The sequence below is a fragment of the Brachyspira hampsonii genome, assembly GCF_002214805.1.
In the GTDB taxonomy this organism is placed as follows: Bacteria; Spirochaetota; Brachyspiria; order Brachyspirales; family Brachyspiraceae; genus Brachyspira; species Brachyspira hampsonii.
This window is the reverse complement of record NZ_CP019914.1, coordinates 403,700-519,042: the sequence shown is the minus strand read 5'-3', so window position 1 is coordinate 519,042 and position 115,343 is coordinate 403,700. Positions and strand designations below refer to the sequence as shown.

Genomic DNA, 115,343 nt, shown 5'->3' with positions numbered 1-115,343 from the left:
TATTTATTTTAATAATTATTTTGGGTATGGAGGTATTTGGGTATTGTTTATTATATTACTTATGATATAATAACAGTTAGAATTTTTTATTTTAGGTATAGATTTATGTCACATCAAAAAATAAATCCAAATGATGAAGTTTTAGCTTTAAAAATATTGGCTGAATACAGTGATTTAAACAAATATATATATGTCATTTTTTTTATAGATAAATATAATAGCAGTTTGATAGATATTGCATTTGTTATTTCAGGTGATCGCAAACTTTTAACTTTTTTAAATGCTTATACTGATTTACTAGAATTGTATAAACATATTAAAATTTATAATAGACTTAACAATGAGAGCAATCAATATTTTGATAAATTTTATGAAGTAATTTCAAATATTCTAAGTGAAGATAGAAATATTAATAATATTATAATATATCAAAGCAATAATAATATTATTTCTATTATTGATATATTTGCAAGTGCTATGAATAAATTTATGGATTTTCATATAGGTACATTTGATATAAACAGCAGTATTTTAGATATTAATTCTGTTCGCAGTGCTATAGAGAATGTTGATAAAGAAATGGAAGATGTAGCTTCTATGCATTCAGTACATCAAAATAGCGGTAATGAAACTAAAGATGAAAATGCCTCATCTGAAGAAGTTCAGACTCCTCATTATAAACTTATTAATGCCTCATTTGTAGTTGACCCAATAGGAGGAAAATCTATAAATGATATAGTTCCCGGAGACAAGGTTATAGTTAGTATAAATTCCAACACAGTGGAAGAAAATATAATATATCTTGAGCTTAAAGGAAAAAAGGATAAATATTCAAAATATTTAGTTCCTGCTGAGGTATTAGAAAAAACGGTAGAAGAAAAATCCATTAAAATTTTATTAAAATTAATAGACGGATATTGCTGCTTAATAGAAGAAATTGAACCTATTAAATTAAAATTATTCAATCCTGAAAAAGATGTGTATGTTGAGCCTAGCGAAGAAGATAATGGAAATAAAAGTTTATTTGAGAGAATATTTTCTAAGATAAGCACTTTTAAATTAATGATGTTTGGACTTGGTGCTATTATAATATTTGTATTTATTGCTATGGTATATGTATTCTTCTTTCAGACTTGATTTATAATTAATGTAATATTTTTCAAACTTAAAGGCAACAATTATGAGTATAGCTGTGTATTCTTTTTTAGATGATGAAGCTGAATTTTTTAAATTAATGGAGAAAAAATATAATACTAAATTCACATTGTATAAATATCATTTAAATATTGATAATGTCAAAGATGCAAAAGGTTTTGATTCTATAGTTTTTAATGCAAGAGACATTATTACTGATAAAGTTTTTGATAAATTGAAAGAATACGGCGTAAAATATATGAGTACAAGATCTGTAGGTTATGATAATATAGATATTGATTATGCAAACAAAATAGGAATAAAAATAGCAAATGTACCTTCATATTCTCCTAATTCTGTGAGTGAGTTTACAGTTCTATCATTGCTTTCTATTGTTAAGAATTATAATAATGTGCTTATAAATGGATATAATAGAAATTATATAAGAACAGGACTTGTTGCAAAAGAGATTAGAAATTTAAATATTGGTGTTATAGGTACAGGAAGGATTGGTTCTTTGACTGTAAAGCATCTTAAAGGATTTTCACCTAAAAACATATTTGTATATTCAAGGACAGAAAAAGAAGAAATAAAAAATTATGCTGAATATATGAGTTTAGATGAATTATATGCAAACAGTGATGCTGTAATTTATCATATACCATACAGCAAAGAAACTGAAAATATGATTTGCAGAGATTCTATAAATAAAATGAAAAAAGGTGTTTATATCATCAATGTAAGCAGGGGCGGAATAGTTAATAACAAAGATTTACTTGAAGGTTTAAAAAGCGGACATATAGGGGGGGCTGCTATAGATGTATATTCAAATGAGATTGAGTATGTTAATAAAGATATAAAAAATGTTGTTTTAAAAGATGAAATTATTGAGGAATTATTTAAAATGGATAATGTTATAATAACTCCTCATTTTGCATTTTATACTGATGAAGCATTACTTAATATGGTAAGCATTTCTATTGATAATATATTTGAATTCAAAAATACAGGAAAATGTATAAATCAAATAACAAAATTTTAATCCATTAATAACTTTTTATTTTTTTAATTGACTAAGTTTAGAAAATTATATAAAATATTTTTACAAAGTTTTGATTAACTATTATTTAGGGTAGTTAATTAAAAATAAATAGTTTAATTTTATGGAGTTTATTATGAAGACTATAAGGGGATTTTTATTATCTGTTATTAGTATTAGCTTAGCATTTTTGATGATAATATCGTTAATATCATGTTCTAAAGGCAAAGATACTAATGAAGGAATTATTGTTAATCTTAGTGTTGAGCCAAAGACTATAGATCCTAGTTTGAATGCACAAATATACGGAGTAATTTATATTTCTCATGTATTTGAGGGTTTAACTGTAAGAGATAGAAATAATAAAATAGTACCCGGTGTAGCTGAGAATTGGGAAATAAGTGCTGACGGAAAAACTTATACATTTTTTCTTAGAACTAATTCTACTTGGTCAGACGGAAAACCTGTTGTTGCTGAAGACTTTGTTTACAGCTGGCAAAGACAGGTTGATCCGAAAGTGGCAAGCGAATACAGTTATCAGCATGAACCTGTGAAAAATGCTATGGCTATTACAAGAGGAGAGATGCCTGTAGATTCTTTAGGTGTAAAAGCTATTGATGATCATACTTTGGTTGTAGAATTGGAAGCCCCTACTGCATATTTTTTGGAAGTAGCAGCATTTCCTACATTTGCACCTCTAAGAAAAGATATAATAGAGCAATACGGAGATAATTGGACTTTGAAGCCTGAAACTTATATAGGAAACGGTCCTTATGTTATGTCTGAACGAAACATTGATGAAAACATCATAATGGTAAAAAATCCTAATTATTGGAATGCTGACAGTATAGTTGCTGAAAAAATAACATTTGTATTTATGCAAAATGGGGCTGCTGCTGTAGCTGGTATAAAAGACGGATCTTTACATATGGCTTATGAACCTCCTCAGCAGGATATACCTACACTTTTAGAGGAAGGATTAATACAGATTAAGCCTCTTATAGCTACTTATTATTATCCTATAAATGTAACTAATGAATATTTAAAAGATCCTAGAGTAAGAAAAGCATTATCTCTAGCTATAGACAGAAACTATATAGTAGAAAATGTTACTAAAGGCGGACAGAAACCTGCAGGCGGATGGGTGCCTTATGCGGTTAATGATGTTGACGGCGACTTTAGAATTAATGGCGGTGATTTTTATGATATATCTAAAGAAGGATATTCTAACAATGTAGAAATGGCTAAACAGCTTTTGGCTGAAGCAGGATATCCGAATGGAGAAGGTTTTCCGGTGATAGAGTTTAAAACTGATCCGGGTAATCATGTAGGTATATTTGAAGCAGTACAGCAGATGTGGAAAGAGCATCTTAATATAGATTCTACTATTACTCAGATAGATAATGCTTTATTAGGTCAGACTTTGCTTGAAAAAAACTTTATGATAGGAAGACTTTATTGGTCTGCTGATTACAGTGATCCTATGTCTATGATGAGTTTGTTTACTAGCTACAATACTCAAAATAACGGCGGATATAGCAATAAAAGATATGATGAGCTTATAGGTGAGGCTATGTCTACAGATGATAACAATATAAGAATGAAAGCTATGCATGAAGCTGAAAGAATTCTTATAGAAGAAGATATGGGTGCCATACCTCTTTATTTCTTCACAGAGCCTTTGCTTGTTAATCCTAAATTGAGAGATGTTGTATATAATCCATTAGGATTCCATAAGTTTTTCTATGCTTATTTAGAAGAATAATTTTATAAATCTGTAAATTAACAGCTGACAGCTTATGAATTAAGTAATAAATTTTATACCTATTAACTGACATGTAATTTATATAGTTAGTTAATAGGTATTTTTTTATATAGTTCCTTTGGTAAAATAATATATATTATTTTACTGTTTTTATTTTTTGAAATATAATAATCATCATTATTTTTAAATTATGTCTATTGACTTTTTATTAATTATAATATATCATTAATGACATCTAAAATATGGCGGCGTCGCCAAGTGGTAAGGCAGGAGTCTGCAAAACTCTTATCATCGGTTCAAATCCGTTCGCCGCCTCATTTTTCCTAACTATGAATGACAGCCGAGTTAAAAGATTATATTTATTCCTTATTTGCTTTTTTATAGGAACAATAGCAATATTCATTCAATTATTCAATTTAACTATCAAAGAAAGAAAATCTTTATCATCATTATCCGGACTCGATAGACCAAGGGGAACTATATATGATGTAAAAATGCGTCCTCTTACAATAAATATCCCAGCATATACAATTTATTTGGATACTGAGTCTGTTTCTTTAGATGGTAATGATAAAACTGATATAAATGAAGCTTATTCTCAAATATTTAATATTATAGGCATTACAAAAGAAAAATTTGCTGAATTGTTAAATACTAAGAGAAGAACCATAATGCTGGCTCAGAATATTAATTTAGATTCCTATAAGAAAATAAAGGAAATAAAGGATAAATATAATGTAAAAAGCATTTATGGCATAGAAAGTTATAAAAGATTTTATCCTTATAAAGATGTATTTGCTCATGTTATAGGTTATATGAATAGAACTGAGACTGAAGGCTATGCGGGACTTGAGGCAACTTATGAAGCTATTCTTTCTTCAGAAAATGATAATCCAAAAGATATAGTATTGACTTTAGACAGAGATGTTCAGACTATAGTAAGAAATGAAGTATTAAAAACTGTTGCTGAAAAATCTCCTCAATCTGTTACAGTAATAGTATCAGATGTTAATACCGGAGGTATAGTTGCAAATTATTCTTATCCTTCATTTGATCCGAATAATCCTTTTATTTATGTTAATAATGAAAGAATGGACAGAAGTATAATGAGCACTATATATCCGGGAAGTACAATGAAAATATTTGCTGAGCTTGCCGCTATAGAGCAGGGAGTAGTGAATAGTGATGAAATATTCCATTGCAAAGGTTATTATGATTACAGCAGACAAACAAGAATACACTGTGATTATCCTCATGGAGATGTGCCATTTAATGATATATTAAAATACAGCTGCAATTTTGCTATTGTAACTATAGCTGAAAGAATAGATAATCAGTTTTTTTATGATTATTTAAAAAGATTTGGATTCGGAGAGCCTACAGGTGTAGGACCTTATAAAAATGAATGGAGTGGAATATATCACCCTTTAAATAAATGGCATAGATTTTCAAAAGGATATTTAGCAATAGGCTATGATTTAAGTGTTACTCCTATGCAGATAGCTGCTTCTTATTTACCTCTTTTGAATGGAGGCTGGAAAGTACCTATGCATGTTGTTGATTCATTTTATGACGGCATAGAAAAAATCAGTGCAACAAATAATTTAAAAAAGACTAGAATAATAGATGAACAGTATTCCCAAATAGCTAGAGTTTTACTTAGAAAAGGTGTTGAATCTGGCTCTACAGGGCATAGAGCTAATCTGCTTAATATAGATGTTGTTGGAAAAACAGGTACTGCAATAACAGAAGTTTATAGAAACAATGAATCTGAAAAGCCTGAAAAGTATTATCAATCCATATTTGTAGGAGGTTTCCCTTTAGAAGATCCTAAAATATCTATACTTGTATTGCTTGATGACCCTCAGGGGCAGGGATCTCAGGGAGCGGGAAGGGTAGCGGCTCCTCTTTTTGCTAAAATAGCCAATCAGATTATACCTTATTTGGGACTTATTGACGGAGAAATATACACAATAAATACTAATGATTTTTTAAGTTTAGTGCCTCATGCAAATAATATTACAAATAACATTATGCCTAATTTGACAGGACTTTCTTTGAGAGATGCTTTAAATGGTATATCTTATATAGTATCAAATAATAATGCTAAGATAATGATACAAGGCGAGGGATATATAACAGATTTTTCACCGCAGGCTGGTACATCTGTTACTAATAATTCTATAATAAGATTATTATTAAAAGCACCTATTAAAGAACAAGATAATAAATAGGAGTTTATTTATGTTAAATATACTTACTTTCGGAGAACTTTTATATGATGTTTATGATAATGTTTCAGTGATAGGAGGGGCTCCTTTTAATTATTCTCTTCAGCTTTCAAGGATTTTAAACGAAGATGATAAGCTGCAATTTATAACTGCTTTGGGTGATGATGATTATTCTAAAGATGCTTTATCTTTTATTGATAATGAGAATATATATAAATCTTTGATACAGATATCAAAAAATTATGAAACAGGAAAAGCTACTGTTTTTCTTAATGAAAAGAAAGTACCTGATTATATAATACATGAAAATGCTGCTTGGGATCATATAGAATATAATGCCGATATAGAAAATGCTTTGAAAGAAAATTATGATTTATTTTACTTTAATATACTATCTCAAAGAAATGAAAAATCTTATAATACATTAAAAAACATATTCAAAAACATTAATGCTAAATATAAAGTATGCGATGTAACATTCAGAAAAAATTATTACACTAAAGAAAAGATAAAAGAATCTTTAGAGTTCGTAAATATATTAAAGATTAATGATGATGAGCTAGCTGTGATAAAAGGGATTTTTTATCCGTCTTTACAAAATGATAATGAAACATTGCTTAAAGCTATTAGTAAAGATTTTGATATTAATTATATATTTCTTACACTTGGTGCATCCGGTGCGAGCGTATTATATAATGATGAGTATATTTTTAGTCCTTCTAATAAAATTGATGTTATTGACACTGTTGGAGCTGGGGACTCATTTTGTGCTGCTTTGAGCTATGCTATATTGAGGGGGCTTGATATTAATAATGTATTGAAATTTGCTTCAGCTGTATCTGAGGAGATGATTCAGCTTAAAGGCGGTACTGCTAGATATGATATTGAAAAAGTAAAATCCAAATTTAATTTATAATTTATGTTCTTCCTGTATAATATTTGAATTTATCTTTTGTAAGAAATTTTATAGAAGTAAATATTCCTGTATATTTTTCATTGTATACTATATTATTTCTTATATCATCATAAAAAGTCTGCAAATTATTCTGCATCATATCGTCTATATAGCTTGATGGATATTTAGATATGTATTGATGTATTTGTCTATTTATTAATAGGGTTATAAATTTTTTAGGCGGACTATTGTAGGCTAGTAATGCTTTGTATATTCTAATATTTTGATTTATGGAATTTTTTTCTGATTGTGTTTTTGCTTCTTTTTCTTGTCTTTCTAAATCGTTTAATGTATTTTGAATATTGTATATATTATTGCTGTATATAGTTTTGCCTTCATCGCTAAAAATATAATTGGCATCTATATAGAATACATATTCTTTATTATCAGATGATAGAATTTTATCAAATTTTTCAATTACTCTAAATGTTATATTAAGATTATAATTACTTTGAGCAAAACTATACGAACTAGCTATAAGAATAAATATTATTATCGTAAAATAAAATTTCATACAATATATTCGGAATTATTTTTATATTATTTCGGTATAGATGACAATAATCTTATAAAATCCCTATCATTAGGGAATAATTTTAAAGCTTCTTCAGATATAATACTTGCATTATTATATCTTCTTTGATTATATTCAGTAACAGCATAATTATAATACGAAACTTTAAGATTTCTTTTTAATACATCAGCACCTTCTCCTATATCAGATATTCCTATTTTATATGTTTCTATAGCATTTGGAAAATCTTTCTTACTCAAATAAGTTGTGCCTATTGTATTATAATAGTGTATTTTATTATTTTTTGTCATAGAGTTATTAGAATCGAATGAGTATGCTTCTTCTAATGTTCTATAAGCAGCTTCAAAATTATTTTTATTTAGATAATCTAAAGCCAATCTATTATAAGCATTTACTAAATTATCATTATACATTTTGGTATTAGGAGAAAGATAATATGCTTTTTTTGCCATTACTAATTGTTTTTCCAAATCTTTTTCTATTTTTTTTAATGAAATAGAATTAGGATATAATGTTGCTATTAAAGTGAGTATATCTACATTATTTCTGTCTCTATAATTTCCTTGAGGCACGAAAGTAACTATTGTAGAGTTTCCTGTATTTCTTATTTCTTTTTGCCCCGGATCGAATCCCCTTGATAAAGTAGTTTCAACATCCACCGCTTTATCATCTGCATATATTGTACAAAATGAATGACTTGAAGTAAGTACGCCTGTAACCTCAAATCCGAATTCCTTGTATAGAAGCGAGTATAATATACTTGAACTTAAACAGTTATATTCACCTTTATATATTAAATCCTGAAATAGGGTAGAAGTTTCAAAATATTGCTTTAATGTTCCGCTTGTGTATAGCCAATTTAAAAGCCTTTTACCAAAAGCATAAGCCCCTTCTTTAGTATATGAAGACAATTCTTTTTTTGCAAATGTTCTTATATTATTTAATTTTTCTCTATAGAATTCAAATTCATCTTTATCAGTAATTCCTGAAGCTATTATGAATCCGTCATAATGAAGTTCTAAATCATTAGTTTCTCCATTATCTACTTTTGTAAAGAAATCATATTCTAATTCTGTAAGTTCGCCTGATTCAAATTTTATTTTATCAGATGGCTTTGAATATATTACTGAATAACTAAATAATATTAAAAATAAAATTATTTTAATACAGTGTTTCATATATCCTCTATAATTCTATTACTTACTATATAATATATAAAAAATATAAGTAATATAGAAAACAAAATTTTATTTTATTCTGTTAAATTATCAAGTTCATCTCTATATTTAGCAGCATCCTCATACCTTTCTTCTTTTACTGCCTGATCCAGCAATTTCTGTAATTCTTCTTTATTTTTTTTATTACTTTTTGTATTTAATTGCTGATTATCTGTATTATTAATTTCTTCCGGTTCTTTTTTTACAAATATATTTTCACCGTTTTTTTCTCTAAGCTCATCTCTTTCAAATTTCTGATAAGTAAAAGGTATTCCTTCCTTTACTTTCATTAAGTTATCATTTTCTTCTAATAGTATTCCTGCTTTTTCTATAACATGTTCTTCTATAAATATAGGTGCTTTTGATTTAAGAGAAAGTGCTATAGCATCGGAAGGTCTTGAATCAATAAATATATTTTTATCATTATGTTCTATGACTAATTTAGCAAAGAAAGTATCTGTATGTACATTATCTATTATTACATTTATTAATCTTATATTGCAGTTTTGAAATATATTGTATATTATGTCATGAGTGAGCGGTCTTTCTATTTTATATCCTATAAGGCTGGACATTATAGACTGTGCCTCTAAATATGCTATTGATATTGGTACAACCTTATCAGATTTTTCCGGCTTCAAAATAACTACAAAACCTTTATCTGTAATAGCCAAATTAAGTATCTTTGCTTCTACCACTTTTATAAACCTCTTTTATATATATGCCTATTTATTATAATATTAATATATATATATTATTTGTCAAGGAAAATTTATTTAATAATTATGCTTGTATATAATCTAAAATTAATGTATTATTATTTTACTATTTATAATAAAATATAGTTTTTTTATTAAATTCAAATAAATAATTTCACAATATGATGGGAACTATGAGAAAAAAATTAATCTTTATTTTTACATTATTAGTTATATTTACATTTAATTTATTTTCGCAGACAAATGAAGAATTACCTCCTTATCCTCCGGAAAATCCTGAAGTTATACCTATAAGCGAAATTTATGAGGGAATGGAAGGAGTAGGATATACAGTTATACATGGTACGAATGTGGAGCCATTTAAAGTAAAAGTATTATCTATTTTAAGAAAGAGATGGCATAATAGCGATGCTATACTTATAAGATGCGAAGGTCTTAATTTAGATCATTCAGGAACTGTTGCTGGTATGAGCGGTTCTCCTATATATTTTAATGGAAAAATAGCCGGAGCATTGGCTTTTGGATGGAACTATGCTAAGGATCCAATAGCCGGAGTTACTCCTATAGAAGAGATGTATAAATTGTATGAAGATACTAATGCTAAAGCACCGCTTTTGGGATTTGCAGACGATAATTCGCTTCAAACTCCTTTAATGTTTTCAGGTATAAGCAGTAAGGCTTTTAATGAATATTCTTCTTCTTTTAAAAAGGGCGGTTTTTATCCTATGCAGGCAGGCGGTTCTGTTTCTGATACAAATCAGGCAAGTAAATTTTTATTTGGTGATTCAGTTGCTATAGTATTGGCTGACGGAGATATCTCTTTAGCTGGTATTGGTACCGTTTCTCATACAGATGATAAAAAATTCCTTATTTTCGGGCATTCTATGTGGTCTAAGGGAAGATTGAGAGCACCTGTGTCAAGAGCATATATTAATCATGTAGTGGCTTCTGTAGATTCTTCATTCAAACTCGGATATGCTTATTCTAACTATTTAGGATATACTGTTTATGACGGTGCTTTTGGAGTTTCCGGTGTTTACGGAGAAGTTCCTGAAAATGTAATGGTGCCTGTAAAAGTAGAAATAGAAGATCAGACTTTCCTTACTAGAGATTTTAATTTCAGAGTATTAAATGATCCTACCTATTTTACAGAGATACTTTCTATGGCTTTATACAGTGCTGTAAGTTCTGCTGCAGGCGGAGCTGAAGAGGGAGTATTCAGTATAAGTTATGAAATAGAAACAGATTATTTTGAAGAGCCTTATAAAGTAACTGATAAAATATTGGATTATTCTTCTACAGAGGCTTTCAAAGCTGCTATAAAACAATTAATAGCTCCTATAGATTTCTTCATTTATAATAACTTTAATAGAGTAGGAATCAAATCTGTAAAATTATCTATAAAAAGAAATAATCTTGAATATGTTTTTTTGAATGATATAACTTTGGTAGAGCCTAGAGCAGTTGCCGGAGAAACTATACATTTAAGATTGGGGTATACTCCTTACGGCAAAGAAAAACAATATGTAGATATACCTGTAAGACTTCCTGTTAATTTGAAAACAGATGTTTACACTATATATGCTGCTAATGAATATATTTATAATTATGCTGAACAGTTATTTATGCCTAGTAAATATGAAATAAGAAGTTTAGATGATGTTCAGCGTATATATGGAAAAAGTTATGATGACAGTGCCTTAAAAGTATGGCTTTATTCTTCGTCAAGGGGAGTTCAAATAGGTAAGGATTTATATCCTACGCTTCCTCCTTCTAAATATGGTACAATGGCTAAGAATGCTACATCAGATAAAGCGGCAGTTATTACTCCTATTAATGGAAATTATCAAATGGATAGTTCAATACTAGGATTAATGAAATTGGACATAATAATAGAAGGTGCTAGAAAATACGAAAATCGTTAAATTTTTATGATTTTTTATTGATAAAATGTTTATGATAAAAAATAGATAATAGAAGGGGATAGAAAATATGAAAATCGCTAAGATTATAATTGCTTTGCAGCTGATATTAATATTATCTTCTGCTAATGTTTTTGGGGTTGTTACCAGAACATTATCAAGTACTAAAAGAGGATTTTACGATAATGGCGTTTATGACGGAATAATGCTTACAGAACAGGGAAGTTTGACTTTAGCTCCTATAATAGAACAGAATGGAGTAATTGCTGGTAAAGATATATGGAAAATGTATAGTGCTAATGACGGCAGTATGTTTGCGGCTATAAGCGGAAGCGGTGCTGAACTTTATAAAAGAACTGCTGATGATACTAATTTTTCTTTATTTGCTTCTGAGAAAAATGAGAATGCTTTTACTGCAGTTATTACTGATAATGAGGGAAATGTATATGCAGCTACAGGTCCTTATGCAAAAATAATAAAATATGACAGTCAGGGAAATGAGCTTTGGAGAAAAACTTTAAATGATACTTATATATGGGATATGAAATTTGATGATAAAGGAAATTTATTTGCTGCAGCCGGCGGAAATAATGCCAAGCTATTGAGAATAACTTCTGACGGCAATATTAAAGAAATATTAAAAACAGATGAGCAGCATGCTATGTCCTTATTATATGATGATAAAAATAATAAATTTTATATAGGAACTGCAGGAAGAGGGCTTGTATTAGTTGTTGATTTATCTACAAATTTGGAAAATCCTTCATATAATGTACTTTATGATACAGCGGAAAATGAAGTTTATGCTATAACTATGGATAATATAGGAAATTTATATTTCGGAACTTCTACAAGACAGCCTGCTTATTTGCTGCTTCCTTCTATAATAGACGGCGATAAAAGACCTGACGAAAGCGAAAAGGAATTCAGAAACTCTTTATATAAAGCTGATACTAACGGTACAGTTCAAAGATTATTTTTCTTGAATCAGACATTAGTTTTGGCATTGAGCAGCGATAATAATAATAATATATATTTTGTTACAGGAGACACTGCTGATATATATAAAATAGGAGGAAATGACGGACTTTTATCATATATAGGCGGTTTAAAAAATAAAATACTTTCAACATTTGCTGTTTCTGATGACGGGCTTTATTTTGCAATATCAAAAACAGGTGAAATATACAGAGTAAAACATACTTATCCTAATCAGGGTACTTTTACAAGCGATTCGTTAGATTTAAAACTTTTAAGTAAATTAGGAAGTTTGAGTGAAATATCAACCACTCCAAACGGTTCTTCCATATCTATTGAAGTTAGAACAGGAAATGTAGCAAGAGTTGATAATACTTGGAGCAGTTTTAATGCAGTAGGTGCTAATGGAAAGATAGATGTTCCGGACGGAAGATTTATACAGTTTAAAGTTACAATGACAACTTCTGATACAAATACTACTCCTGTACTTAATTCTATGGATTTTAGTTATGTTGAAAATAATCTTCCTCCTGAAGTAATAAACGGAGGGCTTACTACTCGTTATCTTCAGCAAAATGATTCTTCCGAAACAGCTAAAAGTCCTCAATTAGAAGAAAATGAGGCTATGATTTATTGGAAAGGAACTGATCCTAATGGTGATAAACTTACATATAATTTGGAATATAGATTAAAAGGTGAGAAAAATTATAGAAAATTAGCGGACAATTTATCGACATCATATTTTAAATTTGAATCTTATTTACTTCCTTCTGGTATTTATGATTTTAGAATAACAGCAAGCGACAGATATGATAATCCTATAAGCATTGCTAAAACTAAAACTTTAGAAGTATTTAATGTGAAATATGATAATGATCCTCCGGAAGTTTTAGATTTCAATGTTACAGGAAGCGGTGCAAATAGAAAAATTACTTTCAGAGTAGAAGATAAATTATCTTTCATAAAAACAGTAAGATATTCTACTATAACAGGTGAATGGAAATATATTGTTCCTGATGATGGTATGTTAGATTCTATGAATGAAATATTTAGTATAAATATAGAAGATGCTAATGCCGGATCTGTTACTATTGAGGTAATGGATACTGACGGAAATACTAAATATTATTCATTCTTGATATGATTATTTAATTAATAATAGAATTTTAATTGGGCTAGTGAATTTATAAATTTACCAGCCCTTTATTTATTATAAGGTTTGATTTTATGAGAAAGTTATTTATTTTTATTTCTTTATTAATATTTCATCTATTGTCATGTCAAAGAAGTGAAATAATTATTCCTGATAATTTCAAAAGTATGCTTATAAAAGATATTAATGAGGATAAAAGTTTAAATCCTTTATATAGAGAATTCAGAGCTGCTTGGTTTTCAACTGTAAATAACATGGATTGGCCTCTTGAGGGAGGAAGCGAGGAAGAGCAGAAAAAACTAGCTTTGAAATATTTAGATACACTTTATGATAATAATTTTAATGCTGTATTTGTACAAGTTAAGCCTGATGCAGGAGTAATATTTCCTTCAAAAATAAATCCTACCACAAGATATTTTTTTGGTAAAGACAGTACAAATGAAATAGATGATTATCCTTTTAAAACTGATATGCTTAAATTTATTATAGATGAAGCTCATAAAAGAAATTTAGAAGTTCATGCTTGGTTTAATCCTTATAGAATAGCCGTAACTTATGATACTAATAAAAGTTATGCCGAGCAGTTTTCAAAGAAGAATTTTATTCATGTATATGCTTACTCTAATAATTTAAAGCCTATTCATTGGTATGATAATAAACTTTATTTGGACCCCGGTGAGCCTATAAGTGCAAAATATGTGATAGATTCTATTATGGAAGTAGTAGAGAACTATGATATAGACGGAGTGCATTTTGATGATTACTTTTATCAGAATATGATTGGAGATAAAACATATAAATATTGGCCTGATGAAGTGAGTTCTTCAAAATATGCTTCTAGCCAAGGTTATGATGCTTCTAATACAAATTATGATGATTATGGAGTTAATGGGCTTTATGCTTGGAGAAGAAATAATATTAATACGCTTGTAAGTTCTATATATAATGAAATAAAATCAAGAAAGCCTTATGTAAAATGGACTATATCACCTGCTGGAGTTTGGAGAAACAAAGAAAAACTTTCAGATTACAATGGATATGAATACGGAAGCGATACTCAGTCTTATAATCCTAATTTCGATGCATTGCATGCTGATGTTCTTTTGTGGATGCTTAATGGAGAGAAAACTGAGTCTTTAAAAAATGCTGCAGAAAAAGATGGTATTAATAAAATGTATGTTGATGCTGTTATACCTCAGATATATTGGAGTGATAAGCATGAAACTGCCCCTTTTGATATTATAGCTGATTGGTGGATTGAACAAGCTAAAAAATCTGCTAATGGAAAATTGGCTGATTTATATGTTGGGCATCCTCTTTATAAAATGGGAAGAGACACAAATGTTGAGCCTTGGCAGGATATAGATTTAATGTCAAAACAGGTTGATTATATTAGAGATAAAGGAAGAGGTTATATAAAAGGTTCTGTATTTTTTACTATGAGAAATATGTATAAAGATGATATTCATACAAAAGGTTTTGGCTATAAGGCTTTAAATTATTTAAAAGAAAATAACTATCCTTTTAAATCTATAATACCAACTATGAACACTATGAAAGATTTAAATACTACTCCTTCAGGTTTAACTAATCTTTATATAACAAATAAGTTTAGAAGTATAGAAATTACTTTCACAGATTCAGGAGAATATAAAACTGATAAATATAACTGTGCTGTAGAAGGTACATCTGTTTATTATTCTATATACAGAAAAGATGTTTCAGAAGATTATATAGTTCTAATTGATAAAATAAGAAGAACAAATTTTGATTCTCATTCTAATGTAGTATACAATGATAATACAGCAAATACTAAGAAAACTTATATTTATTATATTACTGCTTTAGATAGGCTTCATAATGAGAGTATGCCTATTACGATTACTAATAGATAGATATAATATTTACAAATATTTATTTATACGGTTTTATTATGTTAACAAAATAAATTAATCGGAAATATTATTATGGGTAAAACTTCATTAAATGATATAATAAAAGTAAGCAAAGAATTAAACTCTAAATGTTCTCAAAATATAGAATCATTAGATTTAAATAAAGAATTAGAAATATCAACTGACAGCAGAGATAATTTTGACAGCTCTAAATTATTTTTGGCAATAAAGGGAGAAAAATTTGACGGAAATAAATTTGCATTGGAAACTTATAATAAAGGATGCAGATATTTTATTTTAAGCGATGAAAATATAAAACTTCCAGATGATGCAGTAGTTTTTTATACTGATGATACTATACTTTTCTTTATAAAATTGGCAAGAGAATACAGAAGAAGATTTAATATACCTATAATATCAATAACAGGAAGCTGCGGAAAAACTACTACAAAAGAATTAACGCATCTATTTTTATCTGCTAAATATAAAGCGTTGAAAACAGAAGGTAATTTTAATAATGAAATAGGAGTTCCTAAAACAATATTTAATTTAGACAGTAGTTATGAAATAGCTATTATTGAAGCTGGTATGAATCATAAAAATGAATTACTAAGAATATCTGAGGCTATAGAGGCAAATACAGTTATAATAAATAATGTAGAGCCTGTGCATATTGCTTATCTTGGTTCTATAGAAAATATTGCTTATGCCAAGGCAGAACTTTTTAATCATACAAGAGAAAATGCTAATGCTGTAATAAACAAAAATACTAATTGTTTTGATATTTTAAAAAAAGAAGCTGAAAGAAACAATATAAAAAATATAATAGAAGCTGATATAAAAGAGATAACAAAAAAAGATGATAATACATTTGAATATAAAGGCATAACTTTTAAACATAATCTGATAGGTGATTTTAATTTGCATAATGTACTTTCGGCATTAAAAGCAGCAGAGATTTATAATGCAGATTTAAGAAAATGTGCTGATATTTTACCAAGTTATGAATCTCAAAAGAACAGAATGCAGATAATTAATATAAAAGGCTGTAATGTTATTAATGACTGCTACAATTCTAATCCGTCAGCTTTAAAAAATATGATTAATTATTTATCACAGAGAAATGAATCAAAAAAAATTGCTGTAATAGGAGATATGCTTGAGGCAGAAACTGAAAATTCAAGCTATCATAAGGATATAGGAAATATTATAAATGAATTAAAAAATATTAATGTTGTTATAGCAGTTGGGGAGCATTCAAAAGATATTTATGATACTGTTAATTGTGAGAAATATTATTTTGAAAATGCTCAAAGTGCTATAGATAAAGTAAAAGAGTTTTTAAAAGATGATACGGCAATGTTAATAAAAGCCTCATTAGGTATGGGCTTTGCTGTGATAATAGATTCTATAAAAAATATATAAAGGCTTAAAAATGAATGATTTAATACAAAATGATTCTGTAATAGCTTTTATTTTATTAGATGATAAAAATTTTAATGATTTCTCAAATCAATTAAAAGAAGATTGGGATATAAATATAACTATAGTAAGTCATAACAATAAAAATACATTTAATATTGAAACAATGGATTTTGAATATGAACTTGCTCCTTTTAAAGTTCCAGATAAAGAGGCTGAAATATTAATAAATTATAATGATATAGATAATGGAACAAGAGAAAAAATACTTAATCATAAATCTTTTTTATCAATTAAGGTTAATGGTAATAATACTGATTTCAAAGATATTGCTTTAACTTTTAGTAAGGTATGCTATTCTATAATAAAAGTAAATAATGTATCAGCTGTTTTAATAGGGGAGATTAACCTTATCATTTCTAATAATATATATTTATTTGAGATGAATGAGTATATAAAAAATAATAAATATTTTCCCACTCGTTTATGGGTGAAAGTTGATGTTTTTTCAGATAATAATGGAAATCATGCTTATACTGAGGGGCTTAAAAATTTTGGTAAGTATGAGATTATGGCTTATAAAACTTTAAGAGATGCTGAAAGTATAATTAGGGTACTTATGATATTATCAAGAAGCATTATAGAAAATAATCTTAATCTTGAAGATGGAAATACTATGCAGACAGATGATGATTATATAGGAATGTTTAAATTCTTTGATAATAAGTTTATAATGCTTGAAAAGAGTTTAAAAGATATAAATAATAAGTAAAACATTACTATTATTTAAAAGAATTTTACTACTATATAGTTTGACATAGTTAATTATAATTAAGTTTAATTCTTTTTACTATAATTCAATAAAAATTACATAAATACTAATTTCAATGATATAATTATTTCAAAATAAACAAATATATAACTGATAAAACTTTAGAATTGTATTCTGTATGATAATACTATGTATTTTTTATATGTTTTAATGATAATATAATTTTTCATTAAAAATGAAATATTTATTTTTGTAATTAAGAATATTATATTACATTACAATGTATTATATCAACATGAAAATATTATTCATCTTCTGTTCCGCCAAAGTTAATTTTTTGAAATCTATCATATTCTTTTATAAATTTTTTGATATCAGGAATTATTATATTTCCATTATCATCAATTTTTATTGTTTTTATTTTTTTATTTCTCTTGAGGAATATTCATTATATTGAACACCTGTTATACTTAATATATCATAAACATTATATTTGAGATTTAAAGTATTTGTTTCTTTAAATAAAGTTTCTTTTTTTACTATGCTTTCTAATACCAACATGAATTTTCCAATTATATTTTTTATTTTGAAACTATTTATGTTTCTCATAATATTGTATATTCTCATAGAAAAAAACTTTATAGAGTATTCTCTCAATGCTCTATCCGTTTTTACTAATTCCAACATATCTTCTCTTTTTAATATTTTAATTATTGTATCTTCTAATGCTATTGCTGTAGTTAATAATAGATCATTATTTTCATTAGAGGCATATCCGCTGAACACTTCATTATCCGAACATATAATTCTTGTAATTTGTTTGGAGTTAAATATACTGTATACTCCTATTTTTCCAGACATAATTATATATAGTTTTTCTGTAGTTTCTAGTTCTGTAAATATACAAGTTCCTTTATCTAATTTGTATATACCTTCTATTACAAGACATGCTGTATTTGAAGGTTTTATTTTTGATATAATCTTTTTTAACTCTTCAGTTTCTCCATTTTTCTCTATGTACTTATTATATAATTTTAATGCTGCATCATCAAATCCATTATTTTTATATATTTCGGCCATTTCTAAAATTGTATTTTCTTTTTTACAGTTTATATTTTTTTCTTTACTAAATATAAAATAGTATTGATTGAGCCATAGTTCCATTAATGTTGATATATGATTATATATTTTTTCTATTATGTTTATATTGTTAATTTTATGTAATTCAGCTATGTTTATTTCTATAGCCTCACTATCTTCTTCTGCTTTTGAAGTTGCAAAATAAGGTACATTTATAGCAGCATTAACTAAGCCTATAATATCTCCTTTTTTATAATTCATATTATAATTTTCACTAAAATAATTATATGATATTATACTTCCTTTAGTGATTATATAAAAATAGTTTTTTGCTTCCTGTCCGTCAATAAATATTATGGAAGATTTTTTAAATTGAACTTTATTATAGTTTATCATTTTTATATCCTAATATAAGTCTTTTTCAATTTTTTCAGAATTTCTTTTTTGGTATCTTTCATATTCTTTAAAGAAAATTTTTACATTATTTACTATAATATTTTTATTATTTGTGATTTTGATGCTCTTTATTTTTTTTATTTCTCTTTCAACATAGTCATTATTATTTATAAAAACCATACTTAATATGTCATCTATTGTATACATTAATGATATGTAATTGGTTCTTTTAAATAAAAGTTCTAGTTTTACCAATCCTTCTATAACAGTTAAAATTTTTAATATAATATTATTAATATCTATTGCCTTTATTCTTAATATGGTATTATATACTCTAGCAGACATCATTTTTATTAGATATATTCTTACAGATTTATCAATATGTATCATACTTTCAAATTCTTTTTTATCTAAAACTTTTATAATAGAGTCTTCAATAGCTATAACTGTTGTAGTTACCAATTTTTTACCAAATAGATCCTTATATCCAAAAATATCATTATCTGAATATATTATCCTAGTTATAATTTTTCCGTTAAAATAACTATATACTCCAACTGAACCAGATTTAATAATATATATGTGATTACTTGCAGCAGTTTCAGCAAATATACAGCTTCCTTTTTTATAATTAAAAATACCTTTAGCTAATTCTTTAGGTTCTTCTATTTTGTTAATTTTTCCTATACTTTTTTCTATATGCTTATTATTTTCACAAATTTTCAAAACGGCATCATCAAATCCTGCATCTTTATATGCTTTTGCTAACTTTTCTACATCAATTTTAGTTGAAGCATCAATTTTTGCATATTTTGACAAAAAATAATAATATTTTTTTACCCATACTTCCATTATATTTATGAGATGCTGATATATTTTATTTAATAATATAGAATTATCTATTTTTTCTATTTCTTTGACATCTATTTCTAATGCTTCCAGCTCTTCTGTTACTTTTGCTGTGGAGAAATATGGCTCATCTAAAACTGCACTTACCATACCTATAATATCTCCTTTTTTATTTTCATATTTAAAATTATCTGCAAAATAGCTTTCAAATAGAACTTTTCCCTTTTTAATGATATAGAATTTATCACTTGGAGATTGTCCTGATATGAATAAAGCATAATTTTTTTTTAAAGTGAGTTTATTATAATTTATCATTTTGTATACCTCTTATATACCTCAAGAAAATAATATTGTTTTTTTTTTAATATAGGTGTAATATTAATTAAGTTATAGATAGATAGATAGATAGATAGATAGATAGATAGATAGATAGATAGATAACGGATAACGGATAACGGATAACGGATAACGGATAACGGATAACGGATAACGGATAACGGATAACGGATAACGGATAACATCTTTAACTCCAAATTTGATATTATAAAATCATGATGCATAATACAATAACTTTCATTATATGTCAATAATATTTACAACGAAAAATATCTTTTATAATATTTGTTTAATGTATTACTGAAGCTAAGTTTATTTTTTATACATATTGTACTCTTTAATTAAATGTTTAATATTAGGAATTATTAGACTTGTTTCAAAACTAATTTTATTTATGATTAATGAACTATTACCGCATCCAGTCTATGGCTTGCTGTACTGAGAAGCATACTAAGTACATATATTTGTAAAGACTAAATATTTATATATAAAATATATAAATATTTAGTCTTTTAATTTTATTGTTTGTGGTGGCTTTGCCCCCCACTTCTTTTGCGACCGAAGGAAGTGCCTGTGGTATTGCCACAAAGAAGCTATATCCTAGACAGGCTCGGATACGCTTAGCGAAAGGCTACATTTTGGCTTTAATTTTATGAATTACCTTACATTTAAGACGATTTTAGTATGATTTAGTATTAATTTTATACTTGCACTTTCGCGAAGCGTGCCTACGGCAGCAACTTTGGCGAAGCCCACCTGCGGTGTGCGGCGGGAAAAAGTTGAATAAAAAAATTGACAAACTTAAAAATTTTCAGTATATATAAATAAGTATTATTATTAGTAGTTAATTTAGTGCTGCTATTTATATATATTAAAATTTATAATGAGGATATGAGATTATGAAAAAATATAAACCAACAACAAAAGAAGAATTAAAAAGATTAGTATTCACCAACAACGGTATAAAACTTAGTTGTATTGATACAAGTCTTATCACAGATATGAGCGACCTTTTTAATGAAAGTAAAAGAAAAGATTTTGATGGCATAGAAGAGTGGGATACTTCTAATGTTGAGAATATGTCTTATATGTTTGCATATATGGACTACAATGTTTTGGGAAAATATTCAATGACAGAGTTTAATTCTAATTTAAATAATTGGAATGTATCAAAAGTGAAAAACATGATTTATATGTTTGCTTATTGTACATATTTTAATCAGCCTTTAAATAAATGGGACGTTTCAAATGTGGAAAATATGTCTGGCATGTTTTTGGGTGCTAAAAAGTTTAATCAGCCTTTAAATAATTGGAATGTATCTAAAGTGAAAGATATGAGCGATATGTTTCATAGCTGTGAAGCATTTAATAGACCTTTGGACAAATGGGATGTTTCTAATGTTAAAGATATGTCTAATATGTTTAATGTGGCTTTGAAATTTAATCAGAATATAAATAATTGGAATGTATCTAATGTTGAAGATTTATCAAAGACGTTTCGTTATTGTAAAGCTTTTGATCAGCCTCTTAATGATTGGGATGTATCTAATGTGAAAAATATGGGAGGTATATTTGAGGACTGTGAAATTTTTAATCAGCCTTTAGATAAATGGGATACTTCTAATGTTGAAAGTATGGAACATGCATTTAAAGCATGCGGTAAATTTAATCAGCCTTTAAATAGCTGGAATATGTCTAAAGTAACAAATATAGAGCATATGTTTGCTTTTACAGGCGAATTTAATCAGCCTCTTGATAAATGGGATACAAGAAATGTCATTAGTGTAATGTTGTTGTTTGCCTATGCACACAAGTTTGATCATTATGAATCTTTAGCAAATTGGAATTTAGATAGTTTACAAGCTATAAGTATAATTTGTGATGATACGGATAAATTACCTACAAGAATTCAAGTATATAGGCAGGCATTTTTTCCTAAGGACGATATTATAAGTATAACAAAATTTAATGTTAAAGAAATATATGAGCTTATTGCAGATGATAAAAATAAAAAAGTTGTAAGATTGAAAAAAAGACTTGAAAGTGATTTCTCATCAGAGCTTTCATTTGTTACAAATAATTATAATTTCAAAACTATAGAAAAAGCAGAAAAGTATGCTGAAAGAAATTACAATGCTAAAAAATATGATAAGAAACTTGAGTTTATAAAGAATTGCCATGTATTAATAAAAGATAAATCAAGAGAAGTAAATATCAATCTTATAAAGTATATATATTCAGAATATTTGTCTTTAAAGAAAATTATTAAAAGATTAGAAAAAATTGATAATATGGTTAATTTGCTTGATTTAAAATCATTTGTGAATTTTACTAAAGAGATTTATTTAAAAAATCAAGATGAAGATATTACTGCTTTTGTTTATGCTATGTACGGAGGAGATGAAGCTTTAAAGAAAATAGAAGAATTAATTTATACTATTGAATCAAAAAATCTACTTACAATGATAAGCTTTAATATAGAAAGCAGATATGCTCAGAGTTTATTATATAAAATATATATAAATTCAACTAAAAGTGCAATTCGTAAAGAAGCACTAGAAATGATTAATGAGTTACTAGAAAAAATTAATATAGGTTATACTGAATTTAGATTAAGATGTATACCAAATTACGGATTTAATTTTCAAGGTGAAAAAATATTAGATGATGATTATAAATTAATTGTTAATAATGATTATACTTTAACTTTATTCGATATAAAAAATAATAAAGAATTAAAAAAAGTACCTCAAAGTATTGATAAAAAATTAAAAGAAGAAATAAAAGAATTAGGAAAAGAAGTAGATAAGTTTATTAATCATAGCTCACATATTTTAAGTATTATGCTGATAAACTGTGATATATTAAGCTACGATTTATTCAAAGAAGTTTTTATTGATAATTATTTAATGAATAAATTTAGTTCTGGTTTAATATGGAACTTGTATGATAAAGATAAAAACTTTATAACAACTTTCAGATATACAAGCGATGGAAACTATTTAAACATAGAAAATGAAAAAATAAAAATTAATGCTGATAATTTCATGAGTTTGGCAAGTCCTATAGAAATGGACGATGAAACTATAGATAAATGGAGAAAACAGCTTGAAGATTGCCAATTATCACAGCCTATAAATCAATTTACAGATATAAAATTAGATAAAGATAATTTGAAAAAAGAAATAAAAAAGATAAAAAATATAGATACAAGCTACGGAGCTTTTAACTTCTTTGCTAAAAAATATGAAATGCATATCAACGATGTATTAGGAGATAATGTAATATATACATTTACATCAAATGATGGAGATATTTTCACAATATCTTCAAAAGTTGATGAGGATATAGAATATGATGATTTAGTAAATATTACTATTGATTTTAAAAAAGCTAAAAATAAAAAAGAAATAAGTAAAAGATTTGTTTATACATTTTTAATATTTATCATTTTGGATTTTAGACTTACAGATTTATTTTAATTGTGTAAAATTCTCATATATAAGGCTGACTTAAAAGTGTTGCTATAAATGCAAAAAATAATTTTATTTTGACAAACTTAATCTTTTTTAGTATAATTTATACATGGAAAATAAATCAAATATTAAACAAATAAAATATTTTAATTCTTTAAATGATTATTTTACTGATAAAGGCAGCAGCGAATCTATACTTTTGGACTTTATTAATTCTGTAATGCTTAATGCTAATATGAAAACTTTTCGTTCTGTTGAAATTCTTACCCATTTCAATCTAAAGAAAAATAGGAATCTAAAGGAAACAATAGCACCGAAGGTGGCACGCAAGGTGGACAGATGTCGCAGACGCCTTGATGTAAAATGTATTACTCAAAATGGTTCAGTTGTTATTATAGAAATACAATTACAAGGCAATTCTAGATTTCCAGAACGCATACTTTATTATTGGGCTGCTAATTACAGTAAATTATTAAAACATGGTGAAAGATACGATGAGCTTACTCCTGTAATAAGTATAAATCTATTGAATTTCAATTTGGATAAAACTAAAAATATACATTCTTGTTATATGCTTTATGAGATGAATAATAAAAAACTTTTAACAGATCATCTTCAAATACACATAATAGAATTAAAAAAGTTTAAAAAAATCAGGTTTGGATGCAAAATTTATAAGTGATAATACAGGATTGAACATATATGAAATAGAGAATTTATAGAATGATAATTTTATATTTAAATTTTTTATATTGTATAAATTAGCAATATATAATATTAAAAGGAAACATAATGAACATAATTGAAAAAATCAATCAATTTCATGAAAATGATGAACATGAAAAAATTATTGAGATTATAAATACTATTGCAGAAGATGAAAGAGATATAGAACTTTTTAGTCTTCTTGCCAGAGCCTATAATAATGTTGGAAAATATGATGATGCATTAGATAATTTAATGTATATAAGAGAAGAAGGGCTTGATGATGCTTTATGGAATTATAGGGTAGGTTATGCTTACTACTATAAAGGTGAAAAAGAAAAAGCAGAAAATTATTTTAAAAAGGCTTATGATTTGAATAATGAAGATATTGATGCTTATAATTTTTATATGCTTTGCTTAGAAGACAGAGATGATGGTATCAATTTTGAAGAGAGAGTTAATAGATTTTGGAAATGGTTTGAAGAGAATGAAGAAAAAATATCTGATTTTATAGATAATAGATATAAATTTTCTTCAGATGAAATGATTGAATTTGTTTCTAATGGGGTGTCTTTAATATCTGACAATTTGCAGTTTAATTTCGGTGGTAATTATGAGTTTACATTTACTGTAGAAGGTAAGGAATATTTATTTTATCTTACTCCTAGAATAGTGGATGCTATGCCTGATAAATTAAAAAGCAAATGGAAATTCTTTCCTTATATGCCAAAACAAGATATAACTAATTCTAATTTCAAAATGTATAATAAAGATTTAAGCTTTAAAGAAATTTTAGTATCCGCTGAATATGATGATAATACTAATTTTTTTAATTTGAAGTTCTATAATAAAAAATTAAATAAATTAGATGAAAATTATGCTTATAATGCTTTTTATATAATGCTTGAGCATGCAGTAGGTGAGAATATATTAAAATTATACTTATTAGGAAATGTTGAAAAAGTAGCTAATAAACTTGATGGTATGATAGAGCTTACAAAACTTTATGACTTTATAACAGATACTCTAAAAAATAAAAATAAGGATATTATTGTAGACCCTATAAATAGATATACAGTTTATGAGTGTAAACCTACAGACAATTTCTTTAGAGAAGATATATTCATTGGAAATACTTGTTATATGGAGCTTATTAGTGATTATGCCAATTATAATATAGATGTGGTTGTTAATATTTCCAAAATGGGGGCAAGAGCTGTATATTTAGCTTATGTTTTTTCAGATAATAAAGATAATAATTTTGAAGATGAAGATATAAATAAAAAACTTCTTGATGAAAGAAATAAAATTACAGATGAGCTTGAAAGTATTATGGGTAAAAAAGGAAGCGGTAAAGAAATAGGTATAGTATTGGGTAATGCATTTGGTGTAATTGGCGGATATATAGACTTGCTTTTATACAATCAAGATGAGTTTATAAATAGGGCAGAAGAAGTATTAAAGAATTATAATTATAAATTTAGACTTCTCAAGTTCAGACAGTATTCAGATATTATAAAAACTTTTAATGAAAATGTCTAATATTTAAAATGTGAAAAATCAATGTAGTTGGCTATGTTTAATACTAACTGCATTTTTATTTATCCTATAGTATAATTAATAAATCTATATCATTTAAAAATATATTTCTAATACTTAATTTACTGCTTTACTGAAAGTTAGTTTCTCACTTTTTTGTTCGTACTTGTTTTTTTATAATGAAGTTATTATAATTTTAAATATTTATAATAAGGAGTATTTCATGGAAAAAATAAATTTACCTAAAGCCTCAAAAATTACTTCTCCAAACCCTGTTGCAATAGTATGCACTCAGAAACCTAACGGCAGTACAAATCTAGCAACTGTATCTTGGTATACTTATTTATCTTATAATCCAAATATGATAGCTTATGCAATGGCTAAAAGTTCTTACAGCGGTGAATTAGTTAGAGAAAATAAAAAAGTTGTAATTACAATTCCAAGTGAGAATATTAAAGAAATAGTTATGAAATGTGGTATGGATAGCGGAAGAGATATTGATAAGATATCAAAATTCGAAATAGAAATGCAGAATATTCCTACAAGCAGCATAAAAGTTCCTCTTCATAGTGCAGCTGCAATACAGTGCCATTTAAAAGAGTATATTGAAACAGGAGATCATTATTTATATATATGCGATGTTGAAGAAGTGTATGCTGATGATAAAGAAAGGACTGTATTTTCTTGGGAGGGTTACAGTAAAATAGCATCAGCTAAAGAGGCATAATTTTTTGATATTTGATGAGTTATATTAGATTATTTTAGAACTATTTAAAAAACATAATGCTGTCAGTATTTTTATACTAACAGCATTACAAAAAACTATAAAGTATTAAACTAAACCGTAAGGTATCATTATATCAGCTACTTTTACAAATCCAGCTATATTAGCACCTTTTAAATAGTCGCCTTTACAACCGTATTCTTCAGCAGTTTGATAACAAGTATTGTGTATATTAGTCATAATGTTTTTAAGTTTGTTATCAGTATAATCAAAATCCCATTTATCCATAGAAGCATTTTGCTGCATTTCCAAAGCAGAAGTAGCAACTCCTCCAGCATTTGTAGCTTTTCCAGGTGCGAACAATACTCCAGCTTTTTGGAATACTTCAACAGCTTCAGGAGTAGCAGGCATGTTAGCTCCTTCTGTAACAGATATACATCCGTTTTTAACCAATGTTTCAGCACTTTTAGCATCAAGCTCATTTTGAGTAGCACAAGGCATAGCTATATCGCAGGCAATATCCCAAATATTTCCATTTTCTAAATATTTAGCAGAAGAATGAGCAGAAGCATATTCTTTAATTCTTTTTCTTTCTACTTCTTTTAATCTTTTTACAGTGTCTAAATTAATGCCGTTTTCATCATAAATAACTCCGTTAGAGTCAGAACAAGCAACAACTTTAGCACCTAATTGAGCAGCTTTCTGCATAGCATATATAGCAACATTACCAGAACCAGAAACTACAACTTTTTTACCCTCAAAACCATTTTTGCCATTAGTTTTAAGCATAAGGTCAGTGAAATATACAAGTCCGTATCCAGTAGCCTCAGTACGAACCAAAGAACCGCCGTATCCTAAACCTTTTCCTGTTAATACACCGGGTTCAAATCTGTTTTTAAGTCTTTTATACTGTCCGAATAAATAACCTATTTCTCTTCCGCCAACTCCTATGTCTCCAGCAGGTACATCAATATCATAACCTATATGTCTGTGAAGTTCTGTCATAAAGCTTTGGCAGAAACGCATAACTTCATTGTCGCTTTTTCCTTTAGGATCAAAGTCAGAACCTCCTTTACCGCCGCCTATAGGTAAGCCTGTAAGAGCATTTTTAAATATCTGCTCAAAGCTTAAAAATTTTATAATACCTAAATAAACAGATGGGTGAAAACGAAGTCCGCCTTTGTAAGGTCCTATTACACTTGAAAACTGTACGCGGAATCCTCTATTTACATGTATTTCACCTTTATCATCCATCCAAGGAACTCTGAACATTATTTGTCTTTCAGGTTCGCATATTCTCTCAATTATTTTTTGTTCAACATAATGAGGTTTTTTCTTTAATACAACTTCCAAAGTGTTTAATACTTCTTTTACTGCTTGGTGAAATTCTGCTTCGCCAGGATTTCTTTTTACTATTTTGTTATAAATAGCTTCTAATTGTTCATTCATAGTTAATCCCCCTATTTTTAATTTTTGTTTGTTGAAAACATTATATACTAAATAGTATTATTGTCAATAGTAATGTTACCGGTTTTTTTATTAAATTATTATTTTTTTTATAAATTTCAAATTTTTATATAAAAATTTGAAAAATAGTTTAAAATGTTGTATTTTATAAAATAAATTTAATATTATATTATAACTAAAGAAAAAGAGAAATCAAAAACAAGAGATGAATTAATAGATTTTATAGAGAAAAAGTAAAATTTAATAAAATAGATATATGCTCTAATTTTTCTGGAATTCTATACTAAGAAATTTCAGCGGTATTGAAACTTGGGATAGATGTAAGATGTAAAAAGTAGAAAACATGATGAGTATGTTTGAAGATGCTAAAAGTTTTAATCAGAATTTGGATTATTTGGTATCAGTAAAAAATGTATATGTCTTTTTATTGTTCAGCTATGAATGATAATATGGATAATACGCATTTTTAGTATAAAATCTAGTAATAAGTGATTAATAGTGAAATAGAAAATACTAGTTTATTTATTATATGATAACCATTAATATAAATGCAATATACTAATGGTTATCATATAAGAAGATTCAAAAGAGATTAATTAAATTTATGCAATATTGGTATAAAATAAAAAGTATTAATATCTATACTATTTTACACTAAATATAATTTATTTGTAGATATATTGCATATTATTTTTACACAAAAACATATAAATGTTACAGTTTGTTGACATAATAATTTATTTTGATTGACTTTTTATCTATTTATGATATTCTAAGCACGCCTAGTTTTATAAAATTTATAGGATATATATATGCTTTTAACATTATCTTTTTATTTAGTCGGCGGATTCGGACTTTTTATGTACGGTCTTAAAGTGTTTTCAGATGGTCTTCAGGAAAGTACAGAAAATGCATTAAAAGATATACTTCACAGAGTAACTCAGAATAAAATATTAGGTATATCATTAGGTTTTCTTATAACAGCAATAGTTCAGTCAAGCAGTGCCGTTACGGTAATGACTGTAAGTTTTGTAAATGCTAATTTGCTTACTTTATCGCAGGCTATTAATATAATATTAGGAGCAAACATAGGTACAACAGTTACGGGCTGGATAATATCATTAAATATAGATGTACTTGCATTGCCTTCTCTTGGAATAGGTTCTATAATAGTAATATTTGGTTCAGAGAATAGGAAACTAAGATTTTTCGGCGAAATACTGATGGGATTTGGTATGATATTCTATGGACTTATACTTATGAAAACTGCATTTGAAGGAGTAAGAGGTTCTGAAGATTTTGAAAAAGTATTTTTAATAGCCAATGCTGATACTATGTACGGAAGATTTTTATGCGTAGTAATAGGTATGGTTGTAACAGCTATAATACAGTCAAGCAGTGCTGCTTTGGGTGTAACTATATCATTAGCTTCAGTTGGTTTGATAGACTATCCTACAGGGGTGGCATTGATATTGGGACAAAACATTGGTACTACAATTACAGCCGTTTTAGCTACTTTAGGAGCTTCTACTAATGCTAAAAGAGCGGCTTTAGTGCATTGTTTATTTAATATATTCGGTGTTATATATATGTTCTTCCTATTCCCATACTATATAAAATTAGTTGATATAATTGTGGGATTTATGAATATAGGAGATCCTAATCTTGTAGTAAACAACAAATATGTCAATATATCATTTTATATAGCAGCCGCACATACTATGTTTAATATTATAAATGTTATAGTATTTTATTTCCTAACAGAAAAATTAGAAAAGATAGTTTGCTTCATTATTAAAGATAAAGAAGATGAAAAGCATGTCAGTGTTCTTTCTGATAAACTTCTTAATATGCCTGTTTCTGCTGAAATAGAAGTAAGAAAGGAAGTAACATATATGGGAGATATTGCTAAGAAAATGCTTTCAAGAATAGAGCAATTATTTGATAATCCTAGTGAAAGACTTCTTACAAAGATAAGAGATCATGAAAAAATGCTGGATAATACGGATCAGGAAATTCATGCTTTTTTATTGAAATTACTAGGTAAAAATACTTTGAATTCAGCTAATATTGCTTCTCTTATTAATATAAGTACATATTATGAGAATTTAGGAGATAATTTAAAGGATTTGGGAAAGGCTATTATCAAAGGAAATGAAAAGAAAACATTATTCAATGAAACGCAAAAAGAAGATATAATAAAAATGCTTCATAATAATAAAGATTTTATAGATTATTTGGCAGGATTAATACTTGAATATTATTCTTTAAATAAAGAAAAGACTTATGATGAGGCTATGGAGAAATATCATCAGATTAAAGGATTTTACTATGAAGCCAGAGAAAGACATTATGATAATGTTGATAAATCATTAATACCTGCTTTAAATGCTCATTTATATGGAGATGTATTGGTGTATTTCAATCGTTCTATAGGAAATTTGGTGAATATTGTAGAAGCTATAACAGGAAAAGATAAATAATAAATGGAAATAATAGTTATGGATAAAAATATAAAAATATACATAGCTGGTCATAAAGGTTTAGTTGGAAGTGCTATAGACAGAATGCTTACTAAAAATGGATATAGTAATATAATAAGAAAAACCCATTCGGAATTAGATTTAAGAGATAGAGAAAAAGTATTTAATTTTTTTGAAAAAGAAAAACCAGAGTGGGTGTTTTTATCAGCAGCAAAGGTTGGCGGTATATATGCTAACAACACATACCCTGTTGATTTTTTATTATACAATCTTCAAATACAGAATAGCATAATAGAAGCATCATATAAATATAATGTTAAAAAATTAATGTTTTTAGGTTCAAGCTGTATATATCCTAAGGAATGTCCTCAGCCTATAAAAGAAGAGTATTTATTATCCGGATATTTAGAAAGCACAAATCAGCCTTATGCTTTGGCTAAAATTGCTGGTATAGAATTATGCGATGCTTATAATAGACAATATAATACAAATTACATAGCAGTAATGCCATGCAATCTTTATGGTATTAATGATAATTATCACCCTGAAAATGCTCATGTTATACCTATGCTTATTAGAAGATTTCATGAAGCAAAAATAAACGATTTAAAAGAAACTGTTATTTGGGGAAGCGGTACTCCTTTAAGAGAGTTTATGTCTTCTGATGATTTAGCAGAGGCTTGTATTTATTTAATGGAAAATAAAAATTCTGAAGATATAGGTAAATTTATTAATATAGGCTCTGGAAAAGAAGTTGCAATTAAAGAACTAGCAGAATTAATAAAAAAAACTGTTGGTTTTAAAGGCGAAATAAAATTAGACAGTTCTAAACCAGACGGTACTATGAGAAAACTGCTTGACGTTAGTAAAATAAATTCTTTAGGATGGAAATACAAAATAGAACTTGAGGACGGATTAAAAATAGCTTATGAAGATTTTTTAAAAAACTATAATAAATAGGATATAATATGAAAAAAGCACTCATAACAGGAATTACAGGACAAGATGGTTCTTATTTAGCAGAACTTTTATTAGAAAAAGGATATGAAGTACATGGTATCATAAGAAGAAGTTCATCACTTAATACTGAAAGAATAGATCATTTGTATAAAGATCCGCATATTAATGATGTAAAAATGTTTCTTCATTATGGAGATTTATCAGACAGCTCTAATTTATCAAGAGTGTTAGAAAAAGTTCAGCCTGATGAAATATATAATTTAGCAGCACAAAGTCATGTAAGGGTAAGTTTTGATATGCCGGAATATACTGCTGATGTTGTAGGTCTTGGCACTATAAGAATACTTGATGCTATAAAAGATACTCGAATAAAAACTAAATTCTATCAGGCATCAACAAGCGAACTATATGGGAAAGTTGTTGAAACTCCTCAAACAGAAAAAACACCTTTCTATCCTAGAAGTCCGTATGCATGTGCTAAATTATATTCATATTGGATAACTGTAAATTATAGAGAAAGCTATGATATGTACGCTTGTAATGGGATATTATTTAATCATGAAAGCCCTAGAAGAGGGGAGACTTTTGTTACTAAAAAGATTACTCATGCTATAGCTAGAATACTTAATAAAGAACAGGATAAATTATATTTAGGAAACTTGGATTCTAAAAGAGACTGGGGATATGCTAAGGATTATGTTGAAGCTATGTGGCTTATGCTTCAGCAAGAAAAGGCTGATGATTATGTTATAGCTACAGGTGAAACCCATTCCGTAAGAGAATTTTTAGATGAGGCTTTCGGACTTGTTGGACTAGATTGGAAAAAATATGTAGAGATAGATCCTAGATATTACAGACCCGCTGAAGTTGATCTTTTACTTGGAGATCCTACAAAGGCAAAAGAAAAATTAGGATGGAAACCAAAAACTACTTTCAAAGAATTAGTGAAAATAATGCTTGAATATGATTTAAACAATGTTGGGTTAAGTTTAGATAAATTAAAAAAATAAAGTCATTTATGAGCGGTAAATTATTATTAAAAAAAAATTTGATTGAGTATTTAGTTTGGGTTATTCCCATAAGAAGTATAAGAAATAAAATAAGAATAGATTCTGTTTATTTAAAAGATTTAGGGTATAAAATAAATTATAATCATTATAAAAATAATATAAAGAACAAAAAAACATTTTTTGTAAGAAATGATTGGTCTGTAAACGAAAACGAGTTTAGTCAAAATGTTTTTTTTAATTTAATAAAAAAATATTATATTAATGATTTAGAAATTAGTTATAAGGCAGATATAGAGTATTTTGGTCCTGTTGGAAAAAGATATTTTTTAGAGCATTCCAAAGCTAAAATAAAAATATTTTATACAGGTGAATGCGTATCAAATAATGCTATTGATTCAACTTGGGCACAATATTCTGATAATTGTATTAACGATGTAGATTTATCTCTTAGTTTTGATAGGCTTGATGAAGATAAATATAAAAATTATGTTCGTTTTCCAGTATGGATATCTTATAATTTTTATGGAATATTAAACAATAAGGATTATACTAAAGATGATATAAAAAAAGTTATAGATAATATTAATAATGCTAAATCTAAAAAAAATAAATTTGCTTCATTAGTTGCTAGTCATGATGCAACCAATATAAGAACTCAAATGTATGATAAAATATCTAAAATAGATTCTATAAATTGTCCGGGAAAATTATTTCATAATGATGATACATTAAAACAAGATTTTAACAATGATAAAATAGAATATCTAAGAGATTTTAAATTCAATATATGTCCGGAGAATACAATTAGTGACGGGTATATAACTGAAAAACTTTTTGATGCTTTTAAATCAGGCTGTATCCCAATATACAATGGTGATGAAAACATAGAACTTGATTTGGTTAATAAAAATGCATTACTATTTTTCAAAAAAGATGAAGATAATACGGCAGTTATAAAAGAAATAGAAAAACTGCATAAAGATGATAAGTTATTTGATGCTTTTCAAAAACAAGTAAAAATATATGATTCTATGGTTGATTACCTTTGGGAAAGAAGAGTAAAAATATTAAATAGACTTGAAACCCTCATAAATGAAAGACTTAAATAATATTATTTATTTACAGGAATTCTTAAAAATATTTCTGTTCCTATAGAAAGTACATTACTATTTAATTTATTCCATGCTTTTATTTCTGCTATATCAATATGAAATCTTCTTGCGATAATCCAAAGAGTATCACCGGCTCTGACATGATACATTATGTCTTTATATTCATAATCAGGAGGCGGCAAAGATTCAAAATAAACGAATTTACCTTCCCTTATTCTCTGCTGTTCTTCTTCATATTGTGCCAAATCCACCTGTTTGGCATTATCAAGACCTTGAATAGGGATCATTACTTGCTGACCTATATTGAGGCTTCTTGATTTTAATTTATTTATTTCCACTATGGCATTTATAGGTACGCCGTAAAATTTAGAAAGATGAGAAAGTGTTTCATTCATTTTTACTTCATGTCTTCTGAAAGTAACTCTCTCTGAAGCAGGTATTTTAGCAAAAGTTTCATTAAATTTATTTCCTAAACCTTCAGGAACTCTTAAAGGATATCTAACCATACCCGGAGGTGTTACCCCTCTTGCTAAATGAGGATTTAAAGCCTTTAAATCTTCAGTATCAACATCTATCATCTTGGCTATAACAGATAAATCGGCAGCATCATCAACATAAACTAAATCACCCTGAGGAAATACCACCTTAGGCTTATTTACTTTAAAACCAAATTTTTCAGGATTTTTAGCTATTATAACAGCAGCAACATATTTAGGTATATATTCTTCGGTTTCTTTAGGAAGTACTCCAGCCTTTAATAAATCTTCAAAATCATTGCTTTTTACTTCTCTTATGGCTTTTGATATTCTTCCTCCTCCAGCATTATATGCAATTAAAGCTATTACCCAAGATTTAAAGTTTTTATCAAGCCTTACTAAATGATCCGCAGCAGCTTTTGTAGATCTTTCAGGATCGAATCTGTCATCAGACCAATAATTAACTTTAAGGTTGTATATAGCACCAGTCATAGGCATAAACTGCCAAAGTCCTGCAGCACCTGCATGAGAAACTGCCTGAGGATTGAAATCGCTTTCTATTATAGGCAAATAAACTAAATCTTCAGGAACTCCTTTTTCTTTAAATACTTCTTTTATATATGGGAGATATATTTGGGATCTGTCTATAATTTTCTGCATATAGTTTTTCCAGCTTCCCTGATATCTATTTATATAGTATGAAACTCGGTCGCTTCTAAAATTATTTACATCAAAACCTCTAAGCTCTACAACTTTTATATCGCGTCCAAGTGATTCTCCGAAAATACTAAGTTCGTATAAATTTACACCATCTAATGCTTTTCTTATATACATATCAAAAGTATCGCAAGAGTTTGCAAATAACATTATTATTATAAGGAAAATAATTACTATATTTTTTTTTATATTTCTAATAATAAACCTGCCTTAAAATTATTAATATATTTAACATTATTATTTAAAGATTTTCAAGTTATTTTTACATTTTAAAATCGGATATTATTGTAAATAAATTTAATTTATAAGAATATAATAATATTTTTATAGTTTTGTTATAATATGTAATGTTTTACTGTGATATTATTGTATGATTTTTTAGAATACTGTTTTATAATACAGTTTATAGGAAGTTAATAGAGAATATAATTTTCTCCATTAACTTCACTATTAATGATTATTTTGAACAGAATGTTATTTGTTGATTTAAATATTTTTTATTTTGTATCTCATCAACAAAAGCTATAGCATAATCAGCATAACTGATAGAACTTTCACCTTTAGAATTAAAAAGTAATTCATTATGTCCTATATTATATTGTCCTGTTTTTTCTCCGTCAGCTTGGAAATCAGCAGAAGGAGATATATACGTCCATAAAACATCTTTTTTACTTTTTAATATATCAAATGCCTTGATAGAGCTTACAGCTACACCCATAAAAATATCTGGAAAATCAGGAGTATCTTTTAATATCATAGTATGCTCTTTGTTTACATATAAACTTGAAGCACCTCCTATTACCATCAATCTAATATTGGTATTGGCTAGTATTTTACATAAATGCTCCATAACTAATGAATGCTTATCAAGTTCTTTTTCCTCCCACACTCCGAATGCACTTACTACAGTATCGAATTCTTTCAAATCATCTTTTGTCAAATCGAATAAATCTTTTTCTATAACTTTTGCTTTTGAATTATTTATTTTTGTTTTATCTCTTACTATGGCTGTAACATCTAGCCCTCTTTCTAATGCCTCATTCATGATTAATTTTCCGGCTCTTCCGTTTGCTGCTATTATTGCAATTTTCATTTTAATTCTCCTTTTTTATATAAAATATTTTCTTTAATTAAAGAGTTGTAATATCTATTATTACAATTATAATAACATGATTTAGTTGTAATGTCAAGTATTACAACTAAATTTTTTAACTTTTTATATATTCTAATACTTTATGTATATCATCATTTATACATATAGAGCGTTCTTTCAAATTATCAGGTGAATATAAATCATTCAAATTTACAGATGCATAAATAGAGTTTTCATTTTTTAAAGCCATATCCCAAAAAGAATATTTTATTATAGCAGGTGTATTATAACCTACCCCTAATTCTAAAAATAATATATTTTTATTTTTTGCTTCATCTAAGAATTTTTTATATCTATCCATAGAATTATACCAATTATCATCTTGCACAAAAGTATTATCGCATCTTAAGTTCATTGTCATATTTTTACCGCAATGAGGACATTTTGGTATAAGTTCTTTTGGTATCTTTAAATCTTTTCTTGACTTTACCATTTCTCTTATTTGTTTTTCATTATAAAAAGTTTCATTTCTGCATGGAACAGAACATTGAAAAAGAGAATAGTCTCCTTGAACTTTAAATAATTTTTCTTTATCAAATTTTGCCTCTTCAAATCTTCCGTCAACATTAGTAGTTATAACAAAATAATTTTTATTTTTTATTATTTCTAATAGATTTAAATGAGTTTCATCTGCTGGTATATCATATCTATTAACATATACAAGAAGTGAAAAATATCCCCAAAAATCTTCCAAAGTAGGATAATTATAAAATCCTGCACTATACATATCAGTTAAACCATATCTATCTTTATATTCACTAAAATATTTATCGAATCTCTCCCCGTCATAAGAAAATCCTGCGGATACAGAAAGTCCTGCTCCTGCACCTATCAATATATAATCTGATTTCTCTATACTTGATTTTAATTTTTTTATTAATTCTAATTTATCATTCATTTATGATTCTCCTAATTATTTTAAAATATCATAATAAAGCTCATAATCTAAATCTTTAAATACATTAAATAAAATCTTTATATCATATTTAGTATTATATAAAAAATCCTTCACAGAATTTACCGCTATCTGAGAAGCCTCTTTATTTGGAAACTTGAACTCACCTGTAGATATACAGCAAAATGCTATACTTTTTATATTATTCTCTTTTGCAGTTTCTAAGCATGATTTATAACAGTTATATAAAAGCTCTTCATCTTTTTTTGAAACACTGTTCTGTATTATAGGTCCTACTGTGTGAAGTATATATCTGCTTGGTAAATTAAATGCTTTAGTTATTATACATTTTCCAGTATCCTCAGTTTTTCCTTTCATTATATTATTTAGGCATAATCTTAATCTAGTACCAGAAGCACTATGTATTGAATTATCTATGCATTTATGAAGCGGAATAAAACAGCCAAGCATAGAAGAATTGGCAGCATTAACTACAGCATCTATATTTAATGTTGTTATATCTCCCTGCCATAAATATAAATTATCTCTTATAGGTTTTATATCTTCTATATTTGTTATTATTTTCTTTTTTAATCTCTCCTGTAAATATTCATCTTCTATTTTGAGATATTCTTTGCTTATATCATTTGGAAATCTTATATTCATTAAATATCTGAAATAGTTATACAGTACTTCTTCATTATTTTCTTTTAATGCCTTTTCTAATTCTTTATTATATTCATAATTACCTTCTTTAATAAGATAATCTATTAAAAATAATAATTTATTCATGTTTTATCCTTGTTGTAACTATAATTATTACAATAATACCATACTATAATTGTAATGTCAAGTATTACAACAAAATTTAAATTTCTTTATTTAATTTTTTGTTTGCATTAAGAAAATAAATATATTATAATTTTTAATAATTTTAAGGATAATTTAATGAAGATTAGTTCAAGATTTACAATAGCTGTTCATACATTGCTTTGCATATTAGAGTTTAAAGATGAAAAAATAACATCAAATTTTATATCAGAGAGTGTTAATGTTAATCCTGTAATAATAAGAAATATTTTGATACAGCTTCAAAAAGCAGATATTATCACTGTAAAAAGAGGCACAGGAGGAATAAGTCTGAATAAAAAGACAGAAAATATTACATTACTAGATATATTTAATGCTGTGGAAAGCCTAGATGAAGGAAAACTTTTCAGTTTTCATGAAAATCCAAATAAAAAATGTCCTGTTGGAAGTAAAATTAATGATATACTTCAGCCCAAACTGAATGATGTACAGCATGCTATGGAAAAAGAATTAAAAAAAACTACATTAAAAGATATTTATAAAAGTTAAAAAAATTAATATATATTTTTACAAAGATAAAATATTTTGGTATTTAATATAAAAAATATATTAAGGATATATTTTATGGAGAAAGAAAATATTAGATTAGAAAATGGAAATAGCAAATTTGAACATTTCCTAAAAGCAGTTGAATTTCTAGGAAATAAACTTCCTGATATAACTATTTTATTTTTGATAGCTTTTTTTATAATGGTTATACTTTCATGGATATTATCGCATTTCACATTCAATTACTTTCACCCTACAACAGGAGAGCAGATAAAAATTATAAATATGCTTGCTCCTAGTGAATTAGCAAAATTTATCACTAAAATGATAAATAATTTTGTAAGTTTTCCCCCTCTTGGAATAACACTTGTAGGAACATTGGGAATAGGAGTGGCAAACGGCAGCGGATTTATTAGAATGATTATAATTAAAATTTCAAGTGTAATACCAAAAAAAGCTGTAACTCCGGCCGTTATGTTTATATCTATATTGAGTCATATAAGTTCAGATTCTGCTTATGTTATATTGATGCCTGTAGCAGCTATGATGTTTTTTTCTTTTGGAAAGCACCCGCTGGCAGGAATTGCCGCTTCATTTGCAGGACTTGCGGGAGGACATTCAGCAAGCTATACTCCTTCTATAATAGATCCAATAATGCAAGGTTTCACACAAAATGCAGCAAGAATGATAGATCCTACTTATACGGTTAATGTTTTATGTAATTATTTTTTAAGTTTTTCTTCTACATTTGCTGTAATACTAGTTGGCTGGTTTGTAACTGATAGAATAGTTGAGCCTTTTTTATGGAGAACTATGCCTATTGATAAAGATGCAGCTATAGAAAACACTGATATATCTTTGATAACTAAAGAAGAAAATAAAGCTTTTAAAATAGCTGTGTTAGTTTTAATATCAATGATTATTCTTTTAATAGCTTTACTTATACCTAAAAGCTCTTTACTTAGAGCACCTGACGGACAATTAACTACACCTGATGCCCCTATTATGCAGGCAATAGTTCCTGTAATATTTTTGTTTTTAGTTATACCGGGATTTGTATATGGGAAATTAACTAATAAATTTAAAACATCAAGAGATTTCAGCAATGCTATGGCTGACAGTATAAAAAATCTAGCATCATTTTTAACTTTTGCTTTTTTCTGTGCTCAGTTTTTATATATGTTTGGTACTTCAAATGTAGGTACATTAATGGCTATAGCAGGTGCTGAGTTTTTAAAATCTTTGAATATGCCTCCTCAAATAACCATTGCAGGTATTATTCTTCTTACAGGAGTATTGGATATATTAATAAGTTCTGCTTCATCTAAATGGGCTATAATGGCCCCTGTTCTTGTACCTATGCTTATGGCAGTTGGTATATCTCCGGAATTAACTCAGGCATCATACAGAGTAAGCGATTCTGCTATGAATATTGTTACTCCTATGTTTTCATTTTATCCTTTGATTATTTCTTACTGTCAAAAATATTGTAAGAAAACAGGTGTCGGTACATTATCTTCAATGATGATACCATACAGTATAGGAATATTTATTGCTTTATTAATAATGCTTTATGGTTTTTGGGCATTGAATATACCTATTGGATTTAACAGCGGATATGTTTATCCTCCTGTTAATTAATATATTATTATAATAAAGGGTTAAAATGATTAGTAATGAAGATATTAAAAAATTTCAAATAGACAGCTTTTTTAAATATGTAAAAATACCAAGTCAGAGTAAAGGAGGTTCTGATACTATTCCAAGCTCTGAAGGTCAGATGAAACTTGCTGAAGTTCTTGCCAATGATTTAAAAACTTTGGGGTTACAAAATATTATATTGAATAATAATGCTATAGTAACAGCAATTCTTCCAAAAAACAAAGATAATGTTCATTCTGTTGGTTTTTTAGCACATCTTGATACTGTTGACATAGGGCTTTATGGAAATGTTAATCCTCAGATATTAACTTTCAAAGGTGAGGATTTTTATCTGAATAAAGAAAAAAATATAATATTTAAAGTGTCAGAACACCCTGAAATAAAAAACTATCTTAATGAGGATATTATATTTTCAGATGGTACTAGTGTTCTTGGTGCGGATAATAAAGCAGCAATATCAACTATAATGTCAGCATTAAAATATATTATAGAAAATAATATAGAACATGGAGACATACACATAGCATTTGTACCTGATGAGGAGATTGGGCTTTTAGGTTCTAAGGCATTGGATTTGAATATATTTAAACCTGATTTTGCATACACAATAGATTCTTGCGAAATAGGGGAGGTTGTATATGAAACATTTAATGCTGCATCTGCTATTATAGATATAGAAGGTGTAACTGCCCATCCTATGAGTGCCAAAAATGTATTGGTTAATCCTATATTAATAGCAATAGATATAGCTAATGAATTTGATAGAAAAGAAACTCCAGAATGCACTGAAAAAAAGGAAGGCTATATTTGGATTCAGGGTATAAGCGGAAATCAGAGAAATGCATCTTTAAGATTAAGCATAAGAGATCATGATAAAACACTTTATGAAAATAAAAAATTAAAAGTAAAAGAAGCTGTTGAAAAATATAAGAAATTATATCCTAAAGCCAATATAGAATTAAATATTCAAGATGTATACAGTAATATAGCAGATTCTATAAAAGGAGATAGATTTGCAATAGATATTATTTATGAGGCTATGGAAAATCTTAATATAGAGCCTAAAACTTTATCTATGAGAGGCGGTACTGATGGTTCTGTTTTATCATCAAGAGGTCTTCTTACTCCAAATTATTTTACGGGTGCTCATAATTTTCATTCTATATATGAGTTTCTTCCTTTATCATCATTTTATAAAAGTTTAGAAACTACTATTGAAATAATAAAAATTATATCTTCTAAATAAATTATTAACATATAATTTTTTATTATGTATTCAGTAAATTTATAGGGTTTAATATCTCTTATAAGTTTATAATATCATTTTTAGTCAACATAATATTATTATAATGTCAAAATTAGGTATTGCTGATTAAGTCTGTAGCTTATGTTTTTATTTCTGCAAATTATAATTTTATCTGTATTATTAAGTTTTACTAATAGATTAGTTTTTTAGGTCTTATTTTAGTTATTTCTATAAGCGAGATTATAACATTAGACCTATTGCGATTTTGCACATATATATAGTGATATTATTATATAATAAATTAAAAAATAATATTTATAGTTTTAATAATTGGGGCTTTGCCCCAAACCCCACTTCTTTTGGTGACCCAAAGAAGCAAAAGGACTGCATCTTTATATCTTATTTATATAATATTATATTACATTTAAAAACAAAAAATACTCTATATAAATTAGTGTAAATAAAATTATATCCTATATTTTTTATATCAACTGTATAAATTTACAAAATTGCAACAGGTCTATTAATTGCATCGATAGCTTTATACAAAAATAGAAATACTAATGCTATAATTAACGATTAATTTTAATTGACTTTGTATATCACTAAAAATTAATATACAAAGCCAATAAAATAATTAGATACTTATAATCTATAATTGAGTAAAGTACCAATTTATACCTGTTGCAGACCTAAAATTAACTGGTATTGGATTATTTGATGAGTTTATACCCATTTCAAAATACCATTCCAAATCACTTACAGGATATACTCTCACTTCAGAATAAGCTCCCCAAGTAAGAGTATGATTAAGATTACCAACTTTTTTACCGTCATATATTATTTTATAGCCTATACTAGGTTCAAAATATAAACTAACAAAATCAGAATTAGCATACAATGATAATGCAGGAGTTATTCTCACAATATAAGGATTAGACTCATATATTTCATTTGCATTATTTGAAGTATATGATATCCTGTCATAGGACTGTATATTTACTAAAGTATCAGTATTTTCATTAATAATATCTTTACCCTTTGCATCCAATGCTGAAGAATATAACACTTTTATAAAAGGGTTAATCCAAACATTATTAATAGTAGTAGGAAGAAAATAAAATCTTAATTCTAATCCAAAAGAAGAAGCACTATTAACATTATAACTATTTTTACCATAATTAATATAAAGTCTTACAGCATTAACAGAATCAAGCCCGGTATAATATCTTATTTCAGAAGTCGTACTAAAAGCAGAATAATCAGAATTATCTTTAGCATCAGCTATTTGAAAAGGCACGCATATTCTCAAACTGTCATTCATAGCATTAATCATTAAAACAGGAGTATGAACATCTAAAGAAGAATCTATATAAGTATAATTATATCCAAGTCCTACACTTATAATCTCTGAAGTGTATGCCAAACCTAAAGAAATCGTTGCATCTAATGATAGTTTTCCATTATCAATATAGCTCATTATATTACCAAAAGAGAGAGTATCTGCCTTAAAGCCGAAAGTACCTTTAACTCCCCTATTACCCAATACAAAACCTAATTGATCTGTCCTAGCTCTAAGATGACTGCTGTCTGTGAGAAAATCCATCCAATCATTGCTAAAACCGTACATACCAAATACCGATGCAGACGAGACTGCAAAACACAATATTGTTTTTAATAAAGTTTTCATTTTATGTTTCCTTAAAAATTGATATTTTAATAGAAGGCGATTATAACAAATATAAAAATAAAGTAAACAGATACATAGCATAGAATAAATAATATAATTTAAAAATATTATGCTATTGTATTTTAATATTTTTACAGATATAATTTCATTAAATAATAATGGAGTTTCATATGTCAGAAGTAACTATTAAAATCGATGATGAAGCCGATAAACTTTTTAATGATTTGGGTTTAGACTTTAATACAGCTATTAATATATTTTTGAGAACATCTATAAATACTCAGTCAATTCCATTTAAAATAAAAAAAAATAAACAATTATATACAGATAATGATAATTTCTACAATGAAGAAAATATAAAATTTTTAAAAAAAGGATATTTGGAATTAAAATCTGGATTAGGACATAAAAGAGAGTTATTAAATGAATAAAATTTTTTATGACAAAGCTTGGGAAGATTATCTTTATTTTCAAAAGAACGATAAAAAAATATTACAGAAAATTAATGATCTTATAAAAGATATATAAAGAAATGGTTTATTGATTGGTATAGGAAAACCAGAGAGATTAAAAGGGGAATTAAACGGATTATATTCTAGGCGAATAAATTATGAACATAGATTAGTATACTATATTGAAGATAATAATTTATTCATAGTTGGCTGTAAAACCCACTATAAAAATAATTAAATTTTATAATAGTTTATAATAATTAAAAATACAGTGAAAAATAATAATAATAAAGAAACAAATAATCCTATCGGAAGGGATTTCTTTAATTATATTCATACATACTTATAAAGAAAATATTTTTAAATAATATCTATACTATTTTATATATTACTTATAATGATTTTGTATATAATCTCTAGTAGCCAAATTGATAAACTCACTTCTATTGCTTGAAATATTATCTATCATATTAATTAAGTTTTCATCTAATGTTATATCAATTCTCTTTTTTCTTTCCCTTGATACTTTAACTTCAATCAGCATTCTTATATCTGGTTTAGTATCTTCTGTTTCTTTTATTATTTTCTCTAAACTTGAAGCTTTAGGAATCTTATCTCCATCTTCAAGCATACCGTCAATATGCATTTGAAGTGCTATTTTTGCATTATTAGCAGTTTCCTCTAAAGTTTTTCCAGAACTTACACAGCCGTCAAAATCATAGAATACAGCATTATATCCAGACTTAAATTTATATATATTTACTACGAATGTTTCTAAACTCTTTTTCATAACTTTTAAACCTAACATAAAATATAAAAATTTATTTTTTTATAAGTTTTATACCAGCTTGTTTTTCTATACTTTTTAAAACAAATATTCCCAAATCTACATTATTATGACAGGGAACTGTTACTCTTCCTTTTTTATCTTTATGCTTAAATTGTTTATGACTTCCATTTTGAGCAATTTCAAACCAACCATCTTGTTTTAATAATTTTATAACTTCTGAAGCCTTCATAAAAACCTCTTAATAATGATTTTCAAACATATAATACTCCAGATAATAAGATCTAATTTATACACATAATTATACACATAATATATTTAATGTCAACATTTAATTATTTAAAATAAAAAACTTGACCTACAAACATAAGCCAAGTTTTTAATTTTACTTTTATTAAAAATATTATTTAAGCATTAAAATTATAAAGAAGATAAAACTTCCTCTATACCTCTTAATTTATCCTCAAACTCTTTTTTCTTTCTGTTTTCTGTATCAATAGCTTCCTGTTTAGCTTTACTCATAAAGTTTTCATTAGAAAGTTTTTTGTTTACTGCTTCCAAATCTTTTTTATATTTAGATGCCTCTTTTTCTAATCTTTTTTTCTCAGCTTCTAAATCTATTATGCCAACAAGATTAACATTTATCTCACCGCCTTCAAATACTTTAACAAAAGCTCCTTTATTTCTTTGAGTATCTTTTGAAGAAACTATATTTAATGATTCAGTAAGCGAAAGTGATGATATAATATCTTTATAGCTTTCTGTAGTATTTTTGAAATAGTCTGAACTGCATCTTATTATAACATCAAGTTTTTTATTAGGAGGCAAATTAAATGATGAGCGTGAGTTTCTTATTCCAGATACTATATCCTGAATTAAATTAAAATCTTTTTCTATATCTTCAAATATATATTTACTATTAGCTTTAGGATACTCTCTAATCATCAATGCCTTTGAATCAATATTATGCTTTGGTAAATTAGAATAAATCTCTTCTGTGATAAAAGGCATAAATGGGTGAATCATAGCCATTGACTCTTCAAGCACATATAATAATACAGCAATAGTCTTTTCTTTTTTAGTTTCATCTTTTAAATCAAACTTGCTTATCTCTATATACCAATCGCAAAACTCATTCCAATAGAATTTATAAATAGTCTGAGAAGCCTCATCAAATCTATACTCTTTTAATTTTTTAGTAGTATCATCAATAGCCTTCTGAAGTCTCGATAATATCCATTTATCTTTATTTTCAAGTTCAAAACTCTCTAAATCTTTTATATCAGCATTATCTTCAATGCTGCCGAAAATATATTTAGCACTATTGTATATTTTATTAGCGAATTTTCCTCCCATTTTGAAAAGTTCTCTGTCAAGCCAAATATCCTGACCTCCTAATGAAGTTATAAATGATAAAGTAAATCTAAAAGCATCAGCTCCATGCTCATCAATAATTTCTATAGGGTCAATGCCGTTTCCCAAACTCTTAGACATTTTTCTTCCGATTTTATCTCTTATAAGTCCGTTAAGATAAACATCTTTAAAAGGTACATCATTCATAAAATGAGTTCCAGCCATAATCATTCTAGCAACCCAGAAAAATAATATATCATAACCTGTAACAAGAGCAGTAGTAGGATAAAAATATTTTAATTCTTCATTAATTTCAGGCCATCCGAAAGTAGAAAAAGGCCATAACCAAGAAGAAAACCAAGTATCAAGTACATCTTCATCTTGATGAATATTTTTACTTTTGCATTTACTACATTCTGTAATATCGGTTTTTGATACCATCATCTCGCCGCAGTCATCACAGTACCATACTGGAATCCTATGTCCCCACCATAATTGTCTGCTTATACACCAATCTCTAATATCAGTCATCCAGTGATTATAAGTATTAATCCATCTTTCAGGGTAAATTTTTGTATTGCCGTCATTAACTGCCTTATATGCTTTTTCTGCTAAAGGCTTCATTTTTACAAACCATTGATCGCTGTAATAAGGCTCTACAACATTATGACATCTATAGCAGTGTCCCACTTGATGTTTGATATTATCCTTGCCTACAAAAGCCCCTAGCTCTTCAAGCTCTTTTATAATCATACTTCTAGCTTCTTTTACAGTTTTACCCTGATAATGAGAAGGAGTATTTTCATTGAATGTACCGTCTGGATTTAATATATTAATGATATCTAAATTATGTCTTTGAGCTATAGCAAAGTCATTAGGGTCATGGGCTGGTGTGATTTTTAAAGCACCTGTACCGAAATCTTTATCAACATAAGTATCTTTTACAAGTCTTAATTTTCTGCCTACTATAGGAAGTATCAAAACATTCTCTTCTGTAAGATGAGCATATCTTTCATCATCTGGGTGAACAGCAATAGCAACGTCTGCCAAAATAGTTTCAGGTCTTGTAGTAGCTATTTCAATATAATCATTAGTACCGTCTATTTGGTATTTAACATGATACAAAGCACCAGCAACCTCTTCATGTTCTACTTCATCATTAGCCAAAGCAGTGCCGCAGCTAGGACAATAGTTGATAAGATATTTTCCTCTGTATATTAAACCCTGATTATAAAGCTCAACAAATACTTCTCTTACAGCATTGCTTAGGCCTTCATCAAGAGTAAATCTTTCCCTCTCCCAATCGCAGGAGCAGCCTATTTTTTCTAATTGTTTTACTATTATAGAGTGATGTTCATTAGCTACTTCCCAAGTCTTTTTAACAAATGCCTCTCTTCCCAAATCATATTTATTTTTTCCTTCAGCTTTTAATCTTCTCTCAACAACATTCTGTGTAGCAATACCTGCATGGTCCGTACCCGGCATCCATAAAGTACATTTGCCTAGCATTCTGTGAAATCTTATAAGTATATCCTGAAGCGTATTATTAAGTCCATGCCCCATATGAAGTACGCCTGTAACATTTGGAGGAGGTATGACTATAGAATATGGTTCTTTATTTTTATCCATAACTGCATGAAAAAATCCGTTTTCCTTCCAGAAATTATATAATTTGTCTTCGATATTTTTAGGAGTGTATCCTCCTTCTAAAGTGTGTTTCATATTCTTTTTTTCCTCCAATAAATCAATAATAATATTAAAAATTGATAATATATTTTATACTATATAGAATATTTTTCAATTATTAATTTTTATTTACATTAATTTATTAATGATAATATTAAATATTTAAATTATAAATTCTATTGATTTTTATTAAATAAAATGAAATAGTTTTATGCTTTTGTATTGCAGTCTTTTTTAAAATATGATATTCTTATGCATTTGAAAGAAACAAAGAAAATATGTTAGATAATGGAAACAATTATGGAGAACATGAATGAAGCTTTAGACTATATATACTCTTTTATGGGTAAAAAGACATTGCATAAAAATAGTTTTAATCATATAAACAATGTTAAAAGTATTTTAAAAATTTTAGGCTACAAACAGATTTTTAAAGTTATACATGTAACAGGAACAAAAGGCAAAGGTTCTACCACATTGGTATTGTCTAAAATGCTTTCATCTATAGGCTATAAGTCTGGGGCTTTCATATCGCCTCATATAGTTAATGAAAGAGAGAGAATATCTATAAATGAAGAATGGATAAGTGAGAAAGATTTTATCAATATAATAAAAAAAATAAAGAATATTGTAGATAATAATGAAGTATATAGTGATATAACAGTCTTTGAAATATTTACAATAATGGGATTATATTACTTTTTTATAAAAGGTATAGATTATGCTTGTATTGAAGTTGGTATAGGAGGAAAATTGGACTGCACTAATATAGTAGAGTCGGATATAAGTATTCTTACATCAATATCTTATGATCATATGGAAGTATTGGGATATACTATAGAAGAAATAACTGCACAGAAGGCAGGGATAATAAAACCTAATTCTCTTGTAATCTCAGCATATCAGGAAGAGAATTCTATAAATATAATAGAAGATATATCAAAAGAAAATAATTGTAAATTATATGTTTTTAAAAAAGATTTTGATGCGGAAATAATACTCAACAGTAATGAACAATTAGAATTTAATTATATAGAAAATAATAAAAAATATAATTTTTCAACTGTTTTACTTGGAGAACATCAGGCAGAAAATATATCTCTTTCTTTTAAAGCATTAAATCTGCTTCTTAAAGAGGATAATAATCATACAGAAAAAAATATAAATAAAGCAATAAAGTCTTTAAAAGATTTTAATATAAATGCACGCCTTACATTTATGCATAGGAATCCTGATATAATAGTGGACGGAGCTCATAATTCAAAATCATTAGAAAGAATACTGAATACTATATATAAATGGTATGATGATATCATAATATTATTTGCACCTTTAAGTCAGAAAGATATAAAAAACATGGCTGATGTATTAAAAAGACATGATTCGTTAATAATATTAAGCTCCCCGGATAATGTATCTCATAAAGAAACGGACAGCTATAAAACTTATAAATATTTTAAAGATAATAGCAATGTTAAGCATATACCAATTTTTCATGATGCTATTAAGGATATAAAATCAATTAATAAAAATAATAAACCTGTACTTGTAATAGGTTCATTATATGCCGCTAGTGAATTTATAAGTTTATATAAAGATAGCGATATATAAAATATGTACCAAATATTTAATAAATATTAATTATATAAATATTAGTTCTCCTCTTTCTTTTTTGCCAAATTGGAATATATCCAAATGTATACCGAATTGAGCACCCACATCAACAGAAAATAATTTACCAGGATATTTATAGCCTTCTCCTAATGAACCTAAATTATCTTTTATTTGTATGTTTGGTATATCAAAATTAACATATAATGATAAACTTAGAACAATTAAATTTATACCTGTATAAAGCCTTATATATGGTATGAAAGGGTTACTAAATCTTGCTGATAAAGTTCCTCCGTTTAATGCTGTATAATTGCCTCCAATCCAATATTTACCTGTGAAAGGAAATTTAACACCTCCGCCTATACCTAATTGAAATATTAAAGGCCGCCATTCAAAATTAAGCCCTGTCATAACACTGTCAAATTCATGTGTGAAATCTTTATAAGAATATTGAAATTTAAATGTATCTCTATACCAGCCTATATCTAAACCTATAGAAATATTATGAATACCTTTTCTATCTACTTTAAAATTAATTCTAGGCTGAAATATAACTCCTACTTCAAATGCACTTTGCGGAGATAATGTTAAATTTGGGTCTGCGTTATTATTTTGATAAAAACTAGGAATGCTTCCTCCTAATGGAATATAAAGACCTAATCCTAAAGAGTTAGAGTAGGCTAGTGCTGATATCATCATGAATATATATATATTAGTATAATAATTTTTTTCATATTTTTCCTTAAAACTAATAAGAGTATTGTATTATAGCTAGATATAATAATTTATAATATTGCTTTTCGATAAAAAATTTTGAAATATATAAATAAATCTGAAAATTGAATGACTATTTAAATACTGCATAAATTAATTCCGTCGCTTAATGATACCTTATTATTTCCTTCCCAATATTGACCTGTAAAAGGAAATTTAACACCGCCGCCTATGCCTAATACAAATAGCGAAGGACTCCATCTAAAATTAAGACCAACCATAACATTGTCAAATTCATGCGTAAAGTTTTGCGAAGCAGTTTGAAATTTAAATGTATCTCTATACCAACCTATATCTACACCTATAGATATATCATTATAATCATTTACGTCAAAAGTAACTCTAGGATTAAATATAACTCCAACTTCAAATGCCGATTTTGGACTTAATGATAGATTATCGTTTTGATAGAGACTAGGAATACTTCCTCCTAATGGTACATAAAGCCCTACATCTAAAGAGTGCGAGTATGCTAGTGCAGATGTAATCAGAAATAAACTGATTAGAATAGTAATTTTTTTTATATTTTTCTCCTTGAAATTTATGTTAGTATACTGCAGAAATATGGAGTAATTTAGGATATTTATTTTAGAAAAAAAATAATGAAATAATAATTGAAATTTTTGAGTTTGAAAATAGAAATAAAAAATTGTCAAAATATAAATTTAGATATTGCATAAATTAATTCCGTAATTTTCGTAAACCATTATTAATATAAATGTTTTTCATATAAAAGTCAATATAAAATATATAATTTTATTATACGATATATTGGTATTTACCTGTTTTTAATTAAATTATGAATTTATTAGTTTATATAAAAATAGGGATATATAAAAATATATCCCCATTGTCATAAAACTTTTTTATAGTGAATTATTTGATAATTAGTTAATTAATAGCTTATTGATTTTCTCCGAATTTGAATATATCTAAGTATAAACCAAGCTGAACACCTATGTCAACAGAAGCTAATTTTCCCGGATAACTATATCCTTCGCCTAATGAAGCTAAATTATCTCTTATCTGCATATTTGGTATGTCGAAATTAACATATAAAGATAAACTTACAAGATATAAATCTATACCTGTATAAAGTCTTACATAAGGTATAACAGGATTATTAAATCTTGATGAGAAATTTCCTCCGCTTAATGCTACATTATTATTACCTTCCCAATATTTACCAGTGAAAGGAATTTTAACACCGCCTCCTATACCTAATTCAAATATAGCAGGATTCCATCTGAAATTAAGACCAACCATAACATTATCAAATTCATGTGTGAAGTTTTGTGAAGAAGTTTGAAATTTAAATGTATCTCTATACCAACCTACATCTATACCTAGAGATACATCATTATGCTCATTTATATTAAAAGTAACTCTAGGATTGAATATAACACCTACTTCAAAAGCTGTTTTAGGACTTATTGATGCAGTTGGATTTAAATTGTCATTTTGATAGAGACTAGGAATACTTCCTCCTAATGGTACATAAAGTCCTACACCTAAAGTATGAGAGTAGGCTAAGGCCGATGTAATCAGAAATAAACTGATTAGAATAGTAATTTTTTTCATATTTTTCTCCTTGAAATTTATCTTAGTATACTGCAGAAATATGGAATAATTTAGGATATTTATTTTAGAAAAAATAATGAAATAATAATTGAAATTTTTGAGTTTGAAAATAGAAATAAAAAATTGTCAAAATATAAATTTAGATATTGCATAAATTAATTCCATAAAACTTTCATAAACCTGATAGTAGTATAAAGTTTTTTATATAAAAGTCAATATGAAATACATAATTTTATTATATGATATATTGGTATTTACTTGTTTTTAATTAAATTATAAATTTAATAGTTTATATAAAAATAGGGATATATAAAAATATATCCCCATTGTAATAAAACTTTTTCTATTATGATGATTGCTTAATATAAATATCTTTCTTCTTCTTCGTCGTCATCTTCTCCGAATTTGTATATGTCTAAATGAATACCTAACTGAACACCTATATCAACAGATCCTAATTTTCCCGGATAACTATATCCTTCACCTAATGAAGCTAAATTCTCTTTTATTTGATAATATGGTATATCAAAATTAACATATAAAGATAAACTTAGAAGGAATAAATCTATACCTGTATAAAGTCTTACATAAGGTATAACAGTATTATTAAATCTTGATGAGAAATTACCTGCACTTAATGCTATGTTATTATTACCTTCCCAATATTTACCGGTGAAAGGAATTTTAACACCTCCTCCTATACCTAATACAAATAGCATAGGGTTCCATCTGAAATTAAGACCAACCATAACATTATCAAATTCATGCGTAAAGTTTTTTGTATCAGTCTGAAATTTAAATGTATCTCTATACCAACCAACATCTATACCTATAGATACATTATTAAGTTTATTTACATTAAAAGTAATTCTAGGGTTAAATATAACACCTACTTCAAATGCTGTTTGAGGACTTATTGATGCTGCAGGATTTAAATTGTCGGTTTGATATAGGCTAGGAATACTTCCTCCTAATGGGATATAAAGTCCTACACCTAAAGTATGCGAGTAGGCTAATGCCGACACCATCGTAAATAAGCTGATAAGTATAATAATTTTTTTCATATTTTTCTCCTTAAAACTATTATGATGTATATGATAGCAATATAAAATAATTTATAATATTTATTTTGTATTGAAGAATATAGTAAAAGAATAAGCGAATATTTAAAATTTGAAAATCTAAGCAGGTAATTTTTGAAATATAGATTTAAATACTGCATAAATTAATTCCATAAAACTTTCATAAACCTATTTTTAGTATAGATTATTGTATATAAAAGTCAATATGAAAATATGATATGTGTTATACTATACCCTGGTATTTATTTATGATATCTATAGTTTTTTTTGAAGCTCCGTTATTTTGTATGAGCAAATTATATGCTTTATCTGCTAAGCTATTTCTAAGTTCTTCATTTTGGTATGCTTCTTTTATTGTTTCGGCAAGTTTTTCTTTGTCATCGCATGTAAGTACAGCTTCTTTCATGTACTCATATATTTCTATAAAATTATACATATATTTTCCGACTATAACAGCTTTTTTGAAATAAATAGCTTCTAATATATTATGTCCGCCCATAGTTCCCATAAAAGTGCCACCCATTATAACTAAATCAGAGAGTTTATACCAATTTAATAATTCACCTATTGTATTTATAATGATTCCGTCTTCAGATGTTTTATCATAGTCTGTATAAAGAGGCATATCATAACCTAATTTACTAGCTATTTTTTGTATGTCTTCGCCTCTGCTTATATCTCTTGGTACTATAACCATATATACTTTATCTTTAATTGCGAGTTTATTTATAGCCTTTAATATAAGCTCTTCTTCTCCTGCATGTGTGCTGCCTGCCGTTATAACGAATTTATTTACGGGTATCATGCTTTCTAAATCATCTATCTTTTTTTCATCTACAAAATAAGTTATATCGTATTTTAAATTTCCTGTAACAGTTATAAGAGATTCAGGCATTCCTATATATATCATATTTTCTTTATCAATGCTGCTTTGAGCTAATATTTTAGTGTACATATTAAAATAAGGCTTGAAAAAGAATTTAAAATTTTTATAACCTTTTATTTCTTTTTTACCTATTCTTCCATTAATCATATATAGAGGTATAAGTTTTTTATGAAGCGAATATATGAGAGTAGGCCATATTTCTATTTCCGCTATCATTACATATTCAGGTGAAATTAAATTTATAAGTTTATTAATCATATGAGGATAATCTAAAGTAAGATAAAATAATTCCACTTTGTCCCCATAATTCTTTTTAGCTATGTCGTAACCGCCCACTGTAGTAGTTGATAAATAAATTGCATAACCTTTTTCTATCAAATTAAATATTATTTCTTTAACCGCCACTATCTCACCAACACTTACAGCATGTATCCATACAGCGTTTTTATTATTCTCTTTTGGGTATATAAATCCTAATCTTGATAAAGCCCCTTTTCTAATAGGTTTATTAAATATCATCATAATTGAAAAAGCTATAAATATTACAGGATAAAAAATATATCCGAATATTGTATATACAGACATCAAAAATTTCTGCATTATAATAATTCCTTTAAATTAAAAAATAGCTGCCATAGTCATTACAATAATAATTAAATACACAATAAAAGAAATACAGGCCTTTACTAAAGCATGATGTTTTCTTGTACCCCATTCACATTTAAAAAATACTACTATAAATAAAATAAATAATAATATCTCAATAGCATTTACTATAATAAAAATAGCCTCATATATTCCTGTTTTTATATTATTATGCTCTATAATGTAAAAGGCTGCTATAGGAAAAAGCATAAATATAGAAGCATTAACTATTTTATGTATTAAAATATATTTATTCATAGTTTGAATTATACTAAAATATATATAATTGTCAAAGTAAATTTTGTTTTAAATTTAAATTATTATTTAATTTTCATAAGTTTTCAATTATAAATCATTTAATTTATTCATTTTTATTCTTATTAAAACTCCTGTAAATACTATTATAAATGTTATAAACACAGCAGAATATAAATTTAAGCTTAATTCATACTTTAGTAAGTATATACTGCTGAATTTATTTGACAAGTTTATTAAAATTTCTGAAAAAAATTCTGATGTTTTATAAGGAAAAACTGATAATGGGGTATATATTTGATATGTTATTATTGTTATTAGCGAGGATGAAAGTATTATAAATGATATAGGTACTGCAAATATATTAGATATTATAGAAGTTATATTTAATATTGAGAAATGATATATGCTCAGTGGAAGTACGGTTATAAGTGCAAATATATTTATAGACAAAAATATTAATAGTTTTATAGAAATGTTTTTTATTAACATAGTAATTTTATTATTTGTATTGATATTTCTTATGTTTTTTATTATGTAAAAATTTAATATTGGATAGTAAATAATTATTCCAAGTGTTGCTAAAAATGAAAATTGAAAACTTATATCTTTAATAGAATTCGGATTTAGTAGTAATATAATTAAAGCTGATAAAAATAATGCATTAATAGAATTTCTATTTCTGTCAAAATAATATGATATAAGCAGACAAAATGCCATTATACTTGCTCTTATTATGGAAACAGAAAATAATGTTATAGGCGGATATATTATTATGGTTATAATTGTTGATATTAATATTCTTTTATAAAAGTTTATAGGGAAGAATGAGAGTATTAAAAATAAAATTGACAGTATCATTGAAATATGAAGACCGGATATAGAAAGTATATGAGATATTCCTGCATCTATAAAATATTGTCTTATATGATAAGGTATTATGTTTTTATCTCCTATCATTATTCCTTGAGCTATGGAGTAGGGTATAGCCTGCATATTTGAACCTAATGACTTTTTTATCATGTTTCTTATTTTTACAGAGTAAGCATTTATATAATTAATAATAGAAAATCCGTTTTTCTGAATTACAAAATTATTATATCTGTATATACTTGCTGCACCGTAAAGCATTCTATCAGCTAGAACTTCAATTATTATTTTTGAATTGTAAATATCATTATTTGTTAATATGTTTTTATATAAATTTATTTTTGAAGATACTGTTATTTCATCATTAATAAATAATGTTTTTAATGAATCGTTATAAAGTCTTATATTTCCTGCATAATTATGCCAATTAGTTCCGTCATAAACTTTATTCACATAAGCAATGTATCTGTCTCTGTAGCCGATAACTCCTTCATAAGATAATATTTTGGCATTATATGCTTCTATTGGCTTGTCAAAATTATTAAGAGGATTTTTTAATATATCATAGTATCTAATAATTGTATAACTATATCCTATGAATAAGCATGAAAACATTAGTATTATTATAGAAATATTCAATTTATTTTTTAATGCTGATATTATTGATAAAATTATGAGTATAAAAGCTATAATAATTGAAATATTAAGAAATTTATTAGTTTTGAATGCTATAGCTATACCAACAGCAAAAAATAATGTAATGTATGTTATATATGTGAGAGGATATAGAAAAAAAATTTTATTATAATTTTTAATCTCTTTTAACGATTCCATAGAAAATAATATTAATAATAGTATCTAAATCTTTTTCATAAAGCTCTGAATTTTTATTTTTAGCCCATTCTAATTCAAAACCTTTTATTATTGCAAGAACGGCCTCAGTTGCAAGTCTTAAATCTATATTAAACAAACCCTTTTTTACTCCGCTTCTTAATATCATTTTTATAGTATTATATTCTTCTTTATGATACTGTGCTCTCATATGTTCTATAAGAGTAAAGTCTTCAAATATTTCACTGTGAAGTGCTTCGTAAAGATTTGCTAGTTTTATATAGCCTTTTTGTCTTGTTAGTATATATGCTCTTAATTTTGTTTCTGCTGTATCTTCTTTTTTTATTGCTTCATATAGTTCTTTTTTTAGATCGTTAGCTTCATTTTCGGCTATTGCAAAAAATATTTCTTCTTTGCTTTTGAAATAATGATAAATACTGCTTTTGGATTTATGCACCATTAATGCTATATCGCTCATAGATGCTTTTTTGAATCCGTATTTTTTGAATAATCTTTTTCCAGCATTTACTATTTGTTCACGAGGCGTCATTTTGCTAACCTTTAACCCATATTTAGTTATATTATATACTCTATTTATTATTTGTCAAAGTTATTAAAATATAGTTGTTTTAAAAGTCCTTTAGAATATTTAAGTATAAAAATTATTAAATAAAAGATTAAGAGTGTAATGTTTTATATGTTGCATAAATTCTTGTTTTAATATATAAATATGCAGTCTTTCGTCGCAGGCGTACTTAGTATGCTTCTTTGTGTTACACCACAGGCGGACAGCGTCCAAAAGAAGTTTGGGTGTGGGGGCTAGTACCAACAAAATTATAAAAAATTAGTTTTGAAACAAGTATAATAATAAATTTATGATGTATAAATTTCTATTGAGAATTAAGATTTTTTATGATAATATATCTATATGTATAATAAATTTAGTATAGAAGTATTTGACAATATAAATGTTTTGAAAGAACTTTCAAAAACATGGCATGCTTATTATAATTTCAGAATGTCATGTATTTCATTAAAAAACTCTGAATATCTTTTAAGTATATTATCATTGATACTAAACCCAGCCAATCATTATGAATATAAAGATATGGGTATGATATCATATAGTATATTAGAAGAATATCATTCCAAGCATAAAGAATTCAGAATATTGAAGGAGTTTTTAGAAAAAGAATATAATTCCTCTGTTCTTTCAAATATAGTGAGTAGTTTTGAAGAGAAGAGTATTATTATAGATAAGAGTTATGATGAAGATTTAAAATATATAGATAGTTTAGATTTAGATCCTCTTTTAAAATTATTAGTTTATCAAAAAGTATCTTATGAATATGTAAAGGAATATTCTAATAGTTTCATAATATGCCGAATAGTCTTTAATATATATTCTTATAAATTAAAGCTATTAGATACGCCGATATTATACCCGTATCAATTTTTTGAAGCTACTATTAATGATAATTCTTCTAATGAGGAATCTATAATAAGATACCTTAAATTTTTAAGGGGTATATGTTTATATGCGGTAGATACTATAAGTTTTGTTCAAAATGATTTGATGAAATTAAAATCTAGATTGCTTATTAATAAGAACTTTAAAAAAATTTTGGATTCTAATATATTTTATATTGTATTTATAACTCCCTATGTAAGGATAGTAGATTTGATGGATATGTTTAATTGGAAAAGGGATAAGGCAGCGAGATTATTATCAAAATTGAGAGATGAGGATTTATTTGCTGAAGTCCGCATAAAAAAAGAAAAGATATTTATAAATAAGTACATAATAGGGTTATTTGAATCGGGCGAGGCATTAAAACCAGATGAGTTTCTTATGAAGTTCATATAAAAGTGCTTGACATTTTTTTTAAAATATGTAAAATGTTTTAATATTTTAATATTTTAATTATTTACATCGCGGGGTGGAGCAGTTGGTAGCTCGTTGGGCTCATAACCCAAAGGCCGTAGGTTCAAGTCCTGCCCCCGCTAATAGCCGAATATATAGGCTTTTATTTCGGCGGCGTGGCTCAGGTGGTTAGAGCATGCGGCTCATATCCGCAGTGTCAGGGGTTCAAGTCCCTTCGCCGCTAATAATTTTATAAAAAGGCAGGTGAGTTAATTGGTAAGAGTATTCGCTAATGAAGGCGAACCAGTAGAAAGCGTTATTAAAAGATTTCGCAGAGCTTGTGAAAATGAAGGTATTTTACAAGACCTTAAAGAAAAACAGTTCTATAAAAAACCTTCTCTTGAGAAAAAACTTCAAAGAGAAAAAGCTCTTAAAAGAATGAAAAGAAAAATCAAAAAAGAACGCAGATTAGGTTTGCTTTAATTTATCTGTATTTTTTAAAAGCATTGGTATTTTTTATATCAATGCTTTTTTTTATCTAATTAATATATATACACTTGAAAATATTTATTATTTAATGTATAATTCTCACAATTTTAAAATGAAATACTTTTAAAAGTTTAATAATGCTAATAAATTAATTTAATTTAATAATACTTATAAGGAGAAAATATATGGCAGCAAAACAGCTATTATTTGATGAAGAAGCTAGAAGAGCCCTTATGCGTGGGGTTGATGCTTTAGCTAATGCCGTAAAGGTAACTTTAGGACCTCGTGGACGCAATGTTGTAATAGACAAAAAATTCGGTCCTCCTACTATAATAAATGATGGTGTAACTATCGCTAAAGAAATAGAATTAGAAGACCCTTTTGAAAATATGGGTGCTCAAATCGTTAAAGAAGTTGCTACTAAAACTAATGATGTTGCAGGAGACGGTACTACTACTGCTACTGTTTTAGCTCAAGCTATGGTAAAAGAAGGTTTGAAAAATGTAACTAGTGGTGCTAATCCTATGCTTATTAAAAGAGGTATAGAAAAAGCTGTTAGCGAAATAGTTTCTTATATCAAATCTGAAGCTAAACAAATTAAAGGCAAAGAAGAAATTGCTCAAGTTGCTACTATTTCTGCTAATAATGATAAAGAAATTGGTACTTTAATCAGTGATGCTATGGAAAAAGTTGGTAAAGAAGGCGTTATCACTGTAGAAGAAGCTAAATCTTTAGAAACTAGTCTTTCTTTAGTAGAAGGTATGCAGTTTGACAGAGGTTATATCTCTCCATATTTCGTAACTAACGGAGATAGTATGACTGCTGAGTTAGAAGATGCTTTACTTCTTATCTATGATAAAAAAATCTCTAATATGAAAGAACTTCTTCCTATACTTGAAAAAATTGCTCAAACAGGAAAACCTTTCATTATTATTGCTGAAGATATTGAAAATGAAGCTTTGGCTACTTTAGTATTAAACAAAATGAGAGGAGTATTAAATGTATGTGCAGTTAAAGCTCCTGGTTTCGGCGACAGAAGAAAAGCTATGTTAGAAGATATAGCTATATTAACAGGCGGACAAGTTATCAGCGAAGATTTAGGTATGAAACTTGAAAATGCTGCTATTGAACAGCTTGGAAGAGCTAAAAAAATCACTGTAGATAAAGAAAATACTACTATAGTTGAAGGTGCAGGAAGTAAAGAAGATGTAAAAGCTAGAGTTGCTGCTATTAAAAAACAAATAGAAGAAACTGACAGCGATTATGACAGAGAAAAATTACAAGAGCGTTTAGCTAAACTTTCAGGCGGTGTTGCTGTTATCAATATAGGTGCTGCTACTGAAGTAGAAATGAAAGAGAAAAAAGCTAGAGTAGAAGATGCTTTATCTGCAACTCGTGCTGCTGTTGAAGAAGGAGTTATTCCTGGCGGCGGTATTACTTACTTACATGCTCAGCATAAATTAGAATCTTTAACTGTAGAAAATCCTGATGAAAAAGTTGGAGTTAATATTGTAAAAAGAGCTATAGAAGAGCCTATAAGAATGATAGCTACAAATGCTGGTTTAGATGGTTCTGTTGTTGCTATTGAAGCTAAAAAACAAAAAGGTAATATGGGTTTCAATGCGCTTACTAATGAATGGGTTGATATGCTTAAAGCTGGTATCATTGATCCTGCTAAAGTTTCTAGAAGTGCTTTACAAAATGCTGCTTCTATTGCAAGCCAAGTATTAACTGCTGAAGTTATTATTACTGATATACCTGAACCTGAAAAACCAATGCCTCCAATGCCTGGCGGCGGAATGGGCGGTATGTATTAATAAATAGCCTATTAATATAATTAAGTTTATAATAAAAAGCCTCAGTATTCTTGCTGGGGCTTTATTTTTTATATAAATGATAATAAAATTGTTTCTTAAAGCTGCAGTTTGAGGAACATTTTATATAAATTTTAAAAGTAATAAGCATTTATAACTAGGAAATACTAGAGTTTTATGTATTGAAATATTAATAATACAGTATATAAAAAATTGTATTAGTTAATACATTTTGAAACAAGTATACCAATAAGTCTTATTTTTTATTTTTTATTTTTTATTTTATTGTTTACTAAATCAAGCAAATTAGTATTATAATCTTTTTTTGGTATTTCTTTGTTTTTGTATATTAAACTTTTATATTTATCATAGCTATTTACACTTCTGTTTCTAAATCCGCCTGACATTTTTAAAGAATACAAAATATCTCCTATAGTTATAGTTTCAGGCTGACATCCCAAAGAGTATGATATATTTGAACCGTTTGAGATTTTTATTATGTACATAGCTTTTTCCAACGGCTCGGATATTTCTGTAATAGTTGTTGGGGCTGTTCTTAGCTCTCTTCCTAATTCATACATAGTTATAGCTTTTTTCTTATTTATAAACCTAGAAGCTATTATATGCATAAACTCCAATGCTATAACTTCTTTTTCAGCAAATGAGAGTTTGATACTATTTTTATCAACTCCGTAAGATCTGAAATATTGTATGGAATATGTTAGTTCTGCCCCAAATAATATTATAATCCAAACTATATAAAGTAATAATAGTAAAACAGGTATTTGAGCAAATGAACTAGCTGAAGATAATTCTGCGGGGGATATACTAGTAAGCATATTATTTTCACTGCTTATCGTAACTACATCATCTATTTGGAAATTATATTTTAATAATTGTTCCGATATATTTGGTGAAAAAGTTTGAAATTCAAGCATATTTGTTTCTATAGGTTTCTTTTCATAAGTGGCAGCACTTATTCCTGTTCCTGTATTTTGTATTATAATATAACTTATTCTTTCTATCTTTATACTTGAAATATTATTAACATCTATTTTATTATTTTTTTGCAGCATATTAATATCTGTATTAGTAATTTTATCAGTATTTTCAGTATCTTCAATATTTCCTATATTTTCAGTTTCGTATACATCAGTAATATTTGTCATAATATTATTTGTATTTCCTGTATTTATCTCTTTTACAATGTATTCTATTTTATATTTATCGCTGTCAAATATTTGCTTATAATTTTTTACATTTATATTAAGTTTAAAATATACGCTGAAAAGTGTTATTATTGCTATTGCTACTAGTATAGAAGAAATTGTGGCATTAGACCAATTCACTTTAGTTTGCGGTACTAGTACATATAAAAATAATACTAACAGAGATGTAGATATTATAGGAGTAACCCAAGACAGTAATATTTTTAATAATGCCGGCAGATAATGAAGATTTATAGATGTATATGTTATTAGAGTAAATGATATACCTATAAGCACAGGAATAAGAAAAAGTAATGCTATGTAGTTAGCAACAACTCTAGGTATTGAAGTAGTAATTTTTACACGCCATATTTTTATAAATGATTTTTGTATGCTATGAAGTATTAGTGCTACACTGACTATAGTTGATATAATACCTATAAGTCCAAAGCTGGCTAAATTGGTGTTATCGGCTATATTGAGTATTTGCCTTACCATAGGTTCATAGAATGGAGCGTTTTTTTCCATCCAGTCAAAGATAAAAACAAATATGTTCTGGTATATATTAAATATTCTTAATATAAAAAGTCCAACTATCAATGCGGGTATAAATGACAATGTTACAAGGTATGTTAAAGCTGCTGCTCTTATTGTGCAGTCATCTTTAAAAAAGTCTGTTACTGCAAAAACTAATATTTTATAAGTATTTACAAAAAACTTTTGCATGGGGCTGAATATATTCTGATCTATAGAATATATATCTTCTGAGAAAAAATTCTTTAATTTCTTGAAAATTTTTTTAATTTTTTGAATTTTAGTCATATAACACTTCTTGCAAAAAAAATTTATATAATGTATAATACATAAACATTAAGCGAGGGTGGCGGAACTGGCAGACGCACTAGACTTAGGATCTAGCGCCCTAGGCATGAGGGTTCGATTCCCTCCCCTCGTAATATTTAATTATTATCCTTATCAACCTCTATAGAAAATTTACATTTATTACAAACTTTTTTATATCCAGATGATGTTTTTATTATACGCATGGAATTTTTACATTTACAAAATGGACAATCCTCATGATTTCTAAATATTATCATTGATATCAAATCTACTATCTTACCTATACCTGATACAAAGAATAATATCCCAAACATCAATATAAATATTATGATAATAGCTATGAAAAATATAATAACTAATAAGTCCACTTTTGTTTATCCATTAACTGTTTTCTATATTATATCTTAAATATAACTTTTTTTAAAGAAATCTGAGTATATTTTTATTGTATTTGTGTTAATATATTTTATAGGAAAATCTGACCAGCTGTCTAATTCATTATTCCATAGCCTATAATAATAATTATTTCCTTCTTTTTTCCATTCATAAGTGTAAACTTTATTTTCCTGACCATTACTGCTTGTATATTCTATTTTATTATTGTTAAAGAATGTGTATTTTTCATTTCCATTAATTAATTTCCAGCTTCCTACAAATCTATAATCAACAACATCTTTTTCTATACTTATAATATCATTTTTTTTACATGAATAGAATATAATTGACATAGATAATAATACAATAAATATTTTATACATTGACAGTCCTTTTATTTGGTATTATATATAGTATCGTAATAATTATTATAAAATAAAAATTCTATATATATTATTAATTATATACTGCTAATATTGATAAAATATTTTAAACATATATAATAATGACTTTGTAACAATATATACATATAATATTAGGATTATTTATGCAGAACTATTTAGAGTTATTAAAAAGAGTATTAGAAGATGGTGAGGAAACCAAAGACAGAACAGGAGTAGGTACAAGAAGAATATTCGGACCGCAGTTAAGGTTTAAATTTGAAGGAAATAAGATACCAATCATAACTACAAAAAGGGTATTTATGAAAGGTGTTATTATAGAATTACTTTGGTTTTTACAGGGCTCCACAAATATAAAGTTTTTATTAGAAAACAATGTTCATATATGGGACGAATGGGCTGATGATATGGGAGAGCTTGGACCTGTATATGGAAAGCAATGGAGAGCTTGGGAAACTAAAGAAGGAAATAAAATAGATCAAATATCAAATATAGTAAATACATTAAGAAATAATCCTACAAGCAGAAGAATCATTTTGAATGCTTGGAATGTAGGGGAGATTGATAAGATGCATCTTCCTCCATGTCATATGATGTGCCAATTTTCTGTTAATAGCAAAGGCGGAATAATTACGCATTTATATCAAAGATCTGCCGATTTATTTTTGGGTGTTCCTTTTAATATAAGTTCTTATGCTATACTTACAAGACTTTTAGCTATGCATAGCGGTCTTCAGGCTTCAGAGCTTATTATGACTTTTGGAGATGCACATATTTATAATAATCATATAGAGCAGGTAAAACTTCAGCTTTCAAGGGAGCCTTTTAATCAGACAGCTGAATTATTTATAGAGAACCGTCCTAATATATTCAGTCATGTTTATGAAGATTTCAAATTAGAAGGCTATAAGTATTATCCTTCAATAAAAGCGGAGGTGGCTGTTTGATAGTTTCATTAATTGCCGCAGTTGATTCTAAAAACGGCATAGGATCGAACGGCGTTATGCCTTGGGGACATATCAAAGAAGATATGCAGTTCTTTAGAAGTACAACTACGGGATATGCAGTTGTTATGGGGCGTGTAACATTTGAGTCTTTAGGTTCAAAGCCTCTTCCAAATAGAAAAAACATTGTTGTGTCTTCCAATTCAAATACTGGGCTATTAGAAAAGTATGATAATCTATTTTATGAAAAATCTTTTGAAGATGCGATTTCAAAATTACTTATAGAAAAAAATAATCAAATATTTATTATAGGCGGAGAATCAATTTATAAAAAGGCATTGGATTATGCTGACACAATATATCTTACTCATATAGATAAAGATTATCATTGCGACAGATTTTTTCCTCAAATAGATATAAGTTTATTTCAGGCTAATAAATTAAAAACATTTTTGTATGATGACATCAATATAAGTATAATTAAATATACTAGAATTTAATTGAATATAATTTGAAAAATAGTTGAAAAATATAAAATCTATTATACAATTTTTACAGATATATTACATTAAAATTAGTTTATTTTCAGCATTTATATATCTTAATTAATGTATTAAGGTATAGCTTTAATATTTGGGGTTATTATGAATTGTATAGATAATTTATTGGAACTAGCCAGTAAAGCTTTCGATAGTGCTGATTATAAGAAATCTTTAGAATATTTTAATAAATTAATTTTTTATTACGGTGATAGTGTTGAGATTTATAATAATAGAGGATTAGCCAAGAGCAGTTTGGGAATGTATGAAGAGGCTATTGAGGATTTTGAAAATGTAATCAGAATAGATCCTAAATATATTAATGCTTATAATAATATAGGGTTAGTTAAGCATAATTTAGGATTGTATGAAGAAGCTATTAATTATTATAAGAAGGCTTTATTATTGGATAATAACTGCGTTCAGGCTTGCAATAATATTGGTTTAGCTAATCATAATTTAGGCTTGTATGATGAAGCTATTAAATATTATATTAAAGCTATAGAAATTTCTCCGAATGCACATACATATAATAATATAGGATTAATAAAAAATGATTTAGGTATGTATGAGGAAGCCATTGAATATTTTAATAAAGTTATACAATTAGATAATCACTATATTAAAGCATATTATAATATGGGATTATCAAAATATAATTTAAAGAATTATGATGAGGCTTTAGAATATTTCAATAAGGTTATACAATTAGATTCTAAAAACATATACGCTTATAATAATATTGGTATAATAAAGCAGGATTTAAAATTGCATAGCGAGGCTTTAGAATATTTTAATAAGGCTTTACTGTTAGATAAAAATTATTCTAAGGCATATTACAATAGAGGTGTTTCAGAATTAAAATTAGAATTATATGAATGTGCTTTATATGATTTTAATATATGTTTGGAATTAGAGCCTAATTATTTTCCTGCTTACTGCAAAAGAGGAGAGGTAAAATTAAAATTAAAAAATTATAGAGAAGCTTTAGAAGATTTTAATGAATATATAGAACATAGTGAATGTGATAAAAAAATATATTTCTATATAGGGTTGTGCAAATATAAATTAAAAGATTATAATAATGCTATGAAATATATTAATATGTCTTATAATAAGATAAAAACATTTCTATTAAAAATGATATTGAAATTTAAACTTCTATTTGTAAAAAAATAACTATAAATTATTTTTTATCTTAATTATCATTATAAAAGTTTTATTGCATATTAATCAAATAGGTTTAAATTTATTATATATAATATATAATATATAATATTTCAGATTGTATTGATATGAATCTTTTACTTTGAAGGAGATAATTTGAGATTAGAATTAATGCTTGGCGTCAGATATCTGAGAGCTAAAAAGAAATTTTCATTTGTTTCAATTATTACAATTATATGTGTGCTTGGAATATTAGTAGGTGATATGGTAATGATTACTGTACTTTCTGTTATGAATGGTTTTCAAGACGATATAAGAGATAAAATACTTGGAATGAGGGCACATATAAATATCAGTGCTTACAGTGATCAGCCTCTTACCGATTATAAATATGTTGTTGATAACATAATGCATAATAAAGAGATAACGAGTGCTTATCCTTATATAGTTTTACCTTGTATAATGCGTTCTTATGGTTTTACCACCCTCATAACAGTCCGTTCATTTGAAGATACAATATTCACAACAGATAAAGATTTTATAAAATATTTTAATTTTGTTGAAGGCAATAATAAAGATATGCAGACTAATGATGCTTTAATAGGCTCTGAAATGGCAAAGGATTATGCTTTATCTATTGGAGACACTATTGATATCATTTCAGCTTCAGGAAGTTTTGAAAGAGGATTTAAACCTCAGAAAACTACTTTTACAATTAAAGGTATTTATAAAACAGGGTATTATGAATATGACAGCAGAATGGTGATAGTTCCTCTTACTACAGGTCAGAAAATGGTTGGTTATAATAATGCTGTTACAGGTGTTGCTGTAAAGGTAAGAAATTTTTTTGAAGCTGATAAAGTTGCAAAAAAGATTGATACAGATTTAAAAGAATTTTATAATGTTATGCCTTGGATGCTTTTTGATAGGAATTTTTTTCAGGCTTTGCATACAGAAAAATTAATGCTTGCTTTGATACTTTCTTTTATAATATTAATAGCGGCTTTGAATATTGCTTCAAGTCAGATAATATTTGTTAAAGATAAAAGAAGGGATATTGCTATAATAAAGACATTAGGTTTGAGACCTTCAAATGTGGCTAAGGTATTCTTTTTGGAAGGAGCCATAATCGGTTTAATAGGTACTGTACTCGGTGTAATATGTGGCATACTGCTTGCTAATTATGTTAATGAGGCTTTGGAAGGATTGAGAATTATAATGCAGTTTATAGTTAATATTATTTGGTTTATTCCTTCAAAAATAAGTTCAGGAATATCAATACCTATAGTTCCTGACTTCTTTCCATCAGATATTTATTATGTAAGCGGAGGGCTTCCTTCAATAATACATACTTCTCAGGTTATAATGGTGGCTAGTATTTCATTCTTACTTTCTGTTTTATTTGCAATAATACCGGCTTATATAGCAAGCAGATACAAGCCTGCGGAGGTACTTAGATATGAGTGATAATAAAGAAGTTCTTATTAATATAGAAAATTTAAAAAAGACTTATGCCGGACCTCCTAAAGTAGAAGTATTAAAATCTATAAATTTAAAAGTTTATAAAAATGAAATACTTGCCGTAACAGGTGAATCAGGCAGCGGAAAAACTACTCTTTTAAATTTAATAGGCGGTATAGATGATATTACTGAAGGCAGTATAGATATACTAGGTAATAATATTGGTAAAATGAATGAGGGACAATTAGCACATTTTAGAAATAGTTCTCTTGGATATGTGTTTCAGTTTCATAATTTGCTAGGTGAGTTTAGTGCTTTAGAAAATGTGATGATACCATCTTTAATGCTTAAATATAATAAAAAAGAAGCAAGAGAAAAAGCTGAAAGCCTTCTTGAAACTGTTGGTTTGAAAGATAGAATGGAGCATAGAATAGGGGAGCTTTCAGGAGGCGAGGCACAAAGAGTTGCTATCGCAAGGGCTTTAATAAATAAGCCAAGTGTTGTATTAGCTGATGAACCTACAGGAAACTTAGATAAAAAAAATGCTGAAGTTGTTAGAGAATTATTATGGAATATGACAAAGCAAAGTAATGCTTCTTTAATAATAGTTACGCATTCTGTTTCTATTGCCAATATGGCTGATAGAAAACTTCGTTTAGAATATGGAGAGAATTTAATAGAATATTGAAATATAAAATATTATAATATAAAATATCTAATTAATAAACAAATATAAGATTATACTAGGAATATAAAATTATGCTTATAAAAAAATTAAAAGAATTTTTTAAAAAAGATGACAGACCTTTTGATTATGGTGCAGTTACAGAAGAACATATGCAAAAGTATTATTCAAAAGTTGAAAAGCATCCTTATAGAAGAATGTTTTCTTATGCAATGAAACATAAGAAATTGTTTATACCATCTTTTATATTAAGTGTTGGATATACAATAATAAATATATTACCTCCATTTTTTGGTCAGATGGCTATAGCTATAACAGGGGGAAAAAGAGTTGATATTTTAGATAAAATTCCATTAGTAGCAGACTTAGCAGCTAAGTTTAGTAATATAAATACAAAAGATATAACTCAGCAGCTTTTAAGCGGAGATTCGATTGCTAATCCCATAATAATAGCACAGTTTGCATTTATTATCATAATAGGATTTATTTATGTATTGTTTAGAGTTAGCTTTGATTATGTAAAAACTTTTCTTTTTGCCTTTACTGCCCAAGAAATAGGTAAAGATGTTCGTGCGGATATGATGAGAGGACTTCTTAATACTGATATCGCCTATTTCAAACAGGAAAAAGAGGGAGATTTGATGAGCAGGGTTATCAATGAGTCTGGAACAATAGAAAGTTTTTTATCTGGTACACTTCCAAATATGATTACGGTTCCTTTAACTTTAATACTTACATTAGCTATGCTTCTTATATTGAATGTAAAACTTACAATAGCATGTTTTGTAGCAGCCCCATTAATAGGATTAGGTATAGATAAGATATCAAAACTTATAAAATCAAGAGTTACAGCACAGCAGAATTTGTTAGGCAGTACAACTTCAATTATACAGGAGGATATAAGAGGAATAGAGGTTATAAAAATATTTTCTAAAGAGGATGCTGAAGTTTCAAGGTATAAAACTTTATACGGTGAGCTTATTAATTTAATGAGAAAGATGAGTTTGCTTGTTTCTCTTAACAGACCTATGACAGAACTTGTAATGATAGCTGCTATGCTCATTATACTTGCTTATGGTGGATTTTTAATATTTAAGGGAGAAATGCCTTTTGAGTTTTTATGGGGATTTTTACTTTATATGCTTAATATATCCACTCCTGTTAGAGATTTATCCGGAATATTTATGAATTTACAGATGACTAAAGGGGTAGCTCTTAGAGTATTTCAGATTATAGATTTGCCTGCTGAAAATGTTGATGATAAAACTAAAAAAGAAATGAAGCCGATAGAACATTCAATTACTTTTGAAAATGTTCATTTTGAGTATCCAAGAAGAAATGATTCTCAGCCTTTCCATTTAGGACCTGTAAGTTTTAATGTGAAGAAAGGTGATGTTGTTGCTTTTGTTGGTAATTCAGGCGGCGGTAAAACTACTTTGATAAGTTTAATACCGAAATTGTTTACTCCAAGCGAAGGAGTTATAAGGTTTGACGGCATTGACATAAATGAGTTAAATACAAGAAGTGTGAGAAATCAAATAGGGGTAGTATCTCAGGAAAATATTTTATTTTATGGAACTGTAAGAGAAAATATTTTATATGCTAATCCTGATGCTACAGATGATGATCTGATAAGGGCAGCAAAAATAGCACATGCTGATGAGTTTATTTTGAAATTGCCTAATGGTTATGATACGCATATAGGTCCAAGAGGGGTAATGCTTTCAGGAGGTCAGCGTCAAAGAATAGCATTGGCAAGAGCCGTAGTTAAGAGACCTTCCATACTTATACTTGATGAGGCTACTAGTGCTTTGGATACTGAAAGTGAAATGTATGTTCAAAAAGCTTTAAATGAAATTATTAATCTTCAAACTACATTTGTTATAGCACATAGACTTTCTACTATCAAAAATGCTACATATATATGCGTAGTTGAAAATGGTAAAATAACAGAATCAGGTACTCATGAAGAATTGATGAAAAGAGGCGGAAAATATCAATATCTGTATTCATTACAATTTAGAGATGAATAAATTAGATATAGATAAATAAAAAAATAAAAATGCTGTTTCAATAAACTTAATTATTAAAACAGCATTTTTTATTAAGAGATTCAAATTAAGAAAAATTATTCAGTTTTGATTTTGTTCTTCAGTTGCTATGCTCAGTCTTGTAAACCCTGCATTTTTTACGCTGTCTATAACAGATATTAAAGTTTGAGTTTTTACATCTTGGTCTGAGCGTATTTCAACAGGTTTTTCTAATTCTCCTTCTGTGTCTGCCAATTCTTTCAGATCTGCATCAATATCTTCGGATAAATATCCGTTTATATATTTCTGTCCGTCTTTTGATATGCTTATCACTACAGTGTCATTTTTTTCTGAACCTACTGCAGATGTGGATTTAGGTAGGCTTATTTCTATTTGCGGCGTAACTATAATTGTTGAACCCACCATAAAAAATATAAGCAGATTAAATACTATATCTATCATAGGGGTTAAATCTATTCCGCTTTTTATATTAAATCTTCTTCTAAATTTCATTTACTTATCGCTAAATTATTATTCTACTTTTATAGTTCTTACATTACTTAAGAAATGCTGACCTTTATAAAGAATAGAAATTTTATAATCTCCTTGTCCGTATTCAGCTTTGAAAGTTCTTCCTAATATAGAATTTCCCATATCTTTAACATCATATATAACCTTTCCTATATATGTTTTTCCATCATCTCCTGTGATTCTAGCTTCAGGATCTGCCATCTCTACAGCTAATTTAAAATCAGTAAATGCAGCACCATTTAATATTCTATATTTTGCAGTTATTTCATCTCCGTATTTGGCGGTAGGTGAGAAATCTACAGATTCAGCAACTATATTGGCAAATGTTACTGTAGTATAAACACCAACTCCTCTTTTTACAGCACCAACTCCTATTGCATTATAATCTTTACTTAATATATTTTTTTTACTGTCCGGAGTTTTCATGAGATCTTTAACAATGCTTTCAGCTGCTTTTTTGTCAGTAAATGGTATAACATCTAGTTTATGCAGACTTTCACTTATATTTCCAACCATTTCCGGATATAATTTTACTTGTCTTGCTTTTGAATCTAAACCATCTAAATCTGTATTACTAAAGAATTTATTTTTAGCCATATTATCAGCATGATATAATGCTAATGAATGAAGTCTTTGATTATTTGGAAGAGGCGGAAGAGATTCTTTACTTCTCTCTAAATTGATTAATCTTAATACTTCATCTTCTATTGTATTTGCACTAAGTATTAAAGCTGATAAAAATATAAATATTATTATGAAACCTAATCTTTTCATTTTTAATCTCCAAAAAGTTTTAAAATGTATAATTATAAATCTAATTTTATAATGATTTTGTAAAAAATAAAAGAAAATAAATGAAAAAATAATATTATTTTCTATGTGAACATTACATGCTTTATTATTGACTTTTTTTATTTAATATAATAAATTATTTTTTATAAAATATAAAATAGGGAATAAATATTTTTATGAAGAAAATCTTTTTTATGCTATTTTTGTTATCTTTATTATCTTCTTGTCAAAGAGTCTCAAATATTTTAGGAGTTAATTATGACAGCTCATTGACATATCCTGACGGAAGTATGGGAAAGGCATATTTTTATGCTGATTATAAGAAGCGAGGAAATAAACGTTATAATTTTAATAAAATAGCAGAATATGATAAATTAGTTTTATATGCTATGTCTGGTTCAGGATATAAACCTGAAAGTGTGGATTATATAGCGAATGTATTTAATAATAATTATGCTGAAGAAGTAAGAATATATGGAGAACATACAGATGTTGATAAGAATGGTAAAATTATAATTTTGCTATTAGAATTGAATCCTAGTTATTCAGGTACTGTTACTACTGGTTATTTTTATGGAAATGATTTACTATTGAATCAAAATAATAATGCTGAGATATTATATATGGATATAAAAATAGTTAATGAAAATCCTGAGTATATGGCTGGAACTATACAGCATGAATTTCAGCATTTAATTAATTTTAATGTCAATTATATAGAAAATGGAAAGGAAATATCAACTTGGCTTAATGAAGCTCTTTCAGAATCTACATCTGTATTATTCAGTCCAACTACAGTTAGTTCAAGAATAAAAGAATTTAATATAATGAATGGTTATTATTGTTTCTATACTTGGAATCTTCCTATATACAATCTATTTGCTAATTATCCTTCAGTATCAGTGTTTGTAAATTGGCTTTATCAAAAAAATAATAATAACCCTTCTGTATTTCAAAATATAGCAAAATACTCATCAGCTGAAGATTATAACAGAGTTTTGAATAATGTAAGTTTTACAGGTGCATCCAGCTGGGAAGATTTATTATTTAAATGGATTGATGGTCTAAAAAATAATGAAGTTGCAGGAGCCAAGCTGCAGGTTCAGCCATCAGAATCTACTATACCATTATTTCCCGGAGCAGCAGTAATTTATAGAGGAAGTATTCAGTCATCAGGTAATTTGGTAATAAAAGATTTAGGTAATGGATATCAGGCAGCTTTAAATAAAGATACTTATATAGGCAATAATCCAACTTATATAAATATTATAACTCCCAAAGAATCATCAGTACAGGCATCAAAAATGTATAAAACAGTAAGTGATGAGCCTTATATACCTAAATACAGACAGGTATTGTTTGATAAGGACGGTAACATTAAGGAATATTAAATAATATAATAATTAAAGTGAAAATATATTTATGAAGAAAAAAATATTTTGTATAATTTCTATTTTAATTTTATCTATTATTTCTTGTAATAGTAATAATGTTACAAACCCTATAGAATCGAGCGGAGGATTAATATATCCAGGCGGAAATATGGAAAAAAGAACTTATTATGCCTACTATAGGATGCAAGAAAATAAACTTTGTAGTTTTTATAAAGTAGCAGAGTATGATAAATTGATTGTATATGTTATGGAGGGGAGCGGATATAAACCTGAAAGTGTGGATTATATAGCTAATGCATTTAATAATAATTATGCTGAAGAAGTAAGAATATATGGGGAACATACAGATGTTGATAAGAATGGTAAAATTATAATTTTGCTATTAGAATTGAATACTAGTTATTCAAGTGCTATATATAATGGTTATTTTGATACTTATGATTTGCTATTGAATAAAAATAATAATGCTGAGATATTATATATGGATATAAAAAGAGTTAATGAAGACCCTGAGTATATGTCAAGTACAATACAGCATGAATTTCAGCATTTAATTAATTTTAATGTCAATTATATAGAAAATGGAAGAGAAATGTCAACTTGGCTTAATGAAGCTCTTTCAGAATCTACTTCTGTATTATTTAGCCCTTTAAAAGTTAGTTCAAGAATAGATAAATTTAATATGATGGGCGGTTATTATTGCTTCTATACTTGGAATCTTCCAACTGAAAATGTTTTTCCTAATAATCCTACTAGTAAATATTTATTCGCTAATTATCCTTCAGTATCAGTGTTTGTAAATTGGCTTTATCAAAGAAGTAATAATAACCCTTCTGTATTTCAAAATATAGCAAAATATTCATCAGCTGAAGATTATAATAGAGTTTTGAATAATGTAAGTTTTATAGGTGCATCTAGTTGGGACGATTTATTATTTAAATGGGTTGAAGGAATAAATAATGGAGAAGTTACAGGAGCAGAAATAAAAGTACAAAAAGAAAATAATAATATTAATTTATATCCAGGGGCAGTAGTAGTTTATAATGGAAGTTTGACTCAGTCTGGTAATTTATTAACTAGAAAGCTATCAAGCTCTTTAGAATTGGCTTTAAATAATGATACTTATATAGGTGATGATCCGACTCCTATAAATATTACAACTCCTAAATCATCATCAGTGCAGGCATCAAAAATGTATGAAACAGTAAATGATATTCCTTATATACCTAAAGAAAGACATATATTGTTTGGTAAAGACGGAAAAATTAAAGAATATTAATTTATAAATAAGGAGGACTAATGAAAAGAATTTATAAAAACATCATAAAATATTCTTATATTTTTATTCTGGTTTTTTTCTTTATGCTTTTTGCTAAGAAAGAGGAGATTACGGGTACTATTAGAATGGTAGGTACAGCAATATTTCCTGAGATAGTTATAACTACAGAAGAGAGAGATTATTATTTTGATAAAAAATTTTTTGATGAATATGCTAAGTATGTGGGACAAAATATTACTATAAAAGCTAAAGTAAAGAAAGATACTATATGGCTTGCTGACAGAAGCAAATCATTTGACAGATATACTATTATGTGGGTAGAGAAGCAGGAATAAATAAATAATAAAAAATATCATTATCAGGCTTTAAGTATTTTAAATATTTAAAGCCTTTATTTATTTACAATAAAGTAAAAATTCATTGATAAATATACGGAGTATGGTATAATTATATAATAAAATAATCAAAACTATGGAGTCATTTTATGAATGTATTGGTAATAAATTCAGGAAGTTCAAGTATTAAATATCAATTATTCGCTATGCCTGAAGCAAAAGTTTTAGCTAAAGGACTTTTGGAAAAAATCGGCGAAGAAATAAGTGCCTTAAAACACACAGCTGTAGAAAAAGGCAAAGAGAAAAAAATAGAACAGAAAGTCGCTGATCATAAAGCCGGTATGTCTTTAATTTTCTCTCTTTTAACAGACAAAGAAGTTGGTGTTATATCTGATATGAATGAAATATCTGCCGTAGGTCATAGGGTTGTTCATGGCGGTGAGGCATTCAACAAAAGTACATTAATCACTGATGAAGCTGTAAAAGCTATTGAGGCTTGCTGCGATATAGCCCCTTTACATAACCCAGCTGGTTTGCAGGGTATAGCTGCTTGTAAAGAAATATTAAAAGATGTAAAAATGGTAGGTGTATTTGATACTAGTTTCCATCAAACAATACCTGATTATGCTTATATGTATGCTGTTCCTTATGAATGGTATGATAAATATAAAATACGTCGTTATGGTTTCCATGGTACTTCTCATAAATATGTTTACGGAGAGTTCTGTAAGGCAGAAAATAAACCTAATGCTAATGTTATAGTTTGCCATTTAGGAAATGGTGCTAGTGTTACTGCAGTTAAAAATGGAGAATCTATTGATACTAGTATGGGATTAACTCCTTTGGAAGGTTTGGTAATGGGTACTAGGTCTGGGGATATGGATCCTGCTGTTCCTACTTTTGTTATGGCTAAAGAAAATTTATCTGCAAAAGAAATGGATAATATTTTAAATAAAAAAAGCGGTCTTTTAGGTGTTTCCGGTGTGAGCAATGATATGAGAAACTTGGAAGAAGCTTCTAAAACTAACAAAAGAGCTGAACTTGCTATTACTATGTTCTGCTACAGAGTAAAAAAATATATAGGTGCTTATATGGCTGCTCTTGGTCATCTTGACGGTATTGTATTCACAGGCGGTATAGGTGAAAATAGTGCTTCTATTAGAGGAAGAATACTTGAAGGCTTAGATGAACTTGGTATTAAATGCGATGCTGATAAAAACTCTAAGGCTAGAGGATGTGCTAGTTTTGAAAAAGACGGTGCTTCTATTAAACTTTATGTTATAGCTACTGATGAAGAAAAAGCTATAGCTATGGATACTTATAATCTTGCATTGAAATAATGTTCATATAAATATTAAAATTGATGGGGTATCTTTTTTTGAAAGATGCCCTATATTTTTAAGGTTTTCTATGATATTAAATTGGTATAGTCTGAAAAAATCTATAACTGCATTAGAAAAATCAATGTATATGATAGAATCAAAACAGATGATAAATATTTAATACTTACAATAAGAGCTGGTTTAACATATAACTTTAAAATAGCTTTTGAACAAAGTTTGAAATTTATACAAAGATGGCTCAATGAAAATATAAATCCAGATATAACTAGCGGAATAACTAAAAAAGAATTATTCAGATTGGCAGCTAAGCATTTACTTATAGATGATATTGAAAAATGGATAAGATTTAAAGATGCAAGAAATTCTACTTCTCATATTTATTCAAATGAAGTTTCTTAAGAAGTAATTAAAGAAGCAGCAGCATTTTTACCTTATGCAAAATATCTTTTGAAACATTTGGATGAAAATAATGAATGATTAGCTTAACTGAAAATGAAATTCAAATTATAAAAGATATTCTAAAAAAACATATAAAATATGGAAAAGTATATTTATTTGCTTCAAGAGTAAAATGAACAAATAAAAAATTCTCAGATATTGATATAGTTATAGATATTAATGCCAAATTATCATTAAATGAGATATCAAGAATAAAAGATGATTTTGAAGAAAGTGATTTAATTTATTCTGCTGATATTATTGATTATAATGCTATAGAGGATAGTTTTAAGAGCATTATAGATAATGAAAAAGTATTAATATATAAAACTGTCTAAAATTAAAATATTTTAATTAGTTAATTATATTTTTTTTCGATACTGTAGATATTAGTATCATATTAGGAAATATTATTTATGAAAAAGAATATATTAATTAAATTATTTTGTTTATTGTATGTTGTTTTTATTTTGTCATGCCATAAAGAGCCAAAAAATATTTTAAATGAAATAACCGTTTCGGTAGGTCCTGAGCCTCAGACAATAGATCCTACAATCAATTCAGCAGTAGATGCTATGATATATACAACACATTTATTTGAAAATTTAACTATAAGAGATGAGAATAATAATATTATACCCGGAGCTGCAGAAAGCTGGACATCATCTAATAACAATACAATATATATTTTTAATATCAGAAGCAATGCAAAATGGTCTGACGGAGTTGATTTAAAGGCTAATGATTTTGTATATGCTTGGAAGAGAATAGTTGACCCTAAAAACGGAGCTTCATATTCAATACTTTTGGATGTTATAAAAAATGCTAGCGATATAATGATGGGTAAAAAGGATAAAGAAACATTGGGTGTTAAAGCATTAGATGATAAAACTTTGTATGTAGAATTAGAATATCCTGTTCCTTATTTTTTGGAGATGGTGGCTCATACTGCATATACACCTTTGCGTGAAGATATTGTTAGTCAAAATGAGGACGGCTGGACTTTAGATGTTAATACTATGGTTGGAAATGGAGCTTTTCAGATAGTTCGTTGGGATCATAATTCAAGATTAGTAGTTCGTAAAAATACAGACTATTGGAATTATAAAGAGATAAAACCCGATATTATTAATTTTGAGTTTATAGATAATGATAATACTGCAATGTCTGCAATAATAAATGAAGAAATATATTTTTATCATAATACGCCTATAAATGACAGAGAAAAACTTTTAAAAGATGGCATAGCAAAACCAGTACCTAATATATCACTTTATTTTTATGAAGTGGATAATAGGAAAAAACCTTTTAATGATGCTAGAGTGAGGAAAGCTATTTCTTTAGCTATAGATAGGGAATATATAGTAAATAATATTATGAAAGGAGGAGAAAAACCTGCTGCTGCTATTGTCCCTTATGATATAAAAGATGTTGATAGTACAAATGATTTTAGATATAAAAAAGAAGGATATTTTTCTACAAAAAGTGAAGATTATGAAAAGAATGTAGAGGAGGCTAGGGCATTACTTGCAGATGCTGGTTATCCTAATGGAGAAAATTTTCCTGTATTTGAATTCATAACAAATCCCGGTTTTCATATCACTATTGCAGAAAGCATACAAGCTATGTTAAAAGAGGCATTAAATATAAATATGGTTATAAGGCAGGAGGAATGGGCTGTACTTTTGCAAACTAGAAGAGATGGAAACTTTGATATGGCAAGACAAGGCTGGATTGGAGGATATAATAGTCCTGCAGCATTTCTATCTTTGGTAAAAACAGGATATGTATTGAATGAGGGAAGATATAGTAATCCTCTATTTGATAAAGCTTTATTAGATGCTTCCCTTGCAGAAAATGATTCAGATAGAAGTATGTATTTTCATGAGGCTGAAAGCATTGCTATGAATGACATGGCTATTATTCCAATATATTATTATTCCGGAACTGTAATGCAAAATAGAAAATTAACTAATGTTATTTATGATATATTTGGTATATATAATTTTAGCAAAGCAGAAATTGTAGAAGAAAGTAATTGATGCTCATATTCCTTTGCCTTCTATAGTTCTTAATTTATTTACAGGAATATCTGTATATTTATTGGACTCTTCTTTAGAGAGCCTAGTCCATTCTACTGTAGCTCCTACTATGCCTCTTTTATCCAATGATGCTTTCAGAAATAATGTTTTTTTATCTTCTGATAAACTTATTTTGGCATAGTATGTGCTTCCCTGATCTATATGATATATTCTTCCTGTCTGCCATTCACCGTCTTTGAATACTATATCATATATAAATATTAATCCTTTTAAATCCTTATCTCTCAATGATTTATCCGGATTATGTATATCTAATGTGCTTTTTACATCATCATGCAATGCTATACCGTAAGCATATACTTTATTATCAATAACTATTATTTTAGCTACTTTCATTTTTCCTCTTGGTTTTTCAGGCATAGCCCAGAAGCCCTCAACATCTTTTGCATTATTTTCAGCATATACTGAAGAGGTGAATATAATTATAAATATCATAAAGAGTATACTATTTTTCATTTTATAATCCAATTTTATTTTTTATAAATTATATATTTAAATAATATTTTTTCTATAGTATTTCATTATTCATATATTGATTATTATTTTTTATTATATAAAATTATTCATATAAAATAAATAACTATTAAAATTAAGGAAATAAAAAATGAAAGATTTGAGAATAGAGAAATTAGCAAAAACTATAGTTAATTATTCATGCAAATTAAAAAAAGGTGAAAAAATACTTATAAAATCTTATGGAGAAGGTGAAGAAAGAAATTTAGTAAATGCCATTATCAAAGAAGTTTATAAAATAGGAGCAAGCCCTTTTGTTTGGAATCATGATCCTCATATACTTAGAGAATTATTAAAGCAATGTAATGAAGAGCAGATGAAAACTTGGGCAAAATCTGATTTGATGCTTATGAAGGAGATGGATGCTTATGTTGGTATATGGGGCGGATTGAATAGTTCGGAAAACTCTTCTGTAAAAATGGAAAATCATGCTATATATGAAAAGTTTTATCTTGATCCGGTACACATGAAAGAGAGAGTGAAAAATACTAAATGGGTTGTTATGAATTATCCTACATCAGCTATGGCACAGCAGGCTTCTATGAGTACAGATGAATTTGAGGATTTTTATTTTAAGGTTTGTAATTTGGATTATTCTAAGATGTCTAAAGCTATGGATAATTTAGTAAAACTTATGAATAAAACTGATAAAGTGAGAATAGTTGGAAAAGATACCGATTTAACTTTCTCTATAAAAGATATACCTGCTATAAAATGTGCCGGTGAGCTTAATATACCTGACGGAGAAGTATTTACTGCCCCTGTCAAAAATTCTGTTAATGGTATTTTATCTTATAATACACCTTCTTTATACAGCGACGGATTTACTTATGAGAATATTAAATTTGAGTTCAAAAATGGTAAAATAGTTGATGCTTCTTGTAATGATACTAAGAGAATAAATAATATATTAGATACTGACAGCGGTTCAAGATATATAGGCGAGTTTGCTATAGGAGTTAATCCTTATATTACAGAGCCTATGAAAGATATATTATTTGACGAGAAAATTATGGGAAGTTTTCATTTTACTCCGGGTGCTTGTTATGATGAAGCTCCTAACGGAAACAGCTCTAAAATACATTGGGATTTAGTATGTATACAGACTAAAAAATACGGAGGCGGTGAAATTTATTTTGATGATAAATTGATAAGAAAAGACGGATTATTTGTTATTGACAGTCTTAAATGTTTGAATCCTAATAATTTAAAATAATACAAAAGGTTTATAAATGAACGATAAGAAATTTGAGATTAGATTTGCTGTTAGTAAAGATGCTGGTGTAATATTAAAATTTATAAAAGAACTTGCCTGTTATGAAAAATTAGAGCATGAGGTTAGTGCAACTGAGGATATACTTAAAGAATGGATATTTGAAAAAAAGAAATGCGAAGTTTTAATAGCTTCAGAAAATAATATTGAAATAGGAGATGCATTATTTTTTCATAATTTTTCTACATTTTTGGGAAAGGCTGGAATATATTTAGAAGATTTATATATTACACCTGATTATAGGGGATTGGGATACGGTAAAAGACTTTTGAAAGAGGTTGCAAAAATCGCAGTTGAAAGAGGATGTGAAAGACTTGATTGGCAGTGTTTGGATTGGAATAAATCTAGTATTGATTTTTATTTATCACTTAATGCTGTTCAGATGTCAGATTGGACTTCTTATAGGCTTAGCCATAAAATTTTAAAATCGTTTACTTGTGAATAATTTTATATTATACTATATTTAAAAACTAAGTTAATAAATATTTATTTTATATATTGCATATTAATATAGTGTGCAATATATGATGAAAGATAGCATTTATAATCCATATTTTAATTTTAAATATAGAAATATAATTTTTTATGTGTAAAAATAACAATTTCATATTGCAATTAAACACTAAATATTATATTATATAGAAATAAAAATATTTTGAGGTTAAATCTATGAAAAATATTTACTTATTGTTATTTTTTATTGTTTTGATGTTTATTCTTTCTTGTAATGACAAAACTATATCTAATTCTACACCAGAAGTTATAGGTGATGGTGATATAATATATTATGATCCCGCTTCTGCCGAAACTAATAAATACAGTTTTTATAAATTTGATCATGCTAAAGGAGATAAAATTAATGTAGAAAATACATTCAAAAAAATAGCTGAATCAAAAAAAGTAATTCTTTATTTAGAAGATGGAGTTAGTAGGACTAAAGATGATATATTAAATTTTTTATCAGAATTTGAAAAAGATTACCCTAAAGAAATTGATATATACGGAGAGCCTTCAGATCTAGATAGAAATGGAAAAATAATATTTTTAATGGCTTCTCTTAATACTAATTCCAAACAGGGAGGTTTAAGTCTCGGAGGATATTTTTCCCAGAGAGATCTTATTGTTGGTAAAAATGGTGTAAGAGGAGAATATCTTTATGTAGATGCTTTTTGGGATATTAGTTTGATATTAGGCGTTATGATGCATGAATTGCAGCATCTAATTAATTATAACGTGAATGTACTTAATAATGGCAAGGAAATGGATATTTGGCTTAATGAATCACTTTCTGAATCTACATCACATATATTTTCTCCATCAATGGTTGAAAGGAGAGTTGCTGCGTTTAATAAAATACCTTATTATTCTTTTTATTCTTGGCATTTAAAATATACTGATAATAGCAACATATTTGCAAGAAATTTATCTGTTGCTAGTTATGCCAATGGATCAATGTTTATGAAATGGCTTGATACTAAAACAGGAGGAGATCAGAAAATTTATAAGGAAATAGCATCATCTGTTTCATATTCAAATAGTAGCGAACAAAGGCTTGTGGAGAGTGTAAAATCATTAAATTCTTCTTTAGGCGATGATATGAATACTATTATGATTAATTGGATATCCGATTTAAATAATAATAATGATTTAGGACTTGGAGTTAATGTTTCTGTCTTAGCTAATTCAGGAAGTGCCTATACTAACTTTATGGTAAATGATCAAACTAAGCTTGTTCCTGGTGCATTAGTGTTAAGCAGTATTTCTGATGCAGATAAAATAACTAATACAAAAGTTACAAAAACATCTTTATCAAATGGAACATTTGCTTTATTAAATAATTTAAAGAATAAATCTGCTGGATATGTTGATATAAATAATGTAGTAGATATTTCTCTTACTCAGTCTAATGCCTCTGGTGTTTTAGGTTTAGAAACTGATGATGATTTAAGTGTATTCAAAGAAGACTATTTTATAGACATTATAATTGAATAATAATCATTAATAAAAAATATAGTATATAATCAGACTGTTATTAAAAAGCAGTCTGATTTTTTATTTTATTAATTTTTATGAATTATGATTATTTTAATAATCTTTCATAATAATGGAATCATTTTAATTTTGTATTTTTCTACAGTTAGTATTAAATTCATAGTATAAAATTATTTATAGTAATTTTTATATATTATTTTTTGTTTTAAATGTGATATGTTTATTTATGTTATTGATAAATAGCAAAAAACTTTTTGTATGAAATATACTAAAGTGACACTCTATGTCTTTGGAAAAGACAAAATCTATATTTAAAAATATTTTATATTATATAAATTATTAAATCTTGATATATATGTAAAAAGATAGTATAATTCAGAAAATTAACTTTATAAAAGAGGTCAATAATGAAAAAAAGAGTATTGCTCAAGATATCAGGAGAAGCTTTACTTGGTCAAAAAGAATACGGTATAGATAATAATGTTGTTGATAGAATAGCATTAGAGATGAAAGAGGCTGGAAATGATACAGAAATAGCTGTTGTTGTAGGGGGAGGAAATATTTTCAGAGGTATGCAGTTATCTGATAAAACAGGCATGGTAAGAGCCACTGCAGATTCTATGGGTATGCTTGCTACTATTATGAATGCAATAGCACTAAAGGACAGATTTATGGCAGCCGGTACTCCTACTCAAATATTATCAGCTTTTAATATAGAAGGGATGATAGAAGGTTTTGAGAGAGATAAGGCTATTCGCATATTAGAACGCGGTAATGTTTTAATCATAGCGGGCGGTACTTCTAATCCTTATTTTACAACTGACAGTACAGCTATACTTAGAGCTTTAGAAATAGGTGCTTCTATAGTATTAAAAGGTACTAATGTTGATGGAGTTTATGATAAAGACCCTAAAAAAAATGAAGATGCAAAAATGTATAATGATATAACTTTTAAAGAAGCCATTAATCAGAATTTAAGAGTTATGGATATGACAGCTTTTGCTATGGCTAATGATAATGATATGCCTATAAGAGTATTCAATATGAATAAAGTCGGTAATATCACAAAAGCTATTTCCGGTGAAAATATAGGAACTTATGTACATAATTGATTATTTTAGGAGGTTTATATATGTTTGATTTTGGTTATATTCCAATTATTCCTATGTTTGTAGGTATTGTAGTAATACTTATACTAATATTTATTTTCTTACATTTTTTTCCTATGGGAATTTGGATTACAGCTTTGTTTTCCGGTGTAAGAATAAATATGATAACATTGATTACTATGCGTCTTAGAAGAGTTAATCCTTCTCTTATAGTATTGAATCAAATAAAGTTATGGAAGGCAGGCTTAAAAATAGGAACAAATGAGCTTGAGGCACATTATTTAGCGGGGGGTAATCCTACTGCTGTTGCTGATGCTTTGATAGCTGCTGATAAGGCTTCTTTGGATTTGAACTTTGAGAGGGCTGCTGCTATAGATTTGGCAGGAAGAGATTTAGTTGATGCTATAAGAACTTCTGTTTCTCCTAGAGTTATAGCTACACCTTTGATTGCTGCCGTTGCTAAAGATGGTATACAGGTTAAAGCTACTGCGAGGGTTACTGTTAGAACTAATATTAACCGTCTTGTTGGAGGTGCCGGAGAGGAAACTATTATTGCCAGAGTAGGAGAGGGTATAGTTACTACTATAGGTAGTTCTGCTTCTCATAAAGAAGTTTTAGAAAATCCGGACAGAATATCTCAGGTTGTACTTGCTAAGGGGCTTGATTCCGGTACTGCTTTTGAGATACTTTCTATTGATATTGCAGATGTTGATGTTGGAAGCAATATTGGGGCTTTCTTACAGATTGACCAAGCTGAGGCTGACAAGAAAATTGCTCAGGCTAAGGCTGAAGAGAGAAGAGTTATGGCTATAGCCCGTGAACAGGAGATGCGTGCTCAGGTTGAGGAAATGAAAGCTAAAGTTGTTGAAGCTGAATCTCAGCTTCCACTTGCTATTGCTGAGGCTCTTAAAAAAGGAAATATCGGAGTGCTTGATTATTATAATATGAAAAATGTTATGGCTGATACTGAAATGCGTTATAGTATATCCGGTATGGATTCAATGAGCAAAAATAATAATTCACAGCCGACAAAATAATAAGTAAATAATTTAATGGGCTAGTTTTTATAAAATTTTATATGGAAAAATGGGCTTTTAATATCAAGCTCCTTTTTTATATAAAGATTATAAATTATTCAATAAATAAGTTTTAATATTTTTATAATAATACTTTTCATTTTTTAATTTATTATTATTTTACATTATGAGTATGCAATCAAATATTTTAATATATACCTAAACAAATATAGTTTGTCAAAAATTAGTTTTTATATTTTTATTATTTTCGGATACTAGCCATGCAAAGCACACAGTTATGCCATGCTCTGCGTGCCTTTGCCCCACTTATTTGTTCAGGTATAATAATATTTAAAATATACATTTCACTATAAAAAATATTAGCAATAAAAAATTATAGTGCATATAAATGATAGCCTTTATAATTTCCATTTGGGTGGACGCATACAGTTTTGTGATGTAAGAGTTTTTACAGAGTTAAATCTATTTCCGAAGTATTCTCAGTAAAAGTTTAATTGTTAAATTTTACTTGCTTCCAAACATCATTCCTATACCTAAAGTAAATCCCACAGAATGATAATTTTTTACATCATACGAATAAAAAAGCTTATTAATGTCATTTTTATTGAAGAACATATATTCATAAAATAAATCAAGAGATACTAAAAAAGCATATTTTTCAGTTTGATAGAATCTGTTTTCTAAAGTTAATCTAGCATAAACAGATATTGGAATTCTGCTTAGATTGAAATTATTATTTCCTGTAAGTACTCCATATTTAGCTCCAGACGCTATACCTAAAGTCATATTTGCAGGTAATATAAAGTTACTTGTAAAATTATGAAATTCGAATTTTAATCCTATTCCAGTATATAAACTAAATATATCTATTTTATTTACTTGATAATCATACGGATTTTTTATTGATATAAAAGTTCCGTCAAAGCCTGTATCAAATAATAAACTTATGCCGTTTAATATATTATTATTAATTTTAAATTTGTATCCTAACTGCAAATTAATATCTACTTTAGGCTCTAAACTTCTATAATAATTCATACCAAATCTTGATGAGTTTACATTAGGTAAATTAATTTGAAACCCAAATTTGGGAATTAAAGACAGTTCAAATGCTGGAAAAAGTGCAGGTGAAAATAAAGCAGTAAATAAAATAGTAATTATTAATTTTCTTTTCATTTTTATATCCTTTTTAAAATTAAAATAAACCAACCGATTGATTGATTGATTGATTGATTGATTGATTGATTGATTGATTGATTGATTGATTGATTGATTGATTGATTGATTGATTGATTGATTGATTGATTGATTGATTGATTTCATAATCATATACTTAAAACTGTTATTATCCATATAATAACATAATTGTTAAAAAAAGCAATAGATTGTATAATATATACATTCATTTTATATGCAAACTATTTCTATATAAAATAGAAATTTAAAAAATTAAAAATAATGTTATATTTATATATATTTATTTTTTATTTAGGATTATTTTATGACAATAGAACAATTTAATGATGAATATTTGACTAGCAGAGAAGGAACAAATGCTAATAAATGGGAAACTAAAAAAGATAGAAGATTCAATGCTGAGGGATTAATTCCTATGTGGGTTGCCGATATGGAGTTTAAAGCACCTAATGAAGTAATAGATGCTTTAAATAAAAGAATTATGCATGGAGTTTTCGGGTATACTATTTTGTGGGATAGTTATTTTGAGGAATTTTTTAATTGGCAGAAAAGAAGATATAATATAGAGTTAAAAAAGGAATGGATAAGTTTTTCTACAGGGGTTGTAACTTCTATATATTGGCTTGTGAATGCTTTTACTCAAAAAGGAGATTCTATTATTATACTTACACCTGTTTATTATCCTTTTCATAATGCGGTTAAAGATAATGATAGAAATTTAATTGAATGCGGATTGAAAAATGATAATGGTGTTTTTACAATAGATTTTGAGAGATTGGAAAATGATATTGTAAAAAATAATGTAAAAATGATGATATTCTGCAATCCTCATAATCCTGTGGGAAGAGTATGGACTGATGAAGAGATAGACAGAACTTTTGATATATGCAAAAAACATAATGTATATATAATTTCTGATGAGATACATCAGGATATAAATCTTGGTATAAGACCTTTTATATCTGCTCTTTCTATAAAAAATAAAGATAAGTATATGGATAAATTGATAGTATTGACTTCTGCATCAAAAACTTTTAATTTAGCCTGCCTTTTGAATTCTCATGTAATTATACCTAATGATGATATTAGAAAAACATACAATAAATATGTTAGTACCGTAAATAGAACTGAGATTAGTTTGCTTGGCATGGTTGCTGCCGAAGCTGCTTATAAATACGGAGAAGATTGGCTTGACGGACTTTTAAAAACTATAAAAAGAAATTATGAATATATTAAAAATGAATTAAATGAAAAAGTACCTGACATAGTAATAAGTCCTTTAGAGGGTACATATTTAATGTTTATAGATTTAAGAAAAGTTGTCAATGCCGACAGAGTAAAAGAGTTTATACAAGATGACTGTAAAATAGCTGTTGATTTCGGAGAATGGTTTTCTAAAGATTATAAAGGTTTTATAAGAGTAAATATTGCTACGAATTTTGAATATATTAAAATTTTTACGGATAATGTTATTTTGCAGCTTAAAACTAAAAATTATATATAATATTTTATTAATGAATATTGCAATCATAAAATAATAAAGAAAAAATATATTTTTTAGTAATTTTTACTAAATAGATATTTTTTTACTTGACAAAAAGTACTATTTAATGTATTGTTAGAGCATACAAACATAAATAAAAGGAGTTATAATATGAGTTTAATCAATAGAAAACTTATCGATTTTAAAGTTGAAGCTTATCAAAACGGCGAATTCAAAACTGTTGAAACAAAAGATGTTTTAGGAAAATGGAGTGTATTTTTCTTTTATCCAGCAGACTTTACATTTGTATGTCCTACAGAATTAGCAGATTTAAATACTGTTTATGAAGATTTAAAAAAGATCAACTGCGAAGTATATTCAGTATCAGCAGACACTCACTTTGTACATAAAGCTTGGGCAGATGCTACAGAAACAATTAAAAATCTTAAATACACTATGCTTGGGGACCCAACAGGAGTATTAGGAAGATTTTTTGAAGTTTATGTAGATGAAGCTGGTCAGAATTTCCGCGGAAGCTTTATTGTAAACCCAGAAGGTCAAATCAAAGCTTATGAAGTACATGATATGGGAATCGGAAGAGATGCTAATGAATTATTGCGTAAAGTACAAGCTGCTCAGTATGTAGCTGAACATGGCGGCGAAGTTTGTCCTGCTAAATGGAAACCGGGTTCTAAAACTTTAAAACCAGGTATTGATTTAGTTGGTAAACTATAATTTTGTAATATAATAATATTAATTTAAATATAGTATAAAATTAAAGGGCATATAATTTATTTTATATGTCCTTTTTTATTTTTTAAATTTATGCAAAATAAAATACAGGAAATAATGATAAATCCTGCCTTTATTATTACTTATATTTTTTATTAAAATTAATTACAAGCAGCATTTAAAGAATCTATATCAAATACAGAAACTGCTTCAATGTCTGGTGTAATTTTTTTACTCATGCCTACTAAAACTTTACCAGGTCCGCATTCAAATACTTTTGTTATACCTTGTTTTTGTATATTAAGCATGCTTTCGTACCATCTAACAGTAGAGAACATTTGTTTATATAAATTTTCTTTTATAGAATCAAATTCATGAACTTCTGCTGTAACATTAGACAAAACTTTATTATCGTTTTTATGAAACTCTATTTTTTCTAAAAACTCTTTTAAACTGTCAGCAGCAGGTTTCATAAATGGAGAGTGGAAAGCACCGGATACTTTTAGAGGCAATACTCTTTTAGCACCAGCCTCCTGAAGTTTAGGAGTAACTGCTTCAATTGCACTTAATAAACCGGATATAACTATTTGATCTTTTAAATTATAATTAGCAGCAACAACCTCTTTATTTTCAGGCATACATTTAGCAACATCATCATAACTTAATCCAAGCACTGCAGCCATTCCATATGGAGCATCAGCACCAGCTTTAGCCATTAAAAGACCTCTTGTTCTTGCTATTTTTACAGCATCTTCAAACGATATATATCCTGCAGCAGAAAGGGCAGTAATTTCTCCCAAGCTATGTCCTGCGAATAAATTTCCTTTTATTCCTTTTGCTTTTAATGCTTCATAAACAGCAATGCCTACTGTAACCAAAGCAGGCTGAGTATTTTCTGTTTTTTTAAGATCATCTTCTGTTCCTTCAAAGCATAGTGCTTTAATATCTACATCATCTAATATATTTGCTGCCTTATCGAATATTGCTTTAGATTCAGCAACATTGTCATATAAAGATTTTCCCATACCAGCACATTGCGAACCTTGACCCGGAAATAAAAATGCTATATTTGACATATTCTTTGTTCTCCTTTTTTATATATATTTTTTATTTAATTTTTAATTATGTAAACCATATAGAACTATATTAACAAAAAAATTAACTTTTATCAAGTTCTTAATTTTATTTTGATTTATCATATATAAGTTATAATATTTTTATATAAAGTTAAAACATTCTAATCTGTAAACAACAATTTATATTTATGCAATTGACATTTTATATTAAATTCTTTATCCTTAAAAGATTGAAAAAATTAAATTTGGGGTTATAAAATGAATAGTATTAGTAATGAGAAAAAATCAAAATATATGATAATAGAGGGTGTAGTCTCTGTTATCATAAACATATTGTTATTTGCTTTTAAGTATATAGTAGGACTTTTAACAGGTTCATTATCTATTATGGCGGACGCTTGGCATTCATTGAGTGATTGTATAAGCAGTGTTATAGTTATAATAGGAGGCATATTTTCTAAAAGACCGCCTGATAAAGAACATCCATTCGGACATGGAAGAATAGAACTTATAACAAGTTTCATAGTGGGTATTATGCTTGTATTTATTGGTTATAGCTTTTTCTCTGAGGCTATAAAAAATATCATGAATAGAAAAACAGCTTCATTTACTACAATGGCAATAGTAGCTATGGTAGTTTCTATTTTGGTCAAAGAACTTTTGGCTCAGTATTCTTTATGGGGATATAGAAAGTCTGGTTCTAAATCATTATATGCAGACGCTTGGCATCATAGAAGTGATAGCGTTACTTCCATAATTATATTAGTAGGTATTTTATTTGGAAAAAGTTTTTGGTGGATAGACGGTGTATTAAGTATATTAGTTTCTCTTGTAATATTTTATGCTGCTTTTGATGTTATTAAATCTAGTGTAAAACCTTTAATAGGTGAGTATCCTTCAGATGAGATTATTAAAAGTATTAATGATATAGCTAAAGAACTAAATATTAACGATGACGCTGCTAATTTGCATCATTTTCATATACATACTTACGGAGATCATAGCGAGATAACTTTTCATATGCGTTTTCCAAAGGATATGACTGTTTTTGAAGCTCATAACAATGTAAGTGCATTTGAAAATGAGATAAGAAAAAAATTAAATATAGAGCCTACTATACATATAGAGGCTTACAAATAAAAATGCTAATCTAATAAAAATTTGGGGCGGGTGGGCGGGGTGTATAGGCTATTATTGATATTTTTCGTTTTTATTTTATAATAGGCATTATGATAGAGAATGCTGTTTTTAATGATAAAAACTTTGAAGAATATTTCTTATTTACTGATGATGCTAAATTAATCAAATATAATAAAGTATATAATTCATATAAAGATTTAATAAAAATAGAAAACATAAATTCCAAAGAAGAAGTTACAGTTTTAAAATTAATGTATCCTTATATATGTATAACTGAGGAGAAAGGCTTAAACTCTTCTGTTGTAAATATAGAAACATTGGATATTATTAATTTACAAAGAGAGGATTACTGTTCTAAATATTCAAGCTATTCTAATGAGTTTTGTATTATTAATAATGAAATACATCTTATCACCCAAACTAAATGGAATATTCTTAATATAATAAATTTAAAAACTAAAGATATGATAACTGATATAAACAGATATGAAAAAGAGTTTGGTATAGATTATTTTCACAGCAATTTACTAGTATCAAAAGATTATAAACATTTTCTTTCTAATGGCTGGGTATGGAATCCTATTGACTGTATAAGGTATTTTAATATTGAAGAGTTTCTAATGGTATATGAGAAGTGCCAAACAGATGTTGTTAATAAATATATAAGCGGTTATAATTGGGACAGACCTTTAACTTTTATAGATAATAAAAGATTTGTTTTGGCTTGTGATAATACAAATTTTAATGATGAAGATTTTGTTTATAATCAATTAAGATTCTACAATATAGATGATATAAAAATAGATAATAGTGATAAGTATAGATATTTAGAAAGTTATAAATCTATTAATATTAATTTATTTAGTTTAGATGAAAATAATGAAGTGCATGGTAAGTTATATTTTTACAATGATAATTTAATAGCTTTGGATTTTAATAAATATTGTATAAATGTTAATAGCTATAATATAAAAAATAGTACTGTAAAAAATATTGCAGTTATAAATAATAATAATTGCTTTTTTAATGATATGTTTGGGATTATATATTATATTGAAAATGATACTATAAAAGAAATTAATATATAGTTTTATTATTATGTAATAATTAATTTTTATCTAATGAAGAATAAGGCATTTAAATTTATTATTATTTTGTTATAATTAATCTCTATAAAAATAATTTTTTATGGGGTATAGAATGAATAATTATTCATTTAAACAATATATTGTGGATGCATTTACTGATAAAGTTTTTAGAGGAAATCCAGCTGCTATTTGTTTATTAAATAAATGGCTTTCAGATGATATGATGCTTAATATTGCAAAAGAGAATAATCTTTCTGAGACTGCATTCGTATTAGAAAATAATAATTATTATGAACTTAGATGGTTTACTCCAGGCGGCGAAATAGATTTATGCGGACATGCTACTTTGGCGTCAGCATATATATTGATGAATATAGTTGATAATAAGTTAAATAATATATCTTTCAAAACTAAAAGCGGAGTTTTAAATGTTATTAAACATAATGATTTATATGAAATGGACTTTCCAGCTTATGAATTAACAAAAATAGATGTTACAGATGAAATGGAACATGCTATAGGATTTAAACCTTTAGAAGCATATATCGGCAGAGATTTGTTATGTGTGCTTGAAAATGAAAATCAAGTTTTTGAGGCAAATATTAATATCGAAAAGGTAAAAAATCTTCAGGGACTTTTATTACATATAACTTCTAAAGGTTCTGAATATGATTGTGTTACAAGAAGTTTTGCTCCTAAATTGAATGTTTATGAAGATCCTGTTTGCGGTTCAGGACATTGTCATGTTGTTCCTTTATGGGCATATAAGCTATGTAAAAAAGATATCTTGGCATTTCAAGCTTCTAAAAGAGGCGGTATATTATATTGCAGCCTTAATGGAAATCGTGTCAAATTAGCAGGAAAAGCTGTATTATATTCCAGTGCTGAAATATATATACCTCAAATTTAAAAATATATTATTTAAATTTATCATTATTTTGTTATAATAAACTGTATATAAAAAATAATTATTTGGTGTGTTAAAAATGATTCTCGATTTGAATAAAACATATATAAAAGTCTTAAAAAAACAAAATATTTTGATATTGGGTGCTACTGTAAGAAGCGGAGTAAGTATAGCTAATATATTATATGATATTAATATCAATTTTGATGCTAATATCAAATATGCTTTAAGTGATAGTAAAACAGAAGAAGAACTCAAAGAGAGTATAGAAGGATTAAAAGATAAAAATGCAAAACTCTTTTTTGGAAATCAGGAAATATCTATTTTAGACGGCATAACTCTTATAATAATTTCACCAGGTATTCCGCATACTATACCTATAGTTAAAGAAGCTAAAAGAAGAAAAATAAAAATCATTGGTGAAATTGAGTTTGCATATAATTTTCTTCCTAATAGAAATTATATTGCAGTAACAGGCACAGACGGAAAAACTACTACTGTTACTCTTGTTCATAAAATAATAAGTTCATATAAAAAAGCAAGGCTTCTTGGCAATGTCGGAAATACATTTTCAAAAGAGATTGAAACTATAGAGTCTGATGAAGATATTATATTGGAGCTTTCAAGTTTTCAATTAGAAACGGTTGAAAAATTTCATGCTCATATAGCTGCCGTATTGAATATTGCAGAAGATCATCTTGACAGATACAAAGATATAGAAGATTATTTTAATACAAAAAAGAATATAGCTATTAATCAAAATAAAAATGATTTTCTTATACTAAATTATGATAATATATATACTAATATTTGGTATAATGAACTTAATTATAATTGTAAAATGAAGCTTCTTACATTTTCTTTAAAAAGTAAATTTGCTACAATATATTATAATGAAGAAGATGATTGTATATATTATGAGAATCAAAAATTATTTTCTATAGCTAATAGAAAGGTCATAGGTAAACATAATATAGCTAACATATTGGCTGCAGTATTGATATGTTTGAAAGATGATATACCGGCAGATCATATAGAAAAAGCTGTGAATAATTTTAGGGGTATAGAACATAGACTTGAATTAGTTGCTGAGATTAATGGAGTAAAATATATAAATGATTCAAAAGCGACATCAATGAATTCTGTAATGAGTGCTTTAAAATCTTTTGATAAAGATATAATACTTATAATGGGCGGCAGAAATAAGAATATAGATTTTACTTCTTTAAATAATATCATAGAAAGCAGAGTAAAAAAATTAATACTTATAGGAGAGGCTGCTGATACTCTTAATGAAATGATACATTTTGAGAATAAGATTATTATAAAAGATTTTACAGATGCTTTTAATTACGCTTCGGCAATATCAATAAACGGAGATACTGTTCTATTATCTCCAGGATGCAGCAGCTTTGATATGTTTAAAAATTATGAAGAGAGAGGAAAATATTTCAAGAGTTTAGTATATAAACTTATAGAAATTTCAAAAGAATAATTAATATAATTATTTCATTTTTATGTTTGAATATTTTTTAAAATTATTATAGAATTAATGCTTAATAATAAATAAAAAATATTTAAGTTAAAATGAAATATGGCTAAAAGTATTATAAATATAGTAAATATATCTAAGAGATTTGTCCATAAGGTATTACTTGATAATGTCAATTTGCTTATAGAAGAGAAATCCAAAATAGGAATGATAGGAAGAAACGGAGCAGGAAAAACTACTCTTTTAAAAATTCTTATGGGGCTTGAAGAGGCTGATGACGGCGAGATAATATTTTCTGATGATGTAAAAATAGGATATCTTCGTCAGCAGGGAGATTTTGACGATAATGAGAAGGTAATTGATTATCTTACAAGAGTTACAGCAAAAGAATCTTGGAAATGTTCTAAAATAGCAAGCAGATTTGGAATAGATCATATAAAAGTTAATAATAATTTGGGAAGTTTATCAAGCGGATATAGAATGAGAGTTAAACTTTCGGAAATGATGCTTTATGAACCTAATTTCTTAATATTAGATGAACCTTCAAACTTTTTGGACTTAAATACATTGATAGATTTGGAAAATTTTTTAACAGATTATAACGGAGGTTTTTTGATAGTTTCGCATGATAGGGAATTTCTTAAAACAACCTGCGAAAAAACTATAGAAATGGAGAACGGCAAAATAACATATTTTCCAGGAAATATAGAAGATTATTTTGAATACAAAGAAGAAAAAGAGTATACAATAAAAAAGTATAATAAAAATATAGAGGAGAGAAAAGCCCATTTAGAAAGATTTGTTGAAAGATTCAGATATAAAGCTACTAAGGCAAAAGCAGTACAATCCCGTATAAAGCAGATAGAAAAATTAAAAACTATAGAAATTACTCACCCTGCCAAAAATGTAAAAATAAAACTTCCTGAAGTTCCAGAAAAAAAAGGTTTTGCTCTCATATCTGATGATTTGGTTGTAGGATACGGTGAAAAAATAGTTGCTGAAAGCGGAAGAATAGAAATACCTAGAGGAAGCAGAGTAGCTGTTTTAGGGCAAAACGGAGAAGGTAAAACTACTTTTTTAAGAACTATAGCAGGCAGACTTAATCCTGTATCCGGTACTTATAATTATTCTTATGGCATAAAAATAGCATATTTCGGAGAGGATACTTATAAAAATGTAACTTCAAATGATACGGTATTATCATATCTAAAGAAGAATGCCAAACAAGGTTTATTGACTCAGGAGCTTTTGACACTTTTAGGAAGTTTTTTATTTTCAGGAGATGATGTTAATAAAGATGTAAAGGTTTTAAGCGGAGGGGAGATGGCGAGGCTTTCACTTCTTGCTGCTATTACACAATGTGCTGATGTTCTTATATTGGACGAGCCTACTAACCATTTGGATTTTGAAACTGTTGAGGCACTTGCTTCTTCTTTAAGAGATTACGGCGGAACAATATTCTTTACTTCGCATGACAGAACTTTTGCTAGTTTGCTTGCTGACACTATTATAGAGGTTAAAGATAAAAAACTTTCTCTTTATTCAGGTGATTATGAAGCTTATGTTTATAGGGTAAGGCTGGAGGCTTTAGAGGAAGAAGAAAAAGAATTAGAGTATCAAAATAAAAGTAATGTTAAAGAAAATGGCAGCCGAGATGATAAAAATACTAATAATTATGAAGAGAGAAAAAAAATTAGAAACAGACTTTCTAAATGCGAGTCTTTGCTTAAAAAACATGAAAACAAAATAGAGGATTATAAAAAAGAAGAAGCTGAGATATTAAAGTTTTTTGAAACATCTGTGAATTATGATGATGAAAAAAGCAAAAGACTTTTAGAAGTAAAAAAGCTGATAGAAGAAACAGAGAATGAATGGCTTTTGGTTAATGAAGAAATAGACAGTATAAAATCTATGTTATAAGTAAAATAAAATGGAGGAAGAGTCAAATATGAGAATTTTTAAAAATGCCAAAATATACTCTATGGATAAAAATGACAGTATTTATGAGGCTTTAGCTGTTGAAAACGGCAGAATAGCATTTGCAGGAACTAATGAAGAAGTATTAAAAAAATATGCAGATGCTAAAGAAATTATTGATTTGGAAGGCAGAACCGTTATACCGGGATTTAATGACAGCTGTGTTAATTTTGTAGGTTTTGCCCGTTTTAATACTATGCTTAATTTAAGCAAATGCGAATCTATAAGAGAGGTTATTGAATTAGCTAAAAATGCTGAAAAATATGAAGGCTGGCTTATAGGCTGGGGCTGGAATCAGGATTATTTTGAAGAGAAAAGAATGCTTAATAAAAATGATTTAGACAGCATATCTAGTGAATTTCCTGTAGCCTTTAGAAGAGTATGCGGTGAAATGATAGTAGCAAATAGTAAGGCACTTGAAATTTGCGGTATTACTGAAAAAATGAAATCTGACAGTATAGATTTTGAAAACGGACTTATAAGCTCTAAAGATATGATATTAATTTTATCAAAAATTAAGTCATTAGAAATAGATACTTTAAAATCAATAATATTAGATACTCAGGAAGAATTTTTTAAAATGGGTATAACTTCTGTACAGACAGATGATTTAAGAAGTTTGCCTGATTTTGATTATAGAAAAATTATAGATGCCTATCAAAAACTTCATAGAGAGAAAAAATTAAAAATCAGAGTATGCGAACAGGCACAATTTATTAATAAAAAAGATATAGATGATTTTAGAGAATATTATTATTATCAATATATTAATGATGAAAGATTTAAAGTAGCTCGTATAAAACTTATTATAGACGGCGGTATAGGTTCAAGGACAGCACTTTTGAGAGATGATTATAATGATGCTAAAGGTTTCAGAGGCGTTACACAGTATAAACAGGAAGAACTTGATGAATTAGTAGAATATGCTAATAGCTTGGACTATTCTTTGGCTATACAGGCTACGGGAGATGGTGCTATTGACATGGCATTAAATTCTATAGAAAAAATAAAAGATACCAAAGATTTTAAATATAGAAGAAATGGTTTAGTATATGCTCAAATAACAGATAAACAATTATTTGAAAGAATGAAGCAGTTAAATGTAGGTATATATTATCAGCCTATATTCCTTCATTATGATATGCATATTGTTGAAAATAGGGTAGGTAAAGAAAAATCTTCTACTTGTTATGCTTATAAAACTGCTAAAGATATGGGCGTACATATTGGATTTGGATCATCAGGTCCTGTTGATGACATTAGTGTTATGGAAGGAATACATTGTGCTGTTAATAGAGAGGATTTAAATGGATGGCCTGAAAATGGATGGATGCCTCAGGAAAAACTTACAGTAAAAGAAGCAGTTTATTTATATACTATGGGAAGTGCTTATATGTCTTCTGAAGATAATATTAAAGGAAGTATTGAAGAAGATAAATTAGCTGACTTTGTTGTTTTAGATAGGGATATATTTGAAGTTGACACTAAAGAAATAAAAGATATTAAGATATTAAAAACTATAGTTGACGGCGATATAGTTTATAGTGCTTAAATTAATTAATATATAAGTAATAAATAAAAAAGGATTTAACTATTAAAAGTTAAATCCTTTTTTTATATGTTATTTTTATTCTTTTACAGAACCGCCTGTCAATCCGGATATGAAGTATTTTTGTAAAGCTAAAAATACAGCCATTATAGGAACTACAGCAAATATAGCTCCGACCATAATTTGTCCGTAATCTATTCTGGTGTCAGATTTTAATTGTGATAATGCTACTGGTAATGTGAATTTTTCAGGGCTATTTAATATTATTAAAGGCCAAGTAAAGTTAGTCCATTCTGCAACAAACATATATATTCCCAAAGCAGTTAAAGCGGGTATCATTAAAGGCATCACTATTTTGGCAAATATAGTCCATTCATTAGCTCCATCTATTCTAGCAGCTTCTATTAATGTATCCGGTACACTATGAAAATTCTGCCTCATTAAAAATATTCAGAAAGCTCCTGCTATATCCGGAAGTATTATTGCTAAATGAGTATTTTGTATATTTAAAGTTGTCATCATTCTATATAAAGGCACTAATTTAGCATGACCTGGAAGCATCATAGTAAGCATTATGATAACAAATACTATATTCTTACCTTTGAAATTAAATTTAGATATAGCATAAGCAGCCATAGAACATATCAATAAATTAATAATAGTGTATATTATGGCTATTTTTAATGAATTAAATAGAGCATACCATATTGGAATTCTTTCCTGAAGATTTTTCAAATTTTCTAAAAATTTACTTCCAAAAGTTATAGGAGGAGGAAATAAAAATATATCACCTGACTCTCTAGTTGCTGCTATGAACATGAATATTAGAGGATATATGCATGCTATCATAGCTATCGTTAGAACGATATATAATATTATTCTAGTTATTTTCTGCTGTTTATTTTTATTCATTTGCTATTTCCCCCAAATTTCATTTGCAGTCTTGAAAGAACTCCAACTATTACAAGTATTGCTACAGATATTGTTGCAGCATAAGTTAAGTTTAGAGATTGGAATGCTTGTCTGTATATATATAATCCTAAAGTTATTTTAGAATTATTAGGACCTCCATTTGTCAATAAGTATGCTTCTGTAAATAAATTTAAAGTTCCTATTGTTGATAGTATAGTTGAAAATAATATAACAGGCTTAAGCATTGGTATAGTTATATAAAAAAATTGCTGAAATGCATTAGCACCATCTATTCTTGAGGCTTCATAATAGTCTTCAGGTATAGTTTGAAGTCCTGCCAATATTATTACCATATTATATCCAGTCCATCTCCATGTTATGATTAGCATTATTACTATTCTTGCAGGCCAAGTTTGTGTAAGCCACATTATAGGACCTATATTAAATAGAGAAAACAAAAAGTTAACAACACCTCTTTCCTGAAACAATAATACAAATATTAAACTATAAGCTACTGATTCTACTATAAAAGGTATAAAGAATGCTGTTCTATACATACTTTTTAATTTTGTAATTCCTCTATGCAGTATTATAGCTAGAAGTATAGATAATATAGTCATTATTGGTACTTGTATTATTAAATAGATTAGTGAGTTTTTTAAGGATATAAAAAAGTATTGATCTGAAAATAGTCTTTTATAATTTTCTATACCTGCAAATGTAAGGACTCCTCTATTTTGCTTCATAAAACTTAATACTATTGTTTCAAATAGAGGATATATACTAAATACAGCTATAAAAAATAGGGCTGGTGCCAGAAATATCCAAGGTGTAATATTTTTTTTTATCGTCATAATATATCCTAATAATTGAGAGGATAAAAATCATATCCCCTCAACTAAAAAATTATTTTTATTTTGCTATTGTTCTTCCTGTAGTGCTGCTTATTTGTGATGCGGCATCTTCAAGAGTTTTTTGTATATCGGCATTATCATTCATAATAGCTTCATAAGCACCGACACATATACTTCTAATATCAGAATAATCAGATGAAGTATAAATAGCTGCTGGTATTTGTTTTGTTATATCTCCCAACATTTGATTAAATCCTTCTCCGAAATATTCATCAGGTTCTTGGAATCTAGGGTCATCATAAACAGGTAAATATGATGGGAATAATCCGTAATTTTTATACATTAATAATTGACTGTCAACATTTAATAAAGAATGTTCTATAAAAGCCCATGCTGCAGCTTGTTTAACAGGATCAGAAGCAGTTATAGTTAGAGTAGAACCGCCATGAGAAGAAGCTCTTACTCCTCCTTTTGTATAAGCAGGCATAGGCATAATAGCCCATTTACCTTTCATTTCAGGCATTTGGTCTTTTATAGTACCGCTCCACCAAGCACCGGATAGATAAGTTGCTATTTCTCCGTTTTTGCTTGCTCTTATAGAACCGTCCCAATTAAGAGTGTTTGCCATTATTCCTTCATCTATAAAACTTCTTAAAACTTTTGTGCTTTCTATAGCTTTAGGAGATGATATAGTTATTTCTCCATTTTTATTTAAATAATAAGTATCATTTTGAACTAGCATATTTCTCCATACGCCGTCATCTTGAACAAACATATTTCCTATGAATTTTATATTAGGAAATTTTTCTTGGAATTTTTTTCCGGCTGCTATATATTCATCATAAGTAGTGATTGTATTAGGATCTATGCCAGCTTCTTTAAATAAATCACTTCTATAAAATACAACTACAGGACCTGAATCCCAAGCTATAGCAACTAATTTTCCTGTGCTGTCATAGCTTGTTGATACTTTGGACGGATCCACTTTAGAATCTATATCGGCAGGGGCTAATGATTTCATATCTAAAAAGAATTGAGGATAATTTTCAGCATAAGTTTGTACAAAATCACTTTCTATTTGCATTATATCAGGTATTTCTTTACCAGAAGCTAATACGACTCCATATTTTTCATAAGCCTGTACTCCTCCGAATTCCTGAACATTAACTTTTATTTTTGGATATTTTTGCATAAATATATCTGCCATTTCTGTTAATGCTCTGGCAGCTACATTCCATGCCCATATTGTTATTTCTGTTTCTGTATTTTCATCTATAACAGGCAATTCTGTTGAAGAAGCTGTTTGAGTATTATTTTTACTGCATGATGCTATAAAAATAACTGCAATAAAAAATAATATAAATAACTTTTTTGCCATAAAATTTATACCTCTATTTTAATATAATTTTATTATATTGTTTTTTTAAACTAATTCAAACAAATAAATTACTGCATTAATACGGTAATTATTTATTTTGATTAAAAAATTAAGATATATTATATTATTTTTAATTTTTATTGTATTAATAGAAATACATAGTATGATATTGGAGCAGTAAGTATTACACTATCGAATATATCAAACACTCCTCCATGACCCGGAAATAACTTACTTGAATCTTTAGTGTCATACATTCTTTTTATAAGACTTTCACCCATATCGCCCAGAAAACCTGTAAATGTGAATATTACTGTTAATAACATTAATTGAGGAAAGGAGAAATTAGGCGTATTTTTTCCAAGTAAAAAAGATAAGTATCCGTTTGAATATAAGAAATAATATAGTATTGAAAGCGGTATAGTGAATATGAACATGCCAAGTAAGCCTTCATAACTCTTATTTGGAGAAGCACTATTGGATAATTTATGCTTTCCAAATTTTCTGCCTACAATATATCCTCCCGTATCACTGAACCAAGCACATAATAAAATAAACACTATATAATATTTTCCGCTAGGCATAAAACGCATAAGTGATATATGCCATACTCCTAAACCAACATATATAAAGCAGAAAACAGCAGTTAATATAGCCCTTCCTTTTTCTTCAAATGTAGATACATGAACTTTGAACATATTAATGATGAATAGTGTAGCTATTAAAGCAAAAACCATTACCAATGATAAATCCATTGAAGGATGTTTAGTTTCTACTATTTTATAGAGATTGGAGAAGTCGCCTTTAAATACATTTATATCGCATATAGTTATGATATAACCTAATACCATAGCTATCATAGTTGTTATTACAGTTCTCAAATTCTTTTGTCTATGCACTTTAGCCATGTAGAATATTTCTGATGCACTTAAGATAGATATAGATAATATTGCCAAATGAAACAAATATATAACTTTATCGTAAAACATTATAATAAGAAATAATGGTAATGTCAGACATACAGATATAAGTCTTTTCTTCATAATTTTTATAGACCTCCATATCTTCTGTTTCTATTTGAGTATTCTTCTATAGCTTTTTTGAAATATTCTTTAGAAAAGTCAGGCCATAATATATCTGTAAAGTATAATTCGCTGTATGATGCCTGATACATCAGAAAATTACTTAATCTGTATTCTCCTGAAGTTCTTATCAAAAGATCCGGATCCGGTATTTCTTTTGTATACAGGTAATTTTGAATGAAGTTTTCATCAATATTTTCTATGTCTATTTTATTGTTTTTAGCATCATAGCATATATTTTTCAAGGCATTTTTTAATTCATCTCTGAAGCCGTAATTTAAAGCTAATATAACAGTGAGTATAGGATTTTTACATTTTTCAAGAGTTTCTTTTTCTGTTTCTTCTATTGTCTCTATAGTATCTTTTGGAAATGCTGTAATATCACCTATATGTTTTACTAAGATATTATTTGAAATAAGCCTTTTAATTTCTTTTTTGTAGAATTCTTTTAATAATTTAAATAATGCTTTTTTTTCTTCCTCAGGTCTTTTCCAATTTTCTGTTGAGAATGCATATAAAGTTAAATATTTTATATTTAATTCGCAGCATGCTTCTACTATATTAATTACATTTTCGCTTCCGGCTCTATGCCCAAAACTTCTGCTTTTATGATGAGATTTAGCCCATCTCCCATTGCCATCCATGATTATAGCCACATGTACAGGTATATTCGGCTCATCAGTAATCATATAGTGTCTAATTCTTTTTCTTTTGTAGTAATCATTTCATCTATTTTTTTTATATATGAATCTGTATCATTCTGTATTTTTTTCTCCTGAGATTTTGATTCATCTTCAGTGATAGTTTTATCCTTTAATTCTTTTTTTATTTTATCATTTTCATCTCTTCTTATATTTCGTACAGCTATTTTAGCTTCTTCGCCTCTATGTCTTACTCCTTTTTTAAGTTCTTCTCTTCTCTCTTTAGTGAGTTCTGGTACTACTATTCTTATATTTCCGCCGTCATTGAAAGGATTAAAACCTAAATCTGCTTTTAATATAGCTTTTTCTATGTCGCTGACTAAACCTTTATCGAATGGCTGTATCATAATAGTTTTTGAATCTGGTGTAGAAACATTTCCTACTTGTTTTAGAGGCATACTGCTTCCATAAGCCTCTACTTTTACTCCATCCAATATAGAAGCATTAGCTCTTCCTGTTCTTATACCTTTTAAATCGTTTTGTAAACTTGAAACTGCTTTTTCCATTCTATCTTTATATGATTCTTTTGACATAGATAAAAAACCTCTTTTATTTTAAAATAATATTATCTTGATAGATTATAATTTAATATAATACTATTGTCAAGTTAATTATTCATTCATTAATTTTACAATTTTTTTTATAAATTATATTTTTTGGTAAGGTTTATAAAAAACTTGTAAAATTTATATTATATAATAATATATAATATAAAAAAAATTAAGATTACTTAATTTTGTAATATATTTTTTAATAGTGTTAATAAAATTATTTTTAGTATATAATAAAAATAAATTATGAGAGAGAATTTTCATGAATGTATTAGTAAGTGCCTGCCTATTGGGATTAAAATGCAGATATGACGGAAAAGATAATAAATCGGATGAGCTTTTAAAAGTTATATCTATGGGGTATAATCTCATTCCTGTATGTCCGGAACAATTAGGTGGGCTTTCTACACCTAGAAAACATGCAGAAATAATTAAAGGCAGAGTTATGAATATTGACTATGAAGATGTAACAGAAAATTTTATTAAAGGAGCTAATGAAGTATTAAAACTTTCAAAATTATATAAAACAGAATTAGCTGTACTTAAAGAGAGAAGTCCTTCTTGCGGATTTGGTGAAATATATAATGGAAAATTTAATAATGTTTTAATAAAAGGAAATGGTATATGTGCTGATTTGCTTTTTAATAATAAAATAAAAATTATAGGAGAGAGTTTGATAAAAAAATATTTTAGATTATAGTTGTTGAATTATTTATTTTATCTTATATAATTAGACTATGTATTTACTTGAATTTGATGAAATAGAAAAAGAAGTTATTTGGGGCGGTAATTATTTAGCTTCAGTGTATTTAAAACCTTTTGATAAAAATAAAACTATAGGTGAAAGTTGGGAAATTTGCGATTTGCCTAATGACAATAATATCGTATCTAATGGGGAATTAAAAGGAAAAACTTTATCTTATTTGGTAAAAGAATACGGTTCTGAGCTTTTGGGAACAAAATGTAAGGATAATTATTTCCCATTACTAATAAAATTAATAGATTCAAAAGATAAATTATCAATACAAGTTCACCCAGATGAAGAATATGCTAATAAAAGACATAACAAACATGGTAAAAATGAAATGTGGTATGTTATGGAGACTTACGGCGATGCCAAACTTCTTATCGGACTTAAAGAGAATATTTCAAAAGAGGATTTAATAAAATCTTTTAATAATAATGAAAATATAGAAGGTATGTTCAATTATTTTGATATAAAAAAGGGAGATGCTTTTTATATACCTAGCGGCTGTATACATGCTATACTTGGTAATTCTGTTATAGCTGAAATACAAACGCCTAGCGATGTAACTTATAGGCTTTATGATTGGAATAGAGCTGATAAAAATGGTAAGTTTAGAGAACTTCATATAGAAGACTCATTTAATGTTATAAAAGATATTAATGCTTTTGATTTGAAATCTAATAAAAAAAATCGTTTTAAAAATGAAAAATTGGAAATTAATATAGTATTTTCTAATGATTATTTTACAATAGAAGAATATATTATAAATAGAGATTATGCTTCAAAAACTAATGAAGAAAGTTTTGAAATAATTATAGTGCTTGAAGGAAATGGTTCAATAGAATCAGATATTGCAAATAATATTATTAAACTTAATATTGGAAAAACAGTTTTGATTCCCGCTAGTTTAGGAAATTATTTTATTAAAACAGATGATATTATAAAAATTTTGAGGGTAACTTTATAATATGGATGATATAATAGAATTAAAAGATGTGCATAAGAGTTTTGGTAGTCAGAAAGTGCTTAATGGTGTTAATCTTAAAGTTAATAGAGGAGAAACCTTATCTGTCATAGGAAATTCAGGATGCGGTAAAAGCGTTCTTATAAAACATTTAATGGGATTACTTCAGCCGGACAGCGGTACCATATTAGTAGACGGTCATGATATTAATAGAATTTCTGATAATGAACTTACAGAAGTAAGAAAAAAATTTGCTATGGTATTTCAAGGGGCTGCTTTATTTGATTCATTAAATGTGTATGAAAATGTGAGTTTCGGACTTAGAAGAATAAAGAAAGATATTCCTGAAGAGAGAATAAAGGTCAAAGTTGCAGAAGTTCTTGAAATGGTTGGAATGCCTAATATAGAACATAAAATGCCTTCAGAGCTTTCCGGAGGAATGAAAAAACGCGTAGGATTGGCTAGGGCTATAGCAATGGACCCCGAAATACTTCTTTATGATGAACCTACAACAGGTTTGGATCCGGTTATGTCTAGGGTTATAGATGATTTAATAGTAAAGATGCAGTCTATTCTTAATGTTACTAGTATAGTTATTACTCATGATATGACTAGTGTATTCAGAATGTCTGACAGGGTTGTTATGCTGTATAAAGGACAGATTATTGAGGGAGGCGATCCTGATCATTTGCATGAAACAGATAATCCTCATTTGAAATTCTTTTTTATGAGCAGTATAGCGAAAAAGGGAGAGGATATAGAGAGTATTAGACCGAAGGATTAATATATTTCATATATAACAATAAAATATAATTTTAGGATAAGGAAAAATCATGAAAAATAAAATTAAATTAGGTATATTTTTTATAGTTACATTTATTATATTTGTAGGGGCTATAATATTGTTAGGTAAGATAAAACTTAAGGGAGATGGATATAGAATATATGTAGACTATGTTTTCATAGGCGATTTGCAGGAAAATGGTAAGGTTTCCTATAGAGGAGGCGGAATTCAAATAGGTTTTATAGAAAAAATAGCTATAAATCCTGACGGTACCATTAGAGTAACTTTATTTATCACAGATAAAAATGTTATAATTCCTGTAGGAACTAGATTCTCTATACAAACTGTAGGATTAGGGCTTGGAGAAAAATATATAATGGTATCTCCTCCTGCTATAAACACTACCGGTATGACAAGTATGGCACCTAATACAATAGTAAAAGGTGTTGAACCGTTTAGTATAGAAACTACATTAGGTTCTATAGGCGATATAGGTAAGGATTTAAATTTCCAAGAATTATCAGATGTTGTGAGCAATCTTTCGCAAACTATAAATTTGATATCCGCTGTTATAGTTGATAATGAAACTAATATTAATGATTCTATATCAAATGTAAGTGCTACTTTATCATATGTAAACAACATTGCCAGAGATTTATCTTATGTTATAAATGATATAGAGAAAGGAAATGGTACTATAGGAGCTATAATGAAAGATCCTAAAATACATACTAATTTTAATGAAATAGTTGATAATTTGAGAGTATTTAGTGAGAAAATAAAAGATAATCCATCTCTTTTGCTTTTCAGAGAACCTGAAACTAAAAAATAGATTCAAAAATTTATCGGAGGTAATATGTTAAATGATATTATAGATATTTTTAGAAATGGTTTTTCTAGTAAAAAGAAAAAATCAAATTTTTCTGAGTATGATAATACATTAAATGAAATAAAGCATCTGTCTAAATCAAAATTAAATAAGTGTTTGAAAGATGCTGAGCGTATAGCAATTAAAGCAGGGAAATATTCTTTAAAATATTTCGGATGTCCGAAAAAAGTATCAAAGAAAGGCAAAACTGATTTATTTACAGAAGTAGATTTACAAAATGAAAAGAAGATAAAAGAGTATTTATTAAAATGCTATCCTAAATTTGGGTTTTACGGAGAAGAATCTAAAGATAATAACAGTAAAAAATTTACTTGGATAGTTGATCCTATAGACGGAACAAGCAATTTTATACATGGTTATCCTTTTTACTGTATATCAATAGGGCTTGCTTATAAGGGAATACCTATATTAGGTGTCGTATATGCTCCTTTAACTAATACAGTTTATAAAGCTCATGTAAAATCAAAAGCATATAAAAATAATAAAGTTATAAGAGTAAGCAGCAGTAATAAACTCATAGAATCTCTTATAATAACAGGATTCTATTATAATGCTAGTGTTGATAATGATTTTCTTCATGACAGAATGGTAGATTTTGCTAATATGGTAAAAAGTACTTTAGCTCTAAGAAGAGATGGTTCTGCTGCACTTGATATATGTATGGTTGCTGAAGGTGCTGCGGACGGATTTTTTGAATATGGGCTATCGCCTTGGGATATATGTGCCGGTACTATTATATTAAAACGGGCAGGAGGTACAGTAAGCAACATAAATATGGAAGAATATGATATTTTTTCTAAAGAACAATATATAGCAAGTAATAAAAAAATTCATAAAGAAATGGTTAAAGTACTTGAATAAGTTATCAATAGATATAAAATATATAAAAAAAATTAAGGAATGTTTTATGGTAGAAGGAAAAAGAGGAAAAGTTATTCAGGTTGTAGGTTCTACCTTAGATGCTGAGTTTGAAGAAGGACATCTTCCAGCTATATTGAATGCTCTTTATATAGATAAAGAAATAGAAGGTGTTCAAAGACATATAATTTGTGAAGTACAGCAGCATTTAGGCGGAGGTAGAGTAAGAGCTATATCTTTAGAATCTACAGACGGTATATCAAGAGGAGATGATATATTTGATACCGGTAATCATATAATGGTACCGGTTGGAACAGAAACTATAGGAAGGATATTTAATGTATTAGGACAGACTGTAGATAAAGGTGAGCCTATAGCTGCTAAAGAATACAGGTCTATACATGCTTCGCCTCCTAAATTTGAGACATTAGAGCCTAAACTTGAAATATTTGAAACAGGTATTAAGGTTATAGATTTGCTTGCTCCTTATATTAAAGGCGGTAAAACAGGTCTTTTCGGAGGGGCAGGAGTAGGAAAAACAGTTCTCATAATGGAGCTTATACATAATATAGCAAGTGAGCATGGAGGTTATTCTGTATTTGCAGGAGTTGGTGAGAGAACTAGAGAAGGAAATGATTTATGGTCAGAGATGAAAGAGTCTGGGGTTATTAATAAGACTTGTCTTGTTTATGGTCAGATGAATGAACCTCCGGGAGCTAGACTTAGAGTTGCTTTATCTGCTTTGACTATGGCTGAATATTTCAGGGATTCTGCCGGCTTAGATGTATTATTATTTATAGACAATATATTCAGATTTACTCAGGCAGGAAGTGAGGTATCAGCATTACTCGGCCGTATGCCTTCAGCAGTTGGATATCAGCCTACTTTAGCAACAGAAATGGGGGCATTACAGGAAAGAATAACATCTACTAAAAACGGCTCTATTACTTCAATACAGGCGGTTTATGTACCGGCAGACGACCTTACAGATCCGGCACCTGCTACAGCATTTACTCACCTTGATGCTACTACTGTATTATCAAGAGAGGTTAGTGAAAAAGGGATTTATCCTGCAGTAGATCCTTTAGCTTCAACAAGCAGAATATTGGATCCTAACATATTAGGTCAGGAGCATTATGATGTTGCAAGAAAAGTACAGCATATATTGCAAAGATATAAAGACTTACAGGATATTATTGCCATACTTGGTGCTGATGAGCTTTCAGAAGATGATAAATTAATAGTATCAAGAGCAAGAAAAATTGAACAGTTTTTGAGTCAGCCTTTCTTTGTAGGTGAGCAGTTTACAGGTCTTCAAGGAAGATATGTAAAATTAGAAGATACTATAAGAAGTTTTAAAGGTATATGTAATGGTGATTATGATGATTTACCAGATCAGGCTTTCAGATTTGTAGGTTCTATAGAGGAGGCGGTTTCTAAGGCTAAAACTATGTCTAATTAATGATATTATTTCTAAATAATAATAGTATTATACCGATAAGTTTAATAGTATAAAAATATTTTGTAGGTTGTATAATATGCTTTTTCAAGTAAATGAAGATAGATTAAAAAAAAGATTAAAATTTTATATACCGATTGGATTTCTTATAGTAGCTGCAGTTTCAGTTGGTTCATATTCTGTTTTATTGAAAACAATTTATCTGCTTTCAAGTTCATTAAGAGGGTATATATATATATTTATAGTCTTTTTAGCTTTATCTATAGCAGTAAGTATGTTTTTTGATTGTTTAAATGTTGAAAGGGGAAAATCTATACCCTTAGGAAAAATATATGTCATAAAATCGGGTATTGCTGTAATTTTAGTGGCAATTATTTCATACACTATATATATATTAGATGGAAGCATTACATTATTTGAAATATTTAATATACGGCTTATAATGGTTATATTTTTAATTAGTATGGCTATGTCTGTTGCTTCTATAATCTTTAATATCTTAGTAAGACCATTATACAAAAAAACAGGAAAAAGAGAATATTATCTCCCTATGATATATAATTTCTTGCCTGTATCAATGGCTATAGTAATATTTATAGTTACTTTAATTAATGGTATGCATTACAGATCTGAGATAGTTTATGACAGAGAATATGATATTACAGTAAAAAAAAGTTATGCTAATGATTTTATTAATAATATTTCAGATTCGATAGGAAAATATGTTACAATATCTGATAATATAATATCATATATGAATATGATATATAGATATAATTATACTTTAAATGATTATACTGATTTATTATCGACTTATTTAAGTACTAGATATGCTAATGATAATAATATATCATCTATCTATATATATATAGTGGATATTGAAAATGTTAATATCAATATTAATACTAATGGAATTAATAATTTATCTATAAATTGGGAATATGATATAAATAATTTAGCTAATGTTAATACAAATTTAAGACCGAATTTAGCTGCTAATTATTCCGCAAAATTATCCTCAGAAACTAATTTTTTGATAGATATAACCTCTAATGCGGATACTTTTTATATATACAATCCTATTTTACTCAACAATAGAAATATAGGATTTATCGCTATGGAGATAAAAAGTTCTGTATATTTAGATGTATTATCAAACGATGAGATTAATAAAAATTTGAATATATTTTTAACAGATGATTTATATAATATCAAAGCTTCTAATAATCCTTCATTAATAGGTAATGTTCAAAGGGATTTGGATGGAAGTGCGGTTGGTATAGAAATAAAAAATAATCAGTCTGATAATTACAGAAGCAGTATAGTGGATTTAAATGTTATTTCTTTTGAAGATTCTAATGTGCTTGCTATAAAATATGCTCTGTTTAATAATTTAAATGTTATAAATATGTGGGAGCATAATATCGCTTATGAAAACAAATTATTCAGAAATACTATAATAAAAGCCTCTATAGCAATATATGTAGGTTTATTCGCATTTTTATTAGTTATATTAGCGTTAATACTTTCTTTAAGAAAAACTTTAGTATTTGCTAAGAATGTGTCAGAGTCATTGAGTGAGGGTGAAGGTGATTTAACAATCAGACTTCCTGTTATCAGTAATAATGAAACCGGAGAATTAGTACATTCTTTTAATAAGTTTTTAGATAAAGTAAAAAATATTATAGTTAGTGTTAAAAATAATGCTTATACTTTAACAGGAAATATTCAAAACATGAGAGCTTCTATTAGTATAAGTATCAGCGATTTTAATACTATTTATAAAGAATTTGAAACAGAGTTAGCTAATTCCAATAAGATAGCAGAATCTTCAGCTAATGCTGCCAGAGTAAGTTTTATGCAGCGAACTAGATTCACAGCAGTAAATGAGACAGTACAGTTATTATTAGATAATATTAATGATATTAATAATAAAATGAAGCAGCAGTCAGAGGCAGTAGCTAAGACTAGCAGTTCGGTGCAGCAGATGATGGCTAATATTGTAACAGTAAGTCATGGAGCAACTAAGGCAAATGATTATGCTAAAATTCTATATACAGAGGCTCAAGACGGCAGTAATATAGGGGAATCAGTAGTAGATTCTATACAAAGCATTAAAGAATATTCTAAACAGATAACTAATATTACACAAGTAATACATAATATAGCAGAACAGACAAACCTTTTAGCAATGAATGCCGCAATAGAGGCAGCACATGCTGGAGAACATGGACGAGGATTTACGGTTGTAGCTGATAAGATTAGAAAATTAGCAGAAGATACAGGCGAAAACTCCAAAATTATTAATGATATAATTGAGGAAACAACGCAGGCTATAGATCATACAGTATCTTTGGCATTTAAAAGTTCTGAGTCTATGGAGAAGATTTTGGAAGGTTCTAATACTCTTGCGGATTTAATATCTACAATATCAGGTGCCAATGATGAACTTGATATAGGAAGAAGAGAGATATTAATGAATATTAGTAACTTGAATAATATTACAGAAGATGTACAGGAACTTTCTCTTAAACAAATGCAGATGAGTTCAGCGGTAAGCCAGAATATTTCTAGCGTAGATAAATTGGCAGAAGATGTAGTTAATGTAGTCAATACAGCTGAAAATGAGATGAAAGAGCTAGTAAATTCAATAGAAAATGTATCTAATTTGTCTAGTACAAGCAGTCATAATATGGAGACAATGGATAAAAGAATTAAAGAATTGCAATATATATTTTTGCAGCTTTATAAATTAGTAATTTCTTTCAAAACAGAAAAAACTGAAGAGGATATAGAAAAAGAGAAGATTAAGACAGTTAAAGTAGATAGAAAAAGACTTAAATTAGAACGCAAAGCAGAGAAAGAGAGAATTAAAGAAGAAAAGAGAAGAATAAAAGAATTAAGAAAAGAAAGTGCTAAAAGTAAAAAATAATTTATTGAATATTTATTTTATGAAAAGAGTTAGTTTATTTGTTTTTATATTTTCTATTTTAATTTTTAATATTTTAAATTGTGAAATAACTCATAGATTCTATTGGAATTTAGAAAAAGGAAAAAGAATAGAATCAGTTAAAACCGCCGATGTAGAATATTATGAAAATGGTATATTAACAAGCACATACAAAGAAAGAAATATTGTTGATTTAACTGTTATTGCCATAGCTCCTAAGGGAGGATATAGAGTAAGCGGCGTATTTAAAATATTTAGAATGATGAAAGGAGATAAAGTTTTTCATCTCGATGAAGAATATACAAGCGATTTTATAATTCATACTAATGGTAAATTTGAAGTTCCATATAATTATTTTATGCCTAATGTAAGACATGTACCTACTTTTCCTGATAATGAAATAAAACTTACTGAATCATGGAATAGAGAGTCTATAGAAATTGTTAAAGTAAATAATGCACCTAATTTAACAATGGCTTTATCTTCAGATTATTTATTTGCAAATGTTGAGACTAATGATGATGGAAGCAGAAATGCTGTTATACAATATCATATTATGACTGATAAAGATTTACTTCAGGCAGGACTTTCAAGAAAAGGTTATCCTGAAAGAATATACGGCTTTAATTATGGTACATTTCTTTGGGATATGGAAAAAAATATTCCCGTATCTCAGCAGGAAAGATATCAAATATTATTTGGTTACGGAAAAGAATTATCTTATGCTAGTTTGCAGTATAAGATGAATATTATAAGTACATACAAAATTTATGATACAATAACAAAAGAAGAAGAAGATTATAACAGAAAAAAACTTGAAGATAATCTTTATAATGATGATAATGTTACTATAGATACAGTACCTGAAGGTTTAGTATTAAGACTTGGCGAGATTCTTTTTGATACTGATTCTTATACTTTAAAGCCGGAAGCAAAAACTACTATAGACAACATTATTAAAGCAATCAAAGAAACTTATCCTGATAGAGAAATTATAGTAGAGGGACATACTGATAATACAGGAAGAAAAGAGTATAATCAGGAATTATCCGAAAAAAGAGCAAAATCAGTTGCTGACTATATGCTGCCTAATCTTGAACATGATAAATTATCTTATAAAGGTTTTGCCGATGATGCTCCTATAGCTTCTAATGATACAGCAGATGGAAGAAGAAAAAACAGAAGAGTTGATATTATAATCAAATTAAGATAATTAATATTTTTATATATTTCAGAACACAGCATCATTAAAATTCTATTTTTATTAATAAATAATATATTTATTAGCATTGCTAAAATGATTTTTTATAATATAATAAATAATTCTTATAAAGAAAATAATAATTAAACTATACAAGGTAATAAGAAAATGGATCAATTTATAGATGTAGTAAATTTTTATATAGAAGCAGGACATGGAGGGGCAGGAAGTGTAAGTTTCAGAAGAGAGGCACATGTACCTATGGGCGGTCCTGACGGAGGAAACGGCGGAGACGGCGGAGATGTTATAGTAAGAGTTGATGCTAGAATAAATAGTTTTGGTAAAATAAAAAGCAGAAAAAAATTCAGAGCAAGAGACGGAGAGCCGGGACGGGCAAGGCTGAGCGATGGTAAAAGAGGCGATGATATTATTATAAGAGTCCCTATAGGCACAGTTATTTATGATGAAGATACAAATAATATATTAGCTGATTTACTTGAGGACGGACAAAGCTATACTGCAGCAAGAGGAGGCAAGGGCGGTAAAGGAAATAAATTTTATGCCACAGCTACAAATCAGGCACCAGACTATGCTCAGCATGGTTTGGAAGGCGAAAAATTAAATATAAGGTTAGAGGTTAAGCTCATTGCCGATATTGGACTTGTAGGCATGCCTAATGCAGGTAAATCTAGTTTGCTTGCTAGGCTTACAAGAGCCAATCCTAAAATTGCATCATATCCATTTACTACATTAACACCTAATTTGGGAGTATGTTATTTAGATTATGAGAGAAGTTTTGTTATTGCTGATATTCCGGGCATTATAGAAGGTGCTAGCGAAGGTGCAGGACTTGGACTTACTTTTTTAAGACATATTGAAAGAACAGGTGCTTTATGCTTTGTTATAGATTTAACAGATGAAGATGTAGTTGATACTTATAAAAAACTTAGAAATGAATTAAAACAATACAGTAAAGAATTAATAAAGAAAAGGTCTATTATAGTACTAAATAAAACTGATATGCTTGAAGAAGATGAGATAAAAGAAAAAGTAAAGGCTATAGAAAAAGCAGTAAAAAAAGAATATAAAAATAATAAAGAAACTCATTATGAAGAGCCTGAAATATTTGCTTTGTCAGTATTTAGTTTAGACGATGAACTTCTTGATAAAGTAACAAATGCATTTTACAAAGCAAATGAAGAAAGATATGGTAATACTAAAAAAGAAACTAAAGAGCCTTTGCTTCTTAATCAGAATAAAACTAAATCAAAGTTAAAAACAAAAAGAGTATTTGGACCGGTAGTTTCAAAAAGGCTTGGAAACTCTTTGGGAATAGATGTTATACCTCATAAGACCTGCAGTTATAATTGTATATACTGTCAATTGGGTTCTGAAGAAAATACTAAAACTAATCTTTCCAATTATTATTCTGTTGATGAAATAATTTATGAATTAAAAGAGGCTTTGCTTAATAACAAAAATATTGATTATATAACATTTGCAGGTTCAGGAGAGCCTACTTTATATAAAGATTTAAAGAAACTTATTTATGAAATAAAACAAATAACTGATATTCCTGTATGCATTATAACAAATGGTTCTTTGCTTTATAAACAGGAAATGCGTTCTGATTTGCTTATTGCAGATTTGGTTATACCTTCGCTTGATGCCGGCAACATTGATACTTTTAAGATAATAGATCAGCCTAATAAGGAAATTGATTTTGATAAAATGGTTAATGGTCTTATAGAGTTTAGGAAAGTTTTTAAAGGTGAGTATTGGCTTGAAGTATTTTTGCTTAAAGGTATTAATGATAGTAAAGAAGAACTTGATGATATAATCAAGATAGTAAATAAAATAAAACCTGACAGAGTACAGCTTGTTAGTGCTACAAGAAGAACTTCAAATGAAAAAGCTAAGGCATTGAATGATGAAGAAATGGAAAAGGCAAAGAAATATTTTGAAGCAAATTGCAGTATTGAAATAGATGTCCCTAGTATTTCTGATAAGGCTAAAGGAAATACTAAAAAAATTACAGAAGAAGATATAATAAATTTTTTGATAAGACAGCCTGATACAGTTCACATGATAGCTATTAGTTTTAATGAAGATGAAAATAGAGTAAGTGAATTATTAAAAAAATTAGCTGAAAGCGGAAAGGTGAGAGAAGAAATAGTTAATGGGGTAGTTTCTTATGCTGCTAATATTTGATATAGACAAAACAAATTATTTTTAGTATAATAAGACTATGAAAGAAATTAACAGACTTAATGATTTATTTGTACGATATCTAATTGGTACTGAAGGTGATGAAGATATATTAGAAAATATTGTTAATGCTGTTTTGAATGATGCGGGTTTTGAATCTGTAAGAAACCTTGAAATTATTAATCCTTATAACTTAGCAGAAAATGAGAATTTAAAAGAATCAATATTAGATGTTAAAGCAAAAACTAAAGACGGTAAAAAGATACTTATTGAAATACAGCTGATAGGAAATAATAATTTTATAAAAAGAATATTATATTATATAGCAAAAAATATAGCTTCTGAATTAAAAGAGAATGAGAATTATATTAATATAAATCAGATGATTAGTATTAGTTTTTTAAATTTTAATTTAAATATAGGAAGTGAAACTGATATAAAAAAAGAACATAAATGTCTTCAATTATCAGATATTAATAATCCTAGCCTTAAATTAGATGATTTTCAGATACATTTTATAGAGATTAAAAGATTTGCAGAAATATTAAAAAATGCTAGTATAGATGAATATAATAGAAATAATCTTTTATCTTGGATTGATTTTTTTACTACTAAAGATTTAGAAAAAGATATTAATAGACTAATAGGAGGAAATAGAGTCATGAGTAAGGTAATAGATAAATATAAAAGATTTGTAGCTGATGAAAAAGAGATGTCAGCATATAATGAAAGAGATACTTTTCTTTATGGTCAGGCTGCCATGCTTCAGTATGAAAGGGCAGAAGGAAAAAAAGAAGGTATTAAAGAAAATCAATTATTAACAGCTAGAAATATGAAAAATAAAAACATGGAAATTAATCTTATTAGTGAATTAACTGGGTTAAGTATAGAAGAAATAGAAAAGTTATAATTAAAAAACTTTTAATATATAATAAGTTTACTCGGCAGATATTTTGGTCGAACAATTTTTATTTATAGATAGAAGGAAAATATTAAAAATTGTGAGCGTCCGACAAGTTTCCTTGGCGGAGACTTTAGGCGAACAATTTTTATTTATAGATAGAAAGAAAATATTAAAAATTGTGAGCGTCCGACAAGTTTCCTTGGTGGAGACTTTAGGCGAACAATTTTTATTTATGGATAGAAGGAAAATATTATGTCAAATAAAATTGCTGTGCTTTATAAAAGTAAATATGGTACTACAAGAACTTATGCTAAATGGATAGCTGATAAAGTTCATGGAGATCTTTATAATATTGATAATGTAACTTTTCAAAATTTGGATACTTATGATTTTATAGTATTTGCTGGTGCTTT

Annotated in this window: 96 protein-coding genes, 4 tRNA genes and 4 pseudogenes (1 of these 104 cut by a window edge); 67 read left to right on the top strand and 37 right to left on the bottom strand. The window is 27.5% G+C overall.

Annotated elements, in window-relative coordinates:
• Positions 1 to 105 precede the first annotated feature (105 nt).
• The 6 genes from BHAMNSH16_RS02065 (at position 106) to BHAMNSH16_RS02040 (ending at position 7,085) form a co-directional block, all read left to right on the top strand.
• Entirely contained in the window at positions 106 to 1,137 is a 1,032-nt protein-coding gene (locus BHAMNSH16_RS02065) for a hypothetical protein (protein WP_069731472.1), read from the top strand.
• Between the two features lie 43 nt (positions 1,138 to 1,180).
• Positions 1,181 to 2,176, top strand: coding sequence for an NAD(P)-dependent oxidoreductase (locus tag BHAMNSH16_RS02060; RefSeq protein ID WP_069731471.1), 996 nt, complete (start codon positions 1,181 to 1,183; stop codon positions 2,174 to 2,176).
• A 133-nt stretch (positions 2,177 to 2,309) separates the two neighbouring features.
• Positions 2,310 to 3,938 (top strand): peptide ABC transporter substrate-binding protein, encoded by a 1,629-nt coding sequence (locus tag BHAMNSH16_RS02055; RefSeq protein ID WP_008728806.1) that lies wholly within the window; start codon positions 2,310 to 2,312, stop codon positions 3,936 to 3,938.
• 244 nt (positions 3,939 to 4,182) lie between these two features.
• Positions 4,183 to 4,253: transfer RNA gene (locus BHAMNSH16_RS02050), tRNA-Cys, on the top strand.
• Between the two features lie 14 nt (positions 4,254 to 4,267).
• Complete coding sequence (locus BHAMNSH16_RS02045) at positions 4,268 to 6,172, top strand: penicillin-binding protein (protein ID WP_008728807.1); 1,905 nt, start codon at positions 4,268 to 4,270, stop codon at positions 6,170 to 6,172.
• Positions 6,173 to 6,182: 10 nt separating this feature from the next.
• Positions 6,183 to 7,085, top strand: coding sequence for a carbohydrate kinase family protein (locus tag BHAMNSH16_RS02040; RefSeq protein ID WP_008728808.1), 903 nt, complete (start codon positions 6,183 to 6,185; stop codon positions 7,083 to 7,085).
• Between the two features lies 1 nt (position 7,086).
• Here the strand turns inward: BHAMNSH16_RS02040 and BHAMNSH16_RS02035 are convergent, their stop codons facing one another.
• The 3 genes from BHAMNSH16_RS02035 to BHAMNSH16_RS02025 form a co-directional block, all read right to left on the bottom strand.
• A complete protein-coding gene (locus BHAMNSH16_RS02035) occupies positions 7,087 to 7,638 on the bottom strand; it encodes a hypothetical protein (protein WP_008728810.1) in 552 nt (183 codons plus the stop codon).
• Between the two features lie 26 nt (positions 7,639 to 7,664).
• Positions 7,665 to 8,837: a tetratricopeptide repeat protein gene (locus BHAMNSH16_RS02030; RefSeq protein WP_008728811.1), complete on the bottom strand. Its 1,173-nt coding sequence runs from the start codon at positions 8,835 to 8,837 to the stop codon at positions 7,665 to 7,667.
• Between the two features lie 74 nt (positions 8,838 to 8,911).
• Entirely contained in the window at positions 8,912 to 9,574 is a 663-nt protein-coding gene (locus BHAMNSH16_RS02025; protein ID WP_008728812.1) for a bifunctional nuclease family protein, read from the bottom strand.
• Between the two features lie 185 nt (positions 9,575 to 9,759).
• Between BHAMNSH16_RS02025 and BHAMNSH16_RS02020 the strand changes: the two genes are divergently transcribed.
• The 5 genes from BHAMNSH16_RS02020 to BHAMNSH16_RS02000 all read left to right on the top strand — a co-directional run bounded on the left by BHAMNSH16_RS02020 (position 9,760) and on the right by BHAMNSH16_RS02000 (position 17,737).
• Positions 9,760 to 11,520 (top strand): SpoIVB peptidase S55 domain-containing protein, encoded by a 1,761-nt coding sequence (locus tag BHAMNSH16_RS02020; protein WP_069731478.1) that lies wholly within the window; start codon positions 9,760 to 9,762, stop codon positions 11,518 to 11,520.
• Positions 11,521 to 11,587: 67 nt separating this feature from the next.
• Positions 11,588 to 13,639 carry a ligand-binding sensor domain-containing protein gene (locus BHAMNSH16_RS02015; RefSeq protein WP_008728814.1) on the top strand — a complete coding sequence of 684 codons (2,052 nt, stop codon included), beginning with the start codon at positions 11,588 to 11,590 and terminating at the stop codon, positions 13,637 to 13,639.
• Positions 13,640 to 13,722: 83 nt separating this feature from the next.
• The gene (locus tag BHAMNSH16_RS02010) at positions 13,723 to 15,543 is read left to right on the top strand and encodes a glycoside hydrolase family 10-like protein (protein ID WP_008728815.1); all 1,821 of its coding nucleotides are present in this window, start codon (positions 13,723 to 13,725) and stop codon (positions 15,541 to 15,543) included.
• Positions 15,544 to 15,615: 72 nt separating this feature from the next.
• Complete coding sequence (locus BHAMNSH16_RS02005) at positions 15,616 to 16,968, top strand: UDP-N-acetylmuramoyl-tripeptide--D-alanyl-D-alanine ligase (RefSeq protein WP_069731470.1); 1,353 nt, start codon at positions 15,616 to 15,618, stop codon at positions 16,966 to 16,968.
• Between the two features lie 10 nt (positions 16,969 to 16,978).
• Complete coding sequence (locus BHAMNSH16_RS02000; RefSeq protein WP_069731469.1) at positions 16,979 to 17,737, top strand: DUF4261 domain-containing protein; 759 nt, start codon at positions 16,979 to 16,981, stop codon at positions 17,735 to 17,737.
• Positions 17,738 to 18,154: 417 nt separating this feature from the next.
• On the opposite strand, the gene BHAMNSH16_RS01995 is transcribed toward BHAMNSH16_RS02000, so the two are convergent.
• Together BHAMNSH16_RS01995 and BHAMNSH16_RS01990 are read right to left on the bottom strand one after the other, a co-directional pair.
• The gene (locus BHAMNSH16_RS01995) at positions 18,155 to 19,213 is read right to left on the bottom strand and encodes a cyclic nucleotide-binding domain-containing protein (protein ID WP_241033639.1); all 1,059 of its coding nucleotides are present in this window, start codon (positions 19,211 to 19,213) and stop codon (positions 18,155 to 18,157) included.
• A 9-nt stretch (positions 19,214 to 19,222) separates the two neighbouring features.
• Positions 19,223 to 20,377, bottom strand: a complete 1,155-nt coding sequence (locus BHAMNSH16_RS01990; protein ID WP_069731467.1) for a cyclic nucleotide-binding domain-containing protein — start codon at positions 20,375 to 20,377, stop codon at positions 19,223 to 19,225.
• Positions 20,378 to 21,297: 920 nt separating this feature from the next.
• Between BHAMNSH16_RS01990 and BHAMNSH16_RS01985 the strand changes: the two genes are divergently transcribed.
• The 4 genes and pseudogenes from BHAMNSH16_RS01985 (at position 21,298) to BHAMNSH16_RS01970 (ending at position 26,845) form a co-directional block, all read left to right on the top strand.
• The gene (locus BHAMNSH16_RS01985; protein WP_069731466.1) at positions 21,298 to 23,880 is read left to right on the top strand and encodes a BspA family leucine-rich repeat surface protein; all 2,583 of its coding nucleotides are present in this window, start codon (positions 21,298 to 21,300) and stop codon (positions 23,878 to 23,880) included.
• Positions 23,881 to 23,983: 103 nt separating this feature from the next.
• Positions 23,984 to 24,526 (top strand): annotated as a pseudogene (locus tag BHAMNSH16_RS01980) (Rpn family recombination-promoting nuclease/putative transposase); the annotation flags it as partial.
• A gap of 140 nt (positions 24,527 to 24,666) precedes the next feature.
• Entirely contained in the window at positions 24,667 to 26,121 is a 1,455-nt protein-coding gene (locus BHAMNSH16_RS01975; RefSeq protein WP_069731465.1) for a tetratricopeptide repeat protein, read from the top strand.
• Between the two features lie 220 nt (positions 26,122 to 26,341).
• The gene (locus tag BHAMNSH16_RS01970; RefSeq protein WP_008728159.1) at positions 26,342 to 26,845 is read left to right on the top strand and encodes a flavin reductase family protein; all 504 of its coding nucleotides are present in this window, start codon (positions 26,342 to 26,344) and stop codon (positions 26,843 to 26,845) included.
• A 105-nt stretch (positions 26,846 to 26,950) separates the two neighbouring features.
• Here the strand turns inward: BHAMNSH16_RS01970 and gdhA are convergent, their stop codons facing one another.
• Positions 26,951 to 28,291, bottom strand: a complete 1,341-nt coding sequence (gdhA, locus tag BHAMNSH16_RS01965; RefSeq protein ID WP_008728160.1) for an NADP-specific glutamate dehydrogenase — start codon at positions 28,289 to 28,291, stop codon at positions 26,951 to 26,953.
• Positions 28,292 to 29,121: 830 nt separating this feature from the next.
• On the opposite strand from gdhA, the gene BHAMNSH16_RS01960 reads away from it, so the two are divergent.
• The 4 genes from BHAMNSH16_RS01960 to BHAMNSH16_RS01945 are packed head-to-tail and all read left to right on the top strand — an operon-like array spanning position 29,122 to position 33,871.
• The gene (locus BHAMNSH16_RS01960) at positions 29,122 to 30,792 is read left to right on the top strand and encodes a Na/Pi cotransporter family protein (protein WP_008728161.1); all 1,671 of its coding nucleotides are present in this window, start codon (positions 29,122 to 29,124) and stop codon (positions 30,790 to 30,792) included.
• Between the two features lie 18 nt (positions 30,793 to 30,810).
• Complete coding sequence (locus BHAMNSH16_RS01955) at positions 30,811 to 31,752, top strand: GDP-L-fucose synthase family protein (RefSeq protein ID WP_008728162.1); 942 nt, start codon at positions 30,811 to 30,813, stop codon at positions 31,750 to 31,752.
• Positions 31,753 to 31,760: 8 nt separating this feature from the next.
• A complete protein-coding gene (gene gmd / locus BHAMNSH16_RS01950) occupies positions 31,761 to 32,762 on the top strand; it encodes a GDP-mannose 4,6-dehydratase (protein WP_088859730.1) in 1,002 nt (333 codons plus the stop codon).
• A gap of 8 nt (positions 32,763 to 32,770) precedes the next feature.
• Positions 32,771 to 33,871, top strand: coding sequence for an LPS biosynthesis glycosyltransferase (locus BHAMNSH16_RS01945; RefSeq protein ID WP_008732763.1), 1,101 nt, complete (start codon positions 32,771 to 32,773; stop codon positions 33,869 to 33,871).
• A gap of 2 nt (positions 33,872 to 33,873) precedes the next feature.
• Here BHAMNSH16_RS01945 and BHAMNSH16_RS01940 read toward each other — a convergent pair whose 3' ends face one another.
• From BHAMNSH16_RS01940 to BHAMNSH16_RS01925, 4 genes are all read right to left on the bottom strand, one after another.
• A complete protein-coding gene (locus tag BHAMNSH16_RS01940) occupies positions 33,874 to 35,217 on the bottom strand; it encodes a LysM peptidoglycan-binding domain-containing protein (protein WP_008732764.1) in 1,344 nt (447 codons plus the stop codon).
• Positions 35,218 to 35,524: 307 nt separating this feature from the next.
• Positions 35,525 to 36,160 (bottom strand): NAD(P)-dependent oxidoreductase, encoded by a 636-nt coding sequence (locus tag BHAMNSH16_RS01935; RefSeq protein WP_008732766.1) that lies wholly within the window; start codon positions 36,158 to 36,160, stop codon positions 35,525 to 35,527.
• Between the two features lie 115 nt (positions 36,161 to 36,275).
• On the bottom strand, positions 36,276 to 37,118 hold the full coding sequence (locus tag BHAMNSH16_RS01930) for an SIR2 family NAD-dependent protein deacylase (protein ID WP_069732078.1): 843 nt from the start codon (positions 37,116 to 37,118) through the stop codon (positions 36,276 to 36,278).
• A 15-nt stretch (positions 37,119 to 37,133) separates the two neighbouring features.
• Positions 37,134 to 37,907 carry a protein-ADP-ribose hydrolase gene (locus BHAMNSH16_RS01925; protein ID WP_008732768.1) on the bottom strand — a complete coding sequence of 258 codons (774 nt, stop codon included), beginning with the start codon at positions 37,905 to 37,907 and terminating at the stop codon, positions 37,134 to 37,136.
• A gap of 156 nt (positions 37,908 to 38,063) precedes the next feature.
• Between BHAMNSH16_RS01925 and BHAMNSH16_RS01920 the strand changes: the two genes are divergently transcribed.
• The 3 genes from BHAMNSH16_RS01920 to pepT all read left to right on the top strand — a co-directional run bounded on the left by BHAMNSH16_RS01920 (position 38,064) and on the right by pepT (position 41,382).
• Positions 38,064 to 38,474, top strand: a complete 411-nt coding sequence (locus BHAMNSH16_RS01920; RefSeq protein WP_069732079.1) for an Rrf2 family transcriptional regulator — start codon at positions 38,064 to 38,066, stop codon at positions 38,472 to 38,474.
• Positions 38,475 to 38,549: 75 nt separating this feature from the next.
• Entirely contained in the window at positions 38,550 to 40,115 is a 1,566-nt protein-coding gene (locus BHAMNSH16_RS01915; RefSeq protein WP_008732770.1) for an AbgT family transporter, read from the top strand.
• A gap of 25 nt (positions 40,116 to 40,140) precedes the next feature.
• Complete coding sequence (gene pepT / locus BHAMNSH16_RS01910) at positions 40,141 to 41,382, top strand: peptidase T (RefSeq protein WP_008732772.1); 1,242 nt, start codon at positions 40,141 to 40,143, stop codon at positions 41,380 to 41,382.
• Positions 41,383 to 42,034: 652 nt separating this feature from the next.
• Here pepT and BHAMNSH16_RS01905 read toward each other — a convergent pair.
• Entirely contained in the window at positions 42,035 to 43,072 is a 1,038-nt protein-coding gene (locus tag BHAMNSH16_RS01905) for a serpulina hyodysenteriae variable surface protein (RefSeq protein ID WP_008732184.1), read from the bottom strand.
• Positions 43,073 to 43,242: 170 nt separating this feature from the next.
• Here BHAMNSH16_RS01905 and BHAMNSH16_RS01900 point away from each other — a divergent pair, with 170 nt between their 5' ends.
• Together BHAMNSH16_RS01900 and BHAMNSH16_RS01895 are read left to right on the top strand one after the other, a co-directional pair.
• Complete coding sequence (locus tag BHAMNSH16_RS01900; RefSeq protein ID WP_069732080.1) at positions 43,243 to 43,503, top strand: type II toxin-antitoxin system RelB/DinJ family antitoxin; 261 nt, start codon at positions 43,243 to 43,245, stop codon at positions 43,501 to 43,503.
• Positions 43,496 to 43,762 (top strand): annotated as a pseudogene (locus tag BHAMNSH16_RS01895) (Txe/YoeB family addiction module toxin). The gene BHAMNSH16_RS01900 and the pseudogene BHAMNSH16_RS01895 overlap by 8 nt, the downstream one beginning before the upstream one ends.
• A gap of 150 nt (positions 43,763 to 43,912) precedes the next feature.
• Here the strand turns inward: BHAMNSH16_RS01895 and BHAMNSH16_RS01890 are convergent.
• From BHAMNSH16_RS01890 to BHAMNSH16_RS01880, 3 genes are all read right to left on the bottom strand, one after another.
• On the bottom strand, positions 43,913 to 44,314 hold the full coding sequence (locus tag BHAMNSH16_RS01890; protein ID WP_039954276.1) for a type II toxin-antitoxin system HicB family antitoxin: 402 nt from the start codon (positions 44,312 to 44,314) through the stop codon (positions 43,913 to 43,915).
• Between the two features lie 31 nt (positions 44,315 to 44,345).
• Entirely contained in the window at positions 44,346 to 44,543 is a 198-nt protein-coding gene (locus tag BHAMNSH16_RS01885; RefSeq protein ID WP_069732081.1) for a type II toxin-antitoxin system HicA family toxin, read from the bottom strand.
• Between the two features lie 188 nt (positions 44,544 to 44,731).
• Positions 44,732 to 47,386 carry a valine--tRNA ligase gene (locus tag BHAMNSH16_RS01880; RefSeq protein WP_069732082.1) on the bottom strand — a complete coding sequence of 885 codons (2,655 nt, stop codon included), beginning with the start codon at positions 47,384 to 47,386 and terminating at the stop codon, positions 44,732 to 44,734.
• A gap of 264 nt (positions 47,387 to 47,650) precedes the next feature.
• Here BHAMNSH16_RS01880 and BHAMNSH16_RS01875 point away from each other — a divergent pair, with 264 nt between their 5' ends.
• Positions 47,651 to 48,961, top strand: coding sequence for a bifunctional folylpolyglutamate synthase/dihydrofolate synthase (locus tag BHAMNSH16_RS01875; protein ID WP_069732083.1), 1,311 nt, complete (start codon positions 47,651 to 47,653; stop codon positions 48,959 to 48,961).
• A 30-nt stretch (positions 48,962 to 48,991) separates the two neighbouring features.
• Here the strand turns inward: BHAMNSH16_RS01875 and BHAMNSH16_RS01870 are convergent.
• The 8 genes and pseudogenes from BHAMNSH16_RS01870 to BHAMNSH16_RS01835 all read right to left on the bottom strand — a co-directional run bounded on the left by BHAMNSH16_RS01870 (position 48,992) and on the right by BHAMNSH16_RS01835 (position 56,438).
• Positions 48,992 to 49,698 (bottom strand): annotated as a pseudogene (locus BHAMNSH16_RS01870) (hypothetical protein).
• Positions 49,699 to 49,836: 138 nt separating this feature from the next.
• A pseudogene (locus BHAMNSH16_RS01865) lies at positions 49,837 to 50,262 on the bottom strand (hypothetical protein); the annotation flags it as partial.
• Between the two features lie 379 nt (positions 50,263 to 50,641).
• Positions 50,642 to 51,319 (bottom strand): hypothetical protein, encoded by a 678-nt coding sequence (locus tag BHAMNSH16_RS01860; protein ID WP_008727704.1) that lies wholly within the window; start codon positions 51,317 to 51,319, stop codon positions 50,642 to 50,644.
• A gap of 359 nt (positions 51,320 to 51,678) precedes the next feature.
• Positions 51,679 to 52,383 (bottom strand): hypothetical protein, encoded by a 705-nt coding sequence (locus tag BHAMNSH16_RS01855; RefSeq protein WP_008727703.1) that lies wholly within the window; start codon positions 52,381 to 52,383, stop codon positions 51,679 to 51,681.
• A 241-nt stretch (positions 52,384 to 52,624) separates the two neighbouring features.
• Positions 52,625 to 53,887 carry a 3-deoxy-D-manno-octulosonic acid transferase gene (locus BHAMNSH16_RS01850; protein ID WP_069732085.1) on the bottom strand — a complete coding sequence of 421 codons (1,263 nt, stop codon included), beginning with the start codon at positions 53,885 to 53,887 and terminating at the stop codon, positions 52,625 to 52,627.
• Between the two features lie 18 nt (positions 53,888 to 53,905).
• A complete protein-coding gene (locus tag BHAMNSH16_RS01845) occupies positions 53,906 to 54,190 on the bottom strand; it encodes a hypothetical protein (RefSeq protein ID WP_069732086.1) in 285 nt (94 codons plus the stop codon).
• Positions 54,191 to 54,277: 87 nt separating this feature from the next.
• Positions 54,278 to 55,891: a ComEC/Rec2 family competence protein gene (locus BHAMNSH16_RS01840; RefSeq protein ID WP_069732087.1), complete on the bottom strand. Its 1,614-nt coding sequence runs from the start codon at positions 55,889 to 55,891 to the stop codon at positions 54,278 to 54,280.
• Positions 55,869 to 56,438, bottom strand: a complete 570-nt coding sequence (locus tag BHAMNSH16_RS01835) for a TetR/AcrR family transcriptional regulator (RefSeq protein WP_008728038.1) — start codon at positions 56,436 to 56,438, stop codon at positions 55,869 to 55,871. Before BHAMNSH16_RS01835 ends, BHAMNSH16_RS01840 begins: the two co-directional genes overlap by 23 nt.
• Before the next feature lie 378 nt (positions 56,439 to 56,816).
• On the opposite strand from BHAMNSH16_RS01835, the gene BHAMNSH16_RS01830 reads away from it, so the two are divergent.
• From BHAMNSH16_RS01830 to groL, 5 genes are all read left to right on the top strand, one after another.
• Positions 56,817 to 57,755, top strand: a complete 939-nt coding sequence (locus BHAMNSH16_RS01830; protein WP_008728039.1) for a hypothetical protein — start codon at positions 56,817 to 56,819, stop codon at positions 57,753 to 57,755.
• 67 nt (positions 57,756 to 57,822) lie between these two features.
• Positions 57,823 to 57,895: transfer RNA gene (locus BHAMNSH16_RS01825), tRNA-Met, on the top strand.
• Positions 57,896 to 57,922: 27 nt separating this feature from the next.
• Positions 57,923 to 57,996: transfer RNA gene (locus BHAMNSH16_RS01820), tRNA-Met, on the top strand.
• A 29-nt stretch (positions 57,997 to 58,025) separates the two neighbouring features.
• The gene (rpsU, locus tag BHAMNSH16_RS01815) at positions 58,026 to 58,235 is read left to right on the top strand and encodes a 30S ribosomal protein S21 (protein WP_008724792.1); all 210 of its coding nucleotides are present in this window, start codon (positions 58,026 to 58,028) and stop codon (positions 58,233 to 58,235) included.
• A 191-nt stretch (positions 58,236 to 58,426) separates the two neighbouring features.
• Positions 58,427 to 60,058 carry a chaperonin GroEL gene (gene groL / locus BHAMNSH16_RS01810; RefSeq protein WP_008728040.1) on the top strand — a complete coding sequence of 544 codons (1,632 nt, stop codon included), beginning with the start codon at positions 58,427 to 58,429 and terminating at the stop codon, positions 60,056 to 60,058.
• A gap of 260 nt (positions 60,059 to 60,318) precedes the next feature.
• Here the strand turns inward: groL and BHAMNSH16_RS01805 are convergent, their stop codons facing one another.
• Positions 60,319 to 62,085 carry a YihY/virulence factor BrkB family protein gene (locus tag BHAMNSH16_RS01805; protein WP_088859729.1) on the bottom strand — a complete coding sequence of 589 codons (1,767 nt, stop codon included), beginning with the start codon at positions 62,083 to 62,085 and terminating at the stop codon, positions 60,319 to 60,321.
• A 52-nt stretch (positions 62,086 to 62,137) separates the two neighbouring features.
• Between BHAMNSH16_RS01805 and BHAMNSH16_RS01800 the strand changes: the two genes are divergently transcribed.
• Positions 62,138 to 62,218 (top strand) — tRNA-Leu (locus BHAMNSH16_RS01800).
• Between the two features lie 4 nt (positions 62,219 to 62,222).
• Here BHAMNSH16_RS01800 and BHAMNSH16_RS01795 read toward each other — a convergent pair.
• Complete coding sequence (locus tag BHAMNSH16_RS01795; protein ID WP_008728573.1) at positions 62,223 to 62,474, bottom strand: hypothetical protein; 252 nt, start codon at positions 62,472 to 62,474, stop codon at positions 62,223 to 62,225.
• A 36-nt stretch (positions 62,475 to 62,510) separates the two neighbouring features.
• Positions 62,511 to 62,864, bottom strand: coding sequence for a hypothetical protein (locus BHAMNSH16_RS01790; protein WP_008728572.1), 354 nt, complete (start codon positions 62,862 to 62,864; stop codon positions 62,511 to 62,513).
• Positions 62,865 to 63,028: 164 nt separating this feature from the next.
• Between BHAMNSH16_RS01790 and BHAMNSH16_RS01785 the strand changes: the two genes are divergently transcribed.
• From BHAMNSH16_RS01785 to BHAMNSH16_RS01760, 6 genes are all read left to right on the top strand, one after another.
• The gene (locus BHAMNSH16_RS01785) at positions 63,029 to 63,829 is read left to right on the top strand and encodes a thymidylate synthase (RefSeq protein ID WP_008728571.1); all 801 of its coding nucleotides are present in this window, start codon (positions 63,029 to 63,031) and stop codon (positions 63,827 to 63,829) included.
• Positions 63,826 to 64,326 carry a dihydrofolate reductase gene (locus BHAMNSH16_RS01780; RefSeq protein WP_008728570.1) on the top strand — a complete coding sequence of 167 codons (501 nt, stop codon included), beginning with the start codon at positions 63,826 to 63,828 and terminating at the stop codon, positions 64,324 to 64,326. The genes BHAMNSH16_RS01785 and BHAMNSH16_RS01780 overlap by 4 nt, the downstream gene beginning before the upstream one ends.
• A gap of 144 nt (positions 64,327 to 64,470) precedes the next feature.
• The gene (locus BHAMNSH16_RS01775) at positions 64,471 to 65,544 is read left to right on the top strand and encodes a tetratricopeptide repeat protein (RefSeq protein WP_069732088.1); all 1,074 of its coding nucleotides are present in this window, start codon (positions 64,471 to 64,473) and stop codon (positions 65,542 to 65,544) included.
• Positions 65,545 to 65,703: 159 nt separating this feature from the next.
• Positions 65,704 to 66,999, top strand: coding sequence for an ABC transporter permease (locus BHAMNSH16_RS01770; RefSeq protein ID WP_039953827.1), 1,296 nt, complete (start codon positions 65,704 to 65,706; stop codon positions 66,997 to 66,999).
• Entirely contained in the window at positions 66,992 to 67,681 is a 690-nt protein-coding gene (locus BHAMNSH16_RS01765) for an ABC transporter ATP-binding protein (RefSeq protein WP_008726943.1), read from the top strand. Before BHAMNSH16_RS01770 ends, BHAMNSH16_RS01765 begins: the two co-directional genes overlap by 8 nt.
• Before the next feature lie 71 nt (positions 67,682 to 67,752).
• On the top strand, positions 67,753 to 69,711 hold the full coding sequence (locus BHAMNSH16_RS01760; RefSeq protein ID WP_008726942.1) for an ABC transporter ATP-binding protein: 1,959 nt from the start codon (positions 67,753 to 67,755) through the stop codon (positions 69,709 to 69,711).
• Positions 69,712 to 69,810: 99 nt separating this feature from the next.
• On the opposite strand, the gene BHAMNSH16_RS01755 is transcribed toward BHAMNSH16_RS01760, so the two are convergent.
• Positions 69,811 to 70,221 (bottom strand): ExbD/TolR family protein, encoded by a 411-nt coding sequence (locus tag BHAMNSH16_RS01755; RefSeq protein WP_008726941.1) that lies wholly within the window; start codon positions 70,219 to 70,221, stop codon positions 69,811 to 69,813.
• An 18-nt stretch (positions 70,222 to 70,239) separates the two neighbouring features.
• On the bottom strand, positions 70,240 to 71,013 hold the full coding sequence (locus tag BHAMNSH16_RS01750) for a CAP domain-containing protein (RefSeq protein WP_069732089.1): 774 nt from the start codon (positions 71,011 to 71,013) through the stop codon (positions 70,240 to 70,242).
• A gap of 194 nt (positions 71,014 to 71,207) precedes the next feature.
• On the opposite strand from BHAMNSH16_RS01750, the gene BHAMNSH16_RS01745 reads away from it, so the two are divergent.
• The 6 genes from BHAMNSH16_RS01745 (at position 71,208) to BHAMNSH16_RS01715 (ending at position 77,862) form a co-directional block, all read left to right on the top strand.
• Positions 71,208 to 72,422, top strand: coding sequence for a peptidase M30 (locus BHAMNSH16_RS01745; RefSeq protein ID WP_069732090.1), 1,215 nt, complete (start codon positions 71,208 to 71,210; stop codon positions 72,420 to 72,422).
• A gap of 31 nt (positions 72,423 to 72,453) precedes the next feature.
• Positions 72,454 to 73,704: a peptidase M30 gene (locus BHAMNSH16_RS01740; protein WP_069732091.1), complete on the top strand. Its 1,251-nt coding sequence runs from the start codon at positions 72,454 to 72,456 to the stop codon at positions 73,702 to 73,704.
• Between the two features lie 20 nt (positions 73,705 to 73,724).
• A complete protein-coding gene (locus BHAMNSH16_RS01735) occupies positions 73,725 to 74,039 on the top strand; it encodes a hypothetical protein (RefSeq protein ID WP_008730987.1) in 315 nt (104 codons plus the stop codon).
• Positions 74,040 to 74,188: 149 nt separating this feature from the next.
• Positions 74,189 to 75,379, top strand: a complete 1,191-nt coding sequence (locus BHAMNSH16_RS01730) for an acetate/propionate family kinase (protein WP_008730986.1) — start codon at positions 74,189 to 74,191, stop codon at positions 75,377 to 75,379.
• A 99-nt stretch (positions 75,380 to 75,478) separates the two neighbouring features.
• Positions 75,479 to 75,781 (top strand): nucleotidyltransferase substrate binding protein, encoded by a 303-nt coding sequence (locus BHAMNSH16_RS14450; protein ID WP_338075854.1) that lies wholly within the window; start codon positions 75,479 to 75,481, stop codon positions 75,779 to 75,781.
• 455 nt (positions 75,782 to 76,236) lie between these two features.
• Positions 76,237 to 77,862: a peptide ABC transporter substrate-binding protein gene (locus tag BHAMNSH16_RS01715; protein WP_008730980.1), complete on the top strand. Its 1,626-nt coding sequence runs from the start codon at positions 76,237 to 76,239 to the stop codon at positions 77,860 to 77,862.
• 3 nt (positions 77,863 to 77,865) lie between these two features.
• Here BHAMNSH16_RS01715 and BHAMNSH16_RS01710 read toward each other — a convergent pair whose 3' ends face one another.
• Complete coding sequence (locus BHAMNSH16_RS01710) at positions 77,866 to 78,378, bottom strand: DUF2147 domain-containing protein (protein ID WP_008730977.1); 513 nt, start codon at positions 78,376 to 78,378, stop codon at positions 77,866 to 77,868.
• A 148-nt stretch (positions 78,379 to 78,526) separates the two neighbouring features.
• Here BHAMNSH16_RS01710 and BHAMNSH16_RS01705 point away from each other — a divergent pair, with 148 nt between their 5' ends.
• The 5 genes from BHAMNSH16_RS01705 to floA all read left to right on the top strand — a co-directional run bounded on the left by BHAMNSH16_RS01705 (position 78,527) and on the right by floA (position 83,846).
• The gene (locus tag BHAMNSH16_RS01705; protein WP_008730974.1) at positions 78,527 to 79,651 is read left to right on the top strand and encodes an aminopeptidase; all 1,125 of its coding nucleotides are present in this window, start codon (positions 78,527 to 78,529) and stop codon (positions 79,649 to 79,651) included.
• 16 nt (positions 79,652 to 79,667) lie between these two features.
• Complete coding sequence (locus BHAMNSH16_RS01700; RefSeq protein WP_008730972.1) at positions 79,668 to 80,153, top strand: GNAT family N-acetyltransferase; 486 nt, start codon at positions 79,668 to 79,670, stop codon at positions 80,151 to 80,153.
• Between the two features lie 224 nt (positions 80,154 to 80,377).
• Positions 80,378 to 81,700 carry a hypothetical protein gene (locus BHAMNSH16_RS01695; protein ID WP_008730969.1) on the top strand — a complete coding sequence of 441 codons (1,323 nt, stop codon included), beginning with the start codon at positions 80,378 to 80,380 and terminating at the stop codon, positions 81,698 to 81,700.
• Positions 81,701 to 82,107: 407 nt separating this feature from the next.
• On the top strand, positions 82,108 to 82,812 hold the full coding sequence (pyrH, locus tag BHAMNSH16_RS01690; RefSeq protein ID WP_008730967.1) for a UMP kinase: 705 nt from the start codon (positions 82,108 to 82,110) through the stop codon (positions 82,810 to 82,812).
• A gap of 20 nt (positions 82,813 to 82,832) precedes the next feature.
• Positions 82,833 to 83,846: a flotillin-like protein FloA gene (gene floA / locus BHAMNSH16_RS01685; protein WP_008730965.1), complete on the top strand. Its 1,014-nt coding sequence runs from the start codon at positions 82,833 to 82,835 to the stop codon at positions 83,844 to 83,846.
• 504 nt (positions 83,847 to 84,350) lie between these two features.
• On the opposite strand, the gene BHAMNSH16_RS01680 is transcribed toward floA, so the two are convergent.
• Positions 84,351 to 85,022, bottom strand: a complete 672-nt coding sequence (locus BHAMNSH16_RS01680; protein ID WP_069731430.1) for a hypothetical protein — start codon at positions 85,020 to 85,022, stop codon at positions 84,351 to 84,353.
• A gap of 325 nt (positions 85,023 to 85,347) precedes the next feature.
• Here BHAMNSH16_RS01680 and BHAMNSH16_RS01675 point away from each other — a divergent pair, with 325 nt between their 5' ends.
• Entirely contained in the window at positions 85,348 to 86,547 is a 1,200-nt protein-coding gene (locus BHAMNSH16_RS01675; RefSeq protein ID WP_008727985.1) for a MalY/PatB family protein, read from the top strand.
• Between the two features lie 150 nt (positions 86,548 to 86,697).
• The gene (gene ahpC, locus BHAMNSH16_RS01670) at positions 86,698 to 87,261 is read left to right on the top strand and encodes an alkyl hydroperoxide reductase subunit C (protein ID WP_008727986.1); all 564 of its coding nucleotides are present in this window, start codon (positions 86,698 to 86,700) and stop codon (positions 87,259 to 87,261) included.
• 158 nt (positions 87,262 to 87,419) lie between these two features.
• Here ahpC and fabD read toward each other — a convergent pair whose 3' ends face one another.
• Positions 87,420 to 88,334, bottom strand: coding sequence for an ACP S-malonyltransferase (fabD, locus tag BHAMNSH16_RS01665; RefSeq protein WP_008727987.1), 915 nt, complete (start codon positions 88,332 to 88,334; stop codon positions 87,420 to 87,422).
• 258 nt (positions 88,335 to 88,592) lie between these two features.
• Here fabD and BHAMNSH16_RS01660 point away from each other — a divergent pair, with 258 nt between their 5' ends.
• From BHAMNSH16_RS01660 to BHAMNSH16_RS01635, 6 genes are all read left to right on the top strand, one after another.
• On the top strand, positions 88,593 to 89,474 hold the full coding sequence (locus tag BHAMNSH16_RS01660; protein ID WP_008727988.1) for a cation diffusion facilitator family transporter: 882 nt from the start codon (positions 88,593 to 88,595) through the stop codon (positions 89,472 to 89,474).
• A gap of 89 nt (positions 89,475 to 89,563) precedes the next feature.
• Positions 89,564 to 90,562, top strand: a complete 999-nt coding sequence (locus tag BHAMNSH16_RS01655) for a hypothetical protein (RefSeq protein WP_008727990.1) — start codon at positions 89,564 to 89,566, stop codon at positions 90,560 to 90,562.
• A 112-nt stretch (positions 90,563 to 90,674) separates the two neighbouring features.
• Positions 90,675 to 91,472, top strand: a complete 798-nt coding sequence (locus BHAMNSH16_RS01650; protein ID WP_008726998.1) for a PhzF family phenazine biosynthesis protein — start codon at positions 90,675 to 90,677, stop codon at positions 91,470 to 91,472.
• A gap of 76 nt (positions 91,473 to 91,548) precedes the next feature.
• Positions 91,549 to 92,964 carry a UDP-N-acetylmuramoyl-L-alanine--D-glutamate ligase gene (gene murD / locus BHAMNSH16_RS01645; protein ID WP_008726999.1) on the top strand — a complete coding sequence of 472 codons (1,416 nt, stop codon included), beginning with the start codon at positions 91,549 to 91,551 and terminating at the stop codon, positions 92,962 to 92,964.
• A 99-nt stretch (positions 92,965 to 93,063) separates the two neighbouring features.
• Positions 93,064 to 94,881, top strand: a complete 1,818-nt coding sequence (locus BHAMNSH16_RS01640) for an ABC-F family ATP-binding cassette domain-containing protein (protein WP_008727000.1) — start codon at positions 93,064 to 93,066, stop codon at positions 94,879 to 94,881.
• A 28-nt stretch (positions 94,882 to 94,909) separates the two neighbouring features.
• Positions 94,910 to 96,490, top strand: a complete 1,581-nt coding sequence (locus tag BHAMNSH16_RS01635) for an amidohydrolase (RefSeq protein WP_008727001.1) — start codon at positions 94,910 to 94,912, stop codon at positions 96,488 to 96,490.
• A gap of 75 nt (positions 96,491 to 96,565) precedes the next feature.
• Here BHAMNSH16_RS01635 and BHAMNSH16_RS14445 read toward each other — a convergent pair whose 3' ends face one another.
• The 7 genes from BHAMNSH16_RS14445 to frr form a co-directional block, all read right to left on the bottom strand.
• On the bottom strand, positions 96,566 to 96,928 hold the full coding sequence (locus BHAMNSH16_RS14445; RefSeq protein ID WP_241033638.1) for a carbohydrate ABC transporter permease: 363 nt from the start codon (positions 96,926 to 96,928) through the stop codon (positions 96,566 to 96,568).
• A gap of 9 nt (positions 96,929 to 96,937) precedes the next feature.
• A complete protein-coding gene (locus BHAMNSH16_RS14440; RefSeq protein WP_241033637.1) occupies positions 96,938 to 97,399 on the bottom strand; it encodes a carbohydrate ABC transporter permease in 462 nt (153 codons plus the stop codon).
• The gene (locus BHAMNSH16_RS01625; RefSeq protein WP_069731675.1) at positions 97,396 to 98,253 is read right to left on the bottom strand and encodes a carbohydrate ABC transporter permease; all 858 of its coding nucleotides are present in this window, start codon (positions 98,251 to 98,253) and stop codon (positions 97,396 to 97,398) included. Before BHAMNSH16_RS01625 ends, BHAMNSH16_RS14440 begins: the two co-directional genes overlap by 4 nt.
• Positions 98,254 to 98,311: 58 nt before the next feature.
• Entirely contained in the window at positions 98,312 to 99,631 is a 1,320-nt protein-coding gene (locus BHAMNSH16_RS01620) for an ABC transporter substrate-binding protein (protein ID WP_008729853.1), read from the bottom strand.
• A 137-nt stretch (positions 99,632 to 99,768) separates the two neighbouring features.
• A complete protein-coding gene (locus tag BHAMNSH16_RS01615; protein ID WP_008729855.1) occupies positions 99,769 to 100,674 on the bottom strand; it encodes a phosphatidate cytidylyltransferase in 906 nt (301 codons plus the stop codon).
• A gap of 5 nt (positions 100,675 to 100,679) precedes the next feature.
• Entirely contained in the window at positions 100,680 to 101,402 is a 723-nt protein-coding gene (locus BHAMNSH16_RS01610; protein ID WP_008729858.1) for an isoprenyl transferase, read from the bottom strand.
• On the bottom strand, positions 101,399 to 101,947 hold the full coding sequence (gene frr / locus BHAMNSH16_RS01605; protein WP_008729860.1) for a ribosome recycling factor: 549 nt from the start codon (positions 101,945 to 101,947) through the stop codon (positions 101,399 to 101,401). The genes BHAMNSH16_RS01610 and frr overlap by 4 nt, the downstream gene beginning before the upstream one ends.
• Positions 101,948 to 102,227: 280 nt before the next feature.
• Between frr and BHAMNSH16_RS01600 the strand changes: the two genes are divergently transcribed.
• The 11 genes from BHAMNSH16_RS01600 to BHAMNSH16_RS01550 form a co-directional block, all read left to right on the top strand.
• Positions 102,228 to 102,665: a 2-thiouracil desulfurase family protein gene (locus BHAMNSH16_RS01600; RefSeq protein ID WP_069731676.1), complete on the top strand. Its 438-nt coding sequence runs from the start codon at positions 102,228 to 102,230 to the stop codon at positions 102,663 to 102,665.
• 37 nt (positions 102,666 to 102,702) lie between these two features.
• A complete protein-coding gene (locus tag BHAMNSH16_RS01595) occupies positions 102,703 to 103,680 on the top strand; it encodes a type I phosphomannose isomerase catalytic subunit (protein ID WP_069731677.1) in 978 nt (325 codons plus the stop codon).
• 1 nt (position 103,681) lies between these two features.
• Entirely contained in the window at positions 103,682 to 104,461 is a 780-nt protein-coding gene (locus BHAMNSH16_RS01590) for an ABC transporter ATP-binding protein (RefSeq protein ID WP_008729863.1), read from the top strand.
• A 49-nt stretch (positions 104,462 to 104,510) separates the two neighbouring features.
• Positions 104,511 to 105,293, top strand: coding sequence for an MlaD family protein (locus BHAMNSH16_RS01585; protein WP_008729864.1), 783 nt, complete (start codon positions 104,511 to 104,513; stop codon positions 105,291 to 105,293).
• 24 nt (positions 105,294 to 105,317) lie between these two features.
• The gene (locus tag BHAMNSH16_RS01580; protein ID WP_008729866.1) at positions 105,318 to 106,211 is read left to right on the top strand and encodes an inositol monophosphatase family protein; all 894 of its coding nucleotides are present in this window, start codon (positions 105,318 to 105,320) and stop codon (positions 106,209 to 106,211) included.
• A 46-nt stretch (positions 106,212 to 106,257) separates the two neighbouring features.
• Complete coding sequence (atpD, locus tag BHAMNSH16_RS01575; RefSeq protein WP_069727660.1) at positions 106,258 to 107,670, top strand: F0F1 ATP synthase subunit beta; 1,413 nt, start codon at positions 106,258 to 106,260, stop codon at positions 107,668 to 107,670.
• Positions 107,671 to 107,746: 76 nt separating this feature from the next.
• Positions 107,747 to 110,599 (top strand): methyl-accepting chemotaxis protein, encoded by a 2,853-nt coding sequence (locus BHAMNSH16_RS01570; RefSeq protein WP_069731678.1) that lies wholly within the window; start codon positions 107,747 to 107,749, stop codon positions 110,597 to 110,599.
• A gap of 19 nt (positions 110,600 to 110,618) precedes the next feature.
• Positions 110,619 to 111,830, top strand: coding sequence for an OmpA family protein (locus tag BHAMNSH16_RS01565; protein ID WP_039954889.1), 1,212 nt, complete (start codon positions 110,619 to 110,621; stop codon positions 111,828 to 111,830).
• 156 nt (positions 111,831 to 111,986) lie between these two features.
• A complete protein-coding gene (gene obgE, locus BHAMNSH16_RS01560; RefSeq protein WP_008731204.1) occupies positions 111,987 to 114,029 on the top strand; it encodes a GTPase ObgE in 2,043 nt (680 codons plus the stop codon).
• A gap of 37 nt (positions 114,030 to 114,066) precedes the next feature.
• Positions 114,067 to 114,936 carry an Rpn family recombination-promoting nuclease/putative transposase gene (locus tag BHAMNSH16_RS01555; RefSeq protein ID WP_069731679.1) on the top strand — a complete coding sequence of 290 codons (870 nt, stop codon included), beginning with the start codon at positions 114,067 to 114,069 and terminating at the stop codon, positions 114,934 to 114,936.
• 246 nt (positions 114,937 to 115,182) lie between these two features.
• On the top strand, positions 115,183 to 115,343 hold the 5' portion of the coding sequence (locus BHAMNSH16_RS01550; protein WP_008732833.1) for a flavodoxin domain-containing protein. The gene runs 397 nt beyond the window's last position; only the first 161 of its 558 coding nucleotides appear in the window; the start codon lies at positions 115,183 to 115,185; the stop codon falls past the right edge of the window.

Coding starts and splice junctions, on each gene's coding strand:
- BHAMNSH16_RS02065 (WP_069731472.1), top strand. CDS start 106: ATGTCACATCAAAAAATAAATCCAAATGATGAAGTTTTAGCTTTAAAA.
- BHAMNSH16_RS02060 (WP_069731471.1), top strand. CDS start 1,181: ATGAGTATAGCTGTGTATTCTTTTTTAGATGATGAAGCTGAATTTTTT.
- BHAMNSH16_RS02055 (WP_008728806.1), top strand. CDS start 2,310: ATGAAGACTATAAGGGGATTTTTATTATCTGTTATTAGTATTAGCTTA.
- BHAMNSH16_RS02045 (WP_008728807.1), top strand. CDS start 4,268: ATGAATGACAGCCGAGTTAAAAGATTATATTTATTCCTTATTTGCTTT.
- BHAMNSH16_RS02040 (WP_008728808.1), top strand. CDS start 6,183: ATGTTAAATATACTTACTTTCGGAGAACTTTTATATGATGTTTATGAT.
- BHAMNSH16_RS02035 (WP_008728810.1), bottom strand. CDS start 7,638: ATGAAATTTTATTTTACGATAATAATATTTATTCTTATAGCTAGTTCG.
- BHAMNSH16_RS02030 (WP_008728811.1), bottom strand. CDS start 8,837: ATGAAACACTGTATTAAAATAATTTTATTTTTAATATTATTTAGTTAT.
- BHAMNSH16_RS02020 (WP_069731478.1), top strand. CDS start 9,760: ATGGGAACTATGAGAAAAAAATTAATCTTTATTTTTACATTATTAGTT.
- BHAMNSH16_RS02015 (WP_008728814.1), top strand. CDS start 11,588: ATGAAAATCGCTAAGATTATAATTGCTTTGCAGCTGATATTAATATTA.
- BHAMNSH16_RS02010 (WP_008728815.1), top strand. CDS start 13,723: ATGAGAAAGTTATTTATTTTTATTTCTTTATTAATATTTCATCTATTG.
- BHAMNSH16_RS02005 (WP_069731470.1), top strand. CDS start 15,616: ATGGGTAAAACTTCATTAAATGATATAATAAAAGTAAGCAAAGAATTA.
- BHAMNSH16_RS02000 (WP_069731469.1), top strand. CDS start 16,979: ATGAATGATTTAATACAAAATGATTCTGTAATAGCTTTTATTTTATTA.
- BHAMNSH16_RS01995 (WP_241033639.1), bottom strand. CDS start 19,213: ATGATAAACTATAATAAAGTTCAATTTAAAAAATCTTCCATAATATTT.
- BHAMNSH16_RS01990 (WP_069731467.1), bottom strand. CDS start 20,377: ATGATAAATTATAATAAACTCACTTTAAAAAAAAATTATGCTTTATTC.
- BHAMNSH16_RS01985 (WP_069731466.1), top strand. CDS start 21,298: ATGAAAAAATATAAACCAACAACAAAAGAAGAATTAAAAAGATTAGTA.
- BHAMNSH16_RS01975 (WP_069731465.1), top strand. CDS start 24,667: ATGAACATAATTGAAAAAATCAATCAATTTCATGAAAATGATGAACAT.
- BHAMNSH16_RS01970 (WP_008728159.1), top strand. CDS start 26,342: ATGGAAAAAATAAATTTACCTAAAGCCTCAAAAATTACTTCTCCAAAC.
- gdhA (WP_008728160.1), bottom strand. CDS start 28,291: ATGAATGAACAATTAGAAGCTATTTATAACAAAATAGTAAAAAGAAAT.
- BHAMNSH16_RS01960 (WP_008728161.1), top strand. CDS start 29,122: ATGCTTTTAACATTATCTTTTTATTTAGTCGGCGGATTCGGACTTTTT.
- BHAMNSH16_RS01955 (WP_008728162.1), top strand. CDS start 30,811: ATGGATAAAAATATAAAAATATACATAGCTGGTCATAAAGGTTTAGTT.
- gmd (WP_088859730.1), top strand. CDS start 31,761: ATGAAAAAAGCACTCATAACAGGAATTACAGGACAAGATGGTTCTTAT.
- BHAMNSH16_RS01945 (WP_008732763.1), top strand. CDS start 32,771: ATGAGCGGTAAATTATTATTAAAAAAAAATTTGATTGAGTATTTAGTT.
- BHAMNSH16_RS01940 (WP_008732764.1), bottom strand. CDS start 35,217: ATGTTATTTGCAAACTCTTGCGATACTTTTGATATGTATATAAGAAAA.
- BHAMNSH16_RS01935 (WP_008732766.1), bottom strand. CDS start 36,160: ATGAAAATTGCAATAATAGCAGCAAACGGAAGAGCCGGAAAATTAATC.
- BHAMNSH16_RS01930 (WP_069732078.1), bottom strand. CDS start 37,118: ATGAATGATAAATTAGAATTAATAAAAAAATTAAAATCAAGTATAGAG.
- BHAMNSH16_RS01925 (WP_008732768.1), bottom strand. CDS start 37,907: ATGAATAAATTATTATTTTTAATAGATTATCTTATTAAAGAAGGTAAT.
- BHAMNSH16_RS01920 (WP_069732079.1), top strand. CDS start 38,064: ATGAAGATTAGTTCAAGATTTACAATAGCTGTTCATACATTGCTTTGC.
- BHAMNSH16_RS01915 (WP_008732770.1), top strand. CDS start 38,550: ATGGAGAAAGAAAATATTAGATTAGAAAATGGAAATAGCAAATTTGAA.
- pepT (WP_008732772.1), top strand. CDS start 40,141: ATGATTAGTAATGAAGATATTAAAAAATTTCAAATAGACAGCTTTTTT.
- BHAMNSH16_RS01905 (WP_008732184.1), bottom strand. CDS start 43,072: ATGAAAACTTTATTAAAAACAATATTGTGTTTTGCAGTCTCGTCTGCA.
- BHAMNSH16_RS01900 (WP_069732080.1), top strand. CDS start 43,243: ATGTCAGAAGTAACTATTAAAATCGATGATGAAGCCGATAAACTTTTT.
- BHAMNSH16_RS01890 (WP_039954276.1), bottom strand. CDS start 44,314: ATGAAAAAGAGTTTAGAAACATTCGTAGTAAATATATATAAATTTAAG.
- BHAMNSH16_RS01885 (WP_069732081.1), bottom strand. CDS start 44,543: ATGAAGGCTTCAGAAGTTATAAAATTATTAAAACAAGATGGTTGGTTT.
- BHAMNSH16_RS01880 (WP_069732082.1), bottom strand. CDS start 47,386: ATGAAACACACTTTAGAAGGAGGATACACTCCTAAAAATATCGAAGAC.
- BHAMNSH16_RS01875 (WP_069732083.1), top strand. CDS start 47,651: ATGGAGAACATGAATGAAGCTTTAGACTATATATACTCTTTTATGGGT.
- BHAMNSH16_RS01860 (WP_008727704.1), bottom strand. CDS start 51,319: ATGAAAAAAATTACTATTCTAATCAGTTTATTTCTGATTACATCGGCC.
- BHAMNSH16_RS01855 (WP_008727703.1), bottom strand. CDS start 52,383: ATGAAAAAAATTATTATACTTATCAGCTTATTTACGATGGTGTCGGCA.
- BHAMNSH16_RS01850 (WP_069732085.1), bottom strand. CDS start 53,887: ATGCAGAAATTTTTGATGTCTGTATATACAATATTCGGATATATTTTT.
- BHAMNSH16_RS01845 (WP_069732086.1), bottom strand. CDS start 54,190: ATGAATAAATATATTTTAATACATAAAATAGTTAATGCTTCTATATTT.
- BHAMNSH16_RS01840 (WP_069732087.1), bottom strand. CDS start 55,891: ATGGAATCGTTAAAAGAGATTAAAAATTATAATAAAATTTTTTTTCTA.
- BHAMNSH16_RS01835 (WP_008728038.1), bottom strand. CDS start 56,438: ATGACGCCTCGTGAACAAATAGTAAATGCTGGAAAAAGATTATTCAAA.
- BHAMNSH16_RS01830 (WP_008728039.1), top strand. CDS start 56,817: ATGTATAATAAATTTAGTATAGAAGTATTTGACAATATAAATGTTTTG.
- groL (WP_008728040.1), top strand. CDS start 58,427: ATGGCAGCAAAACAGCTATTATTTGATGAAGAAGCTAGAAGAGCCCTT.
- BHAMNSH16_RS01805 (WP_088859729.1), bottom strand. CDS start 62,085: ATGACTAAAATTCAAAAAATTAAAAAAATTTTCAAGAAATTAAAGAAT.
- BHAMNSH16_RS01790 (WP_008728572.1), bottom strand. CDS start 62,864: ATGTATAAAATATTTATTGTATTATTATCTATGTCAATTATATTCTAT.
- BHAMNSH16_RS01785 (WP_008728571.1), top strand. CDS start 63,029: ATGCAGAACTATTTAGAGTTATTAAAAAGAGTATTAGAAGATGGTGAG.
- BHAMNSH16_RS01775 (WP_069732088.1), top strand. CDS start 64,471: ATGAATTGTATAGATAATTTATTGGAACTAGCCAGTAAAGCTTTCGAT.
- BHAMNSH16_RS01770 (WP_039953827.1), top strand. CDS start 65,704: ATGCTTGGCGTCAGATATCTGAGAGCTAAAAAGAAATTTTCATTTGTT.
- BHAMNSH16_RS01765 (WP_008726943.1), top strand. CDS start 66,992: ATGAGTGATAATAAAGAAGTTCTTATTAATATAGAAAATTTAAAAAAG.
- BHAMNSH16_RS01760 (WP_008726942.1), top strand. CDS start 67,753: ATGCTTATAAAAAAATTAAAAGAATTTTTTAAAAAAGATGACAGACCT.
- BHAMNSH16_RS01755 (WP_008726941.1), bottom strand. CDS start 70,221: ATGAAATTTAGAAGAAGATTTAATATAAAAAGCGGAATAGATTTAACC.
- BHAMNSH16_RS01750 (WP_069732089.1), bottom strand. CDS start 71,013: ATGAAAAGATTAGGTTTCATAATAATATTTATATTTTTATCAGCTTTA.
- BHAMNSH16_RS01745 (WP_069732090.1), top strand. CDS start 71,208: ATGAAGAAAATCTTTTTTATGCTATTTTTGTTATCTTTATTATCTTCT.
- BHAMNSH16_RS01740 (WP_069732091.1), top strand. CDS start 72,454: ATGAAGAAAAAAATATTTTGTATAATTTCTATTTTAATTTTATCTATT.
- BHAMNSH16_RS01735 (WP_008730987.1), top strand. CDS start 73,725: ATGAAAAGAATTTATAAAAACATCATAAAATATTCTTATATTTTTATT.
- BHAMNSH16_RS01730 (WP_008730986.1), top strand. CDS start 74,189: ATGAATGTATTGGTAATAAATTCAGGAAGTTCAAGTATTAAATATCAA.
- BHAMNSH16_RS01715 (WP_008730980.1), top strand. CDS start 76,237: ATGAAAAAGAATATATTAATTAAATTATTTTGTTTATTGTATGTTGTT.
- BHAMNSH16_RS01710 (WP_008730977.1), bottom strand. CDS start 78,378: ATGAAAAATAGTATACTCTTTATGATATTTATAATTATATTCACCTCT.
- BHAMNSH16_RS01705 (WP_008730974.1), top strand. CDS start 78,527: ATGAAAGATTTGAGAATAGAGAAATTAGCAAAAACTATAGTTAATTAT.
- BHAMNSH16_RS01700 (WP_008730972.1), top strand. CDS start 79,668: ATGAACGATAAGAAATTTGAGATTAGATTTGCTGTTAGTAAAGATGCT.
- BHAMNSH16_RS01695 (WP_008730969.1), top strand. CDS start 80,378: ATGAAAAATATTTACTTATTGTTATTTTTTATTGTTTTGATGTTTATT.
- pyrH (WP_008730967.1), top strand. CDS start 82,108: ATGAAAAAAAGAGTATTGCTCAAGATATCAGGAGAAGCTTTACTTGGT.
- floA (WP_008730965.1), top strand. CDS start 82,833: ATGTTTGATTTTGGTTATATTCCAATTATTCCTATGTTTGTAGGTATT.
- BHAMNSH16_RS01680 (WP_069731430.1), bottom strand. CDS start 85,022: ATGAAAAGAAAATTAATAATTACTATTTTATTTACTGCTTTATTTTCA.
- BHAMNSH16_RS01675 (WP_008727985.1), top strand. CDS start 85,348: ATGACAATAGAACAATTTAATGATGAATATTTGACTAGCAGAGAAGGA.
- ahpC (WP_008727986.1), top strand. CDS start 86,698: ATGAGTTTAATCAATAGAAAACTTATCGATTTTAAAGTTGAAGCTTAT.
- fabD (WP_008727987.1), bottom strand. CDS start 88,334: ATGTCAAATATAGCATTTTTATTTCCGGGTCAAGGTTCGCAATGTGCT.
- BHAMNSH16_RS01660 (WP_008727988.1), top strand. CDS start 88,593: ATGAATAGTATTAGTAATGAGAAAAAATCAAAATATATGATAATAGAG.
- BHAMNSH16_RS01655 (WP_008727990.1), top strand. CDS start 89,564: ATGATAGAGAATGCTGTTTTTAATGATAAAAACTTTGAAGAATATTTC.
- BHAMNSH16_RS01650 (WP_008726998.1), top strand. CDS start 90,675: ATGAATAATTATTCATTTAAACAATATATTGTGGATGCATTTACTGAT.
- murD (WP_008726999.1), top strand. CDS start 91,549: ATGATTCTCGATTTGAATAAAACATATATAAAAGTCTTAAAAAAACAA.
- BHAMNSH16_RS01640 (WP_008727000.1), top strand. CDS start 93,064: ATGGCTAAAAGTATTATAAATATAGTAAATATATCTAAGAGATTTGTC.
- BHAMNSH16_RS01635 (WP_008727001.1), top strand. CDS start 94,910: ATGAGAATTTTTAAAAATGCCAAAATATACTCTATGGATAAAAATGAC.
- BHAMNSH16_RS14445 (WP_241033638.1), bottom strand. CDS start 96,928: ATGAGGCAGAATTTTCATAGTGTACCGGATACATTAATAGAAGCTGCT.
- BHAMNSH16_RS14440 (WP_241033637.1), bottom strand. CDS start 97,399: ATGAATAAAAATAAACAGCAGAAAATAACTAGAATAATATTATATATC.
- BHAMNSH16_RS01625 (WP_069731675.1), bottom strand. CDS start 98,253: ATGACGATAAAAAAAAATATTACACCTTGGATATTTCTGGCACCAGCC.
- BHAMNSH16_RS01620 (WP_008729853.1), bottom strand. CDS start 99,631: ATGGCAAAAAAGTTATTTATATTATTTTTTATTGCAGTTATTTTTATA.
- BHAMNSH16_RS01615 (WP_008729855.1), bottom strand. CDS start 100,674: ATGAAGAAAAGACTTATATCTGTATGTCTGACATTACCATTATTTCTT.
- BHAMNSH16_RS01610 (WP_008729858.1), bottom strand. CDS start 101,402: ATGATTACTGATGAGCCGAATATACCTGTACATGTGGCTATAATCATG.
- frr (WP_008729860.1), bottom strand. CDS start 101,947: ATGTCAAAAGAATCATATAAAGATAGAATGGAAAAAGCAGTTTCAAGT.
- BHAMNSH16_RS01600 (WP_069731676.1), top strand. CDS start 102,228: ATGAATGTATTAGTAAGTGCCTGCCTATTGGGATTAAAATGCAGATAT.
- BHAMNSH16_RS01595 (WP_069731677.1), top strand. CDS start 102,703: ATGTATTTACTTGAATTTGATGAAATAGAAAAAGAAGTTATTTGGGGC.
- BHAMNSH16_RS01590 (WP_008729863.1), top strand. CDS start 103,682: ATGGATGATATAATAGAATTAAAAGATGTGCATAAGAGTTTTGGTAGT.
- BHAMNSH16_RS01585 (WP_008729864.1), top strand. CDS start 104,511: ATGAAAAATAAAATTAAATTAGGTATATTTTTTATAGTTACATTTATT.
- BHAMNSH16_RS01580 (WP_008729866.1), top strand. CDS start 105,318: ATGTTAAATGATATTATAGATATTTTTAGAAATGGTTTTTCTAGTAAA.
- atpD (WP_069727660.1), top strand. CDS start 106,258: ATGGTAGAAGGAAAAAGAGGAAAAGTTATTCAGGTTGTAGGTTCTACC.
- BHAMNSH16_RS01570 (WP_069731678.1), top strand. CDS start 107,747: ATGCTTTTTCAAGTAAATGAAGATAGATTAAAAAAAAGATTAAAATTT.
- BHAMNSH16_RS01565 (WP_039954889.1), top strand. CDS start 110,619: ATGAAAAGAGTTAGTTTATTTGTTTTTATATTTTCTATTTTAATTTTT.
- obgE (WP_008731204.1), top strand. CDS start 111,987: ATGGATCAATTTATAGATGTAGTAAATTTTTATATAGAAGCAGGACAT.
- BHAMNSH16_RS01555 (WP_069731679.1), top strand. CDS start 114,067: ATGAAAGAAATTAACAGACTTAATGATTTATTTGTACGATATCTAATT.